Below are 115343 nucleotides of genomic sequence, written 5' to 3' on the forward strand. Positions count from 1 at the left end.
TCAACGCCGGCAAGACCGAACAGGCCGAGCGCTACGGCGCCGACTTCGGCAGCCTGATCCTCTTCCAGGGCCACTCCCGCCTCGACGCCTACGCCGCCGTACGCACCGGCGACCGGAAACTGGCCGAGCGGGCCTGGCAGAAGTTCTACGACTCCGACGGTTACAAGGAATCGGCACCCTGGAAGACCGAGAGGATCAGCGGCCCCACCGCCCTCGTCGCCGGCGGTGAGGCCACCTGGGTCTCCACCAACGACACCGCCCTCTACGGCCTCGCCGCCATCGAACTGCTGTCACTCCTCGGGGACCGCATGCCGTAGACGCACACAACGGGCGCGGACGGGAACACTGCGACCATGGACTGGAACCATTACCGCTTCCGCAGTCTGTGGACCCTGTCCGCGCCCGCCCCCGTGGTCTTCCACGTCCTGGGGCGGATCGAGGACTACCCGCTGTGGTGGCCCCAGGTACGCGACGTCACCCGGCTCGACGACACCAGCGGCATCGTCACCATCCGCTCCCTCCTGCCCTACGACCTCACCTCGACCGTGCGCGAGGGGCGCCGCGACCCGGACACCGGCATCCTCGAGGTCGGCCTGTCCGGCGACATCGACGGCTGGGCCCGCTGGACCGTCACCCGCCTCGGCGCCGACCGCGCTCTCGCCCACTACGAGCAGGAGGTCGACGTCCGCAAACGTCTCCTGCGCCTGCTCGCCGTACCCGCCCGCCCGATCCTCCGCGCCAACCACACTTTGATGATGCGAGCCGGAGAGCGAGGTCTCGCCGCCCACCTGGAAGCGGTTTGAAGGAAGCCTCCCCGGACCTGTATTGTTCAGTCCGTTCCCGGGCGATTAGCTCAGTGGGAGAGCGCTTCGTTCACACCGAAGAGGTCACTGGTTCGAACCCAGTATCGCCCACCGGGAAAAGCCGGTCCGTCCCCGACGGACCGGCTTTCTTGCACCCTCGAAGCCACCGCTCACGCCGCCGCCGGCAGCTCCGGACGCAGCGGCCACGCCGGATCCACCTCCTCGTCCGCGCCCGTGCGCGCGAACCACGTCTGCGGCCCCCGCGCCTGCGCCGCATGCCACACCGCCTGCAACGCGTGCAGCTCCCCGGGGGTGAGCCGCTCCAGCCGGGACGCGAAACGCCGCCCCACCGCCCGGGTCACCTCCAGCGCCGCCACCGCGGCCGCCGCCGCGTCATGCGCCCCCTCCAACGCCACGCCGTAGTGCGCGCACAGATCCGACAGCGTGCGCCCGCCCTTGCGATAACGGTCCAGATGCCTGTCCAGCACCCACGGATCCAGCACCAGCAGCGGCCTCCGGTCCAGCCAGCGATCCAGCGACGACGCCCGATGCCGGCGCAACTCCCGGTCCAGCAACGTCAGATCGAACGGCGCGTTCATCACCACCAGCGGCCGCCCCACCGCCGCCTGCTCGGCCAGCGCCTGAGCCATCTCGTACATCACCGGCGCGGGCCAGCGGCCGTTGTGCTGCAGATGCTCCTCCGTCAGACCGTGCACCTCGGTCGACCCGGCCGGCACCGGCACCCCCGGATTCACCAGCCAGCGGGTCACCCTCGGCCGCGCACCCGGCGCGTCCTGCACGACGAGCGCGGCCGACACGATCCGGTCGCTCTCGACGTCCACACCCGTCGTCTCCGTGTCGAAAGCGGCCAGCGGCCCCTCGTACCAGCACGCCATACCCACCAACCCCTCACTCGCCAGAGGCAGCCGGCGCACAGCCCACTGCCCGGAAAGGTGATACCCGGGCTGTTTGCGCCGTACGCCGCAAGGCGACAACAGGAGTACGGGTCCCAGCGGTTCAGTGACGCACATGAGAAGACGCCTGTGCCGGACGGCGCTTGGCCATGGCCATCGAGCAGCCCGAACGGGGTTGGCTGCCGCCCGAGCGCACACCACCCACTCGCGGCACACTCGCCACCACCGCCGGCATGCGGACCGTGCGGGACGGCCACCCGCAGGCCGCCGCCGCCACCCGCACGCCGCCGGCCGCCGCCTGCCGCTCACTGTCCCAGCCGGTCCCGGACCACGGTAACGACCGGCACGTCAGCCGCGGCACCCCCGAGGCCCGTACGACCACGCCACGACCACGCCCCGTCTTCGACACCCGCCCGCCCTCTTTCGGTGAGGCCCGTGGGCCCGGCCGCGGGGACCGATTTCGCGGACCGACGGCCCGGGTCGGTACGATCGCACCCATGCGTGCGCTCCGGTATGGCGCCGCGGCCAAGCCTTCAGTCAGGAGAGACCGGTGTCAGACGTCCGTGTGATCATCCAACGCGATTCCGAGCGGGACGAACGCGTGGTGACGACGGGCACCACGGCCGCCGAGCTCTTCGCCGGCGAGCGCTCGATCATCGCGGCGCGCGTGGCCGGCGAGCTCAAGGACCTCGCCTACGAGGTCAAGGACGGCGAGACCGTCGAGGCAGTGGAGATCTCCTCCCCCGACGGCCTCGCCATCCTGCGCCACTCCACCGCGCACGTCATGGCCCAGGCCGTGCAGGAGCTGTTCCCCGAGGCCAAGCTCGGCATCGGCCCGCCCGTCAAGGACGGCTTCTACTACGACTTCGACGTCGAAAAGCCCTTCCACCCCGATGACCTCAAGGCCATCGAGAAGAAGATGCAGGAGATCCAGAAGCGCGGGCAGCGCTTCTCCCGCCGCGTCGTCACCGACGAGGCCGCCCGCGAGGAGCTCGCCGACGAGCCGTACAAGCTGGAACTGATCGGCCTCAAGGGCTCCGCCTCGCACGACGACGGCGCGGACGTCGAGGTCGGCGCCGGCGAGCTGACGATCTACGACAACCTGGACGCCAAGACCGGCGAGCTGTGCTGGAAGGACCTCTGCCGGGGCCCCCACCTGCCCACTACCCGGAACATCCCGGCGTTCAAGCTGATGCGCAACGCGGCCGCCTACTGGCGCGGCAGCGAGAAGAACCCGATGCTCCAGCGCATCTACGGCACCGCCTGGCCCACCAAGGACGAGCTGAAGGCCCACCTGGAGTTTCTCGCCGAGGCCGAGAAGCGCGACCACCGCAAGCTCGGCTCCGAGCTGGACCTGTTCTCCATCCCGGAGCAGATCGGCTCCGGCCTCGCCGTCTTCCACCCCAAGGGCGGCATCGTCCGCCGGGTCATGGAGGACTACTCGCGCCGCCGGCACGAGGAGGAGGGCTACGAGTTCGTCTACACCCCGCACGCGACGAAGGGGAAGCTCTTCGAGACCTCGGGCCACCTCGACTGGTACGCCGACGGCATGTACCCGCCCATGCAGCTCGACGAGGGCGTGGACTACTACCTCAAGCCCATGAACTGTCCGATGCACAACCTGATCTTCGACGCGCGCGGCCGGTCCTACCGCGAACTGCCGCTCCGTCTGTTCGAGTTCGGCACCGTGTACCGGTACGAGAAGTCGGGTGTCGTGCACGGCCTGACCCGGGCCCGCGGCTTCACCCAGGACGACGCGCACATCTACTGCACCCGCGAGCAGATGTCGGAGGAGCTCGACAAGACGCTCACCTTCGTCCTGAACCTGCTGCGCGACTACGGTCTGACCGACTTCTACCTGGAGCTGTCCACCAAGGACCCGGAGAAGTTCGTCGGCTCCGACGAGGCGTGGGAAGAGGCCACGGAGACGCTGCGCCAGGTCGCCGAGAAGCAGAATCTGGAGCTTGTGGCGGACCCGGGCGGCGCCGCCTTCTACGGTCCGAAGATCTCCGTCCAGGCGAAGGACGCCATCGGCCGCACCTGGCAGATGTCGACCATCCAGCTCGACTTCAACCTGCCGGAGCGCTTCCAGCTGGAGTACACCGGCGCGGACGGCGCCAAGACCCGCCCGGTCATGATCCACCGTGCGCTGTTCGGAAGCATCGAGCGGTTCTTCGCGGTGCTCCTGGAGCACTACGCGGGCGCGTTCCCGGCGTGGCTGGCGCCGGTCCAGGCGGTGGGCATCCCGGTGGGTGACGCCCATGTGCAGTACCTGGAGGAGTTCGCGGGCGAGGCCCGGCGCAAGGGGCTGCGGGTCGAGGTGGACTCCTCCTCGGACCGGATGCAGAAGAAGATCCGCACGCAGCAGAAGCAGAAGGTCCCGTTCATGATCATCGTCGGTGACGAGGACATGCACGCGGGCACGGTGTCGTTCCGCTACCGCGACGGATCGCAGGAGAACGGCATCCCGCGTGACCAGGCGCTGGCGAAGCTCGTCGACGTGGTGGAGCGCCGGGTTCAGGTGTGACCTGAGCCCCGCAGCAGCGGAACTCGGCCCCCCGGAGCGATCCCGGGGGGCTTTTCCACGGCCCTGTGGGGACGCCATATGCTGCACGCATGACGAGTGAGCCGGAACAGCAGCTGGGAGTGGGGACGCCAGACGCGTTCCAGCGTCTGTGGACGCCTCATCGGATGGCCTATATCCAGGGCGAGAACAAGCCGAGCAGCTCCGATGCCGGCGACGCGTGCCCCTTCTGCTCCATCCCGGCAAAGTCCGATGAAGACGGGCTGATCATCAGGCGTGGCGAGGAGGTGTACACGGTGCTCAACCTCTACCCGTACAACGGCGGCCACCTGATGACCGTCCCCTATCGGCATGTTGCCGACTACACGGATCTCACCGAGGCGGAAACGGCTGAGCTGGCCGAGTTGACCAAGCAGGCGATGACGGCCCTGCGCACCGCGTCCGGCGCCCACGGCTTCAATGTGGGCATGAATCAGGGCACCGTGGCCGGCGCGGGCATCGCCGCCCACCTTCACCAGCACATCGTGCCCCGCTGGGGCGGCGACACCAATTTCCTGCCGGTGATCGGCCACACCAAGGTCCTGCCCCAACTCCTGGCCGACACAAGAAAGATGCTCGCGGAAGCCTGGCCGACACCTTAGCTGCGGCCGCAGTGCTTAAGGGCCTGGGAGGTACGCCCAGGGCGGCACGGGTGGGCGGTGGGGGTACCTCCCGCCCGAGCGGAGCCGAGAGCGGGGGAGGCACCTCGTCAGCCCCGAGCCGCGCACCCCCCCCCGCTCAGCCACAACACCCCGTACCTGAACGCTCACGCGTCGTAGACATCCGCCTTCCGGGGCGAAGCGTCCTGCACAGCCGTGCTCAGGGACGACGACCGAGACCCGAACTTCTCCGTATCCACCCCGTTCTCCCCCAGCACCTTGATCGCGGCGGAGTGCACCGCCCGCAACACCGGCGTAGCCGCCCGCAACGCGTCGTCCGCCATGAACCGGTGCCGCCACGGCTTGTCCGCCCACGCGTGCCGCAGCCCGAACGGCTCCGGCAGGCTCAGCTTGCCGCCGAGCCAGTACAGCAGCGGCGGATACCAGGTCAGCGGCGCCCGCGCGGCCAGGCGTACCACCTCGTCCGAGTCGACCAGCGGGAGCTTCACCTTCCGGGTCTCCCAGAACCTGACCGACTTCTGGACCTCCTTCTCCTTGGCGGCCGGCTTGCTGGTGAACAGCGAGTGCACCGGCCCCAGCGCGTGCCCGGTGACCTCGATGCGCAGCGTCTCGTGCAGCACGGTCACCGTGATCAGCATCGTGATCACCAACTGGCCGTCCCACAACGTCCACTGCACGCCCAGGTAGTGCCGGTCGCCCGCGCCGAACTGCTGCTTGTTGCAGATGTCCTGTATGGCGTGCGACTTGATCTGGTACGCCTCGACGTCCGTGCCCTCGGGCCGGGACACTCCTCCGGCGTTCTCGCCGATCGGGGTGACGATCCAGTGCCGTACGGACGGTTTGGGGAAGCCGCCGGTGTGCAGCGGTCCGCGCTCCAGCATCCGCAGCCGGTCGTGGATGGACCTGATGACGTCCCAGCTGCGGAACGGGTTGATCTCCCGGTCCGGGTCGGCGGGTACCAGCTCCTCGGCGAGCTGCCAGCTGCCCCAACGGGTGCCCATGCCGAGTATGCCCTTGGGGCCGGCGTAGAAGACGGAGTTCGACTGCTGCTCGGCGCTGAGCCGGGCCAGGGACTGGCGCAACTGCTCGGCGGCCGTCTCGCCGGGACTGCTCGGTACGGCCTCGGGGACCTTGGCGCCGACACTGCTGCCGGAGAGCAGACTGTCCCAGCGCTCGCGCAGGTCCTTCGCCGTGCGCTCGCAGATCCGCTTGGCCCAGAACCAGCCGAGCACCGGGGCGACGACCGACGCGCGCGCGTACCAGCCCCAGAATCCTTCGAAGGGCATACGGATCAGGAACAGCACGGCGAGGGCGCCCACCGCGACCAGCAGGGTGGTGGCGAGCGCACCGGCCCGTTTGTCGTCCCGCCTGGCCATCGTCGTACGGATCTGGAAGACGAGCAGCCAGACGAGGAGGCCGGGCAGGAAGAGCAGCCCGCACAGGACCATGACGGCGCTCAGCCAGTTGTCCCGCTCGCGGCGGATGCGGTGTGCCGCGAGCGAGTGCTCGACCACGACCTGGGGCTGGGCGCCGAAGGACTGGATGAGCGGTGCGCGGCCGGAGCCCAGCATCCGGTCGATGATCGCCCTGGAGTAGGCCTCGCCCAGATTCGGCCGGAACAGCTTCAGCCTGGGTTTGCTGACGGCCGACTTGTGCCACTCGCTGTTGGCCTTGAGTATCTCGTCCGCTTCGTTGTCCCGGTAGGCGGCGGAGGCCAGCGCGAACGTCGGCGTCTGCCCTTCGTCGCCCGTGCGCGGTACCTGCGGACCGAAGAAATCCGCGTAACCGCTCTCAACGGTCATTCCCGCCCCCGATCGCCGCGACTGTCGTCTTGCGGCCTTCCCGACTTCCGTGCTGCGCACACCTGTTGATCAGGTCTTCAGCGTATCCGCAGCCGCTGTCCGCTGTGGGCGGACTGCCGAAGCCGTTTTTCACCACGGAGTGAAGCATTCCGGAGTCGCCCCGGTGGCGGGCGCGTACGCGGGCGCACACCGGGGCTTCGCGGCGCCGGCTACGAGGTGGCGCGCGCCTCTTCCCTGACCCGGTCCGCCACTTGCGGCGGCATGGGTTCGTGCCGTGCGTAGCGGCGGCTGAAGCGGGCCGTGCCGTGGGAGAGGGAGCGCAGGTCGATGGCGTACCGGCCGATCTCGATCTCGGGGACCTCGGCCTTGATGAGGGTGCGTCCGCCGGGTGACTGCTCGGTGCCGAGTACCCGGCCGCGCCGGCCGGACAGGTCGCTCATCACGGGACCGACGTAGTCGTCGCCGACCAGGACGCCGACCTCGGCCACCGGCTCCAGCAGATGGATCCTCGCGTCCGAGGCGGCCTCCCGCAGGGCGAGCGCGCCGGCGGTCTGGAACGCGGCGTCGGAGGAGTCCACGGAGTGCGCCTTGCCGTCGAGGAGTGTCACGCGGACGTCGATGAGGGGATGTCCGGCGGCGACTCCCCTGCCGGCCTGGGCCCGTACGCCCTTCTCGACGGAGGGGATGAACTGGCGTGGCACGGCGCCGCCGACCACCTTGTCCACGAACTCGATGCCCGAGCCGTTCGGCAGGGGTTCCACCTCGATCTCGCAGATGGCGAACTGCCCGTGCCCGCCGGACTGTTTGACGTGCCGGCCGCGTCCGGCGGCCTTGTCGCCGAAGGTCTCCCTGAGCGACACGCGGTGCGGTACGACGTCGACCTGGACGCCGTAGCGGCCGCGCAGCCGTTCCAGGGCCACGTCCGCGTGCGCCTCGCCCAGGCACCACAGGACCACCTGGTGGGTGTCCTGGTTCTGTTCCAGCCGCATCGTCGGGTCCTCGGCGACCAGCCGGGACAGACCCTGGGAGAGTTTGTCCTCGTCGGGTTTGCTGTGTGCCTGGATGGCCAGGGGCAGCAGCGGGTCGGGCATGTCCCAGGCTTCCATGAGCAGAGGGTCGTCCTTGGCGGACAGGGTGTCGCCGGTCTCGGCGCGGCTGAGCTTCGCCACACACGCGAGATCGCCCGCGATGACGTGGGAGACGGGACGCTGCTGTTTGCCGAACGGGGTGGACAGCGCGCCGATGCGCTCGTCGACGTCGTGGTCCTCGTGGCCGCGGTCGGCGAGCCCGTGCCCGGAGACATGGATCGTCTGGTCGGCGCGCAGGGTGCCGGAGAAGACCCGGACGAGGGAGATCCGGCCGACGTACGGGTCGGAGGAGGTCTTCACGACCTCGGCGACCAGCGGGGCCTCGGGGTCGCAGGGTTTCAGCTCGCGCGGTGTGCCGTCGACGGTGGTCACGTTCGGGGTGCCGTGCTCGAGCGGGGTCGGGAAGCCGCCGGTGATCAGCTCCAGCAGTTCGACCGTGCCGAGTCCCTGGCGGGCGCCGTCGGTGGCGGGGGCGGCGGCGAGGACGGGGTGGAACACGCCGCGCGCGACCGCCCGTTCGAGATCCTCGATGAGGGTCCTGACGTCGACCTGCTCGCCGCCGAGGTAGCGGTCCATGAGGGTCTCGTCCTCGCTCTCGGCGATGATGCCCTCGATGAGCCGGCCGCGGGCCTCCTCGATCAGCGGGAGCTGGTCCTCGCCGGGCTCGGACTCCTTGCGCTCGCCGGTGGAGTAGTCGAACAGCTTCCGCGACAGCAGTCCGGTCAGGCCCGTCACGGGCGCGTGCCCGTCGGGTCCCTCCGGGCCGTGCAGCGGCAGGTAGAGGGGCAGTACGGCGTCGGGGTCGTCGCCGCCGAAGGTCTCCGCGCAGACACGGGTCATCTCCTCGAAGTCCGCGCGTGCCGCTTCCAGGTGTGTGACGACGATGGCGCGCGGCATGCCGACCGCCGCGCACTCGTCCCACACCATGCGGGTGGTGCCGTCCACGCCGTCGGAGGCCGAGACGACGAAGAGGGCCGCGTCCGCCGCCCGCAGACCGGCCCTGAGTTCTCCGACGAAGTCGGCGTATCCGGGGGTGTCCAAGAGGTTGACCTTGATGCCGTCCCATTCGAGGGGCACCAGGGAGAGCTGTACGGAGCGCTGCTGCCGGTGCTCGATGTCGTCGTAGTCGGAGACGGTGCCGCCGTCCTCCACGCGGCCCGCCCGGTTCACGGCTCCCGCGGTCAGCGCGAGAGCCTCCACCAAAGTGGTCTTGCCCGATCCGGAGTGGCCGACCAGCACCACATTCCGTACGGACGTGGGGTGGTCGGCCGCCTGTGCCCTGCCGGCGGCCCCGGGGTGTGTGTGCGCCTTGTCGCCCATGATCCTGCCTCCCGTGCACGGTGAGGTCACTGTGGGCGCGGACCCGCGGAATCCGCGTGCGGTGCGGCTCCGGCGACGCCCGCGGTCCTTCGAGCTTTCCACTCCCGTCACGACGCGTCCATACGAACGACGCGATCCCGCCGCAGGCACCCCGGGGCGCCCCGCGCGTTCGTGACGCGGTGCGTTCACCCGCGGGCGGTCCGCCCAGCCGCCGGCCTCGGCCCCCGGCATCCGCCTGCCGACGGCCGGAACGCCCTGCCCCGGTGCCCGGCACCAACCGCGGCGGTGTCGCGGGCCGTGCTCCTTCCGCCCGACCGAGCCGGAGGGGCCCTGCGCCGGGCGCGCCGGCGTACGTGGTTCGAAACGCCGCGCGCCCGGCCCTTCCCACGGTGGTGCGGGCCACGTCCGGAGGACCGCCCCGGGCCCGCTCCGGAGCGGGGCGGCGGCTGCCGGGCGGGCCGAGCCTCGGTGTCGGGGCCACGGCCGGTGGGGCGGGCAGGGGGCGGCTCCGTGCATGTCCGGAGGTCGCCTCGGGCTCGCCCCGGAGCGGGGCGGCGGCTGCCGGGCGGGCCGAGCCCGACGGTGTCGGTGTGGCGGGGCCGCGGCCGGTGGGGCGCAGAGGGCGGCTCCGCGTGCCGTTCGGGGCGATGCGATCCGGGTGTTCGTGCCCGGCCCACGCGGGCGCGACGCGTGTCCGCGGCCGGGGCTCGCCGGCCAGCCCGGCGCGGGCGCCCGCGGGGCGGAGGGCGGCTTCTGCCCGGTGGGTCGGGCGTGGGCGTGATGACGGGGCGGTCCCGGGGGCCTTCTCGCGTTCTCCGGGTGGGGCACGCGTGCCCCGGGGGCTGGGGGGCGGCCGGGCCGGGCCGTTTCCCGTGCGGGTGTTCGGGTGCCGTGCCGTCGCTCGCGCGGGTGCGTGGCTACGATTGGGCGCGCCGGGTGGTCAGTAGGGGCCACGTGGCTCTACCGACCGTCGGGAAGACCATGCTGAACAAGTACGCGCGTGCTTTCTTCACGCGTGTCCTCACACCGTTCGCCGCGTTTCTCATCCGGCGGGGGGTCAGCCCCGACACGGTCACCCTCATCGGCACCGCGGGAGTGGTCGCCGGTGCGCTGGTCTTCTACCCCATGGGCGAGTTCTTCTGGGGCACGGTCGTGATCACGCTGTTCGTGTTCTCCGACCTCGTCGACGGCAACATGGCCCGCCAGCTCGGCCGTTCCAGCCGCTGGGGCGCCTTCCTGGACTCCACCCTGGACCGGGTCGCCGACGGCGCGATCTTCGGCGGCTTCGCCCTCTGGTACGCCGGAGGCGGCGACGACATCGCCCTGTGCGCGGTGTCGATCTTCTGTCTGGCCAGCGGTCAGGTGGTGTCGTACACCAAGGCGCGCGGTGAGTCGATCGGCCTGCCCGTCGCGGTCAACGGGCTGGTCGAGCGGGCCGAGCGGCTGGTGATCTCGCTGGTCGCGGCCGGTCTCGCGGGCCTGCACACGTTCGGTGTGCCCGGCATCCAGTACCTGCTGCCCGTCGCCCTGTGGATCGTCGCCGTCGGCAGCCTGGTCACGCTGATCCAGCGGGTGGTCACCGTGCGCCGCGAGTCCGCCGAGGCGGAGGCCGCGGAACGGCAGGAGACCCAGGGGAGCGAGGCCGCGAAGTGAGCGCCCAGGAGCGGCTGGCCGACGCCCTGTACGGCGCCGGCTGGGGCACCGTCAAGAAGCTCCCCGAGCCCGTCGCCGTACGCCTCGGACGGGGTATCGCCGACCTCGCCTGGAAGCGGCGCGGCAAGGGCGTGCTCCGGCTGGAACGCAACTACGCGCGTGTGGTGCCGGACGCGGGTCCGGAGCGGCTGGCGGAGCTCTCCCGCGCGGGGATGCGCTCGTATCTGCGCTACTGGATGGAGTCCTTCCGGCTCCCCGCCTGGAGCGCCGAGCGCGTCGCCGGCGGCTTCGAGGCCAAGGACCTGCACCACCTCACCGACGGCATGGCGGCAGGCAAGGGCGTCATCCTGGCGCTGCCGCACCTCGCCAACTGGGACCTCGCCGGCGCGTGGGTCACCACGAAGCTCGGCATACCCTTCACCACCGTCGCCGAGCGCCTGAAGCCGGAGACGCTGTACGACCGGTTCGTCGCCTACCGGGAGGGCCTCGGCATGGAGGTGCTCCCGCACAGCGGCGGCTCCACCTTCGGCACCCTGGCCCGGCGGCTGCGCGACGGCGGACTGGTCTGCCTGGTCGCCGACCGCGACCTCTCCGCCTCCGGTGTCGAGGTCGACTTCTTCGGCGAGACGGCCCGGATGCCCGCCGGACCCGCCCTGCTCGCCCAGCAGACCGGTGCACGGCTGCTGCCGGTGACCCTCTGGTACGACGACTCGACGGTGATGCGGGGCCGGGTCCATCCGCCGGTCGGGGTCCCCGAGTCAGGTACACGGCCCGAGAAGACGTCTGTCATGACACAGGCGCTGGCCGACGCCTTCGCCACGGGCATCGCCGAGCACCCGGAGGACTGGCACATGCTGCAGCGTTTGTGGCTGAAGGACCTCGACCCCGCGCGGGACCCCGCGGCCGCCCCCGTACAGGACCAGAAGGGGACCTCGTGAGGATCGGCATCGTCTGCCCGTACTCCTGGGACGTACCGGGTGGTGTCCAGTTCCACATCCGTGACCTGGCCGATTACTTCATCCGGCTCGGTCACGAGGTGTCCGTCCTCGCCCCGGCCGACGACGACACGCCTCTGCCGCCGTACGTCGTCTCGGCGGGCCGCGCGGTGCCGGTGCCGTACAACGGCTCGGTGGCCCGGCTCAACTTCGGATTCCTGTCCGCCGCGCGGGTGCGCCGCTGGCTGCACGAGGGCGCCTTCGACGTCGTCCACATCCATGAGCCGACCTCGCCCTCGCTCGGCCTGCTGACCTGCTGGGCCGCCGAGGGGCCGATCGTCGCGACGTTCCACACGTCCAACCCGCGCTCCCGCGCGATGATCGCCGCGTACGCGATCCTCCAGGCCGCCCTGGAGAAGATCAGCGCGCGGATCGCGGTGAGCGAGTACGCCCGCCGCACCCTCGTCGAGCATCTCGGCGGCGACGCGGTGGTCATCCCCAACGGCGTCGACGTCGACTTCTTCGCGAAGGCCGAACCCAAGCCCGAGTGGCAGGGCGACACCATCGGCTTCATCGGCCGGATCGACGAACCCCGCAAGGGCCTTCCGGTGCTGATGAAGGCCCTGCCGAAGATCCTCGCCGCCCGCCCGCAGGCCCGGCTGCTGGTCGCCGGACGCGGCGACGAGAAGGAGGCGGTCGAGTCGCTGCCGCGTGAGCTGCGCCCGCGCGTGGAGTTCCTCGGCATGGTCAGCGACGAGGACAAGGCCCGCTTCCTGCGCAGCGTCGATCTGTACGTGGCGCCCAACACCGGCGGCGAGAGCTTCGGCATCATCCTGGTCGAGGCCATGTCGGCGGGTGCGCCGGTGCTCGCCTCCGACCTGGACGCGTTCGCACAGGTCCTCGACCAGGGCGCGGCGGGCGAACTGTTCGCCAACGAGGACGCGAACGCCCTCGCCGACGCGGCCGTACGGCTCCTGGCCGACCCGGAACGCCGGACGGAACTCCGCGAACGCGGCAGCGCCCACGTCCGCCGCTTCGACTGGTCGACGGTCGGCGCGGACATCCTGTCGGTCTACGAGACGGTGACGGCAGGCGCGGCAGCGGTGGCCACGGACGACCGCACGACGGGCCTACGAGCCCGCTTCGGCCTGGCCCGGGACTGACCGGTCCCGGGCCGGGGCTCCACCCGGGACGGCGGACACGGCCCGGCCGCGGGAGCCCGCCTCGGGCCGCGGCCTCCGCGGAGGCGGCCTCCGAGGGACCGGCAGACAGCGCGTCCGGGGCGACTTTCCCGGGCACGGGGTCGCGGCGTGGCCTGGTTCCCGTCGCGGGGGCGCCGCCTCCGGGGGATCAGGACACACCGTGCGGCCTCCGCGGGACATGGCGCGTTCAGGGCGTGACGCCCGGTGACGGGGCTGCGGCGTGGCCCGGGGCCCGGCCAGGGCCGCTTTCCCCAGGGAGGGCCGGGAGACGGCGGGCGGCATACGTGGACCGGGACACATGGCGCGTCCAAGGCGTGGCTCGGGGCGCTGTCGTGGGGACCGGGACACGGCGGGCGGCTTTGGGGGACCGATGGCCGACGTGTCCCGCGCACGGCACGCGGAGCCTGCCCCGGCGTGCTGTCCCGACGGCCGGACGCCACCGGTGGCGGCCGGGGCCCGCGCGTGGCGCCGAGGCGGCCCGGGGCCCCCGGGGGCATGATCGCCCCTGGCGGTACTAGCCTTGCCGCCCGTGACCGCAACCCTCATTTGGATCCTTGTCGCCCTTGTCGCCATCGGCCTCTATCTGAGCTGGACGGCGGGGCGTCTGGACCGGCTGCACGCCCGCATCGACGCCGCCCGGGCCGCGCTCGACGCCCAACTGCTGCGCCGCGCCTCCGTGGCCCAGGAACTGGCCACCTCGGGCGTGCTCGACCCCGCCGCGTCGATCGTGCTCTACGAGGCCGCGCACGCCGCGCGGCAGGCGGCCGAGGAGCAGCGCGAGGTCGCCGAGAGCGAACTCGGCCAGGCCCTGCGCGCGGTCTTCGCCGACGCCCAGCAGGTGGACGCGGTCCGGGAGGCGCCCGGGGGAGAGGAGGCGGCCCTGGAGCTCGCCGAGGCGGTACGCAGGGTGCCGATGGCCCGCCGCTTCCACAACGACGCCGTACGCGCGGCACGCGCGCTGCGACGGCACCGCAAGGTGCGCTGGTTCCGGCTGGCCGGACACGCGCCCTTCCCGATGGCCGTCGAGATGGACGACGAGCCTCCGGCCGCCCTGATCGAGCGGGCCGCGTAACGGCACGCGGCCTGCCACCGCGGACCGAAAACGATCCACCGGCTCCCCATTGGCCCTTGCTGTGGACTGCTCCGTTCACGTTTCCTCAGTGCTGCAGAAACCCCCTCTTTCCCCTCAGCGAGGTCATTCGTGTCCAGCACGCTCTCCGAAAACCAGGGTCCCGCGACCGGTACCGCCCGTGTGAAGCGCGGCATGGCCGAGCAGCTCAAGGGCGGTGTGATCATGGACGTCGTCACGCCCGAGCAGGCCAAGATCGCCGAGGATGCCGGCGCCGTCGCCGTCATGGCCCTGGAGCGGGTCCCGGCCGACATCCGCAAGGACGGCGGCGTGGCCCGTATGTCCGACCCGGACATGATCGAGGGCATCATCGAAGCGGTCTCCATCCCCGTCATGGCCAAGTCCCGCATCGGCCACTTCGTCGAGGCCCAGGTCCTGCAGTCCCTCGGCGTCGACTACATCGACGAGTCGGAGGTCCTCACCCCGGCAGACGAGGTCAACCACTCCGACAAGTTCGCCTTCACCACGCCGTTCGTCTGTGGCGCCACCAACCTGGGCGAGGCCCTGCGCCGCATCGCCGAGGGCGCCGCGATGATCCGCTCCAAGGGCGAGGCCGGCACCGGCAACGTCGTCGAGGCCGTGCGCCACCTGCGCCAGATCAAGAACGAGATCGCCCGCCTGCGCGGCTACGACAACAACGAGCTGTACGCCGCCGCCAAGGAGCTGCGCGCCCCGTACGAGCTGGTCAAGGAGGTCGGCGAGCTGGGCAAGCTGCCCGTCGTGCTGTTCTCCGCCGGCGGTGTCGCCACCCCGGCCGACGCCGCGCTGATGCGCCAGCTCGGCGCCGAGGGCGTCTTCGTCGGCTCCGGCATCTTCAAGTCCGGCGACCCGGCCAAGCGGGCCGCCGCCATCGTCAAGGCGACCACCTTCTACGACGACCCGAAGGTCATCGCGGACGCGTCCCGCAACCTGGGCGAGGCCATGGTCGGCATCAACTGCGACACCCTTCCCGAGACCGAGCGCTACGCCAACCGCGGCTGGTGACCGTGATCATCGGAGTTCTGGCCCTCCAGGGCGACGTACGGGAACACCTCGTCGCCCTGGCCGCGGCCGACGCCGTGGCCAGGGAGGTCCGGCGCCCCGAGGAACTCGCCGAGGTCGACGGCCTGGTGATCCCCGGCGGGGAGTCCACCACCATCTCCAAGCTGGCGGTCCTGTTCGGCCTGATGGAACCCCTGCGCGCACGTGTGCGTGACGGTCTGCCCGTCTACGGCACCTGCGCCGGCATGATCATGCTCGCCGACAAGATCCTCGACCCGCGCTCGGGCCAGGAGACCGTCGGCGGTATCGACATGATCGTGCGCCGCAACGCCTTCGGCCGGCAGAACGAGTCCTTCGAGGCGGCCGTCGACATCAAGGGCGTCACCGGCGACCCCGTGGAGGGCGTCTTCATCCGCGCCCCCTGGGTGGAGTCCGTCGGCGCCGGCGCCGAGGTGCTGGCCGAGCACGACGGCCATGTCGTCGCGGTCCGCCAGGGCAACGCGCTGGCCACGTCCTTCCACCCCGAACTGACCGGCGACCACCGCGTGCACGGCCTGTTCGCCGACATGGTGCGCGCGAATCGGGCCCGTCGGTCCTTGTAGGATTCCTGCGTTCGTTTCAGGAGATGGGTTACGCGAAGGAGACAGGCAGATGTCCGGCCACTCTAAATGGGCTACGACGAAGCACAAGAAGGCCGTGATCGATGCCAAGCGCGGCAAGCTCTTCGCGAAGCTGATCAAGAACATCGAGGTCGCGGCGCGCATGGGCGGCGTCGACATCGAGGGCAACCCGACGCTGTACGACGCCATCCAGAAGGCGAAGAAGCAGTCGGTCCCGAACAAGAACATCGACTCCGCGGTCAAGCGCGGCGGCGGCCTGGAGGCCGGTGGCGCCGACTACGAGACGATCATGTACGAGGGCTACGGTCCGAACGGTGTCGCGGTGCTCATCGAGTGCCTCACCGACAACCGCAACCGTGCCGCCTCGGACGTCCGTGTCGCGATGACCCGCAACGGCGGCTCCATGGCCGACCCCGGATCGGTGTCGTACCTGTTCAACCGCAAGGGCGTGGTGATCGTGCCCAAGGGCGAGCTGAGCGAGGACGACGTCCTCACCGCCGTCCTGGACGCGGGTGCCGAGGAGGTCAACGACCTCGGCGAGAACTTCGAGGTGCTCAGCGAGGCCACCGACCTCGTCGCGGTGCGCACCGCGCTGCAGGAGGCCGGGATCGACTACGACTCCGCCGAGGCCAACTTCGTCCCGACCATGCAGGTCGAGCTGGACGAGGAGGGCGCCAAGAAGATCTTCAAGCTCATCGACGCCCTGGAGGACAGCGACGACGTGCAGAACGTCTTCGCCAACTTCGACGTGAGCGACGAGATCATGGAGAAGGTCGACGCGTAACGCGTCCACTCCTCAGCGGGCCGGCGGGACACACCCCGTCGGCCCGTCGCTCTGTACCGGGATCAATGTCAGTGGCACCCGATAGCCTGCGCAAACAGGTGATCGAGGGAAGAGGGCAGGGGCGTGCGCGTACTGGGGGTGGACCCGGGGCTGACCCGCTGCGGGGTCGGAGTCGTGGAGGGTGTCGCGGGCCGGCCGCTCACGATGCTCGGCGTGGGCGTCGTCCGTACGCCGGCCGACGCCGATCTCGGCCACCGCCTGGTCGCCGTCGAGCAGGGTCTCGAACAGTGGCTGGACGAGCACCGGCCCGAGTTCGTCGCCGTGGAGCGCGTCTTCAGCCAGCACAACGTCCGTACGGTGATGGGCACCGCGCAGGCCAGCGCCGTAGCCATCCTGTGCGCCTCCCGCCGCGGCATCCCCGTCGCCCTGCACACGCCCAGCGAGGTCAAGGCGGCCGTCACCGGCTCAGGACGCGCCGACAAGGCCCAGGTCGGCGCCATGGTCACGCGCCTGCTGCGGCTGGCCGCGCCGCCGAAGCCCGCCGACGCCGCCGACGCCCTCGCGCTCGCCATCTGCCACATCTGGCGCGCCCCCGCGCAGAACCGGCTGCAGCGGGCCGCCGCCCTGCACGCATCGAAGACCTCCCGCGCCCCCCGGGCCCCGCAGGAATGGAAAGGCCGTACGGCATGATCGCCTTCGTCAGCGGCACGGTCGCCGCCCTCGCTCCCGACACCGCGGTGGTCGAGGTCGGCGGGGTCGGCATGGCCGTCCAGTGCACTCCGAACACGCTCTCCGCACTCCGAGTCGGACAGCCCGCGAAGCTCGCCACCTCCCTCGTGGTCCGCGAGGACTCGCTGACCCTGTACGGCTTCGCCGACGACGACGAGCGGCAGGTCTTCGTGCTGCTGCAGACCGCCAGCGGGGTCGGCCCCCGGCTGGCCCAGGCGATGCTCGCCGTGCACACCCCCGACGCCCTGCGCAGAGCCGTCTCCACCGGCGACGAGAAGGCGCTGACCGCCGTCCCCGGCATCGGAAGGAAGGGTGCCCAGAAACTGCTCCTCGAGCTGAAGGACCGCCTCGGCGAGCCGCTCGGCGCCCCCGCCGTCGGCACCCCGGCCGGCACCGGCTGGCGCGAGCAGCTGCACGCCGCCCTGATCGGCCTCGGGTACGCGACCCGCGAGGCCGACGAGGCCGTCTCCGCCGTGGCCCCCCAGGCGGAGGCCGCCGGCGGCACCCCGCAGGTGGGGCAACTGCTGAAGGCGGCCCTGCAGACGCTGAACCGCGCCCGATAGCCCGTACGGAGAACTGAGGCCACACGCATGAACTGGGACGACACCACCGACGCCGACGGCGAGCGGCTGGTGGGCCCTGTCGCCGACCGCGAGGACCAGGCCGTCGAGGCCGCGCTGCGCCCGAAGGACCTGGGCGAGTTCATCGGCCAGGAGAAGGTCCGCGAGCAGCTCGACCTCGTGCTGCGCGCCGCCCGCGCGCGCGGCGCCACCGCCGACCATGTGCTGCTCTCGGGAGCCCCCGGACTCGGCAAGACCACCCTCTCCATGATCATCGCCGCCGAGATGGAAGCCCCCATCCGCATCACCTCGGGCCCCGCCATCCAGCACGCCGGCGACCTCGCGGCGATCCTCTCCTCCCTCCAGGAGGGCGAGGTCCTCTTCCTCGACGAGATCCACCGCATGTCCCGGCCCGCCGAGGAGATGCTCTACATGGCGATGGAGGACTTCCGCGTCGACGTGATCGTCGGCAAGGGCCCCGGCGCCACCGCCATCCCGCTCGAACTGCCCCCGTTCACCCTGGTCGGCGCCACCACCCGAGCGGGCCTGCTGCCGCCCCCGCTGCGCGACCGCTTCGGTTTCACCGCGCACATGGAGTTCTACGAACCCACCGAGCTGGAGCGGGTCGTCCACCGCTCCGCGAGTCTCCTCGACGTGGAGATCGACGCCAACGGCGCCGCGGAGATCGCGGGCCGCTCCCGCGGCACACCCCGAATCGCCAACCGGCTGCTGCGCCGCGTCCGGGACTACGCGCAGGTCAAGGCCGACGGAGTGATCAACCAGGACATCGCCGGGGCCGCCCTAGCCGTCTACGAGGTCGACTCCCGGGGCCTGGACCGGCTGGACCGGGCCGTCCTCGAGGCCCTGCTCAAGCTCTTCGGCGGCGGACCCGTCGGCCTCTCCACGCTCGCCGTCGCGGTCGGTGAGGAACGTGAGACCGTGGAAGAGGTGGCCGAACCCTTCCTCGTACGGGAGGGGCTGCTCGCCCGCACGCCGCGCGGGCGGGTCGCCACTCCTGCCGCATGGGCACATCTCGGCCTCACGCCGCCCCGCCCGGGAACCTCCGGAAACGGACAAGGGGACCTGTTCGGGGCGTGACGGCGAGGAGGATGGTCAGGGCAGGAACCCCGGTGCCATGCTGAGCGTTGTTCCCTGCGCGCGGACTCGCTTAGACTCCGCCGATGCCACCCTTGTCGGCGGCACCACATACCCCCAACGATCAGGCCGTTCACCAGCGCGGTCGTGTGAAGGAAGTTCCGTCCCGTGAGTCTCCTGACCCTCCTCCCGTTCATTGTGCTCATCGGGGCCATGTTCCTGATGACCCGGTCGGCCAAGAAGAAGCAGCAGCAGGCCATCGACATGCGGAACCAGATGCAGCCCGGTTCCGGCGTCCGCACCATCGGGGGCATGTACGCCACGGTCAAGGAGGTCAGTGAGGACACGGTCCTCCTCGACGCCGGCCCGGGCGTGGACCTGCTGTTCGCCAAGAACTCGATCGGTGCCGTCCTGACCGACGAGGAGTACAACCGGATCGTCCACGGCATCGAACACGACCTGAAGTCCGACGCCGACATCGTCCCCGACGACGCCTCCTCCCTCACCGAGACCGACGACTCCTCCGACGCTGCCGCCGCATCCGACGACACGCCTGTCGACCTCGGCAAGAAGGACGCGGCCGACGAGCCGGCCGACGCCGAACCCGCCGACGAGGCGAAGGCGGACGCGCAGCCGAAGAAGTCCGACGGCGACTCCGAGGCGAAGTAGTCGTGTCCCGGGGCGCGCGGGTACCGCCCGCGCGCCCCGGGACACGCCCGACTCGCACGAGGTCCCGACACCACGTCATGGCGGCCCGCCCGGTGATCCGGCGCGAGGCGGCCCGAGAGGGAGTACGAGAAGGTGGCAGCAGTCAAAAAGGGACGGAACGCGAGCGCCACAAGTAAGCCGTGGCGCTCGCTCGCTCTGATCCTTATCGCCATCGTGGCGCTCACCGGAGCGATGTTCGTCTCCGGTCACAAGACTCCGCGTCTCGGTATCGACCTGGCCGGCGGTACGAGCATCACGCTGGCAGCGGTCCCCGAGGCCGGCCAGGAGTCCGCGATCAACAAGACCAACATGGACACGGCGGTCTCCATCATGGAGCGCCGGGTCAACGGCCTCGGTGTCTCCGAGGCCGAGGTCCAGACGCAGGGCACCCGCAACATCATCGTCAACATTCCCAAGGGCACGAACTCCAAGCAGGCCCGGGAACAGGTCGGCACCACCGCCAAGCTGTACTTCCGTCCCGTCCTCGCCACCGAACTCGCCGGCGGCGGCGCCGCCCCGACGCCCAGCGCGACCGGCGACGGCTCGGAGCAGGACACCGGCCAGGACAAGGCGACCGACAAGGCCACGGACAAGTCCACGGAGAAGGCGACCGACGGCTCCTCCCCGTCGGCGAGCGCCACCACCCAGGGCCGTGCCGTCACCGACGCCCTGAAGGCCGACGAGACGCCCTCCGCCTCCCCGAGCGGCACGACCGGGGACGAGGCCAGCCCCTCCGCGACCGGCGGCACCTCCGGCGACGCGGACAGCAAGCTCCAGGCCCAGTACGCCGCGCTCGACTGCACCAAGGAGAGCGTCCGCGCCAAGGCCGGTGACGGCTCCAAGTCCACCGACTCCACGGTCGCCTGCGGCCAGAACTCCCAGGGCCAGTGGCAGAAGTACCTCCTCGGCCCCGCCGCGGTCGACGGCACCGAGGTCGACAAGGCCGACGCCGTCCTGAACACCCAGTCCGGCGCCGGCTGGACCGTCACGATGGACTTCAGCGACAAGGGTTCCAAGAAGTTCGCCGACATCACCGGCAAGCTGGCCCAGAACCAGTCCCCGCAGAACCAGTTCGCCATCGTCCTGGACAACGAGGTCGTCTCCGACCCCTACGTCAGCCAGGCCCTGACCGGCGGCAGCGCCGAGATCTCCGGCAACTTCAATCAGCAGTCGTCCGAGGAACTGGCGAACATGCTGTCGTACGGCGCCCTGCCGCTGACCTTCCGCGAGGACAGTGTCACCACGGTCACCGCCGCGCTCGGCGGCGAGCAGCTGAAGGCCGGTCTGATCGCCGGTGCCATCGGCCTCGCCCTGGTCGTCATCTACCTGCTGCTCTACTACCGCGGCCTGTCCTTCATCGCCATCGCCTCCCTGCTGGTCTCCGCGGCCCTCACCTACGTGATCATGTCGCTGCTCGGCCCGGCCATCGGCTTCGCGCTGAACCTGCCGGCCGTGTGCGGTGCCATCGTCGCGATCGGCATCACGGCGGACTCGTTCATCGTGTTCTTCGAACGGGTCCGGGACGAGATCCGCGAGGGCCGCACCCTGCGCCCCTCCGTGGAGCGTGCCTGGCCGCGCGCCCGGCGCACCATCCTGGTCTCCGACTTCGTGTCGTTCCTCGCCGCCGCGGTCCTCTTCGTGGTCACCGTCGGAAAGGTCCAGGGCTTCGCGTTCACGCTGGGGCTGACCACCGTCCTCGACGTCGTCGTGGTGTTCCTCTTCACCAAGCCGCTGCTGACGCTGATGGCCCGCCGGAAGTTCTTCGCCAGCGGCCACAAGTGGTCCGGTCTCGACCCGAAGGCACTGGGCGCGAAACCGCCCCTGCGCCGTACCCGCCGTACCTCCGCCCCCACGCAGACGAAGGAGGCGTGAGACATGTCGAAACTCGGCACCCTCGGGGCCCGACTGCATCACGGTGAGGTCGGCTACGACTTCATCAAGAACCGCAAGATCTGGTACGGCATCTCCATCCTGATCACCATCACGGCCATCGTCGGCCTGGCGGTGCGCGGGCTGCACATGGGCATCGAGTTCCAGGGCGGCGCGGTCTTCACCACCCCGAAGAACATGACCGTCTCCGTCGCCACGGCCGAGGGCTACGCGGAGGACGCGTCCGGCCACGACGCGATCGTCCAGCAGCTCGGCGACGGCAGCATGCGCATCCAGGTCGCGGGTATCGACACCAAGACCTCGGACGGCATCAAGGACCAGCTCGCCAAGGACCTCAAGGTCGACGGCGAGCGGATCAACGCCGAACTGGTCGGCCCCAGCTGGGGTGAACAGATCGCCAACAAGGCCTGGCAGGGCCTCGGCATCTTCATGTTCCTCGTCGTGATCTATCTGGCGATCGCGTTCGAGTGGCGCATGGCCGTCGCCGCGTTCGTCGCCCTGATCCACGACATCACCATCACCGTCGGCATCTACGCCCTCGTCGGGTTCGAGGTGACGCCGGGCACGGTGATCGGTCTGCTCACCATCCTCGGCTACTCGCTGTACGACACGGTGGTCGTCTTCGACAGCCTCAAGGAACAGACCAGGGACATCACCAAGCAGACCCGCTGGACGTACAGCGAGATCGCGAACCGTTCGATCAACAGCACCCTGGTCCGCTCCATCAACACGACGGTGGTCGCGCTGCTGCCGGTCGGCGGTCTGCTGTTCATCGGCGGCGGTGTCCTCGGCGCCGGAATGCTGAACGACATCTCGCTGTCGCTGTTCGTCGGCCTCGCCGCCGGTGCGTACTCCTCGATCTTCATCGCCACGCCGCTCGTCGCGGACCTCAAGGAGCTCGAGCCGTCGATGAAGTCGCTGAAGAAGCGCGTCCTCGCCAAGCGCGCCCAGGGCGGGGCCACGGGCGAGACGCAGGACGCCGCGGTCACCGACGGGGACTACGACGACGAGGCCGAGGACGCCGCCCCCGCGGTCGTCGGCCCGCGCGCCCAGGCGGCGTCCCGTACCCGCGGGCGGGGCCGTCCCTCCGGGAAGCGCCGATGACCGAGATCCGGGACCTGCTCCTCAGCCGTATCCGGGACGTGGCGGACTACCCGGAGCCGGGCGTGATGTTCAAGGACATCACCCCGCTCCTGGCGGACCCCGCGGCGTTCACCGCGCTCAGTGACGCCCTGGCCGACATCGCCCGCGCCACCGGCGCCACGAAGATCGTCGGTCTGGAGGCCCGTGGGTTCATCCTCGGCGCCCCGGTCGCGATCCGCGCGGGGCTCGGCTTCATCCCCGTACGCAAGGCGGGCAAGCTCCCCGGAGCGACCCTCAGCCAGGCGTACGACCTGGAGTACGGCTCCGCCGAGATCGAGGTGCACGCGGAGGATCTGAGCACCGCCGACCGTGTTCTGGTGGTCGACGACGTCCTCGCCACCGGCGGTACCGCCGAGGCGTCGGTCCAGCTCATCCGCAGGGCGGGGGCCGAGGTCGCGGGCCTGGCCGTCCTGATGGAGCTCGGCTTCCTCGGCGGGCGGGCCCGGCTGGAACCGGTTCTGGGCGGTGCGCCGCTGGAGGCGCTGCTCATCGTCTGACCGCGTCGCCGACGCACACCACCGCGCGGGCGGGTCCGGATTCCTCCGGGCCCGCCCGCGCGGCATGTCCACGCGGGCGGGCCCCCTGGTTCCTGCCCGAGGAGACGCGTACGAGCTCCGTCGGGTGCGGGTTGCGCGGCCGGGCGCTCACGGGGTGCCGTCGCGCCCGCCCAGGGGGGTTGGGCGGTGGCCCGGTGTGGGCGCCGGCCTGCGGTGATGTCCGGCAGGAGGGGGGCCCGGGGGAGGGCCGGGGAATGCGGGGGGTGGCCAAGGTGTTGCGGGAGTGGAGGGGGATCACATCCGCCCGCAGGGCATCTGAAGGCGCGGGCTCGCTACCATGGGGGCTCCGGAGCCTGACCGGGGGACCCGGATCGCGCACGAGGAGTCCTCTTGCCAGACGAGGCCCAGCACCTGACCGCCGCCAAGCCCGAGTCCGCCTCGGCGGCCGCGGCGAAGCCCGCGCCGAGCGCGCCCCACGCGAAGAACGACTCGCGCGGGCCGGTCCAGCACGCCCAGTCCGCGCCGGTGGACAAGCCCGAGCAGCCGCGCCCCAAGCCGGCCCCGACCGAGCGTTCCGCGTCGCTGGCCCGCCCCAACACCGGCCAGCCCCGCTCCGGCTCCTCCAACCGCGTCCGCGCCCGCCTCGCCCGTCTCGGCGTCCAGCGTGCCAACCCGTACAACCCGGTCCTCGAGCCGCTGCTGCGGATCGTCCGCGGCAACGACCCCAAGATCGAGAACGCCACGCTCCGCCAGATCGAGCGCGCCTACCAGGTCGCCGAGCGCTGGCACCGCGGTCAGAAGCGCAAGAGCGGCGACCCGTACATCACGCACCCGCTCGCCGTGACCACCATCCTCGCCGAGCTGGGCATGGACCCGGCGACGCTGATGGCCGGCCTGCTCCACGACACCGTCGAGGACACCGAGTACGGACTGGAGGACCTGCGCCGCGACTTCGGCGACGTCGTCACGCTCCTCGTCGACGGCGTCACCAAGCTGGACAAGGTCAAGTTCGGCGAGGCCGCGCAGGCCGAGACCGTACGCAAGATGGTCGTCGCCATGGCGAAGGACCCCCGCGTCCTGGTCATCAAGCTCGCCGACCGCCTGCACAACATGCGCACCATGCGCTACCTCAAGCGCGAGAAGCAGGAGAAGAAGGCGCGCGAGACCCTGGAGATCTACGCGCCGCTCGCCCACCGCCTGGGCATGAACACCATCAAATGGGAGCTGGAGGACCTCGCCTTCGCGATCCTCTACCCCAAGATGTACGACGAGATCGTCCGCCTCGTCGCCGAGCGCGCCCCCAAGCGCGACGAGTACCTCGCCATCGTCACCGACGAGGTGCAGCAGGACCTGCGCGCCGCCCGGATCAAGGCCACCGTCACCGGCCGCCCCAAGCACTACTACAGCGTCTACCAGAAGATGATCGTCCGCGGCCGTGACTTCGCGGAGATCTACGACCTGGTGGGCATCCGCGTCCTCGTGGACACCGTCCGCGACTGCTACGCGGCCCTCGGCACGGTGCACGCGCGATGGAACCCGGTCCCCGGCCGGTTCAAGGACTACATCGCGATGCCCAAGTTCAACATGTACCAGTCGCTGCACACGACGGTCATCGGCCCCGGCGGCAAGCCCGTCGAACTGCAGATCCGCACCTTCGACATGCACCGCCGCGCGGAGTACGGCATCGCCGCGCACTGGAAGTACAAGCAGGAGGCCGTCGCGGGGGCCTCAAAGGTCCGCACCGACGTCCCGAAAGGACCTGCCGGCAAGGCCGGCAAGGACAACGCCGCCATCAACGACATGGCGTGGCTGCGCCAGCTCCTCGACTGGCAGAAGGAGACCGAGGACCCGGGCGAGTTCCTGGAGTCCCTGCGCTTCGACCTGTCCCGCAACGAGGTCTTCGTCTTCACCCCCAAGGGCGACGTCATAGCGCTCCCCGCCGGTGCCACCCCGGTGGACTTCGCCTACGCGGTCCACACCGAGGTCGGCCACCGCACCATCGGGGCGCGGGTCAACGGCCGTCTCGTCCCGCTCGAATCGACCCTCGACAACGGCGACCTGGTCGAGGTCTTCACCTCCAAGGCGGCCGGCGCGGGCCCCTCCCGCGACTGGCTCGGCTTCGTGAAGTCGCCGCGCGCCCGCAACAAGATCCGTGCCTGGTTCTCCAAGGAGCGCCGCGACGAGGCGATCGAGCAGGGCAAGGACTCCATCGTCCGCGCGATGCGCAAGCAGAACCTGCCGATCCAGCGCATCCTCACCGGCGACTCCCTGGTCACGCTGGCGCACGAGATGCGCTACTCGGACATCTCCGCGCTGTACGCGGCGATCGGCGAAGGCCATGTCTCCGCGCAGAACATCGTGCAGAAGCTCGTCCAGGCCCTCGGCGGCGAGGAGGCGGCCACCGAGGAGATCGACGAGTCGGTCCCGCCGGCCCGCAGCCGTAAACGCCGCTCCAGTGCCGACCCCGGTGTCGTCGTCAAGGGCGTCGAGGACGTCTGGGTGAAGCTGGCCCGCTGCTGTACGCCGGTACCCGGCGACCCGATCATCGGATTCGTGACCCGCGGCAGCGGCGTATCGGTGCACCGCAGCGACTGCGTCAACGTCGACTCGCTGTCCCGGGAGCCCGAGCGGATCCTCGACGTCGAGTGGGCCCCCACCCAGTCCTCGGTGTTCCTGGTCGCCATCCAGGTCGAGGCCCTGGACCGGTCCCGGCTGCTGTCGGACGTCACCCGGGTCCTGTCCGACCAGCACGTCAACATCCTGTCCGCGGCCGTCCAGACCTCGCGCGACCGTGTCGCCACCTCCCGCTTCACCTTCGAGATGGGCGACCCCAAGCACCTCGGCCATGTCCTGAAGGCCGTACGCGGCGTGGAGGGCGTCTACGACGTCTACCGCGTCACCTCGGCCCGCAACCGCACATAGGAACCCCGCAACCGCACGTGGGAACACGGAAGAGGGCCCCGTACGCGAAGTACGGGGCCCCTCTTCTCTTCCGTGTGCCTGGCGCGGGCTCAGCCGCCGAACTCGTGCAGACCCTTCAGCGCCTGGTCCAGCAGCGCCTGGCGGCCCTCCAGCTCCCGCTCGAGCTTGTCCGCCTTGGCGGAGTTGCCCTGCGCCCTGGCCTGCTCGATCTGGCCCTTCAGCTTGTCCACGGCGGCCTGGAGCTGACCCGTCAGACCCGCGGCACGCGCGCGTGCCTCCGGGTTCGTGCGGCGCCACTCCGACTCCTCGGCCTCCTGGAGCGCCCGCTCCACGGTGTGCATCCGGCCCTCGACCTTCGGGCGGGCGTCCCTCGGCACATGGCCGATGGCCTCCCAGCGCTCGTTGATCCCGCGGAACGCGGCCCGCGCGGCCTTCAGATCCGTGATCGGCAGAAGCTTCTCGGCCTCCCCGGCCAGCTCCTCCTTGAGCTTGAGGTTCTCCGTCTGCTCCGCGTCACGCTCGGCGAAGACCGAGCTGCGGGCGGCGAAGAAGACGTCCTGCGCACCGCGGAAGCGGTTCCACAGATCGTCCTCGTGCTCGCGCTGGGCGCGGCCGGCGGCCTTCCACTCCGTCATCAGCTCGCGGTAACGGGCGGCCGTCTGCCCCCAGTCCGTCGAGTTCGACAGCGACTCGGCCTCGGCGACCAGCCGCTCCTTGGCCTGGCGGGCGTCCTCGCGCTGCGCGTCCAGCTGCGCGAAGTGCTGCTTGCGCCGCTTGGAGAACGCCGACCGCGCGTGCGAGAACCGGTGCCACAGCTCGTCGTCCGACTTGCGGTCCAGTCGCGGCAGGCCCTTCCAGGTGTCCACCAGCGCCCGCAGCCGCTCACCGGCGGCCCGCCACTGGTCGGACTGCGCCAGCCCCTCCGCCTCGACGACCAGCGCCTCCTTGGCGTGCCGCGCCTCGTCGGACTGCTTGGCCCGCTGAGCCTTGCGCTCCTCACGGCGCGCGTCCACCAGTTCCACGAGCTTGTCCAGCCGGGCCCTGAGCGCGTCCAGATCCCCGACCGCGTGATGGGCGTCCACCTGCTCGCGCAGATGCCCGATCGCGGTCTGGGCGTCCTTGGACGACAGGTCGGTGGTCTTCACTCGCTTCTCGAGGAGGCCGATCTCGACAACCAGGCCCTCGTACTTGCGCTCGAAGTAGGCCAGAGCCTCCTCGGGGGAGCCGGCCTGCCAGGAACCGACGACCTGCTCGCCCTCGGCCGTACGCACGTACACGGTCCCCGTCTCGTCGACGCGGCCCCACGGGTCGCTGCTCACAGCGCCTCCTCCACATGATGCCGTCGAGGGGGCCTCGAAGCTCCCCCGGGCATCGTCCACAGTTTCGTCACGGCCAACATAGGCGACCGACGGGATGCCTGTCCGCATCCCGCGCGACCGAAATTTCGCAGTTGAGGGGTCAGGATTCGGTGACGGTCGCCTTGTCGATCACGACCGTCGCGTTGGGCGCCCCGTCGCCGGCTCCGGTGCTCTCTCCGGCCTCGGCGATCTTCTGCAGGACCTTCATGCCGGCGTCCGAGAGAGTGCCGAACGGTGTGTAGCTGGGCGGGAGCTGACTGTCCTGGTAGACCAGGAAGAACTGGCTGCCGCCACTGTCCTTCTGCCCGGTGTTGGCCATCGCGACCGTGCCCGCCGGGTAGATGTTGTCCTTCAGGCTTTTGTCCTTCAGGTTCTCGTCCGGGATCGTGTAGCCGGGGCCGCCGGTGCCCATGCCCGTCGGGTCACCGCACTGCAGCACGTAGATGCCGTTCGTGGTGAGCCGGTGGCACTTGCTGTGGTCGAAGTAGCCCTTGTTCGCGAGGAAGTCGAACGAGTTGACCGTGTGCGGGGCCGCCGACGCCTTCAGGTCCACGTCGATGGCGCCACAGGTCGTGTCCAGCGTCAGGGTGTACTTCGCCGACTTGTCGATGGACATCGCCGGCTCCTTCTTCCAGGTCTCCGACTTGACCTTGCCCTCCGCGGGCTTCTCGCACGGGTCCGGCGCCTTGCTCGGCGCGGAGGCGCTCGGCGTGACCTCCGCGTTCGCGTTGGTCTTGTCGTCGTCCTGCTCCAGCGCCCCGGTCGCGTACAGCGCGCCGCTGCCCACGAGGATCACACCGAGCACGGACGCGATCACCGAGCTGCGCATCCGCGACTTCCGCCGCGCCTGAGTGCGCCGCTGCTGCTGCCGCAAGAACTTCTCCCGGGCGAGCTGACGCCGCCGCTGTTCCTGGCTGACCACCGGGTTCTCTCCTCAATGCGTCTCGTGTACCGGCCGGTACGCGTGCGTGCGGTGATGCCGACCGCCTGCGTGTGCCCCGTACCGTATATGGGTTCGCTGAGGAATCGGCAGCGCCGGTAGGCTCTGACGACGGGCGCAGCCCCGCCGCAAGCCTCCCGTATCCACACAACGAAGGACGATCGTGCTCATTGCCGGGTTCCCCGCCGGGGCCTGGGGGACGAACTGTTATCTCGTCGCCCCCGCCGCCGGTGAGGAGTGCGTGATCATCGACCCCGGCCACCAGGCCGCCGACGGCGTCGCGGAGGCGGTCCGCAAGCACCGGCTCAAGCCCGTCGCCGTCGTCCTCACCCACGGCCACATCGACCATGTCGCCTCGGTCGTCCCGGTGTGCGGAGCGCACGGTGTACCGGCCTGGATCCACCCCGAGGACCGGTACATGATGCGCGACCCCGAGAAGGGCATCGGACGCGCCATCGGCATGCCGCTGATGGGCGAGCTGACGGTGGGGGAGCCGGACGACGTCAAGGAGCTCACCGACGGCGCGACGCTGGGGCTGGCCGGTCTGGAACTGGCCGTGTCCCACGCGCCGGGCCATACCAAGGGGTCGGTGACCTTCGGCCTGCCCGAGGCGGCGGACATCCCGCCCGTCTTCTTCTCGGGCGACCTGCTGTTCGCCGGCTCCATCGGACGCACCGACCTGCCCGGCGGTGACATGGCCGAGATGCTCGACTCGCTGGCACGCGTGTGCCTGCCGCTCGACGACTCGACCGTGGTGCTGTCCGGCCACGGCCCCCAGACGACCATCGGCCAGGAGCGCGCCGCCAACCCGTATCTGCGGCAGGTGGCGGCAGACCGCCAGGAACGCGGCGCCACCGAGGCTCCCCGACGAGGAATGTGACGAGACCTTCCGTGAGCACCTTCAAGGCCCCCAGGGGCACCTACGACCTGATCCCGCCGGACAGCGCCAAGTACCTCGCCGTCCGCGAGGCCATCGCCGCGCCGCTGCGGGGCTCCGGCTACGGCTACATCGAGACGCCCGGCTTCGAGAGCGTCGAGCTGTTCGCGCGCGGTGTCGGCGAGTCCACCGACATCGTCTCCAAGGAGATGTACGCCTTCGAGACCAAGAGCGGCACCCGGCTCGCCCTGCGCCCCGAAGGCACCGCCTCCGTACTGCGCGCCGCCCTGGAGGCCAACCTGCACAAGGCGGGCAACCTCCCGGTCAAGCTCTGGTACTCCGGCTCGTACTACCGCTACGAGCGCCCCCAGAAGGGCCGTTACCGCCACTTCTCGCAGGTGGGCGCCGAGGCGATCGGCGCGGAGGACCCGGCGCTCGACGCCGAGCTGATCATCCTCGCCGACCAGGCGTACCGCTCACTGGGCCTGCAGAACTTCCGCATCCTGCTCAACAGCCTCGGCGACAAGGAGTGCCGTCCCGTGTACCGGGCCGCGCTCCAGGACTTCCTGCGCGGACTCGACCTGGACGAGGACACGCTGCGCCGCGCCGAGATCAACCCGCTGCGCGTCCTGGACGACAAGCGCGAGTCGGTGCAGAAGCAGCTCACCGGCGCGCCCCTGCTGCGGGACTACCTCTGCGACGCCTGCAAGGCGTACCACGAGGAGGTCCGTGAACTGATCACGGCGGCGGGCGTCTCCTTCGAGGACGACGCCAAGCTGGTGCGCGGCCTGGACTACTACACGCGCACCACCTTCGAGTTCGTCCACGACGGCCTCGGCTCCCAGTCCGCGGTGGGCGGCGGCGGCCGCTACGACGGACTGTCCGAGATGATCGGCGGCCCCGCGCTGCCGTCCGTCGGCTGGGCCCTCGGCGTCGACCGCACCGTGCTGGCCCTGGAGGCGGAGGGCGTCGAGCTCGAACTCCCCACCACCACCAGCGTGTTCGCCGTCCCGCTCGGCGAGGATGCCCGCCGGGTGCTGTTCGCCAAGGTCACCGAGCTGCGCAAGAACGGCGTGGCCGCGGACTTCTCGTACGGCGCCAAGGGTCTCAAGGCGGCGATGAAGGCAGCCAACCGCTCGGGCGCCCGCTACGCGCTGGTGCTCGGCGAGCGCGACCTCGCCGAGGGCGTCGTCCAGCTCAAGGACATGGAGTCCGGCGAGCAGTCGGCGGTCGGCGTCAACGAGATCGTGGCGGAACTGGAGTCACGGCTCGGCTGAGCCGCCCGCACCCACCAGGGCGCCGGACCCCCGCGCGGGGCACCGGCGCCTTCGCCGTCACCCGGCCGGATGAACCGGAAGGGATCGTATGTACGGCCCTCCCTCAGGGATCGGCCGAAACCCCACGCCCACGGGCGAACCCCGGTATGTCCTTATGCCCGCACAGCGGCGGACCCACAGCTCCGTACGGCACAATGGCCCCTGCCCGAAGCAGGTCCACACTCTCCAGTGACGGAATCGGCGTGATGAGCAAGACGACAGTCAGGGACGTCGACATGGAGCCCGAACCCTCGGCCGCGCCGCGGCGCACCGCCTCCGCGCCGCGCACGGAAGGCGCGAGCCGGGCCTTCGCCCTGCTCCTGGTGATCACCGGTGCCGCCGGTGTACTCGCCGCCTGGGTGATCACGCTCGACAAGTTCAAGCTGCTCGAGGCCAAGGTCAAGGGCGAGACGTTCGTCCCCGGCTGCAGCCTCAACCCCGTCGTCTCCTGCGGCAGTGTCATGGAGAGCGACCAGGCATCCGTCTTCGGCTTCCCCAACCCGATGCTCGGCCTCGTCACCTACGGCATCGTCGTCTGTGTCGGCATGAGCCTGCTCGCCCGGGCCCGCTTCCCGCGCTGGTACTGGCTCACCCTGAACGCGGGCACGCTCTTCGGCGTCGTCTTCTGCGCCTGGCTGATGTTCCAGTCGCTGTACCGGATCAACGCCCTGTGCCTGTGGTGCTGCCTGGCCTGGGTCGCCACGATCATCATGTTCTGGTACGTGACGTCGTTCAACATCCGCCAGGGCTTCCTGCCCGCCCCCGGCTGGCTGAAGAGCTTCTTCGGCGAGTTCACCTGGGTGATGCCGGTCCTGCACATCGGCATCATCGGCATGCTGATCCTGACCCGCTGGTGGGAGTTCTGGACCAGCTGATCACCCGGCGGGGCGTTGTCGGTGCGGTGGCTTAGGGTTTCAGCGTGGAGCCCGACCTGTTCACCGCCGCAGCCGAAGAACGCCAGGAGAAGGACCCGACCGGCAGTCCCCTGGCGGTCCGGATGCGCCCGCGCACCCTTGACGAGGTGGTGGGCCAGCAACACCTGCTGAAGCCGGGATCCCCCCTGCGCAGACTCGTCGGCGAGGGCGCCTCGGGCCCCGCGGGGCCCTCCTCGGTGATCCTCTGGGGCCCGCCCGGCACCGGCAAGACGACCCTCGCCTACGTCGTCTCCAAGGCCACCAACAAGCGCTTCGTCGAACTGTCGGCGATCACCGCGGGCGTCAAGGAGGTCCGTACCGTCATCGACGGCGCCCGCCGCGCCGCCGGCGGGTACGGCCAGGAGACCGTCCTCTTCCTCGACGAGATCCACCGCTTCAGCAAGGCCCAGCAGGACTCCCTGCTCCCCGCCGTGGAGAACCGCTGGGTCACCCTGATCGCCGCCACCACCGAGAACCCCTACTTCTCGGTCATCTCCCCGCTGCTCTCCCGCTCCCTCCTCCTCACCCTCGAACCGCTCACCGACGACGACGTCCGGGACCTGCTGAAGCGCGCCCTAACCGACGAGCGGGGCCTGAAGGGCGCCGTCACGCTCCCCGAGGACACCGAGAACCACTTCCTGCGGATCGCGGGCGGCGACGCCCGCCGCGCGCTCACCGCCCTGGAGGCCGCTGCCGGAGCCGCGCTGGACAAGGGCGAGGCGTCGATCACCCTGGCCACGCTGGAGGAGACGGTCGACCGGGCCGCGGTGAAGTACGACCGCGACGGCGACCAGCACTACGACGTGGCCAGCGCCCTGATCAAATCCATCCGCGGCTCCGACGTGGACGCCGCCCTGCACTACCTGGCCCGCATGATCGAAGCCGGCGAGGACCCCCGTTTCATCGCCCGCCGCCTGATGATCTCCGCCAGCGAGGACATCGGCCTCGCCGACCCGGGCGCGCTGCCCATCGCGGTCGCCGCCGCCCAGGCCGTCGCCATGATCGGCTTCCCCGAGGCCGCCCTCACCCTCAGCCACGCCACCATCGCCCTCGCACTGGCCCCCAAGTCCAACGCGGCCACCACCGCGATCGGCGCCGCCCTGGACGACGTACGCAAGGGACTGGCCGGACCCGTGCCGTCGCATCTGCGGGACAGCCACTACAAGGGCGCGACCAAGCTGGGACACGGCAAGGGCTACACCTACCCGCACGACCTGCCCGAGGGCATCGCCGCCCAGCAGTACGCGCCGGACGCCCTCAAGGACCGTACGTACTACGAGCCCACCCGGCACGGCGCGGAGGCGAGATACGCGGACGCGGTGGAGTGGACCAGGAAGCACCTCGGTCGGAAGCGGTCCTGACCACCCTGTAGACTCTCCGCAGTGCTGAGTCCCGTGTCCGGCCCCGGTCGGCGCCTCAGGCGGGACATCCAGCCGGATCTTCGATCCAGGAGCGTCGCGCACCGTCGTAGGTGTCGCGGGCAGCCCACCACCACCCCGTAAGTCCAGGGACCGGTCGGTGGGCCGTTCGTGTGCTGCACGTATGTGCCCAGACCAGGGAGCGGCTGCCCACCGGGTCCTCGCGGACCCGAGGGGAATTCCCCGGCTGCGGATGCGACCTCCCGTAACCCTGAGGCAGCCGAAAAGGAAAAGGAAAAGAAGTGGCGAACCAGCCCCGCCCCAAGGTCAAGAAGTCGCGTGCCCTCGGCATCGCGCTGACCCCCAAGGCCGTCAAGTACTTCGAGGCCCGCCCCTACCCGCCGGGTGAGCACGGCCGTGGCCGCAAGCAGAACTCGGACTACAAGGTCCGTCTGCTGGAGAAGCAGCGTCTGCGTGCGCAGTACGACCTCTCCGAGCGCCAGCTGGTCCGCGCCTACGAGCGTGCCTCCAAGACCTCGATGAAGACCGGCGAAGCCCTCGTCATCGAGCTTGAGCGCCGCCTCGACGCTCTGGTCCTGCGTTCGGGCATCGCCCGCACGATCTACCAGGCCCGCCAGATGGTCGTGCACGGCCACATCCAGGTCAACGGCAAGAAGGTCGACAAGCCTTCCTTCCGTGTCCGCCCGGACGACGTCGTGCAGGTGCGTGAGCGCAGCAAGGAGAAGACCCTCTTCACGATCGCCCGTGAAGGCGGCTTCGCCCCCGACGGTGAGATCCCGCGCTACCTCCAGGTGAACCTCAAGTCCCTGGCGTTCCGCCTGGACCGTGAGCCGAACCGCAAGGAGATCCCGGTGATCTGCGACGAGCAGCTCGTCGTCGAGTACTACGCCCGCTGACCCCAGCAGGCGCGCGGTATCCCGAACCCGCCGTCTCCCCGCCCCCTGTGGGCGGGCGAGGCGGCGGGTTCGTCGTCTCTTCCCACGACTCCACCCGCGGTGGACGGTAATCCGGTACGGAGTCCCGTCACCGGCGCGATAGGCTCGGGCGCACGACCTTTCTCGATGTTCAGGCGCGTTTCAAGGGAGCGGGTGCACACAGTGTCCGGTGGCGAGGTGGCCGGAATCCTGGTGGCCGTGTTCTGGGCGATCCTGGTCTCCTTCCTCGCGGTCGCGCTCGCGAGGCTGGCCCAGACGCTCCGGGCGACCACCAGGCTGGTGGCGGACGTGACCGACCAGGCCGTCCCCCTGCTGGCGGACGCCTCGACGGCGGTGCGGTCCGCGCAGACCCAGATCGAGCGGGTCGACGCGATCGCCTCCGACGTCCAGGAGGTCACCTCCAACGCCTCCGCGCTGTCGACCACCGTGGCCTCCACCTTCGGCGGCCCCCTGGTCAAGGTCGCCGCCTTCGGCTATGGCGTACGCCGAGCCGTCAGCGGCCGCAAGGACGACGCCCCGGCCAAGCCGTCGCGGCGCAACGTGATCGTGGGCCGCACGGTACCGGGCGCGCGGCGGGAGAAGCGGACCCGGGGAAAGAAGGACTGACCCAGCGATGTTCCGCCGAACGTTCTGGTTCACCACCGGCGTCGCCGCCGGAGTGTGGGCCACCACCAAGGTCAACCGCAAGCTCAAGCAGCTGACGCCCGAGCACCTCGCCGTCACCGCGGCGAACAAGGCGATCGAGGCCGGCGGCCGGCTCAAGGACCGGGCGGTGGACTTCGCGCTCGAGGTCCGCGACCACATGGACCGGCGCGAGGCCGAACTCGGCGACGCGCTCGGCCTCGCCGCCCCCGTCGACCGTGAACTCCCCGCGGCCCGCGGCTACGCCGTCATCGAGAACCGCAACAGCACCAAGTACGTCGAGGGCCCGGCACCCGAGCCGCGCCAGACGTATCCGACGTACCCGTACAACCGGAATGAGGACCACTGATGGAGTCGGCCGAGATCCGCCGCCGCTGGCTGAGCTTCTTCGAGGAGCGCGGGCACACCGTCGTCCCTTCGGCGTCGCTCATCGCGGACGACCCGACTCTGCTGCTCGTCCCGGCCGGCATGGTGCCCTTCAAGCCCTACTTCCTGGGCGAGGTCAAGCCGCCTTTCGACCGCGCCACCAGCGTGCAGAAGTGCGTGCGCACCCCCGACATCGAAGAAGTCGGCAAGACCACCCGCCACGGCACGTTCTTCCAGATGTGCGGCAACTTCTCCTTCGGCGACTACTTCAAGGAAGGCGCCGTCAAGTACGCCTGGGAGCTGCTCACCGGCGCCCTGGACAAGGGCGGTTACGGCCTCGACCCCGAGCGCCTGTGGATCACCGTCTACCAGGACGACGACGAGGCCGAGCGGATCTGGCGCGATGTCGTCGGCGTACCCGCCGAACGCATCCAGCGCCTGGGCAAGAAGGACAACTTCTGGTCCATGGGCGTCCCCGGCCCCTGCGGCCCCTGCTCCGAGATCAACTACGACCGCGGCCCCGAGTTCGGCGTCGAGGGCGGCCCCGCCGTCAACGACGAGCGGTACGTGGAGATCTGGAACCTCGTCTTCATGCAGTACGAGCGGGGCGAGGGCACCGGAAAGGACGACTTCGAGATCCTCGGGGACCTGCCGAGCCAGAACATCGACACGGGCCTCGGCCTGGAGCGCCTCGCCATGATTCTGCAGGGCGTGCAGAACATGTACGAGATCGACACCTCCATGGCCGTCATCAACAGGGCCACCGAGCTGACCGGCGTGGCCTACGGCGACGCCCACGCCTCGGACGTCTCCCTGCGCGTGGTCACCGACCACATGCGTACGTCCGTGATGCTCATCGGCGACGGCGTCACCCCCGGCAACGAGGGCCGCGGCTACGTACTGCGCCGCATCATGCGCCGCGCCATCCGCAACATGCGCCTCCTCGGCGCCACCGGCCCGGTCGTCAAGGACCTCATCGACGTCGTCATCGAGATGATGGGACAGCAGTACCCGGAGCTGATCACCGACCGCGAGCGCATCGAGAAGGTCGCCCTCGCCGAGGAGAACGCCTTCCTCAAGACACTGAAGGCCGGCACCAACATCCTCGACACCGCCGTCACCGAGACCAAGCAGTCCGGTGGCAGGGTCCTGGCCGGTGACAAGGCCTTCCTGCTCCACGACACCTGGGGCTTCCCGATCGACCTCACCCTGGAGATGGCCGCCGAGCAGGGCCTCTCCGTGGACGAGGACGGCTTCCGCCGCCTGATGAAGGAACAGCGGGAGCGCGCCAAGGCCGACGCCCAGGCCAAGAAGACCGGCCACGCCGGCGTCGGCGCCTACCGGGAGATCGCCGACCAGGCCGGTGCCACCGACTTCGTCGGTTACTCCGACACCGAGAGCGAGTCCACGATCGTCGGCATCCTCGTCGACGGCGCCTCCTCCCCGGCCGCCACCGAGGGCGACGAGGTCGAGATCGTCCTCGACCGCACCCCGTTCTACGCCGAGGGCGGCGGCCAGATCGGCGACACCGGCCGCATCAAGGTCGACACCGGCGCCGTCATCGAGATCCGCGACTGCCAGAAGCCCGTCCCGGGCGTGTACGTCCACAAGGGCGTCGTCCAGGTCGGCGAGGTCACCGTCGGCGCCAAGGCCCAGGCCTCCATCGACGGCCGCCGCCGTACGGCCATCGCCCGCGCCCACTCGGCCACCCACCTCACCCACCAGGCCCTGCGCGACGCCCTCGGCCCGACGGCCGCCCAGGCCGGTTCCGAGAACCAGCCCGGCCGCTTCCGCTTCGACTTCGGCTCCCCGTCCGCCGTACCGACGGCCGTGATGACCGACGTCGAGCAGAAGATCAACGAGGTGCTCGCCCGCGACCTCGACGTCCGCGCCGACGTCATGGGCATCGACGAGGCCAGGAAGCAGGGCGCCATCGCCGAGTTCGGCGAGAAGTACGGCGAGCGCGTGCGCGTCGTCACCATCGGCGACTTCTCCAAGGAGCTGTGCGGCGGCACCCATGTGCACAACACCGCCCAGCTGGGCCTGGTGAAGCTGCTCGGCGAATCCTCCATCGGCTCCGGTGTGCGCCGTATCGAGGCCCTCGTCGGCGTGGACGCCTACAACTTCCTCGCCCGTGAGCACACGGTCGTCGCCCAGCTCCAGGAGTTGATCAAGGGGCGCCCCGAGGAGCTTCCGGAGAAGGTCTCCGCCATGCTCGGCAAGTTGAAGGACGCCGAGAAGGAGATCGAGAGGTTCCGCGCCGAGAAGGTGCTCCAGGCCGCCGCCGGTCTCGCCGAGTCCGCCAAGGACGTCCGCGGCATCGCCGTCGTCACCGGCCAGGTCCCCGACGGCACCACGCCGGACGACCTGCGCAAGCTGGTCCTCGACGTACGTGGCCGCATCCAGGGCGGCCGGGCCGTCGTCGTCGCCCTGTTCACCGTGAACAACGGCAAGCCGCTGACGGTCATCGCCACCAACGACGCCGCCCGCGAGCGCGGACTCAAGGCCGGTGAACTGGTCCGCACGGCCGCCAAGACCCTCGGCGGTGGCGGTGGCGGCAAGCCGGACGTCGCCCAGGGCGGCGGCCAGAACCCGGCCGCCGTCGGCGAGGCCGTCGAGGCCGTCGAGCGGCTCGTGGCGGACACCGCCAAGTGACCGGGAACCAGGGCGACGCCCCGGCTCTGCGCCGGGGCCGCCGGCTCGCCGTCGACGTGGGGGACGCCCGGATCGGGGTCGCCTCGTGCGACCCCGACGGGATCCTCGCCACGCCGGTGGAGACGGTGCGCGGCCGGGACGTCCCGGCCGCGCACCGGCGGCTGCGGCAACTCGTCGAGGAGTACGAGCCGATCGAGGTCGTCGTCGGCCTCCCCCGCTCCCTCAAGGGGGGCGAGGGACCGGCCGCGGCCAAGGTCAGGGGCTTCGCACAGGAACTGGCACGCGGTATCGCGCCCGTTTCGGTGCGGCTGGTCGACGAGCGGATGACCACGGTCACGGCGAGCCAGGGACTGCGCGCCTCCGGCGTCGGATCCAAGAAGGGCAGGGCGGTGATCGACCAGGTCGCCGCCGTGATCATCCTCCAGCAGGCACTGGAATCCGAACGGGTGTCAGGCAGACCACCCGGTGAGGGCGTCGAAGTGGTCATCTGATCGCGATACGGTAACGTTCCGCGCGATGCGGACGGTGTTCGAACAGCCGCCGCACAGAGAGAGGCGGGACGGGAGTCGCGGTCTTCAGGTGGCCGCGTATCCGCCGCCTCGCGGCTCTAGGGGATCGATGACTGAGTATGGCCGGGGCCAGGGCTCCGAACCGTGGCATCCGGACGACCCGTTGTACGGGGACGGCGGATGGGGCGGACAGCAGACCCAGCAGGGTCAGCAGTCCCCCTACGGCGGCCAGCCACAGGACTACCCGCAGCAGCCGCAGACGCAGCAGCAGTACGGCGACTGGGGCACCGGTGACCAGCACGGGTACGGCGGTCAGCAGTACCCGCAGTACGACCAGAACCAGTACGGCCAGAACCAGTACGACCAGCAGCAGCACCAGCATCAGTACGACCAGCAGCAGTACGCCGCTCAGCAGCAACAGCCGCAGTACGACCAGAACGGCTGGCCCACGGGCTCCTATCCCCAGGACCCCTACGCGGCCGGCCCGGCGGACCCGTACGGGCAGCAGCAGCCGGGGACGTACGGCGGTGAACAGCCCGACTACTACAGCACCCCCGAGGCCTATCCGCCGCCGGAGCCGCCCGGCCGCCGCCGCGCCGAACCCGAGCCCGGGCCCGAACCGGAATCCGAGCCGCGGACGGATTGGGATCCGGGCCCCGACCAGGGCGAACACGCCTTCTTCTCGGGCGGTGGCGACGACGACGACCAGCGCGACGACGAGCCGGCCGAGCGGCGCGGGCGTGGCGAACGACAGGGCCGCGGCGGCAAGGAGAAGAAGCGGCGCAGTGGCATGGCCTGCCTCGTCGTGGTCGTGGTCCTCGGCGGCGGCCTCGCGGGTGTCACCTACTTCGGCTACCAGTTCTACCAGGATCGTTTCGGCAGTGCCCCGGACTTCGCGGGGGCCGGCAACGGCGAGCAGGTGACCGTCACGATCCCCAAGGGATCCGGCGGATACGCCATCGGCCAGGAGCTGAAGAAGGCGGGCGTCGTCAAGAGCGTCGACGCCTTCGTCGCGGCCCAGGCGGCCAACCCGGGCGGCAAGGGGATCCAGGACGGCGTCTACACGCTGCAGAAGGAGATGTCGGCGTCGAGCGCGGTCGAGCTGATGCTCAGCCCGAAGAGCCGCGACAATCTGATCATCGCCGAGGGCAAGCGCAACGTGGCCGTCTACGAGCTGATCGACAAGCGCCTCAAGGTGGACGACGGCACCACGGCCAAGGTCGCCGAGACCAAGTGGAAGAGCCTCGGCCTGCCCGACTGGGCCATGAACCACGACGAGGTCAAGGACCCGCTGGAGGGCTTCCTCTACCCGTCGAGCTACGCCGTCGCCAAGGGACAGAAGCCCGAGGACGTGCTGAAACAGATGGTGGCCCGTGCCACCGAGAAGTACGAGGAACTGGACTTCGAGGGGCAGTCGAAGAAGCTCGGTCTCGAGGGTCCGTGGGAGCTGGTGACGGTAGCGAGCCTGGTGCAGGCGGAGGGCAAGACCCACGACGACTTCCGCAAGATGTCCGAAGTGATCTACAACCGGCTCAAGCCCAGCAATACGGAGACGTTCCAGAAGCTCCAGTTCGACTCGACCTTCAACTACCTCCTCGGCCAGAGCGAGATCGACATCTCCGAGTCGGAGATCAACAGCAACCCCGACCCGTACAACACGTACACCAACAAGGGCCTGACGCCCGGCCCGATCGGCAATCCCGGCGAGGAGGCGCTGCAGGCCGCGCTGAATCCGACGACCGACGGCTGGATGTACTTCGTCGCCACGGACGGAGCGAACAAGACCGAGTTCGCCAAGACCATCGCGGAGCACCAGAAGCTCGTCGACAAGTTCAACGCGACGAGGAAGAACTGATGGCGGCCGCCCGCAGGGCCGCCGTACTCGGTTCCCCGATCGCCCACTCCCTCTCCCCGGTGCTGCACCGCACCGCCTACGCCGAGCTGGGCCTGGAGGGCTGGACGTACGACCGTTTCGAGGTCGACGAGACGTCCCTGCCCGGCTTCTTCGACACGCTCGGCACCGAGTGGGCGGGGCTGTCGCTGACCATGCCGCTGAAGCGGGCGGTGATCCCGCTGCTGGACTCGGTCAGCGAGACCGCCACCTCGGTCGAGGCGGTCAACACGGTCGTCCTCACGCCGGACGGCCGCCGGACCGGCGACAACACCGACATCCCCGGGATGGTCGCCGCCCTGCGCGAGCACGGCATCGACAAGGTGGAGACGGCCGCCATCATCGGCGCCGGCGCCACCGCCTCCTCCGCCCTCGCCGCGCTGGCCCGCATCTGCTCCGGCGAGGTCACCGTCCACGTCCGCAGCGAGACCCGTGCGACGGAGATGCGCGAGTGGGCGGAGCGGCTCGACGTGGCGGTGCGCATCGCCGCCTGGGAGGACGCGGAGCAGGCCCTGCACGCCCCGCTGGTCGTCAGCACCACCCCGGCCGGCGTCACGGACGCCCTCGCCGGGGCCGTCCCGGAACACCCGGCGGCCCTCTTCGACGTGCTCTACGACCCGTGGCCGACCGTGCTCGCCGCCCGCTGGTCGGCGTACGGGGGCGCCGTGGTCAGCGGGCTGGACCTCCTGGTGCACCAGGCGGTGCTCCAGGTGGAGCAGATGACGGGATGTTCACCCGCGCCCTTGGACGCGATGCGAAAAGCGGGAGAGCGGGCGCTCGCGGCCCGATAAGATCCACCGTCGGTTCCGCAGGGGGCGGAACACGGGAGGGAACGCGTTCCATGTCCGCAGGCATACCACTGGCGTCGGTGAAGTCCCAGATCTTCGAGTCCGTGCTGGGCTTTCTGCCCGACTGGGTGCAGATCACGGTGCTGGCGCTGATCGTGCTCGCCGTCGTCGCGTCCTGGGTCGTCAAGCTCAAGCGCAAGATCGCGTACCGCCGGGCGGTCCGGGGCGGACAGCCGGTCCACGCGGCGGCGCAGTACGGCCAGGGGAGCGGCGCCGACCATCTGGGCGCCTACGCCCCGCAGCAGACCGCCCAGCAGCCGAGCGGTGCCGACCACCTGGGACAGTACGCGTCCCAGCAGGCGCAGCCGCAGGGCAGCGGAGCCGATTTTCTCGGCGCCTACGCCCCGCAACAGCGCCGGGGCGAGGGCGGAACGGCCTGATTTCCCCACCGCCCGGCCCGGGATCCAGCCCGTCCGTCTGATGGACCGGCGGCCGGACACCCGGCAGGGACGTGGGAGGATCGAAGACGGCGGACCGGGGCCGCGCACCCCGTCACGCCGCAGTCGTACACGAGGAGACGTGTACGCAGGGCAGTACCGGGGCGCGAGCATTTGAGGAGCACCGTTGAGCAGGTTGCGCTGGCTGACCGCGGGGGAGTCGCACGGTCCCGCACTCGTGGCGACGCTGGAGGGTCTTCCCGCCGGCGTACCGATCACCACCGACATGGTGGCGGACCACCTCGCGAGGCGGCGGCTGGGCTATGGACGCGGTGCCCGGATGAAGTTCGAGCGCGACGAGGTCACCTTCCTCGGCGGCGTCCGGCACGGTCTGACCATCGGCTCTCCGGTCGCGGTCATGGTGGGCAACACCGAATGGCCGAAGTGGGAGCAGGTCATGGCGGCCGACCCGGTCGACCCCGACGTGCTGGCCGGCCTGGCGCGCAACGCCCCGCTGACCCGCCCACGCCCCGGCCACGCCGACCTGGCCGGCATGCAGAAGTACGGCTTCGACGAGGCCCGGCCGATCCTGGAGCGGGCCTCCGCCCGCGAGACCGCCGCCCGCGTGGCCCTGGGCGCGGTGGCACGGTCGTACCTGAAGGAGACGGCCGGAATCGAGATCGTCAGCCACGTCGTCGAGCTGGCCTCCGCGAAGGCGCCGTACGGCGTGTACCCGACCCCCGCCGACGTGGAGCGTCTCGACGCCGACCCGGTGCGCTGTCTGGACGCGGACGCCTCGAAGGCGATGGTCGCGGAGATCGACCAGGCCCACAAGGACGGCGACACCCTCGGCGGCGTGGTCGAGGTACTGGCGTACGGCGTGCCCGTGGGCCTCGGCTCCCATGTCCACTGGGACCGCCGCCTGGACGCCCGGCTGGCCGCCGCTCTGATGGGCATCCAGGCCATCAAGGGCGTGGAGGTCGGCGACGGCTTCGACCTCGCCCGCGTCCCCGGCTCGAAGGCGCACGACGAGATCGTCGTCACCGACGACGGCATCAGGCGCGCGTCGGGCCGCTCCGGCGGCACCGAGGGCGGACTGACCACCGGTGAGCTGCTGCGCGTCCGCGCGGCGATGAAGCCGATCGCGACCGTGCCGCGCGCCCTGAAGACCGTGGACGTCGTCACCGGCGAGGAGGCCGCCGCCCACCACCAGCGCTCCGACGTGTGCGCCGTGCCGGCGGCCGGGATCGTCGCCGAGGCCATGGTGGCGCTGGTCCTCGCGGACGCGGTCGCGGAGAAGTTCGGCGGCGACAGCGTCACCGAGACCCACCGCAATGTGACCTCGTACCTCGAGAACCTGGCCATCCGATGACAGGTGCACCGGTCATCGTACTGATCGGCCCGATGGGCGTGGGCAAGTCCACCGTCGGGCGGCTGCTCGCCGAGCGGCTGAACGTGGCCTACCGCGACACCGACGACGACATCGTCGCGGCCGAGGGCAGGACCATCGCCGACATCTTCGTCGACGAGGGCGAACCCGCTTTCCGCGTGATCGAGAAGCGTGCGGTGCGTACGGCCCTCGCCGGGCACCAGGGCGTCCTGGCCCTCGGCGGCGGCGCGATCCTCGACCCCGAGACGCGCGCGCTGCTCGCCGGGCAGCGGGTCGTCTACCTCTCGATGGACGTCGAGGAGGCGGTCAAGCGCACCGGGCTCAACGCCGCCCGTCCGCTCCTCGCGGTCAACCCGCGCAAGCAGTGGCGCGAGCTGATGGAGGCCCGCCGGCATCTGTACGAGGAGGCCGCCACGGCCGTCGTGCCCACCGACGGCCGTACGCCCGAGGAAGTCACCGAAGCGGCCCTGGACGCACTGGAGTTGAAGGACGCATGAGCAGCGAAGCAGTGACGCGGATCCAGATCGGCGGCACGGCGGGCACCGACCCGTACGAGGTCCTGGTGGGCCGTCAGCTCCTCGGCGAGCTCGGTGGACTGATCGGAGCGAAGGCCAAGCGCGTCGCGATCGTGCACCCGGAAGCCCTCGCCGAGACCGGCGAGGCACTCCGCGAGGATCTCGCCGGGCAGGGCTACGAGGCGATCGCCATCCAGGTGCCCAACGCGGAGGAGGCCAAGACCGCCGAGGTCGCCGCCTACTGCTGGAAGGCGCTGGGCCAGTCCGGCTTCACCCGTACCGATGTCATCGTCGGCGTGGGCGGCGGGGCCACGACGGACCTGGCCGGCTTCGTGGCCGCGACCTGGCTGCGCGGGGTGCGCTGGATCGCGGTCCCGACCACCGTCCTGGCCATGGTCGACGCGGCCGTGGGCGGCAAGACGGGCATCAACACCGCCGAGGGCAAGAACCTGGTCGGAGCCTTCCACCCGCCCGCCGGCGTCCTGTGCGACCTCGCGGCGCTGGACTCCCTCGCGGTCAACGACTACGTCTCCGGGCTCGCGGAGGTCATCAAGGCCGGCTTCATCGCCGACCCGGTGATCCTGGACCTCATCGAGTCCGACCCCCAGGCCGCCCGCACCCCGTCCGGCCCGCACACGGCGGAGCTGATCGAGCGTTCGATCCGGGTCAAGGCCGAGGTCGTCTCGTCCGACCTCAAGGAATCGGGCCTGAGGGAGATCCTGAACTACGGCCACACCCTCGGCCACGCCATCGAGAAGAACGAGCGCTACAAGTGGCGCCACGGCGCGGCCGTCGCCGTCGGCATGCACTTCGCGGCCGAACTCGGCCGCCTCGCGGGCCGCTTGGACGACGCCACCGCGGACCGCCACCGTACGGTCCTCGAATCGGTCGGCCTCCCGCTGCACTACCGCCACGACCAGTGGCCCAAGCTGCTGGAGAACATGAAGGTCGACAAGAAGTCCCGCGGCGACCTGCTGCGCTTCATCGTCCTCGACGGCCTCGCCAAGCCCACGGTGCTGGAGGGTCCGGACCCGGCCGTCCTGCTCGCCGCGTACGGCGAGGTGGGGGAGTAGCCCCGGGCACTCATCACCGCCCCCGGCCGTTCACACAACGACGGCAGGGGGCGGTACCGTTCGGTAGCACGCGGGAGAAGCCCGCTGTCAGCGCCCCATCGCCTGTACGAGACGGAGTGGCACCGGATGCAGCACGCAGTGGGGTCTCCGCTGCCGCCGCCCCATCAGCCGGGGCACGGACCGGCCGCCGGCTGGTCACCGGCCGCACACCACCCGGGCCAGCACCCGGGAGCGCACCAGGGCTCCGCCCCGCTGCCCATGCCACCTCCGGCACCGGGCTATCCGGCACCGCCGCCGCCCGGACCCGGCCCCGCCCACGCGGGTCCGCAGCACGCCTCGATGCCTCCGCCGCCGGACACCACCGGCCATGTACCGCTGCCGCCCGGCGGCCCGGTCGCCATGCCGAGCCCGCCACAGGCGCCCGCGGCGCCCGACCCGGCCGGGACGATCATCGCGGTGCTGCTGATAGGTCCCGCCGGCGCGGGCAAGACGAGTGTGGCCAAGTACTGGGCGGACCACCGCCGGGTGCCGACGGCGCACATCAGCCTCGACGACGTACGCGAATGGGTGCGCTCGGGGTTCGCCGATCCGCAGTCCGGGTGGAACGACCACTCGGAGGCGCAGTATCGTCTCGCCCGCCGCACCTGCGGCTTCGCGGCGCGCAACTTCCTCGCCAACGGGATCTCCTGCATTCTCGACGACGCGGTGTTCCCCGACCGGCCGGTCGTCGGTCTCGGCGGCTGGAAGCGGCACGTGGGTCCCGGTCTGCTGCCGGTGGTGCTCCTCCCCGGCCTGGACATCGTCCTGGAACGCAACGCGGAACGTTCCGGCAATCGCCGGCTCACCGACGAAGAGGTGGCCCGTATCCACGGCCGGATGGCCGGCTGGTACGGCTCGGGGCTGCCCATCATCGACAACTCCCAGCTGGGCATACCGGAAACGGCCCGCATCCTGGACGACGTCCTGGCCCGCTCGATAGCCAGCCCCCCACCGTGGTGAACGCGGGCCGCGTACAACGCCCCTGTGTCCGTGACACCGGAGCCGACCGCGACTTCCCCTCGCTCGAACGGGCCCCCGACGTCACGACGACCCTCCGCTGACGGGCGGGATCCCACTCACCGGCGCCGGCGGGACGCCGCTGCGCCCACCGGTGCCGCCCCAGCGACACGACCGCCGCAGCTGGGGGCGGCGGGATGCCCGGGTCTGCGGGGGGTGTTGCTGTGCGGCGGGCGGGATCCCACTCACCGGCGTCGGCGGGACGCCGCTGCGCCCACCGGTGCCGCCCCAGCGACACGACCGCCGCAGCTGGGGGCGGCGGGATGCCCGGGTGCGACGACTGGGCGCGGGTGATCGCGTGCCGGAGTGGGGTGTGGTGGTGCGGTGAGGCCGCCGCTTACCCGGTCCCCGTGCCGGGGCACTGTGGCAGCGGGCGAGGCCGGCCCGATTGCGGCGGACTCACCGCACCACCGCACCCCCGACCCCACGACGCGGCCGCGTCCGCCCCCCCACTCGGCCCCGCTCGACCGGCGACATCCGGCCACCGCTCCTACGCTCGAAGAATGTCAGAGGTCTACGCGGGACGCCGGGCGCGGCTACGGGAATGCTGCAACGCGGGTGGCAGCGCGGCGGCGCTGGTGTCCCGCCCCGCCAACGTGCGCTACCTCGCAGGCGCCGCCCCCGAAGGCGCCGTGCTCCTGCTCGGCAGGACCGAGGACCTCCTCGTCTGCGTCGGCCCACCCGACGACCGCTCCCCTCAGAGCCGCCCCGACGAAGCACTCCGCGTCCACATCGTCCCCGGCCCTGGCCTCGGCCCTGGCCTCGGCCTCGGCAGCGGTGGCGGCGGCAGCGACGCCGCAGTCGCAGCCGCCCGCCTCGCCGTCACCCAGGGCGCCGACTCCCTGGCCCTCGAGGAACACCACCTCACCGTCACCCGCCACCACGCCATCCGCGACACGGCCCCCCGCCTTCGCCTCACCGGCATCGGCTGCGCCGTGGAACAGCTTCGCGTCGTCAAGGACGAGGAAGAGATCTCCTGCCTCCGCATCGGTGCCGAGATCGCCGACCAGGCACTGGGCGAACTCCTGGAGTCCATCCTCGTAGGCCGCACCGAACGCCACCTCGCCCTCGAACTGGAGCGCCGCCTCGTCGACCACGGCGCCGACGGGCCCGCCTTCCCCACCTCCGTCGCCACCGGCCCGCACGCCGGCCGCCCCGGCCACCGCCCCACCGACCGCCGCGTCGAGGAGGGCGACTTCCTCTCGGTCTGCCTCGGCGCCACCTACCGCGGTTACCGCTGCGAGATCGGCCGCACGTTCGTCATCGGCACGGCCCCGGCGGACTGGCAGATCGAGCTGTACGACCTCGTCTTCTCCGCCCAGCGCGCCGGGCGCGAGTCCCTCGTCCCCGGCGCCGCCTGCCGTGACGTGGACCGCGCGGCCCGCCAGGTGCTGGACTCCGCGGGGTACGCCGAGGCCCTCCCCGAACTCACCGGCCACGGTGTAGGACTGGAAATCGACGAGGACCCTCAATTGACCCCCGCGGCCATGGGTAAACTGGACGCTTGCGTGCCGGTCACCGTCGAACCGGGGGTCCACCTCCCCGGCCGGGGCGGAGTCCGGATCGATGACACGCTCGTCGTGCGCCCCGAGGCGGACGGCGGACCCGAGCTACTCACCATCACGACCAAGGAGCTGCTCGCGCTCTAGCCCCGCGTCGGGCACGGGCGCAGGCCCCGGCCGTCGTCCACGTCAGTCCAGTCCAGGAGATTCCGCAACCGTGGCTTCCACGAACGACCTCAAGAACGGCATGGTGCTCAAGCTCGAAGGCGGCCAGCTCTGGTCCGTCGTCGAGTTCCAGCACGTCAAGCCCGGCAAAGGCCCGGCCTTCGTGCGCACCAAGCTGAAGAACGTGCTGTCCGGCAAGACCGTCGACAAGACCTTCAACGCCGGCGTCAAGGTCGAAACGGCCACCGTCGACAAGCGCGACATGCAGTTCTCGTACATGGACGGCGAATACTTCGTCTTCATGGACATGCAGACCTACGACCAGCTGCACATCGACCGCAAGACGGTCGCCGACGCCGCCAACTTCCTCATCGAGGGCTTCGAGGCCACCGTCGCGCAGCACGAGGGCGAGGTGCTCTTCGTCGAGCTCCCGGCCGCCGTCGAGCTGGTCATCCAGGAGACCGAGCCGGGCGTCCAGGGCGACCGCTCCACCGGCGGCACCAAGCCCGCCACCCTGGAGACCGGTCACCAGATCCAGGTACCCCTCTTCATCACCACCGGTGAGAAGATCAAGGTCGACACCCGCACCAGCGACTACCTCGGCCGGGTGAACAGCTAACCGTGGCTGCCCGCAATACGGCCCGCAAGCGTGCCTTCCAGATCATTTTCGAGGGCGATCAGCGCGGCGCCGAGGTCCTGACGGTCCTCGCCGACTGGGTCCGGCACGCCCGGTCCGACACCCGGCAGCCGCCGGTGAGCGAGTACACGATGCAGCTCGTCGAGGGCTACGCGGAGCACGCGCAGCGCATCGACGAGCTGATCGCCCAGTACTCGGTGGGCTGGACGATCGACCGCATGCCGGTCGTCGACCGCAGCATTCTGCGGCTCGGCGCGTACGAGCTGATCTGGGTCGACGAGACCCCGGACGCGGTGGTCCTCGACGAGATGGTGCAGTTGGCGAAGGAGTTCTCGACCGATGAGTCGCCCTCCTTCGTGAACGGGCTGCTGGGCCGGCTCAAGGAGCTGAAGCCGTCGCTTCGACGCGAGGCGTAGGCGTACGCCGCGCGCCGTGAGCGCGCCCACCACCGCGGGGGTGCGCCTGGGAGGCGACTGCGGGCCGGTCCGTGGCTGGTCGCGCAGTTCCCCGCGCCCCTGCGGTGCTGCCCTCACGGCGCGCGTACGTGCCCACGCAGAATCGGCGCGCCCACGAAAAACCGCCGGGGGGGGGGGGGCCCCCCCGGGGGGGGGCCCCCCCCCCGGCCCGGGGGGGGGGGGCCCGGGGGGGGGGGGGGGGGGGGGGCGCCGGGGGGGGGGGGCCGCGGCCCCGCCGCCGCCGGCGGCGCCCCCCCCCCGGGCGGGCCCGCCCCCCCCCCCCCTCGGGCCCCCCCCCCCACCCCCCCGGGGGGGGCCCCCCCCCCCGGGGGGGCCCCCCCCCCCCGGCGGCACGTTTCTGCGATCCCCTGAAGCGGCTACGCGTCCTCGTGCGAGGCCACCGCGCGGCGCGCGTCCGCGTCCAGGACGCCCCAGTTGATCAGCTGCTCGGTGAGGACCGAGGGCGACTGGTCGTAGATGACGGCGAGGGTGCGCAGGTCGTCCTGGCGGATCGACAGCACCTTGCCGTTGTAGTCGCCGCGCTGCGACTGGATCGTCGCCGCGTACCGCTGCAGCGGGCCCGCCTTCTCGGCCGGCACCGTGGCCAGCCGCTCCAGGTCCAGGACCAGCTTCGGCGGCGGCTCGGCGGCCCCGCCCGGGGTCGTGCCCGGCAGCAGCTCCTGCACCGGGACGCCGTAGAAGTCCGCCAGCTCCGCGAGGCGCTGTACGGTCACGGCGCGGTCGCCGCGCTCGTACGAACCGACCACGACCGCCTTCCAACGGCCCTGGGACTTCTCCTCGACACCGTGGAGGGAAAGGCCCTGCTGGGTGCGGATCGCCCGGAGCTTGGCCCCGAGCTGTTTGGCGTATTCGCTGGACATATAGCTCCCCGGCACTGTGTCGACGCGACTCTGGCTGGTTTCCATGCCGCGCGGCTGGTAACTCACTGTGAGGTTACGCAGCGTTACTCTCGCTCGTCAAGCCGAATGGTCCACACCGACTCTTCCGTGGTAGCGAAGATCGGCTACTCCATCGGAGTGATCGGGGGTGTCGCTACGGGCGGAATCCCACCTGATAGCGTGGGCCACGCAATCCGACGTCCTTTAAGGTCCGTCCCGTGAGGCGGAGAAGGAGGTCCGTTTTCATATGGACAAGCAGGACACGCAGAATCCGCAGCCCGATGCCCGCCCCGTTCTCGAGGCCCCGGACATCGCCCGGGTCATGACCCGCATCGCCCACGAGATCGTCGAACGCGCCAAGGGCGCCGACGATGTGGTGCTCCTCGGCATCCCGACCCGAGGCGTCTTCCTCGCCCAGCGACTCGCCGCCAAGCTCGAGCAGATCACCGAGCGCAAGGTCCCGGTCGGCTCGCTGGACATCACGATGTACCGCGACGACCTGCGCATGCACCCACCGCGTGCGCTGGCCCGTACCGAGATCCCCGGCGACGGCATCGACGGCCGCCTGGTCGTCCTCGTCGACGACGTGCTCTTCTCCGGCCGCACCATCCGCGCCGCCCTCGACGCGCTGAACGACATCGGACGCCCGCGCGCGGTGCAGCTCGCCGTCCTCGTCGACCGCGGCCACCGCGAACTGCCCATCCGCGCCGACTACGTCGGCAAGAACCTCCCCACGTCGCTGCGGGAGACGGTCAAGGTCCTGCTCGCCGAGGAGGACGGTCGCGACACCGTGCTGCTCGGCGCCAAGCAGACCTCCCAGTAGCACTTCGGTGCGCACGCCCGTGGGCGTGCGCCGGATCGGCACGCCCACACGTGTACCCGTCCGACCGATTTAGCCGCTGATATCTCCCTATCGAACCGCCTTACGGAGCCTGACAGATGCAGCGTCATCTCATCTCGGCCGCCGACCTCACCCGCGACGACGCCGTCCTGATCCTCGACACCGCCGAGGAGATGGCCCGGGTCGCCGACCGGCCGATCAAGAAACTCCCGACCCTGCGCGGCCGGACCGTCGTCAACCTCTTCTTCGAGGACTCCACCCGCACCCGGATCTCCTTCGAGGCCGCCGAGAAGCGGCTGTCGGCGGACGTCATCAACTTCACCGCCAAGGGCTCCAGCGTCTCCAAGGGCGAGTCCCTGAAGGACACGGCGCAGACCCTGGAGGCCATGGGCGTCGACGCCGTGGTCATCCGGCACGGCGCCTCCGGGGCCCCGTACCGGCTGGCCACCTCCGGCTGGATCGACGCACACGTCATCAACGCGGGCGACGGCACCCACCAGCACCCCACCCAGGCCCTCCTCGACGCCTTCACCATGCGGCGCCGGCTGGTCGGCCGGGACGCCGGACTCGGGCAGGACCTGTCGGGCCGCCGCATCACGATCGTCGGCGACGTCCTGCACAGCAGGGTCGCCCGCTCCAACGTCGACCTGCTGCACACCCTCGGCGCCGAGGTCACCCTGGTCGCCCCGCCGACCCTGCTGCCGGTCGGCATCGACACCTGGCCCTGCGAGGTGTCGTACGACCTCGACTCGACGCTGACCAAGTCCGACGCGGTGATGATGCTGCGCGTCCAGCGCGAGCGGATGAACGCCGCGTTCTTCCCCACCGAGCGGGAGTACTCGCGCCGCTACGGCCTCGACGGCGACCGCATGGCGCGGATGCCCGGGCACGCCATCGTCATGCACCCCGGCCCGATGGTCCGCGGCATGGAGATCACCGCCGAGGTCGCCGACTCCGACCGCTGCACGGTGATCGAGCAGGTCGCCAACGGCGTCTCCATCCGCATGGCCGTCCTCTACCTGCTGCTGGGCGGCAACGAACCCGCCCTCACCCACGCCCGCACCACCGAGGAGAAGTAAGAACCATGAGCAAGATCCTTATCCGCGGTGCGAAGGTGCTCGGCGGCGAGCCGCAGGACGTGCTGATCGACGGCGAAACGATCACCCGGGTCGGCACCGGACTGCCCGCCGACGGCGCCGAGGTCGTCGAGGCCGGCGGCAAGGTGCTCCTGCCGGGCCTGGTCGACCTGCACACCCATCTGCGCGAGCCCGGCCGCGAGGACTCCGAGACCGTCCTGACCGGCACCCGCGCGGCGGCGAGCGGCGGCTACACCAGCGTCTTCGCCATGGCCAACACCTTCCCGGTCGCCGACACCGCCGGCGTCGTCGAGCAGGTCTGGCGGCTCGGCCAGGAGTCCGGCTACTGCGACGTGCAGCCCATCGGCGCCGTCACCGTCGGCCTGGAGGGGGCCAAGCTCGCCGAACTGGGCGCCATGCACGAGTCCGCGGCCGGCGTCACCGTCTTCTCCGACGACGGCAAGTGCGTCCACGACGCCGTGATCATGCGCCGCGCCCTGGAGTACGTGAAGGCATTCGGCGGCGTCGTCGCCCAGCACGCCCAGGAGCCCCGGCTCACCGAGGGCGCCCAGATGAACGAGGGTGTCGTCTCCGCCGAGCTGGGCCTCGGCGGCTGGCCGGCCGTCGCCGAGGAGTCGATCATCGCGCGGGACGTGCTGCTCGCCGAGCACGTCGGCTCCCGCGTGCACATCTGCCACCTGTCGACCGCAGGGTCCGTCGAGATCGTCCGGTGGGCCAAGTCCCGAGGCATCGACGTCACCGCCGAGGTCACCCCGCACCACCTCCTCCTCACCGACGAGATGGTCCGGTCGTACGACCCGGTCTACAAGGTCAACCCGCCGCTGCGCACGGAGCGCGACGTGACGGCACTGCGCGAGGCGCTCGCCGACGGCACGATCGACATCGTCGCCACCGACCACGCCCCGCACCCGCACGAGGACAAGGACTGCGAGTGGGCCGCCGCCGCCATGGGCATGGTCGGTCTGGAGACCGCGCTGTCGGTGGTGCAGGACACGATGGTGGAGACGGGCCTGCTGGACTGGGCCGGCGTCGCCGACCGTATGTCCTTCACACCGGCGCGCATCGGCCGGGCCGCGGGTCACGGCCGTCCCGTCTCGGCAGGCGAGCCCGCCAACCTCACCCTCGTCGACACGGCATACCGTGGCCCTGTGGACCCCGCGGGCTTCGCCTCGCGCAGCCGCAACACCCCGTACGAGGGCCGCGAGCTGCCGGGCCGTGTCACCCACACCTGGCTCCGGGGCAAGGCCACGCTCGTCGACGGGAAGCTCACGTGACACCTGTACTCCTGCTGGCCGCCGGTAAGGAATCGGCGGAAGTGACCGACTGGGCCGCCCGGATCGGCTGGGTCGTCGGACTCGCCCTCTTCGTCGCGCTCGTCTACTGGCTGATGCGCGAGGGCTGGAAGTGGCGGGGCACGCTCCAGGGCGACCTGCCCGAGCTGCACAGCGCGCCGGACGACCCCGGCGAGGCGAAACTGACGATGAGCGGCCGCTACCACGGCTCCACCACCGCCGGACAGTGGCTCGACCGCATCGTGGCGCACGGCCTGGGCACCCGCAGCAGGGCCGAGCTCACGCTGACGGACGCGGGACTGGACGTCGTACGCCAGGGTGCGGACGACTTCTTCGTCCCGGCGGACGCCCTGCGCGAGGCCCGCCTCGACAAGGGCATCGCCGGCAAGGTCCTCACCGAGGGCGGACTGCTGGTCGTGACCTGGGCACACGGCGACAAGCTGATCGACTCCGGCTTCCGCTCCGACCACGCGGCCGAGCACAACGCGTGGGTGGAAGCCCTCAACCACATGATCAACAAGACGGAAGGCGCACGATGACAACCTCCACCAGGGGAGCCGCCAAGGTTCCCGCCGTACTCGTCCTGGAGGACGGCCGGATCTTCCGCGGCCGTGCCTACGGGGCGGTGGGGGAGACCTTCGGCGAAGCGGTGTTCTCCACCGGCATGACCGGCTACCAGGAGACCCTCACCGACCCTTCCTACCACCGCCAGGTCGTGGTGATGACCGCCCCGCACGTGGGGAACACCGGCGTCAACGACGAGGACATGGAGTCCAGGAAGATCTGGGTCTCCGGCTACGTCGTGCGTGACCCCGCGCGGGTGCCCTCCAACTGGCGCTCCCGCCGGACGCTGGACGCCGAACTGGCCGCCCAGGGCGTCGTCGGCATCAGCGGCATCGACACCCGCGCGCTCACCCGCCATCTGCGGGAGCGCGGCGCCATGCGCGTCGGCATCTTCAGCGGCGACGCCGTGCACGACGACGCGGCCCTGCTGGCCCGCGTCCAGGAGGCGCCCAGGATGGAGGGCGCCGACCTGTCCGCCGAGGTCGCCACCACCGAGCCGTACGTCGTCCCCGCGATCGGCGAGAAGAAGTTCACCGTCGCCGCGATCGACCTCGGCATCAAGGGCATGACCCCGCACCGGATGGCCGAGCGCGGCGTCGAGGTGCATGTCCTGCCCGCCACCGCCACCGTCGACGACGTCTACGCCGTGAACCCGGACGGCGTGTTCTTCTCCAACGGCCCGGGCGACCCGTCCACCGCCGACCACCCCGTCTCCGTCATGCGGGGCGTCCTGGAGCGCGGCACCCCGCTGTTCGGCATCTGCTTCGGCAACCAGATCCTGGGCCGCGCCCTCGGCTTCGGCACCTACAAGCTGAAGTACGGCCACCGCGGCATCAACCAGCCGGTGCAGGACCGTACGACCGGCAAGGTCGAGGTCACCGCGCACAACCACGGCTTCGCCGTCGACGCCCCGCTCGACAAGGTCTCCGACACCCCGTTCGGCCGCGCCGAGGTCTCCCACGTGTGTCTCAACGACAACGTGGTGGAGGGCCTCCAGCTCCTCGACAAGCCGGCCTTCAGCGTCCAGTACCACCCCGAGGCGGCAGCGGGCCCGCACGACGCCGCCTACCTGTTCGACCGCTTTGTGAACCTCATGGAGGGCCAGCGTGCCTAAGCGCACCGATATCCAGTCCGTCCTGGTCATCGGCTCCGGCCCGATCGTCATCGGCCAGGCCGCCGAGTTCGACTACTCCGGCACCCAGGCGTGCCGCGTCCTCAAGGCCGAGGGCCTGCGGGTCGTCCTGGTGAACTCCAACCCGGCGACGATCATGACCGACCCGGAGATCGCCGACGCCACCTACGTCGAGCCGATCACCCCCGAGTTCGTCGAGAAGATCATCGCCAAGGAGCGCCCCGACGCGCTCCTGCCCACCCTGGGCGGCCAGACGGCCCTCAACACCGCCATCTCGCTGCACGGCAACGGCGTACTGGAGAAGTACGGCGTCGAGCTGATCGGCGCCAACGTCGAGGCGATCAACAAGGGCGAGGACCGCGACCTGTTCAAGGAGGTCGTCGAGGAGGTCCGCAGGAAGACCGGCCACGGCGAGTCCGCCCGCTCCCACATCTGCCACTCCATGGACGACGTCCTCAAGGGCGTCGAGGCGCTCGGCGGCTACCCGGTCGTCGTCCGTCCCTCCTTCACCATGGGCGGCGCCGGCTCCGGCTTCGCACACGACGAGGACGAGCTGCGCCGCATCGCGGGCCAGGGCCTCACCCTCTCGCCGACCACCGAGGTGCTTCTGGAGGAGTCCATCCTCGGCTGGAAGGAGTACGAGCTGGAGCTGATGCGCGACAAGAACGACAACGTCGTGGTCGTCTGCTCCATCGAGAACTTCGACCCCATGGGCGTGCACACCGGCGACTCGATCACCGTCGCGCCCGCGATGACGCTCACCGACCGCGAGTACCAGGTGCTGCGCGACGTCGGCATCGCGATCATCCGCGAGGTCGGCGTGGACACCGGCGGCTGCAACATCCAGTTCGCGGTGAACCCCGAGGACGGCCGGGTCATCGTCATCGAGATGAACCCGCGTGTGTCGCGTTCGTCCGCGCTGGCCTCCAAGGCGACCGGTTTCCCCATCGCCAAGATCGCCGCGAAGCTCGCCGTCGGCTACACGCTCGACGAGATCCCCAACGACATCACCCAGGAGACCCCGGCCTCCTTCGAGCCGACACTCGACTACGTGGTCGTCAAGGCTCCCCGCTTCGCCTTCGAGAAGTTCCCGAGCGCCGACTCGACCCTCACCACCACCATGAAGTCGGTCGGCGAGGCCATGGCCATCGGCCGCAACTTCACCGAGGCGTTCCAGAAGGCGCTGCGCTCCCTGGAGAAGAAGGGCAGCCAGTTCACCTTCGTCGGTGAGCCCGGCGACAAGGAGGAGCTGCTGCGCGAGGCGATCCGTCCGACCGACGGCCGGATCAACGCGGTCATGGGCGCCATCCGCGCGGGCGCCACCCCCGAGGAGGTCTTCGAGCACACGAAGATCGACCCCTGGTTCGTCGACCAGCTGTTCCTCGTCAAGGAGATCGCCGACGAGCTGGCCGCCGCCCCCGAGCTGACCACCGGCCTGCTCGCCGAGGCCAAGCGGCACGGCTTCTCCGACCAGCAGATCGCCGAGATCCGCGGCCTGCGCGAGGACGTCGTCCGCGAGGTGCGGCACGCGCTCGGTATCCGCCCGGTCTACAAGACGGTCGACACCTGCGCCGCCGAGTTCGCCGCCCGGACGCCGTACTTCTACTCCTCCTACGACGAGGAGACCGAGGTCGCGCCGCGCGAGAAGCCCGCGGTGATCATCCTGGGCTCCGGTCCGAACCGCATCGGCCAGGGCATCGAGTTCGACTACTCCTGTGTCCACGCCTCCTTCGCGCTGAGCGACGCCGGGTACGAGACCGTGATGGTCAACTGCAACCCGGAGACCGTCTCCACCGACTACGACACCTCCGACCGGCTCTACTTCGAGCCGCTCACCCTGGAGGACGTCCTGGAGATCGTCCACGCCGAGCAGCAGGCCGGACCGGTCGCGGGCGTCGTGGTGCAGCTCGGCGGCCAGACCCCGCTCGGTCTGTCGCAGGCGCTCAAGGACAACGGCGTGCCGATCGTCGGCACCTCCCCGGAGGCCATCCACGCCGCCGAGGACCGCGGCGCCTTCGGCCGCGTCCTCGCCGAGGCCGGACTGCCCGCCCCCAAGCACGGCACCGCCACCACCTTCGCCGAGGCCAAGGCCATCGCCGACGAGATCGGCTACCCGGTCCTCGTCCGCCCGTCCTACGTGCTCGGCGGCCGCGGCATGGAGATCGTCTACGACGAGACCCGCCTGGGGTCCTACATCGCCGAGTCGACCGAGATCAGCCCCTCCCGGCCGGTCCTCGTCGACCGCTTCCTCGACGACGCCATAGAGATCGACGTGGACGCCCTCTACGACGGCGAGGAGCTCTACCTCGGCGGCGTCATGGAGCACATCGAGGAGGCCGGCATCCACTCCGGTGACTCGGCGTGCGCCCTGCCCCCGATCACACTCGGCGGCTTCGACATCAAGCGGCTGCGCGCCTCCACGGAGGCCATCGCGCGCGGTGTCGGGGTGCGCGGTCTGATCAACATCCAGTTCGCGCTCTCCGGGGACATCCTCTACGTCCTGGAGGCCAACCCGCGCGCCTCGCGCACCGTGCCCTTCACCTCGAAGGCGACCGCGGTGCCGCTGGCGAAGGCCGCCGCGCGGATCTCGCTGGGCGCGACCGTCGCCGAGCTGCGCGCCGAGGGCCTGCTCCCGGCGAACGGCGACGGCGGCGAACTGCCGCTGGACGCGCCGATCTCCGTCAAGGAGGCCGTGATGCCGTGGTCCCGCTTCCGGGACATCCACGGCCGCGGCGTCGACACCGTGCTCGGCCCGGAGATGCGTTCCACCGGCGAGGTCATGGGCATCGACTCCGTCTTCGGCACGGCGTACGCCAAGTCGCAGGCCGGCGCGTACGGTCCGCTGCCGACCAAGGGCCGCGCCTTCATCTCGGTCGCCAACCGCGACAAGCGCTCGATGATCTTCCCCGCGCGGGAGCTGGTCGCCCACGGCTTCGAGCTGCTCGCCACCTCCGGCACCGCCGAGGTCCTCAGGCGCAACGGCATCAACGCCACCGTGGTCCGCAAGCAGTCCGAGGGCACCGGCCCGAACGGCGAGAAGACCATCGTCCAGCTCATCCACGACGGCGAGGTCGACCTCATCGTCAACACCCCGTACGGCACCGGCGGCCGCCTCGACGGCTACGACATCCGTACGGCGGCGGTGGCCCGGTCGGTGCCGTGCCTGACGACGGTCCAGGCGCTCGCCGCCGCCGTCCAGGGCATCGACGCGCTGAACCGCGGCGACGTGGGCGTCCGCTCACTGCAGGAACACGCGGAACACCTGACCGCGGCCCGCGACTAGCAGCAGCCCCCAGGGGGACACCGGAAACGGTGTCCCCCTCTTCATGAGGACACCATGTACAAGATTCTCTTCACCCTGCTCTTTGGGCGGATGGACCCGGAACAGGCCCACCACCTGGCCTTCCGCTGGATCCGCCGCGTCGCGCGCGTCCCCGTGCTGCGTACCTTCGTCGCAGCCGTGCTCGCCCCCCGCCACCGGGAACTGCGTACGGAGGCGCTCGGGCTGCGCCTGCACAGCCCCTTCGGCCTCGCCGCCGGGTTCGACAAGAACGCGGTCGGTATCGACGGCATGGCCATGCTCGGCTTCGACCACGTCGAGATCGGCACGGTGACCGGGGAACCGCAGCCCGGCAACCCGAAGAAGCGGCTGTTCCGCCTCGTCGCCGACCGGGCGCTGATCAACCGCATGGGCTTCAACAACGAGGGCTCCCTCGCCGTCGCCGCGCGCCTGGCGTCCCGTACGCCCGTGTTCAGGACGGTGGTCGGCGTCAACATCGGCAAGACCAAGGCCGTCCCCGAGGACGAGGCCGTCGCCGACTACGTGAAGTCCGCCGAGCGGCTGGCGCCGTACGCCGACTACCTGGTCGTCAACGTCTCCTCCCCGAACACGCCCGGACTGCGCAGCCTCCAGGCCGTGGACCACCTGCGTCCGCTGCTCACCGCCGTTCGCGAGGCCGCCGACCGCACGGTCCCCGCCCGCCGGGTGCCGCTGCTGGTGAAGATCGCCCCCGACCTCGCCGACGAGGACATCGACGCGGTCGCCGACCTCGCCGTGGAGCTCGGCCTGGACGGCATCATCGCCACCAACACCACCATCGCGCGCGAGGGCCTCGGACTGACGTCCGCCCCGGCCGTCGTCGCGGAGACCGGCGGCCTGTCCGGCGCCCCCCTGAAGGCACGCTCCCTCGAGGTGCTGCGCCGCCTCTACGCGCGCGTCGGCGACCGCATCACCCTGGTCGGCGTGGGCGGCATCGAGAACGCCGAGGACGCCTGGCAGCGCATCCTGGCCGGCGCCACGCTGGTCCAGGGGTACAGCGCCTTCATCTACGAGGGTCCCTTCTGGGGCCGTGCCATGCACAAGGGACTGGCCGCGCGGCTGCGCACCAGCCCGTACGCCTCGCTCGCCGACGCGGTGGGCGCCGACGTGAGGACGACGGTATGACCGGACTGGAACCCTTCGGCGCGCGGCTGCGCCGTGCGATGGACGAGCGCGGCCCGCTGTGCGTGGGCATCGACCCGCACGCCTCCCTGCTCGCCGAGTGGGGCCTGAACGACGACGTGGGCGGTCTGGAGCGGTTCAGCCGCACGGTCGTCGAGGCGGTCGCCGACCGGGTCGCCGTGCTCAAGCCGCAGAGCGCCTTCTTCGAACGCTTCGGCTCGCGCGGGATCGCCGTACTGGAGCGGACGGTCCAGGAGGCGCGGGCGGCCGGCGCGCTGGTCCTCATGGACGCCAAGCGCGGTGACATCGGCTCCACCATGGCCGCCTACGCCGAGTCGTTCCTCCACAAGGACGCGCCCCTGTTCTCCGACGCGCTCACCGTCTCGCCGTACCTCGGCTACGGCTCGCTGAGCCCGGCCGTGGCGCTGGCCCGGGAGACCGGCACCGGACTGTTCGTGCTGGCGCTGACGTCCAACCCGGAGGGCGGCGAGGTGCAGCACGCCGTCCGCGCCGACGGGCGCAGCGTCGGGGCGACCATGCTCGGGCATCTGGCCGCCGAGAACGCGGGGGAGGAGCCGCTGGGGTCCTTCGGCGCGGTGGTCGGTGCGACCCTGGGCGACCTGTCGTCGTACGAACTGGACATGGGCGGGCCGATTCTCGCGCCCGGAATCGGAGCCCAGGGCGCCACGGCGGCCGATCTTCCGGCGGTCTTCGGCGGCGCGGTGCGCAACGTGGTGCCGAGCGTCAGCCGGGGAGTGTTGCGCCACGGTCCCGACGCGGTCGCACTGCGTGACGCCGCCGAGCGGTTCGCGGACGGGATCAGGACCGCCGTGACGGCCGGCTGAGTCCGCCGGCGAAGGAATCCGTGGTCGCCGGACTCTGGATACACCCTCAAATCCGGGGCAGTATGTCCTAAATGCCCGGCCTGACGGAGGCTGACCAGGACTTTTCCGCAGTTCTCGCTGACTCCGGCGGACTTGGCCGCTAGTCTCCGACGGAGAGTGAACGGGCGAGCTTGTGGCTCGTGACTCCCCAGGTGTGGGGCGACCACGTTCCTCACCGGTCCGTATCCGACAGTTCGACATCCGAGGTGACGTAGGCGTGGCTCTTCCGCCCCTTACCCCTGAACAGCGCGCAGCCGCGCTCGAAAAGGCCGCCGCGGCTCGCCGGGAGCGGGCCGAGGTCAAGAATCGACTCAAGCACTCCGGCGCCTCCCTTCACGAGGTCATCAAGCAGGGCCAGGAGAACGACGTCATCGGGAAGATGAAGGTCTCCGCCCTGCTGGAGTCCCTGCCGGGCGTGGGCAAGGTCCGCGCCAAGCAGATCATGGAGCGACTGGGCATCTCCGAGAGCCGCCGCGTGCGTGGTCTCGGTTCCAACCAGATCGCCTCCCTGGAGCGTGAGTTCGGCAGCACCGGCTCCTGACGCGCGGGCGGTCCGGGACCGCCGTCCCGGGCATCGCGTGATTGCTGGAATAATCGCTGCATGACTGAACGTCCGCGGCTGACCGTGCTCTCCGGCCCCTCCGGGGTCGGCAAGAGCACGGTCGTCGCCCATATGCGCAAGGAACACCCCGAGGTCTGGCTCTCGGTGTCGGCGACGACCCGTACGCCCCGCCCCGGCGAGCAGCACGGAGTCCACTACTTCTTCGTCACCGACGAGGAGATGGACAAGCTGATCGCCAACGGCGAACTGCTGGAGTGGGCAGAGTTCGCCGGCAACCGCTACGGCACGCCCCGCGGGGCGGTGCTGGAGCACCTGGAGGCGGGTGTGCCCGTGCTGCTGGAGATCGACCTCCAGGGGGCGCGGCAGGTCCGTGAGTCCATGACCGAGGCGCAGCTGGTGTTCCTGGCTCCTCCCTCCTGGGAGGAGCTCGTGCGCAGGCTCACGGGCCGGGGCACCGAGTCGCCCGAGGTCATCGAGCGCCGGCTGGCCGCCGCGAAGACCGAACTGGCGGCCGAGCCGGAGTTCGACACCAGCCTGGTGAACACCTCCGTCGAGGACGTGGCCCGCGAGCTGCTAGCCTTGATGAACGTCGTGTGATCGTGGGCAATCGTTCACTTCTCATCGTTCACTCATCATGCTGACTGCATCTTTCCCATCCATCGGAAGGTAGAGCGTGTCCTCTTCCATCTCCGCGCCCGAGGGCATCATCAACCCGCCGATCGACGAGCTCCTCGAGGCCACGGACTCGAAGTACAGCCTCGTGATCTACGCGGCCAAGCGGGCCCGCCAGATCAACGCGTACTACTCGCAGCTCGGCGAGGGCCTGCTCGAGTACGTCGGTCCCCTCGTCGACACCCATGTCCACGAGAAGCCGCTCTCGATCGCCCTGCGCGAGATCAACGCGGGACTGCTGACCTCCGAGGCCGTCGAAGGCCCCGGTCAGTAAGCGGTTGGTAAGTCGTATCAGCTGAAGAAGGCTGAGTTTTCCACAGGCCCGGCAGCACGCTGCCGGGCCTGTGGTGTCTCATGGGGGTGGTCGAACATTTCCGAGGTCCGGGGAGAGACGGTGGACAAGCCGAAGGTCGTTCTTGGGGTCAGCGGCGGCATCGCCGCGTACAAGGCCTGCGAGCTGCTGAGGCGGCTGACGGAGTCGGGGCACGACGTCCGGGTCGTCCCCACCGCCTCCGCCCTGCACTTCGTCGGCGCCGCCACCTGGTCCGCGCTCTCCGGCAACCCGGTCTCCACCGAGGTCTGGGACGACGTCCACGAGGTGCCGCACGTCCGCATCGGACAGCACGCCGACCTGGTGATCGTCGCCCCCGCCACCGCCGACACGCTCGCCAGGGCGGCCCACGGCCTGGCCGACGACCTGCTCACCAACACCCTGCTCACCGCCCGCTGCCCGGTGGTCTTCGCTCCCGCCATGCACACCGAGATGTGGGAACACCCGGCGACCCGGGAGAACGTGGCCACGCTGCGCCGCCGTGGTGCCGTCGTGATCGAACCCGCCGTCGGCCGCCTTACCGGCGTCGACACCGGCAAGGGCCGACTGCCCGACCCGGGGGAGATCTTCGAGGTCTGCCGCCGGGTGCTGGCCCGTGGTGTCACCGAGCCCGATCTCGAGGGCCGGCACGTCGTCGTCAGCGCCGGAGGCACCCGCGAGCCCCTCGACCCCGTCCGCTTCCTCGGCAACCGCTCCTCCGGCAAGCAGGGCTACGCCCTCGCCCGCACCGCCGCCGCCCGCGGCGCCCGCGTCACGCTGATCGCGGCGAACGCCGCCCTGCCCGACCCGGCCGGCGTGGACGTCGTCCGGGTGGGGACCGCCGTGGAACTGCGTGAGGCCGTCCTCGCGGCCACCGCCGACGCGGACGCCGTCGTCATGGCCGCCGCCGTCGCCGACTTCCGCCCGGCCGCCTACGCCACCGGCAAGATCAAGAAAAAGGACGACCGGGAGCCCGAGCCCATCACCCTGGTGCGGAATCCGGACATTCTCGCCGAGATATCCGGCGATCGGGTGCGCGCCGGACAGGTGATCGTCGGCTTCGCCGCCGAGACCGACGACGTGCTCGCCAACGGCCGCGCCAAGCTGAAGCGCAAGGGCTGCGACCTCCTGGTGGTGAACGAGGTGGGGGAGCGCAAGACCTTCGGCTCCGAGGAGAACGAGGCCGTGGTGCTGGGCGCCGACGGCAGCGAGACCCCCATAGCCCACGGGCCCAAGGAGGCTCTGGCCGAGACCGTGTGGGACCTGGTCGCCGAACGGCTCGGATGAGCGGCCGGATCACCTTCCGGGGCGCCGAAACCTCGCGCGTCGGGGCGTGGCGCCTCTGGCCAAGGCCGCTCGTCATGGGCAGAATGCCCGTGCCGCAGGTCACAGCCCTCTCGCGGGGCGAGACAGGGGGACCCGTGGCGGAGCGCGACCGATAAACTGTTCCACGGACGGCGTCGGGTGCAGCCCCCGCCGTCCGCCAATGATCAGCCAGCAGCCGCTGCAACCCCAGGGAGCGTTGTGTCCCGTCGTCTGTTCACCTCGGAGTCCGTCACCGAGGGTCACCCCGACAAGATCGCTGACCAGATCAGCGACACCATCCTCGACGCGCTCCTCCGTGAGGACCCCACCTCCCGGGTCGCTGTCGAGACCCTGATCACCACCGGCCTGGTGCACGTGGCCGGCGAGGTCACCACCAAGACGTACGCGGACATCGCGACGCTGGTGCGCAACAAGATCCTGGAGATCGGCTACGACTCCTCGAAGAAGGGCTTCGACGGCGCCTCCTGCGGCGTCTCGGTGTCCATCGGCGCGCAGTCCCCGGACATCGCGCAGGGTGTCGACGCCGCCTACGAGGCCCGTGTCGAGGGCGACGACGACGAGCTGGACCGGCAGGGCGCCGGCGACCAGGGCCTGATGTTCGGCTACGCGACGGACGAGACGCCGACGCTGATGCCGCTGCCCGTCTTCCTCGCCCACCGCCTGTCCAAGCGCCTCTCCGACGTGCGCAAGAACGGGACCATCCCCTACCTGCGCCCGGACGGCAAGACCCAGGTCACCATCGAGTACGACGGCGACAAGGCGGTCCGCCTGGACACCGTCGTCGTCTCCTCCCAGCACGCCTCCGACATCGACCTCGAGTCGCTGCTTGCCCCGGACATCCGGGAGTTCGTCGTGGAGCCGGAGCTGAAGGCGCTCCTGGACGAGGGCATCAAGCTCGACACCGAGAAGTACCGGCTGCTGGTCAACCCGACCGGCCGCTTCGAGATCGGCGGCCCGATGGGCGACGCCGGCCTCACCGGCCGCAAGATCATCATCGACACCTACGGCGGCATGGCCCGCCACGGCGGCGGTGCCTTCTCCGGCAAGGACCCGTCCAAGGTCGACCGCTCGGCGGCGTACGCGATGCGCTGGGTCGCCAAGAACGTGGTGGCGGCCGGCCTCGCCGCCCGCTGCGAGGTCCAGGTGGCGTACGCCATCGGCAAGGCGGAGCCGGTCGGTCTGTTCGTCGAGACCTTCGGTACCGCCAAGGTGGAGACCGAGAAGATCGAGCGCGCCATCGACGAGGTCTTCGACCTCCGCCCGGCCGCGATCATCCGCGACCTCGACCTGCTGCGCCCGATCTACGCCCAGACCGCCGCCTACGGCCACTTCGGCCGTGAGCTGCCCGACTTCACCTGGGAGCGCACCGACCGCGTGGACGCCCTGCGCAAGGCCGCCGGAGCGTAGTCCGGGCACCCCGCGTCCCCCCGAGGCCCGGCACACCCCCGACGGGGTGTGCCGGGCCTCGGCGTGTGCCGCGGGCGGGCCGCCGTAAGCCGCCGCACAATACCCGCGCACCCCGTGCGGAAGAGCCCTACGCTGGGCACGCGGCGACGTCACGGCCCGGTGCGATGGGCACGGATACTTCCGGGTCAACCCCTCGCAGGTTCGAATCCTGCTGCCGGTCCTGGACCGGTATGGCCGAGCGGCCCAAGGCAGAAAGCGCCTCCGGGCGTATGTGATCCGTACCCGAGCCGATCTCGGGCCGGGGCGTCGCTGTCAGTGCCGTTTGGTAAGAATGCAGGCGTGAGCAGCGAGGACGGTCAGCAGGAGGGCGGCGCGGAGGGCGCGCCGCCGGAGCAGCTCGCGTTCATCCGGGAGAGCGTGCGCAAGGCCAAGGCCCCCCGGGCCAAACCGCGTACCTGGCGGGGCGCGGCGCTCGCCAGGGAACTGCCCGTCGCCCGTGTCCTCGTCGACAAGGGCGTGCTCCACCTCGACCGCTACTTCGACTACGCCGTGCCCGAGGAACTCGACGCCGACGCACAGCCGGGAGTGCGGGTGCGGGTGCGCTTCGGCGCCGGACGTCACCGGGTGCGCGAGGGACGGCGCGAGGGCGGCGGTCTGATCGACGGGTTCCTCGTCGAGCGGCTCGCCGAGTCCGACTACTCGGGGCCGCTGGCGGCACTGGCGCAGGTCGTCTCGCCCGAGCCGGTGCTCGGGGCGGAACTGCTGGGTCTCGCCCGCGCGGTCGCCGACCGGTACGCGGGCAGCCTCGCCGACGTACTCCAGCTCGCCGTGCCGCCGCGCAACGCCCGCGCCGAGGGGCGGCCCTCGCCCGACCCGCTGCCGCCGCCCCCGGCGCCCGTACCCGGCTCCTGGGAGCGGTACGAGCGGGGACCCGGGTTCCTGGAGGCACTGGCCGCCGGCGGCGCGCCCCGGGCCGTGTGGAACGCGCTGCCGGGGCCGCAGTGGAGCGAGGAGCTGGCGCGGGCCGTCGCCGCGACCCTCGCCTCCGGGCGCGGCGCGCTGGCCGTCCTGCCGGACGGACGGTCCGTCGCCCGCGTCGACGCGGCCCTCACCGCCCTGCTGGGCCGGGGACGGCACGCGGTGCTCACCGCCGACGCCGGACCGGAGAAGCGGTACGCGCAGTGGCTCGCCGTACGGCGGGGCTCCGTACGGGCCGTCATCGGGACCCGGGCGGCGATGTTCGCCCCGGTGCGGGACCTCGGACTCGTCGCCGTCTGGGACGACGGCGACGACAGCCACAGCGAGCAGCACGCCCCGCAGCCGCACGCCCGCGAGGTGGCACTGCTGCGGGCGGCCCAGGACGGATGCGGCTTCCTGCTGGGCGGTTGGAGCTGCACCGTCGAGGCCGCCCAGCTGGTGGAGACCGGCTGGGCCGGACCGCTGGTCGCCGGCCGGGAGCGGGTGCGGGCCGCCGCGCCGCTGGTACGGACGGTGGGCGACCAGGACCTCGCACGCGACGAGGCCGCGCGGGCGGCACGGCTGCCGAGCCTCGCCTGGCAGACCGCCCGGGAGGGACTGCGGCACGGGCCGGTGCTCGTCCAGGTGCCCCGCCGGGGCTATGTGCCGCGGATGGCGTGTGCGACCTGCCGCGCCCCGGCCCGGTGTGTGAACTGCTCCGGACCGCTGCAGGCGCAGGGTTCCGACGATCTGCGGTGCGACTGGTGCGGCCGTGAGGAGAGCGGCTGGCACTGTCCGGAGTGCGGCGGGTTCCGGCTGCGCGCCCAGGTGGTGGGGGCACGGCGGACCGCCGAAGAGCTGGGCCGGGCCTTTCCCGCGGTTCCGGTACGGACCTCGGGGCGCGAACACGTGCTGGACACCGTGCCGGGGACACCCGCGCTGGTGGTGAGCACACCCGGAGCGGAGCCGGTCGCCGAGGGCGGCTACGCGGCCGCGCTGCTGCTGGACGGGTGGGCCATGCTGAACCGGCCCGATCTGCGGGCCGGGGAGGACGCGCTGCGCCGCTGGACCGGCGCGGCGGCGCTGGTCCGGCCGCAGTCCGCGGGCGGCACGGTGGTCGTGGTCGCCGAGCCGACCCTGCGGCCCGTACAGGCGCTGGTCCGCTGGGACCCGGTCGGGCACGCGGTACGGGAACTGGCCGAGCGGAGCGAACTGGGATTCCCGCCGGTGTCACGGATGGCGGCGCTGTCCGGGCCCGGGGAGGCGGTGGCAGAGTTCCTGCGCGCGGTGGAGCTGCCCCCGCAGGCGGAGATCCTGGGCCCGGTACCCGTGCCGGCCGCACCGCCGGGCCGCCCCCGCCGGCCGGGTACACCGCCTCCCGGCGAGCAGTGGGACCGGGCGCTGATCCGGGTGCCGCCCGGCAACGGCGCCGCGCTGACCGCCGCGCTGAAGTCCGCCCAGGCGGCCCGCATGGCCCGCGGCGGCAGCACTCCCGTCTGGGTCCGCGTCGACCCCCCCGACATCGGCTGACCGGGCCGGGACGCGCCGCGCCGTCCCGGGGGCGGTGCGTCCGGGCGGGCGCGGCCGGGTTCAGCCGTTGCGCGGGGCGGGGAAGGCCGTCGGGCGGGGGTCGTCGCGGAGGGCCGGGCTGCCGGCCGTGGGCTGGGTCGGCATGGAGCGGGCGGCGGGGACCGTCGGCACCGTGGTGACACCCGCGCCCACATTGACCGGGCGCGTGCCCGACGCCTCCGGGGCGGCCTCGGCGGCCGGGGCGGTCTGGGCGGCGGCACGGCGGGCGCCGTAGCGGCGGTGGACCGCCTGCTTGGTGACGCCGAGCGCGGAGCCCACGGCGTCCCACGAGAACCCCAGGGAGCGGTCGAAGTCCACGGCCGCCGTGACCAGGGTCTCGACACTGTCCCGCAGCTCCTGGGCGAGCCGGACCGTGGGGGCGGGGGCGCGTCCGTAGACGACGAAGCCCGTGGAGGGGCCGGAGCGGCGCGGGCGGTAGACGTTGCCCAGCTGGGCGGTGAGTGTGCGCAGCGCGTCCACCTGCCGGCGGACCCGCTCGATGTCCCGCACCAGCAGGTGCAGGCTGGCCCGAGCCTGGGCGTCGTGGGTTGCATGGTCGGCCATGAACAAGCCTCTCGAACCGGCGTTGGAGGGATCGGGCCCTTGGCCGGGCCCGGTGGTCAACTCTTTCTTGACCAACGCGTGGCCGCTTCGCGGGTCACGGGGAGGGGCGCGGGAGCTTGTGCGTACGCCCCCGGCGGAGGTGCACCCCGGCCCTTCGGCCCCGGCGTTCTCTCCCGCCCGCGCACCGTCCGTTCCCCGTACGCCGAGAAGTGGACGTCCGCCGCCGGAGTGCCTCGCCGTCGGCGGCTCGCCCCGCATGGGGGTTCGCGCTCCGCGCCATAGACTGGTGCGCTGCCCTTGTCCGTTCTCGCCCGAGAGGCCCTCCGCACCCCATGAAGCTCGTCTTCGCCGGTACCCCCGAGGTCGCCGTTCCCGCACTGGACGCTCTTCTCGCCTCCGGGCGGCACGAGGTCGCCGCCGTCGTCACCCGGCCCGACGCGCCCGCCGGACGCGGGCGCAGGCTCGTCGCCTCACCCGTTGCCGAGCGCGCGGAGGAGGCCGGGATCGAGGTGCTGAAGCCTGCCCGGCCCAGGGACCCCGAGTTCCTGGAGCGGCTCGAGGAGATCGCCCCCGACTGCTGCCCCGTCGTAGCCTACGGCGCCCTCCTCCCGAAGGCCGCCCTGGACATCCCCGCCCGCGGCTGGGTCAACCTGCACTTCTCGCTGCTGCCCGCCTGGCGCGGCGCAGCCCCCGTGCAGCACGCCATCATGGCCGGCGACGAGATCACCGGTGCCGCCACCTTCCTCATCGAGGAGGGCCTCGACTCCGGCCCCGTCTACGGCACCGTCACCGAGGTCATCCGCCCCACCGACACCAGCGGCGACCTGCTCACCCGGCTCGCCTTCGCCGGTGCCGGGCTGCTCGCCGCCACCATGGACGGCATCGAGGACGGCACCCTGACGGCCGTACCGCAGCCCGCCGACGGCATCAGCCTCGCCCCCAAGGTCACCGTCGAGGACGCCCACGTCGACTGGAACACCCCGGCGCTGCGCGTCGACCGCGTGGTGCGCGGCTGTACCCCCGCGCCCGGCGCCTGGACCACCTTCCGGGGCGAGCGGCTGAAGATCGTCCAGGCCGCCCCCGTACCCGCCATGACCGAACTCGCGCCCGGGCAGCTGTCCGCCGGCAAGAACAACGTGTACGCGGGCACCGGTTCGTACGCCGTGGAGCTGCTGTGGGTGCAGCCCCAGGGCAAGAAGCCGATGCGTGCGGCGGACTGGGCGCGCGGGGTACGCATCACGGCGGGGGAGTCCGTCGGCGCCTGACGCCGCCGCGGCCTCCACGACGTAGGCTGGACCGCGCACTTCACCCCACATCCGGAGCACCTTTTTCGTGAGCGACCAGCCCCGTCGGCCCCGCAAACCCGCCAAGCCCTACCGCCGGCCCAAGAAGGACCCCGTCCGCGTCCTCGCCTTCGAGGCCCTGCGGGCCGTCGACGAGCGGGACGCGTACGCCAACCTCGTCCTGCCCCCGCTGCTGCGCAAGGCGCGCGAGAACGACGACTTCGACGCACGCGACGCGGCGCTGGCGACCGAGCTGGTCTACGGCACCCTGCGGCGTCAGGGGACGTACGACGCGGTCGTCGCCGCCTGTGTCGACCGGCCGCTGCGCGAGGTGGACCCGCCGGTGCTGGACGTGCTGAACCTCGGCGCGCACCAACTGCTCGGCACACGGATCCCGACGCACGCCGCGGTGTCCGCCACCGTGGAGCTGGCCCGGGTGGTGCTCGGCGACGGCCGCGCCAAGTTCGTCAACGCCGTGCTGCGGAAGATCGCCCAGGACGACCTCGACGGCTGGCTGGAGCGGGTCGCACCGCCCTACGACGAGGACCCCGAGGACCACCTCGCCGTCGTGCACTCGCACCCCCGCTGGGTCGTCTCCGCGCTGTGGGACTCCCTCGGCGGCGGCCGGACCGGCATCGAGGAACTGCTGCGGGCCGACAACGACCGGCCCGAGGTGACCCTGGTCGCCCGCCCCGGACGGGCGACGACCACCGAACTGCTCGACGAGGAGGCCGCCGTACCCGGCCGCTGGTCGCCGTACGCGGTACGGCTCACCGAGGGCGGGGAGCCGGGCGCCATCACGGCGGTCGCGGAGGGCCGGGCGGGTGTGCAGGACGAGGGCAGCCAGCTCGTCGCGCTCGCCCTCGCGAACGCGCCCCTCGAGGGCCCCGACCGCATGTGGCTGGACGGCTGCGCCGGACCGGGCGGGAAGGCCGCGCTGCTCGGGGCGCTCGCCGCCGAGCGGGGCGCGGTGCTGCTCGCCTCCGAGAAGCAGCCGCACCGGGCCGGGCTGGTCGCGAAGGCGCTCGCCGGGAACCCGGGGCCGTACCAGGTCGTCGCCGCCGACGGGACGCGCCCGCCGTGGCGGCCCGGCAGCTTCGACCGGGTCCTGGTCGACGTGCCGTGCACCGGCCTGGGCGCCCTGCGCCGCCGTCCCGAGGCCCGCTGGCGGCGCCGCCCCGAGGACCTGGACGGCTTCGCCCCGCTCCAGCGCGGGCTGCTGCGCACCGCGCTGGAGTCCGTACGGGCCGGCGGTGTCGTCGGCTACGCCACCTGCTCCCCGCACCTCGCGGAAACCCGGGCCGTCGTCGGTGACCTGCTCAAGCAGTTCCCGGACGCGGAACTGATCGACGCCCGCCCGCTGCTGCCCGGAGTACCCAACCTGGGCGAGGGCCCCGATGTACAGCTGTGGCCACATGTGCACGGCACCGACGCGATGTACCTGGCCCTCGTCCGCCGGACCGGCTGACGCCGGAGCCGGGGTCCCTCGCGGGACGGCCGGCGTGGCCGGGTGATCGTGGCCCCGGGCGATGTGCCCGGCCCTCACCGGCCGGACCGGTCCGCCTCGGCGCCGGGTTCCTCGCGGGACAGCCGGTGCGGCCACCACACCCGGGGGCCCGCGTCCAGGAACAGGGACGTGACCAGTACCGACCGTACGACGAAGGTGTCCAGCAGTACGCCCAGGGCGACCGCGAAGCCGATCTCGGCGAAGGCGACCATGGGCAGGGTGCCGAGGGCCGCGAAGGTGCCCGCGAGGACCAGGCCCGCCGAGGTGATCACGGCGCCCGTGGCCGTGAGTCCGGTGACCACGCCCTGCCGCGTGCCCTGGCGGGCCGCCTCCTCGCGGATGCGGGTGGTCAGGAAGATGTTGTAGTCGATGCCCAGCGCCACCAGGAAGACGAAGACGAACAGCGGGAAGTCCGTCGACTCGCCCGCGTAGCCGAAGACGTGCCGGAAGGCCAGCGCGCTGAGACCCAACGCCGCCGTGAACGACAGGATCACCGTCGCGGTCAGCAGCAGCGGCGCGATCAGGGCGCGCAGCAGCACACACAGGATCAGCAGGACGACCACCAGCACCAGCGGGATGATCAGCACATTGTCATGGGTGGTCGCCTCGTCCATGTCCAGCAGCGCCGCCGTACCACCGCCCACCTGCGCGTCGGCGTCCGGGACCGCGTGCACGGCGTCACGGACCCGCTCCACGGTCCGCTTGGCCGCCTCGCTGTCCGACGGCGCTGCCAGGGTGGCCTCGAACAGCACCTTGCCCTGGAACGACGGCTTGGTGCCCGGCGGCAGACCGAGCGAATCCGGAACGACGCCCTCCGTACCGGCGACCGCGCGCCCCACCTCTACGGCCTGCCCCCGGTTGCTCACGACGACCAGTGGATCGCCGCTGCCCGCCGGGAAGTACCGCGCGGAGACCTCCTGCCCGGTGATCGAGTCCGGCTTCCCGGTGAACGCGTCCGCGTTGCCGATCCCCTCCGCGCGGAGCTGGATCAGCCCCAGCGAACAGATCGCCAGCACCGCCGCCGTCACGGCCCACACCATGCGGGGGCGGCGGGCGATACGACGGCCCGTGCGGGCCCACACGCCCCGCTCGGCCGGATCGGGGGCGCCGTGGTGCGGGATCACCGGCCAGAAGATCCACCGTCCGCAGATGACCAGCAGCGCCGGGAACAGCGTCAGCATGACCAGCAGGGCCACCGCGACCCCGATCGCGGCGACCGGGCCGAGACCCCGGGTGGAGTTCATCTCCGCGGTCAGCAGCACCAGCATGCTCAGCACCACGGTCGCGCCGGACGCCAGCACGGCCGGGCCCGCGCGGTGCAGGGCCAGCGCCATCGCCTCGTGCCGGTCCTCGTGCCGGCGCAGCTCCTCCCGGTAGCGGGCGACCAGCAGCAGGCCGTAGTCGGTGCCCGCGCCGAAGACCAGCACCGTGAGGATGCCGGCGCTCTGCCCGTTCACCGTCAGACCCCCGTACTCGGCCATGAAGTAGATCAGGGCCTGTGCCGTGAACAACGCACAGATCACCGACAGCAGGGGCACCAGCAGCAGGGTCGGGCTGCGGTAGGTGATCAGCAGCATCACCACGACGACGCCCATCGCGGCCAGCAGCAGCGTGGAGTCGATCCCCTCGAACGCCTCGGCGAAGTCCGCCGACGTGCCGCCCGGGCCCGTGATGTGCACGGCGAGGCCGCCCTCGCTCCCGCCGACGTCGTCCCGGATGGAGTCGACCGCGGGCCCGATCCGCTCCCAGCCCTGCTCGTCCATCGTGATCGGCACCAGGATCTGCGCGGCGCGCGGGTCGGTCCGCCGGTCGAAGACCGGGCCGCGGGTCTCGTCGCCGCGGATGCCGTGGTCGCTCAACCGCATGAGCTGCGCCACGTCCTCCTCGATCCGCTCCCGGTCGGCGGCCGTCAGCCCGCCGTCGCGCGCGTACACCACGACCGCGGGGATCTGTTCGGGCCGGAACCCCTCGGACATCTCCAGCACCTGCGTCGACTCGGCAGACCCCGGCAACCAGGAAGCGGCGTCGTTGTCCTGAGCCCCGGCCAGTTTCTGCGCGAACGGCGCCACGAAGAACAGCACCGCTACCCACAACCCGAGCACCAGCCACTTGGACCGCCGCCCACAGACCAGGTGCGCGACACGCCGTTCACGCGTCATGGAGACCTCCGCGTAGTCGCTCCCGAAGGGGCGCGGGGCAGTGACATGGGCGGCTCCGCCGCGTGGGCGCGCCGGCCCGCGACGGTTCGCAGCCAACGCACAACCGTCCCCGCACAAGACCCATGCACACAACCCCCGGAGGGCATGGCACGCTTGTCACATGGCCCCGCAGATCAACCCCAGCATCCTCTCCGCCGACTTCGCCCGCCTCGCCGACGAGGCGAAGGCGGTCGCCGGCGCCGACTGGCTCCACGTAGACGTCATGGACAACCATTTCGTCCCGAACCTCACGCTCGGCGTGCCGGTCGTAGAGTCGCTCGCCCGTGCGACGGACACCCCGCTGGACTGCCATCTGATGATCGAGGCCCCCGACCGATGGGCGCCCCAGTACGTGGAGGCGGGGGCCGGTTCGGTCACCTTCCACGTCGAGGCGGCCACCGCGCCCGTCCGGCTCGCCCGGGAGATCCGCGCCAAGGGCGCCCGTGCCTCCATGGCGTTGAGGCCGGCGACTCCCATCGAGCCGTACGAAGACCTGCTCCCCGAACTCGACATGCTGCTGATCATGACCGTCGAGCCGGGATTCGGGGGACAGGCCTTCCTCGACATCATGCTTCCCAAGATTCGCCGCACCCGCGAGTTGATCAGCAAGCACGGTCTGGAGCTCTGGCTGCAGGTCGACGGCGGGGTCTCGGCGTCCACCATCGAGCGGTGCGCCGACGCCGGCGCCGATGTCTTCGTCGCGGGTTCCGCCGTATACGGGGCCGAGGACCCGGCCGAGGCGGTACGTGCACTGCGCAACCGGGCCGCGGCGGCGACGGGCAAGGCGTCGTGGGCATGCGACCACTGAGAGTCAGGAACGTGAACGCCGCCCAGCAGGGCTGATCGACCGCCGCGGATCTGCGAGGATGAACGGCGAATCCAGAGTGTGAACAGCAGTGAGGAGATCGCCGTGTCGGGTATGTCGGCGGGCCGGTCAGCCATGCGGATGGGACCCGCTGAGCTGGTGCAGGCGGCGGCCATGGCCCGCCGCTTCTACCTCGAGGGCAAATCCAAGATCCAGATCGCCGAGGAGTTCGGCGTCAGCCGCTTCAAGGTGGCCCGGGTCCTGGAGACCGCCCTCGAACGGGATCTCGTACGGATCGAGATCCGCGTGCCGGCCGAGCTGGACGCGGAGCGCTCCGACGCGCTCCGCGCCCGCTACGGCCTCAGGCACGCCGTCGTGGTCGAGTCCCCGGCCGAGGCCGAGGAGACACCCGACCCCGAGAACCTGGGAGAGGTGGCCGCCGACCTGCTCGGCGAACTGGTCGACGAGGGGGATGTACTGGGCCTGGCCTGGGGCCGTTCCACCATCCACATGGCGGCGGCCCTGGACCGGCTGCCGCCCTGCACGGTCGTGCAGCTGACGGGTGTGTACGACGCCGGGACCGCCGAGCGCGGCTCGGTGGAGGCCGTACGGCGCGCGGCGCAGGTGTCGGGCGGCGACGCCCACCCCATCTACGCGCCGATGCTGCTGCCCGACGCCGCCACCGCTCAGGCGCTGCGCCACCAGACCGGCATCGCGCGGGCCTTCGAGTACTTCGACAAGGTCACCGTCGCCTGTGTCTCCATCGGCTCCTGGGAGCCCGGCATCTCCACGGTGCACGACATGCTCAGCGACGAGGAGCGGGCGCACTACGCGTCCCTCGGAGTGGCCGCCGAGATGTCCGCGCACCTCTTCGACGCCGAGGGGCGCCGGGTCGGCCGGGACCTGGGGGAGCGGTGCATCACGGTCAAGACCGACCAGCTGCGCCGGGTGCCCGAGGTCGTCGCGATCGCGGGCGGACAGCGCAAGGGCCCGGCGATCGACGCCGTACTGCGCTCCGGGCTGGTCACCAGCCTGGTGACGGACACGTCGGCAGCGGACTATCTGATGACGGCGGGCCCCGCCCCGAGGTCCTCTCTCAACCGCGCGGACCCGGACGGCCCCTGACGGCGGGTGAGGCGGAGGCGGGTCTGGCACGATCGGCCGCATGGTCCTGAGACAGGCCCTGCTCCTCCGCCTCCTCGCCTGCCTGCTCGTCCTGCTGGCCGGCTGCTCCTCCGCCGACGGCGACGGTTCGACGCCCTCCTGGGCCGACGGCATGGGCACGGTCCAGGAGGCCGACCTGCCCGCCGAGGCGCGCCGCACCCTGGAACTCGTCGACACGGGCGGCCCCTTCCCGTACGAGCGGGACGGTGCCGTCTTCGGCAACTTCGAGGGCCTGCTGCCCCAGCGGGAACGCGGCTACTACCGCGAGTACACGGTGCGCACGCCCGGCTCCGCCGACCGCGGGGCCCGGCGCATCGTCACCGGGCGCGGCGGCGAGACCTACTACACCGACGACCACTACGCATCGTTCACGGCGGTACTGAGATGACGTACGACCTCACCGGCCGGCTCCTCGTCGTGGTGGACCTCGACGGGGTCACCGCAAAGGCGGGCCTGATGGACCGCTGCGCCCGCGCGCTGGACCTGCCCGGCTGGTTCGGGCACAACTGGGACGCCCTCGTCGACTCCCTCTCCGACCACACGGTCTGGCCCGACGGCGCCGTGGAGCGCGGGCTGCTGGTCGTCGTACGCGGCTGGCGGGCGTACGCGGCGGCCCGTCCCGAGGAGTGGCGGACCGCCCAGGACGTGTTCGCCGAGGCGGCGGACCGCACCCCTTCGCTCACCGTGGCCCTGGCCCTCGGAGGAACCTCCGAGCAGTGCTCCGACCGGCCTGGATGATCCGACCGGAGCGGGCGTTCCGGACGGCATGGGACAATGAAGTACGTGCTCTTCCCCCTGGCTGACCTGTCCCGGGGCCACCTCTGATCGACTGGGATGTGCAGCACGTGCGTTTCCTCAACGACATCCAGCCCGCGTACGACCTGACGTACGACGACGTCTTCATGGTGCCGAGCCGCTCCGCGGTCGGCTCGCGGCAGGGCGTGGACCTCAGCTCCCCGGACGGCACGGGCACCACCATCCCGCTCGTCGTCGCCAACATGACCGCCATAGCCGGCCGGCGCATGGCCGAGACCGTGGCCCGCCGCGGGGGACTCGTCGTCATACCGCAGGACATCCCGAACGAGGTCGTCACCGAGGTCGTCTCCTGGGTGAAGGGCCGTCACCACGTTCTCGACACCCCGATCGTGCTGGCCCCGCACCAGACCGTCGCCGACGCGCTCGCCCTGCTGCCCAAGCGCGCGCACAACGCGGGCGTCGTCGTCGACGCGGACCACCAGCCGGTCGGCGTGGTCACCGACACCGACCTCTCCGGCGTGGACCGCTTCACCCAGCTCGAAGAGGTCATGTCCAAGGACCTGATCCTCATCGACGCCGACATGGACCCGCGCGAGGCGTTCAACACCCTCGACGCCGCCAACCGGCGCTACGCTCCCGCCGTCGACAAGGACGGCCGCCTCGCGGGCATCCTCACCCGCAGGGGCGCCCTGCGCGCCACCCTGTACAGCCCGGCCACCGACGCCCGGGGGCGGCTCCGCATAGCCGCCGCCGTCGGCATCAACGGCGACGTGGCCGGCAAGGCCCGGCAGCTGCTCGACGCCGGCGTCGACACGCTCGTCATCGACACCGCCCACGGGCACCAGGAGTCGATGATCAGCGCGCTGAAGCTGGTCCGCGACCTCGACCCGCAGGTGCCGGTCGTCGCCGGGAACGTCGTCGCCGCCGCGGGCGTCCGCGATCTGATCGAGGCCGGCGCCGACATCGTCAAGGTCGGCGTGGGCCCCGGCGCCATGTGCACCACCCGCATGATGACCGGTGTCGGCCGGCCCCAGTTCTCCGCCGTCCTGGAGTGCGCCGCCGAGGCGAGGAAGTACGGCAAGCACGTGTGGGCCGACGGCGGTGTCCGGCACCCCCGCGACGTGGCCATGGCGCTCGCCGCCGGCGCGTCCAACGTGATGATCGGCTCCTGGTTCGCCGGGACCTTCGAGTCCCCGGGCGACCTCCAGCACGATGCCGACGGCCGCCCCTACAAGGAGTCCTTCGGCATGGCCTCCGCGCGCGCCGTGCGCAACCGCACCTCCGAGGAGTCGGCGTACGACCGCGCCCGCAAGGCGCTGTTCGAGGAGGGCATCTCCACCTCCCGCATGTTCCTCGACCCGGCCCGCCCCGGCGTCGAGGACCTGATCGACTCGATCATCGCGGGCGTCCGCTCCTCCTGCACCTACGCCGGCGCCGGATCGCTCGAGGAGTTCGCCGCGAAGGCCGTCGTCGGCATTCAGAGCGCCGCCGGCTACGCCGAGGGCAAGCCACTGCACAACAGCTGGAACTGACGTCTCCCCCGGGAGCGGAGCCGGTGTGCGACGGTTCACAGCGCCGGCGCAACGAACACCCGCCCCGCCCCGGGGAACGCAATGATCTTGCGCCGGTGCGCAAGGTTGCTGCATTTCAGGAGCAACGAAGAACCTCGTAGGGTTACCCGCTGTACGTGTGTGGCGGGGACTCCGCTCGACGGGGCCCGGCTGTCGCGGGACACCGTCCGTCCCCTGCCGCGGAAGGCCGGCAGCGACGAAGGAGTCAGCGCGTGCTCGACCAAGGCGCACCCCCGCACAACGGCACTCCCGCCGCCCCGCCGTCCCCGGGCCCCGGCGCGCGCCTGATGCGCCGCAAACCCGTGGAACGCCTGGTCGTGGAGGGTGGCCAGGGTGAGGGCGGCTCCCTGCGGCGCTCCCTCGGGCTCTGGCAACTGACCATGATCAGCATCGGTGCCACCCTCGGCACCGGCATCTTCGTCGTCCTCGGCGAAGCCGTCCCCAAGGCCGGCCCCGCCGTCACCCTGTCCTTCGTGATAGCCGGCCTGACGGCCCTCTTCTCCGCCCTCTCCTACGCCGAACTGGCCGGCACCATCCCCGTCTCCGGCTCCTCCTACTCGTATGCGTACGCAACGATGGGCGAGCTGATCGCCTGGGTCTGCGGCTGGTGCCTGATGCTCGAGTACGGCGTGTCGGTCGCCGCCGTCGCCGTCGGCTGGGGCGAGTACCTCAACGAACTCCTCGACGGCACCATCGGCGTCACCCTCCCGGCCGCGCTCTCCGCCCCGCCCGGCGACGGCGGCGTCTTCAACCTCCCCGCGCTGATCGTCGTCCTGCTCGCCATGGCGTTCCTGATGGGCGGCGCCCGCGAGTCCGCCCGCGCCAACACGATCATGGTCGTGGTGAAGATCAGCGCCCTCGTACTGTTCTGCGCCATCGGTGTCCAGGGCTTCCGGTCCGGCAACTACGAGAACTTCATGCCGCTGGGCATGGCCGGCGTCAGCGCCGCCGGGGCGACGCTCTTCTTCTCGTACATCGGCTTCGACGCAGCCTCCACCGCCGGCGAGGAGGCCAGGAACGCCCAGCGCGACCTGCCCCGCGCGATCCTGCTCTCCCTCGCCATCATCACCGCGCTGTACGTCCTCGTCGCCGCCGTCGCCGTGGGCGCCAAGCCCTGGCGGCAGTTCACCGACTCCGAGGCCACACTCGCCCAGATCATGCGCGAGGTCACCGGGCAGAGCTTCTGGGGCACCCTGCTGGCGTTCTGCGCCGTCATCGCCATCGCGAGCGTCGTGCTGACCGTGCTCTACGGCCAGACCCGTATCCTGTTCGCCATGTCCCGGGACGGACTGGTGCCCAAGGTGTTCGGCAGGGTCAGCCCGAAGACGGGCACGCCCCGCACCAACACCCTGATCGTCTCCCTCTTCTGCGGCGTCCTCGCCGCCGCCATCCCGCTCGGCCGGCTCGCCGACGCCACCAGCATCGGCACACTGTTCGCCTTCGCGCTGGTCAACGTCGCCGTCGTGGTGCTGCGGCGGTCCCGGCCCGACATGCCGCGCACCTTCCGGGTGCCGCTGTCGCCCCTGCTGCCCGCCCTCGGCCTCGGGTTCTGCCTGTGGATGATGGGCAGCCTGTCCGCCGTCACCTGGGTGGTCTTCGGTGTCTGGATGGCCGTCGGGCTCGTGTTCTACTTCCTCTACGGCTACCGCCGCTCCCGGCTGGCCGTTTCCGCCGCGTCAGAAGCGAAGTGAACCACCCGCAGTGCTGAACGATCTCGACGAACGCATCGTGCACGCCCTCGCCGAGGACGCCCGCCGCTCCTACGCGGACATCGGGCAGCTCGTCGGCCTCTCCGCGCCCGCCGTGAAACGCCGTGTGGACCGGCTGCGCGCCACCGGGGCCATCACCGGATTCACCGTACGCGTGGACCCCGCCGCCCTCGGCTGGGCGACTGAGGGGTTCGTCGAGATCTACTGCCGCGGCAACACCTCCCCGGAGACCATCCGGCGGGGCCTGGAGCGCTACCAGGAGGTCGTGGCCGCCTCCACCGTCACCGGTGACGCGGACGCCGTCGCCCAGGTCTTCGCCTCCGACATGCGCCACTTCGAGCGGGTCCTCGAGCGCATCGCGGGCGAGCCGTTCGTGGAGCGGACCAAGTCCGTGCTGGTGCTGTCGCCGCTGCTGCGGCGGTTCTCGTCGGGGCCGCTCGCGTAATCCGTGGCCGGGGGGAGCTGTGCTGTTCTAGCATCGGTGCCATGACCTGGCGACATTGATCCACCCGTCAGGCCTCCCGAGGGCCGCCTCGGGCGCCGTACGTCCTCGACGTCCGGTGTCCGAACCGCCCCCTTGGGAAGGCCTCATGACTCTCACGCCCACGCGTGCCTCCGACGTCCGCGTGCGACGGCTGACGAACACGCTGTACGGCTACGCGTTCCTCGACGACTTCATCCTGCTGTACCCGGTGTACGCGCTGCTGTTCAGCGACGCCGGGCTGTCCGTCTGGCAGATCTCCTCGCTGTTCGCGGTGTGGTCGGTGACCGGGGTGCTGCTGGAGGTTCCCTCCGGGATCTGGGCCGATACCGTGTCGCGGCGGCTGTTGCTGTGGGCCGGGCCGCTGCTGACCGGGGCCGGGTTCGTCCTGTGGGTCGCTGTTCCGTCCTATGGCGCCTTCGCGGTCGGCTTCCTGTTGTGGGGTGCGGGCGGGGCGCTCGGGTCCGGGGCGCTGGAGGCCCTTGTCTACGACGAGCTGTCGCGGCTCGGTGCGGCCGGGCGCTACGCCCGGGTGATGGGGCGGGCCCGGGCGGCCGGGATGGTCGCCGTGATGGCGGCGATGGGGCTTGCGGGGCCTGTGCTCGCCTGGGGTGGTCATACGGCCGTCGGTGCGGCGAGTGTGCTGGTGTGTGTGCTGACGGCGGTCGTGGCGCTGCGGTTTCCCGAGCATCGTGCCTGTGGGGCCGAGCGGCGTGAGAGCTGGATCGCCGTTCTGCGGGGCGGGCTCGCGGAGGTCCGTGCGGATCGGTCGGTGCGGGGCGCGTTGCTGCTGGTGCCGGCCGTGAGCGCGGTGTGGGGCGCGCTGGATGAGTACACGCCGCTGCTGGTGCGGGGGACCGGGGTCGCGGACGGGACGGTTCCCTATCTGCTGTTGCTGATCTGGGCCGGGGCGACTGCGGGGAGTCTGCTGGCGGGGGAGGGGGAGCGGCTGGGGGTCGTGGGGCTGGCTGCCGTGCTGGGCGGGGCGGGGCTTGCGCTGGGTGCGGGCGCGGCTGCGGGTACGCCGGTGGGGCTGATCCTGGTCGCGGTGGCGTTCGGTGGGTTCCAGGCGGCGACGGTGCTGGCCGATGCGCGGCTTCAGCGGCGCATCGGGGACGGCGGGCGGGCCACGCTGACGTCGGTGGCGAGCCTGGCCACGGAACTGACGACAGTCGCGACGTTCGGCGCCTACGCGCTGATCGCCTCGGGCCATGCCCACAGCACGGCGTTCACGGTCCTGGCGCTGCCCTACCTGGCGACGGCACTGCTGCTGCTCACGGCGACCGCCGGGCGGGTGGGGGCTCGGGGCTGATGTCCGCGGTGCGGGCTTTCGGTCCGGTGGGGTGGGGTGCCTGCGGCGCCGCTTCCGGTTCGGTGGGGGCTGGGGTAGCGCCCATGGGTGGTGGGTGGGTCGGTGCCGGGTCGGGGGTGTCCGTCCTCGGACTGGCGCGACTGGGCTTGCTGGACAGGGGTGCGGGGCGTTGACGCGCCAGCCACTGCGGGCGGCCACCCCCGCCTCGTCCCCTTCCGCCGTACGCGCCTGCACCCTGCCCCTTCCCGCCTACACGACCGGCACCCCTAGCCGCGCGCAGTCGCGCCGCATGCCCGGCCAGCCGCGCGCAGTCATGTCGCATGCCCGGCCGGCCGCGGGGAGGGGCGGCCGTGCTTCGCCGCACTTCGCGGGCAGTCGTGCCGCTGGGGCGGCACGGGTGGGCGCGACGGTACTCCGTCGGCGCCGGGCTGCGCGAACCCCCCGGCCCGCACCAACGCGACGGCACACGGTCAGCTCCGGGCCCTCACCCCGGCGCGCTGGGGTGAGGGCCCGGACGACCCCGTTCATGAGGTCCGTGCAACGAATCGCCGCCCACCCCCCCAACCCACGCAACAAACCCCCCACAGACGCGCAACACCTCCGCCTTGTCCCCCTGGCCGACCCGCCCGTACCGTCTACCTGGCCCCCCAAACCCCCGCGTACCCGTGAGGAACACGCATGCGCACCGCCCTGCTCCAAAGCTCCGGCCGCCCCGGATCCGTCGTCGAGAACCTCAAGGTTCTCGACGACGCGGCCCGCCGCGCCGCAGCCGCCGGCGCCGGGCTCCTCGTCACCTCCGAGCTGTTCCTCACGGGGTACGCGATCGGCGACGGCATCCCCCGGCTCGCCGAGCCCGCCGACGGCGACGCCGCCGACGCGATCGCGGAGAGCGCCGCCCGTCACGGCCTCGCGATCGCCTACGCCTACCCCGAGCGCGACGGCGAGCGCGTCTTCAACTCCGCGCAGCTGATCTCCGCCGACGGCACCCGTCTCGCGAACTACCGCAAGACCCACCTCTACGGCTGCTACGAACGCGACCACTTCACCCCGGGCGAGCGGACCGTCGTACAGGCCGAGCTCGACGGTCTCACCGTCGGCCTCCTGATCTGCTACGACGTCGAGTTCCCGGAGAACGTGCGCGCCCACGCCCTCGCCGGTACCGACCTCCTGCTCGTGCCGACCGCGCTCCTTCACCCGTTCCAGTTCGTCGCCGAACACATGGTGCCCGTGCGGGCCTTCGAGAACCAGATGTACGTGGCGTACGTCAACCGCGTCGGCCCGGAGGGCGAGTTCGACTTCGTCGGGCGGTCCACGCTCGCCGGACCCGACGGAGTCGCCCGTACGCGCGGCGGCGCCCACGAGGAACTCCTCCTCGCCGACACCGACCCCGTCTTCCTCACCGCCTCCCGCGCGGCGAACCCGTATCTGGCCGACCGCCGCCCCGGTCTGTACGGATCCCTCGTCTGAACCCCCGTTCCACCCCCCCCGCAAGGAGTCCGTACCCCATGACGTCCACCGTGCCCAACGCGATCGAGCACGCCGACGCGCAGCAGCCGCCGATCACCATGTTCGGCCCGGACTTCCCGTACGCGTACGACGACTTCCTCGCCCACCCCGCCGGGCTCGGGCAGGTCCCGGCGACCGAGCACGGCGCCGAGGTCGCCGTGATCGGCGGTGGACTGTCCGGCGTCATCGCCGCGTACGAGCTGATGAAGATGGGGCTCAAGCCGGTCGTGTACGAGGCCGACCGGATCGGCGGGCGGCTGCGGACCGTGGGGTTCGAGGGGTGTGATCCGTCCCTGACGGCCGAGATGGGCGCCATGCGGTTTCCGCCGTCGTCCACCGCGCTCCAGCACTACATCGACCTGGTGGGACTGGAGACACGGGCCTTTCCCAACCCGCTGTCCGAGGTGACGCCCTCGACCGTCGTCGACCTCAAGGGCGAGTCGCACTACGCCGAGACCCTCGACGACCTGCCCCAGGTCTACCGGGACGTCGCCGGCGCCTGGGCGAAGTGCCTCGAGGAGGGCGCCGACTTCTCCGACATGAACCGCGCCCTGCGTGAGCGGGACGTGCCGCGGATCCGCGAGATCTGGGCGAAGCTGGTCGAGAAGCTCGACAACCAGACCTTCTACGGCTTCCTCTGCGACTCCGAGGCGTTCAAGTCCTTCCGGCACCGCGAGATCTTCGGGCAGGTCGGCTTCGGCACCGGCGGGTGGGACACCGACTTCCCCAACTCGATCCTGGAGATCCTCCGCGTCGTCTACACCGAGGCCGACGACCACCACCGCGGCATCGTCGGAGGTTCGCAGCAACTGCCGCTGCGGCTCTGGGAGCGTGAGCCGGAGAAGATCGTCCACTGGCCCTACGGCACCTCGCTGGCCGGTCTGCATGAGGGCGGTGAGCCCCGTCCCGCGGTGACGCGGCTCAACCGCACCGCCGGCAACCGGATCACCGTGACGGACGCCGGCGGCGACATCCGTACGTACGCCGCCGCGGTCTTCACCGCCCAGTCCTGGATGCTGCTGTCCAAGATCGCCTGCGACGACTCGCTGTTCCCGATCGACCACTGGACCGCCATCGAGCGCACCCACTACATGGAGAGCTCCAAGCTCTTCGTGCCCGTCGACCGGCCCTTCTGGCTGGACAAGGACGAGGAGACCGGGCGGGACGTCATGTCGATGACGCTCACCGACCGCATGACCCGCGGGACGTATCTGCTGGACGACGGCCCGGACAGGCCCGCCGTCATCTGCCTCTCGTACACCTGGTGCGACGACAGCCTGAAGTGGCTGCCGCTGTCCGCGAACGAGCGGATGGAGGTCATGCTGAAGTCGCTCGGCGAGATCTATCCCAAGGTCGACATCCGCAAGCACGTCATCGGCAACCCGGTGACGGTCTCCTGGGAGAACGAGCCCTACTTCATGGGTGCGTTCAAGGCCAACCTGCCCGGCCACTACCGCTACCAGCGACGGCTGTTCACGCACTTCATGCAGGAGGCGCTGCCCGAGGACAAGCGCGGCATCTTCCTCGCCGGCGACGACATCTCCTGGACGGCGGGCTGGGCCGAGGGCGCCGTCCAGACCGCGCTGAACGCGGTGTGGGGCGTCATGCACCACTTCGGCGGCGAGAGCGACCCGACCAACCCGGGCCCCGGCGACCTCTACGACGAGATCGCTCCGGTCGAACTCCCCGAGGACTGATCCCGCCGGGTCAGTCCGGCAGCGGGGTGAGCAGCATCCGGCCGGCGAACCCCACCGCCGTGTCCAGGCGTTCGGTGAACTCCCCGGCGATGTCCGGCAGTCCGCGCAGCGCCCACAGCGCGCGGGCCGCCGTCCAGGCCGCGTCCCGGGCACGTTCCAGGCTCCACGCGCCCAGCAGATGGATCAACGGGTCGGTGATCCGCAGCAGTTCGGGGCCCGGCGTCAACTCCTCGCGGATGCGCTCCTCCAGCGAGAGGAGCAGTTCGCCCACGCCGTCGAACTCGTCCTCCAGGTCGACGGGTTCGCAGGCGAGCGTACGGCAGGTGTCCACGACGGCGAGGGCGAGATCGTGGCCGATGTGGGCGTTGATGCCCGCGAGGGCGAACTGCACCGGACGTACTTCTGGGCGGTGGCGGAACTGGAACAGCGGGCGCCAGCAGGCCGGTGGCAGCCGCCCCTCTCGTACCGTGTCCACGGCGGCCAGATAGCGCTCCGCGAAGCGCACGTCCAGCGTGATCGCCGCCCGCGCGTCCGGGAACCCGCCCGCGTCGAGGTGCCGGTCCACGGCCTCCGTGACGGCGAGGTAGACACGGTTGAAGACGGCGACCCCGTCCCGCGCGGGCAGGGCCGCGTCCAGGGCGCGCATACGGGAGATGACCCCGTCCACGAGCGTGACGACTTGTTCGCATTGCGCCATGAGCGCAGAGTCGCACCTTTAGGCTGACCCCGGTGGCGGCGGGCCCGGCGCATCCCCGGAACGGGGGAACGTGCCTGTCGTGGGGGAGGGGGAGCAGTACGGTGTCAGGCTCGCGTGCCCGGCGGGTGTCCGCGCGTAAGGCCGAGGGGCGGGCCGTCCGGCGCGGCGCGATGGTCGCGGCCGCCTCCGTGGTGGTCGCCGTCGGCACCGTCACGGGGATGCTGTCGGCGGCCGGTGAGGGAGGGGGACCCGACGAGGCGCGGCCCGTGGTGACCTCCTCGCCCCGGCCGGCATCACCGCCGGTCGAGCCGTCGTCGTCGCCGTCCGGATCCCCCTCTGTCACGGTGAGTCCGAAGGCCGAGGCGAGTCCGGAGGCGTCGCCGTCCAGGACGGCGACGAAGGAGCGGCAGACCGTCCCCGCGTCCGCCGGGCTGTACCGCCACCCTGATTCGCAGGTCCTGGACTGGGTGCGGGACCATCCCGACGATCCGCGCCGCGCGGTCATCGAGTCCCGGATCGCCGGGCGGCCGGCGGCCGTGTGGTTCGCCGACTACTCCCCGGACACGATCACGTCCCGGGTGCGTGCCGTGGTGTCGGGAGGCGCGGACCGGGGCCGGGTGCCCGTGGTCGTGCCGTACGCCGTGCCCGACCGGGACTGCGGCGGGTACTCCGAGGGCGGGGCGCCGGATCCGGCCGCCTACGACGACTGGATCGACCGGTTCGCCGCGGGACTGGGCGGAGCCGAGGTCATCGTGATCCTGGAGCCCGACGCGATCGCCCAGTCAGGGTGCCTGTCCGCCGGTGAGCGCGCCGACCGCTTCGCCTCGCTGGCCCGTGCCGGCCGGGTGCTCAAGGACGCCGGCCCGAGGGCCCGGGTCTACTTCGACGCGGGGCACTCCGGCTGGCGCACGCCCGCCGAGCAGGCCGCCCTGCTGCGGCAGGCCGGTGCCGCCTCGGCCGCATCCTCCGACGGTGTGTTCAGCAACGTCTCCAACTTCCAGGCCACCGCCGCCGAGATCGCCTACGACCGTGCGGTGCTCGACGCCCTCGGCGGACCGCCCGGCCTCGGCGCCGTGATCGACACCAGCCGCAACGGCAACGGTGCCCCGGCCGACGGCGAATGGTGCGACCCCGCCGGCCGCAGGATTGGCCACGCCCCGACGCTCAGCACCGGCGAGGCCGGCATCGACGCCTACCTGTGGGTGAAACTCCCGGGGGAGTCCGACGGCTGCAAGGGGGAGCCGGGCACCTTCACCCCGTCGTACGCCTACGACTTGGCGCGCTGACCGTCCCCGCCGCCCTCCGTGTCGTAGGAGGACGTGCCCTCGTCGAGCAGCGGCTCCTGAGTCCTGAGGTGGGCGGGCGCGAAGGCGCGCAGCACGTGATAGCCGGTGATGACGACCAGCGTGCCGAGCGCGATGCCGCTCAGCGAGAAGGTGTCGGTGAACTCGATCGAGACATTGCCGACGCCGATGATGATGCCCGCCGCGGCCGGTACGAGATTCAGCGGATTGCGCAGATCCACCTTGGCGTTGATCCAGATCTGGGCGCCGAGCAGGCCGATCATGCCGTACAGGATGACCGTGATCCCGCCGAGCACCCCGCCGGGGATGGCGGCCACGACCGCGCCGAACTTGGGGCAGAGACCGAACAGCAGGGCGAAGCCGGCGGCGGCCCAGTACGCGGCCGTGGAGTAGACCCGGGTCGCGGCCATCACGCCGATGTTCTCGGAGTAGGTGGTGTTGGGCGGGCCGCCGACCGCGGTGGACAGCATCGAGCCGACACCGTCGGCGGAGATGGCCGTACCGAGCTTGTCGTCGAGGTTGTCACCGGTCATCTCGCCGACCGCCTTGACATGCCCGGCGTTCTCGGCGATCAGCGCGATGACCACCGGCAGGGCGACCAGGATCGCCGACCACTCGAAGGACGGTCCGTGCAGCGCCGGCAGACCGATCCAGTCCGCCTGGCCCACTCCGGACAGGTCCAGCCGCCAGTGGTCGGTGATCTCGCCGCCGGCGTCCGCCGAGTGGATCCGCCCGAAGATCCGGTCCAGCGCCCAGGACAGGGCGTAACCGAAGATCAGCCCGAGGAAGATCGCGATCCGGGACCAGAAGCCGCGCAGACAGACCACGGCCAGGCCGGTGAACAGCATCACGAACAGGGCTGTCCACTGGTCCTGCGGCCAGTACGTGGAGGCCGTCACCGGCGCCAGGTTGAAGCCGATCAGCATCACCACCGCGCCCGTCACGATCGGCGGCATCGCGGCGTGGATGATCCGCGCGCCGAACCGCCGTACCGCGAGACCCACCAGGAACAGCGCCCCGCCGACCACGAACACCGCGCCGGTGACGGTGGCGCTGGAGCCGCCGTCGGCCCGGATGACCGCGGCGACACCCACGAAGGACAGCGAGCAGCCGAGATAACTGGGCACCCGGCCGCGCGTGGCCAGCAGGAAGACGACGGTCGCGACACCCGACATCATGATCGCCAGGTTGGGGTCCAGACCCATGAGGACCGGAGCCACGAAGGACGCCCCGAACATGGCCACGACATGCTGGGCGCCCAGACCCGCGGTGCGGGGCCAGGAGAGCCGTTCGTCGGGGCGGACCACCGCGCCGGGGGCCGGAACGCGTCCGTCGCCGTGCAGTTTCCACCGGACGCCGAGATCCATGGGCTGTCGCTTTCGTCGTATGTGCAGCGTGTCCGGACCATTGTGAGGGCTGGGCGGCGGTGCTTCGTACAGGTGGGCGGGCCCGGACGGGCCTGCTGAGCGTCTGCTTAGGATGAGGGCGCGCCGCTGTTCGATGTAAGCGGCACTCATCCCGTACGCCCCAGGAGCCCCACCCGTGACCGCCGAAGCCCCGCTCGCCCCCGCCCTGCACCACGGCCGGCTGATCCCCGTGACCGTCCACTTCGACGACCTCGACGCGCTGGGACTGCTGCACAACGCCCGCTATCCGCTGCTCGTCGAGCGGGCGTGGACGGAGCTGTGGCAGGAGAAGGGCATCCGCTTCGAGGGAGACTGGGCCGCGGCCGGCGACGCCTGCAACGCCGTCCGTGAACTGCGCATCGGCTACGAGGTCCCGGTCACCCGTGCCGGCACGTACGCGGTGCACCTGTGGCTGGAGCGACTCGGCAGGACCGGGCTGACATACGGCTTCCGGTTCTGCTCCGAGGACGGGACGGTGACCTACGCGCGGGGCAGCCGGGTGCTGGTGCGGCTGGACGCCGCGACCCTGCGCCCGACGCCCTGGAGCGAGGCGTTCAGGGACGCGGGTCGGGAACTGCTGCGTCCGGCCGGGTGATCTTCGTACGGTCTCCCGCGCGCAGCACGCTCGCGAAGCCGGCGATGCCGCACGACAGCACCGTGACCAGGACGAACGACGCCATCAGGCTGGTCGCCTGGGCCAGCAGGCCGATCGCGCTCGGGGCGATCAGCCCCGAGGTGTAGGTGATGGTCGCGACACCCGCGATGGCCATGCTCGGGTTGGCGCCGCTGCGGCCGGCGGCGGCGAAGCACAGCGGCACCACCACCGCGATGCCGAGTCCCATCAGCGCGAACCCGCCCATCGCCGGCGCGGGATGCTCGGCGAACACGATCAGCAGTCCGCCGAGGACCGCGACGGCACCGCTCACGCGGACCGTGCGCACGGCGCCGTAGCGGTCCACCACATGGTCCCCGGCGATCCGGGCGATCGCCATGGTGAGCGTGAAACCGGTCGTGCAGGCCGCCGCGAGACCGGCCGAGGTCTCCAGCTGGTCCCGCAGATAGACCGCCGACCAGTCCAGGCTCGCGCCCTCCGCGAACACCGCGCAGAAGCCGATCGCGCCGATCAGCAGCGCGGAGCGGGGCGGCAGCGCGAAACGGGGCGGCGGCTCCTCGTCCTCGGCGGACTGCAGGTCCAGCACCCAGGTGCAGGCGGTCACACCGGCCACCGTCAGGACCGCGGCCGCGAGCGCGTGGTGCAGCCGGGCGTCCACGCCGATGTGGGCGGCGAGCGTGCCGGCCGCCGAACCGATCAGCGCGCCGGCGCTCCACATGCCGTGCAGCCCGGACATGATCGACTTGTCGAGCCGGTTCTCCACCTCCACGCCCAGCGCGTTCATCGCCACGTCGGACATGCCGGCCGTGGCGCCGTAGACGAACAGGGCCAGACACAGGGTCAGCAGGTTCGGGGCGACCGACGGCAGGATCAGCGCCAGCGTCCACAGCGCGATCAGTCCGCGCAGCGCCGCGCGGGCGCCGAAGCGGTGGCTGATACTGCCCGCGAGCGGCATCGCGAGGGACGCGCCGAGCGCGGGGAAGGCGAGCGCGAGCCCCAACTGCCCGGCGCTGACCCCGGCGTGCTCCTGGATCCAGGGGACGCGGGTGGCGAACGAGCCGGTGACCGCGCCGTGCACGGCGAACACGGCGGCGACCGCGTACCGCGCCCGTCTCACATCGTGCTGCTGGTGGACCACTGCGCTCATCGTCCCGCCCCTCCCGGTCGTCGCTCTCCGCACGCGCCGCCGTAAACTATCAGGAACCCTGCCTGAAAGATAAGGGGTCACCGGCGGCCGAGCAGGCGCCGACCGGTCCCGCCGATCTGGAAGGATCCCGGCATGGCCGCATCACCGAGCACCGCCAGAGCCCTCAACGACCGGCTCGCCCTGCGTCTGCTCCAGCAGGAAGGCCCGCTGACCGCAGGGCAGTTGAAGCAGCTCACCGGGCTGTCCCGGCCGACCGTCGCCGACCTCGTCGAGCGGCTCACCGCGGCCGGCCTCATCGGGATGGTCGGCGAGGCGGGGGAGCAGCGGCGGGGGCCCAACGCCAAGCTGTACGGCATCGTCGCCGACCGGGCCCACCTGGCCGCGCTGGACGTCCGCACCGAGGGCGTCGCCGTGCTGGTGTCGGACCTCGTCGGCGAGGTACTGGCCGAGGCGGCCCTGCCCATCACCGGCGACGCGGGCACCGGACCGGCGGTCGAACAGGCGGTCACCCTGGTCGAGCGGACCCTGAAGGAGGCGGGCGCGGACCGGCTGCACACCGTCGGGATCGGGGCGCCCGGGCTGATCGATCCCGCGAGCGGTGAACTGCGGGATTCGACGGGGCTGCCGGAGTGGCACCGGAGGCTGGTCGCCGCCCTTCAGGAGCGGCTTCCCGAGGCCCGGGTCCGTGTGGAGAACGAGACCAACCTGGCGGCGCTGGCCGAGCAGCGGGACGGGGCGGCGCGGGAGCGGGACACCTTCGTCCTGCTGTGGCTGGGACACGGCACCGGGGCCGCGGTGATCCTCGACGGCGTTCTGCGCAGGGGGGCGTCCGGGGGTACGGGGGAGATCGGGTTTCTGCCGGTGCCCGGTACGAGCGGGCTGCCGTCGGCCACCGACTGCGAGGGTGGGTTCCACTCGCTGGTGGGGGCGGGGGCGGTGGCTCGACTGGCGGAGTCGTACGGGGTGGTGACGGAGCCGGGGGATCCGGCGGCTGCGGCGGGGGCGGTTCGCGCGGCTGCCGCGGCGGATGTGCCGGGTGCGGTGGGGGCGCGATTTCTCGACGCGCTGGCCGATCGCGTCACCGTGGGGGTCGCCTCGCTGGTCGCGTTGCTGGATCCCGGGCATGTGGTGCTGGGGGGTGAGGTGGGGCAGGCCGGGGGGGAGGCGCTGGCCGGGCGGGTGCGGGAGCGGTTGGCCGCGATGTCGCCTCTGCCGGCGGATGTGCGGGCCAGCGGTCTGGGGGGTGGGGCGGTGTTGCGGGGGGCGCTGCTCACGGCGCGCGACCGTGCGCAGGATGAGCTGTTCGGTACGCCGTAGTACGGCGAGGCGGAGTCGCCCGACACCGGGGGCGGCGCCCCGGTTCGGGACGGGAAGGGGCGGCGGGGGCGAGAATCCCGGGGGTTCAGCGGGGTGCGGGCCGGGCGACGTGTGACGTCACGTATTCGTCGAACGTCGCCCTCCCCACCGCATGGTGCGGGGCCAAGTGCCGGCCCTCACGGAACGCGTCGTAGGCCGCCCCGCGCAGCGGGACCTTCACCACCGGCCGGTGCCGCCCCGCCGCCTTCAGATACGCGCGAGCCAGGGAGTCGAACGTGCGGATCTCGGGACCGCCCATATCGTCGACCCGCCCCGCCGGCGCCCCCTGCGCCAGCTCGGCCAGACGTTCCGCCACCTCACGTACATCGACCGGCTGATCCTTCACCCGGGCCGGCAACAGCACGACCGGCAGCTTCGCCATCCCCCGCAGAACCCTGAACACCAGATCGTGGAACTGGGTCGCACGCAGCACCGTCCAGCCCAGCCCCGACTCCTCCACCAGCCGCTCCACGGCGAGCTTGGTCTTGTAGTAGCCGTACGGCACCCGGTCGACACCCACGATCGAGATGTACACCAGGTGCCCCACTCCGGCCCGCCGCGCCGCCGCGATCAGATTCCGCGCGGCCGTCTCGTCGCCACCGCGCGCGGACGTCGCGCAGTGCACGACCGTGTCCGCGCCCGTGACGGCGGCGCCGAGCTCGCCTCCGCCTTCCCGCAGGTCGACGGCGTACGGACGGCTGTGCCTGCTGAGCACCCGCACCTCGTGCCCGTCCGTCCGCAGCCGTTCGGCGACATGCCGGCCGAGCGTGCCGGTGCCGCCGGTCACCAGGATCGTGGTCATGTCGTGCCGTCCCTTCGGACACCGGCGGGGCGGATCGGCCGACCCGCCCCGTACGGGATCCAGCTTCGCCGGGTCCGGCACCGGGCGCATCCGGGCGTGGTGGGACCCGGCGGCGGGCAAGGGCCGTCTTCACCGCCGCCGGGCCGGTCCGGGGTGCTCACCAGGGAGTCGGCGCCGACTTTAAATGGACTAGACCACAGTGGTCAATAGGTATGGACCAACAAGGGCGGGGCGCCACGGGGGAGTTGCCCCGCACCACGCACGGCAGCCTTCGTGTCACCCCTTGTGAGCCACTCCACACCCATCGCCCGTATGGAGGGCGGCCGGCCGTGGCAGACTGGCCCTGTACCAGTAGCAGCGCACTCCGGGGTCGGTGAAAGTCCGAACCGGCGGTTACAGTCCGCGACCCGGTCGCCTCCAGCGACCGGTTGACCAGGTGAAATTCCTGGACCGACGGTTAAAGTCCGGATGGGAGGCAGTGCGCGGCGGGCGGGCATCCATGCGCGCCGCCGTACCGGTTCGCCGTCGAGGCGGGCCCTGTCCGGCGTCGCTCCCGGTGTCCTCACCCGCGGTTTCTGTCGTCATCGACAGCCCCGGAGTCCGTGCCCGAAGAGGCAGGAGGACCCGGGAAGTGTTCACCGGAATCGTCGAAGAGCTGGGCGAGATCACCGCCGTCGAGAACCTCGACGACGCCTGTCGCTTCCGGCTGCGCGGCCCCGTCGTCACCGAAGGTGCGAAGCACGGCGACTCGATCGCCGTCAACGGCGTCTGCCTCACGGTCGTCGAACACGAAGGCGACGAGTTCACCGCCGACGTCATGGCCGAGACCCTGAAGCGCTCCAGCCTCGGCGCCCTCGCCATCGGCTCCCGCGTCAACCTCGAACGCCCCACGGCCGTCGGCTCCCGCCTCGGCGGCCACATCGTGCAGGGGCATGTCGACGGCACCGGCGAGATCCTCGGACGCGAGCCGTCGGAGCACTGGGAGATCGTGAGGATCTCCCTCCCCGCCGACCTCTCCCGCTACGTGGTGGAGAAGGGCTCCATCACCGTCGACGGCATCAGCCTCACCGTCGTCGACGCCGGAGCCGACTTCTTCACCGTCAGCCTGATCCCGACCACCCTCGCCCTGACCACGCTCGGCATCAAGCAGCCCGGCGACCCGGTCAACCTCGAGGTGGACGTCATCGCCAAGTACGTCGAGCGGATGCTCGGCGACCGCGCCATCGGTGAGGGGACGGCCCGGTGAACTGGCTCAACTCCGAGGCGTTCACCCTCTTCGACCAGCACATCAAGTGGTCGGACATGATCGGCAACGTGATCGGGCTGATCGCCCTCGCCCTCGGCTGGCGCCGGTCCATCTGGACCTGGCCCGCCCAGTTCGTCTCCGGGCTCATCCTGTTCGCCGCCTTCTCCACCGCCCATCTCTCGGGCAGCGCCGGCAAGCAGGTCGTCGTCATGCTGGTCGCCGCCTGGGGCTTCTGGCAGTGGAACCGCGGGCGGAGGCAGGCCCAGGACGGCTCCGTCGCCGTACGGTTCGCGACCAACCGCGAACGCCTGCTCCTCGTGGGCGCCGCAGCCGTCGGCACCCTCGCCGTCGGCGGGCTGTTCAGCCTCTACCCGTCCCTGTCCTGGGACCCCTGGCCGGACGCCTACATCTTCGTCGGCACCGTCGTCGCCATGTACGCGCAGGCCCGCGGCATGGTCGAGTTCTGGTTCGCCTGGCTGCTCGTCGACCTCGTTGGCGTCCCCCTGAACTTCGCCAACGGCTTCGCCTTCTCCGGCTTCGTCTACGTCATCTACGGCGCGCTCGTCCTGTGGGGCATGCGCGACTGGTGGCTGCGCTCCCGCGAGGACGCGCGGCCCGCCCTGAAGGGAGCCCCCGCATGACCGCGGCACCGATCCTCTACAGCACCGAAGGCGCCGAGGACCTCACCCTCGACCCCATCGAGCAGGCCATCGCCGACATCGCGGCCGGCCGCCCCGTCGTGGTCGTCGACGACGAGGGCCGCGAGAACGAGGGCGACCTCGTCGTCGCCGCCGAGAAGGCCACCCCCGAGATCGTCGCCTTCATGATGAGCGAGTGCCGCGGTCTGATCTGCGCCCCCATGGAGGGCGGTGAGCTGGACCGGCTGCGCCTGCCGCAGATGGTCGACGACAACACCGAGTCCATGAAGACCGCGTTCACCGTCTCCGTCGACGCCTCCGCCGCCCACGGCGTGACCACCGGCATCTCCGCCGCCGACCGCGCCACCACGCTCCGGCTGCTCGCCGGCGGCACCGCCGAACCGGCCGACCTCGTCCGCCCCGGCCACGTCTTCCCGCTGCGCGCCCGCCCCGGCGGCGTCCTCGTGCGCGACGGCCACACCGAGGCCGCAGTCGACCTCGCCCGCCTCGCCGGACTGCGCCCGGCCGGCGCCATCGTCGAGATCGCCGGCGAGGACGGCACCATGCTGCGGCTGCCCGAACTGATCCCGTTCGCCCGTAAGCACGGCCTGACGATCATCTCCATCGCGGACCTGATCGCCTACCGCCGCTCCGCCGAACCCACCGTCCGCCGCGAGGCCGAGGTCCGGCTGCCCACCTCCCACGGCGTCTTCACCGCATACGGCTACCGCTCCACAGTCGACGGCGTCGAGCACGTCGCCCTCGTCCACGGAGACATCGAGGACGGCGAGGACGTCCTCGTCCGCGTCCACTCCGAATGCCTCACCGGCGACATCTTCGGCTCCCAGCGCTGCGACTGCGGCCCCCAGCTCGATGCCTCCCTGGACCGCGTCCAGGCCGAGGACCGGGGCATCGTCGTCTACCTGCGCGGCCACGAAGGGCGCGGCATCGGCCTGATGTCCAAACTGCGCGCCTACGAACTCCAGGAACGCGGCCGGGACACCCTCGACGCCAACCTCGAACTCGGCCTGCCCGCCGACGCCCGCGACTACGGCGCCGGCGCGCAGATCCTCGCCGACCTCGGCGTCCGCAGCGTCCGCCTGATGACCAACAACCCTGACAAGTCGGACGCGCTCGTCCGCCACGGCATCGAGGTCACCGGCCGTGAGCCGATGCCCGTCACCGCGGGCGAGCACAACCTCCGCTACCTGCGCACCAAGCGGGACCGGATGGGCCACGACCTGCCCTGGCTGGACACGCCTACCGTGCCCGCCTGCGGCAACCAGTAACGAGAACCACCGAGGAGAGACGTGAGCGGCAAGGGTGCACCGGAACTGTCCGTACGCGACGTGGGCGACCTGCGGGTCGCCGTCATCGCCGCACAGTGGCACGAGAAGGTGATGGACGGACTGGTCGACGGCGCCCTGCGCGCCCTGCACGACCTCGGCATCGACGAACCGACCCTGCTCCGGGTCCCCGGCAGCTGGGAACTCCCCGTCGTCGCCAAGGTCCTGGCCGGCCGGGGCTACGACGCGGTCGTCGCCCTCGGCGTCGTCATCCGGGGCGGTACACCCCACTTCGACTACGTGTGCCAGGGCGTCACCCAGGGCCTCACCCAGGTCTCGGTCGACACCGGCGTCCCCGTCGGATTCGGCCTGCTCACCTGTGACGACGAGGAGCAGGCCCTCGACCGCGCCGGACTGCCCGGCTCCAGCGAGGACAAGGGACACGAGGCCGTCACCGCGGCGGTGGCGACCGCGGCCTGCCTGCGTTCAGTATCCGAACCCTGGCGGTGAGCAGACCCCGTCAGCGCGTAGGGTGAGGACCACCATGTCCAAGAAGACGTTCGAGGAGCTCTTCACCGAGCTCCAGCACAAGGCCGCCCACGGCGATCCCGCCACCTCCCGCACCGCCGAACTGGTGGGCAAGGGCGTCCATACCATCGGCAAGAAGGTCGTCGAGGAGGCCGCCGAGGTCTGGATGGCCGCCGAGTACGAGGGCAAGGAGGCGGCCGCCGAGGAGATCTCGCAGCTGCTGTACCACGTCCAGGTGATGATGGTCGCCCGCGGCATCTCCCTCGACGACGTCTACGCCCACCTGTAGATCCGCACCCCCGCCACACCACCCACCACACGAAGGAAGCCGACCTCATGCTGCGCATCGCCGTCCCCAACAAGGGTTCCCTGTCAGGCCCCGCGGGGGAGATGCTGCATGAGGCCGGCTACCGGCAGCGCCGCGAATCCAAGGAACTGCGCACCGTCGACCCGACCAACGAGGTCGAGTTCTTCTACCTCCGCCCCCGCGACATCGCCATCTACGTCGCCTCCGGGCAGCTCGACATCGGCATCACCGGCCGCGATCTGCTGATCGACTCCGGCGCCGACGCCGAGGAGATCCTCCCCCTCGGCTTCGCCCGCTCCACCTTCCACTACGCCACCAAGCCCGGCACCATCGACAGCCTGGCGGACCTGACGGGCAAGACGATCGCCACCTCCTACGAGGGCATCGTCGCCGCACACCTCGCCGACGGCGGTGTCGACGCCTCCGTCGTCCACCTCGACGGCGCCGTCGAGACCGCCATCCAGCTCGGTGTCGCCCAGGTCATCGCGGACGTCGTCGAGACCGGCACCTCACTGCGCAACGCCGGACTCGAGGTCGTCGGCGAGCCCATCATGAAGTCCGAGGCCGTCGTCATCCGCCGTACCGGCGCGGACGGCGAGGAGCCCAAGGTGCGGCAGTTCCTGCGCCGCCTCCAGGGCGTCCTCGTCGCCCGGACGTACGTGATGATGGACTACGACTGCCGCGTCGAACAGCTCGAGAAGGCCGTCGCCCTCACCCCGGGCCTCGAGTCCCCGACCGTGTCCCCGCTGCACAACGAGGGCTGGGTCGCCGTCCGCGCCATGGTCCCCTCCAAGGAGGCCCAGCGGATCATGGACGATCTGTACGACATCGGCGCCCGCGCCATCCTCACCACGGCCATCCACGCCTGCCGCCTCTGACCGGGACCCGGACCACCACCATGTCGGACGCCACCCCGGCCCAGCTGCCCGTCACCTTCCGCCCCGGCCGCACCCGCGCGGTGCTGCACACCGCCGGCGCCGCGCTCTTCGTGGTCATCACGCTGATCGCGCTGCTGCTGGAGCAGCTCAGTCCGGGGGAGCGGATCAGCTTCGTGTTCACCGCCGCGCTGCTGGCCGGCGTGCTGTTCCTGCTCGCACGCCCGAAGGTCGTCGCCGACGAGAGCGGCGTCACCGTCGTCAACATCGTGAGCCGGCGCCGCCTGGACTGGGCGGAGATCCTCCGGGTGAACCTCCGTCCCGGTGACCCCTGGGTCTTCCTCGACCTCAGCGACGGCACCAGCCTGCCCGCGCTCGGCATCCAGCCCGGCATCGCCAAACAGCAGGCCATCGCCGACGCGAGGGCCCTGCGGGCACTCGCCGAGAGCCGCTCCACCGCCGGACCCGGGGCCCCCGGGAACTGACTCAGAGGCGCTTTCGGGACCGGTTCCGGGAAGCGTGGGGGACCTCCGCCTGCCGCAGTCGCCCTTGTCTTGATTAATCTGGTGTGCGGAGGCGCGCCGACAGCGCCTCCGCCCCTGCCGCCCCGCCCGGAGCCCAGGGGCTCCAGCTACCCGAGGAGTGACCCTCTCCGGCGATGGACGGATCGTCCTGTAGTACCTGCGCCGCCCCCTGCCGACATAGCGCCGACCCGCTCCCAGCGGTCCGCGCGCATGCGGAGGCGGCGGCATCATGACCACCCCCCTGCTGCTCCTCGCAGCCGCCTTCCTGCTGATCCTGGCCAACGGCTTCTTCGTGGCCGCCGAGTTCGGCCTGGTCACCGTCGAGCGACCGGACGCCGAACGGGCCGCCGCGGCCGGCGACCGGCGCGCCCGCCGTGTCGTCGATTCGCTCAGGGAGCTGTCCTTCCAGCTCTCCGGCACCCAGCTCGGCATCACCATCACCTCCCTCGTCGTCGGCATGCTCGCCGAACCGGCGCTCGCCGGACTGCTGCGCGGCCCCTTCACCGGTATCGGTGTACCCGGGGGCGCCGTCTCCGGTGTCTCCGTGGTCGTGGGCATGCTGCTCGCCTCCGCCGTGCAGATGGTGATCGGCGAACTCGTGCCCAAGAACTGGGCCGTCTCCCGTCCGCTGCAGGTCGCCCGCTTCGTGGCCGGCCCGCAGCACGCGTTCGCCCGGCTGTTCCGCCCGGTCATCGCCGGGCTGAACGCCGTGGCGAACCGGCTGGTGCGGGCCCTGGGCATCGAGCCCACCGAGGAACTGGCCTCCGCCCGTACCCCCGGCGAACTCGTCTCCCTGGCCCGGCACTCGGCCCGGGCCGGCGCCCTGGAACAGGACACCGCGGACCTCTTCGTCCGTACCCTGTCCCTCGGCGAACTCACCGCACAGCACGTCATGACCCCGCGCGTGAAGGTCAGCGCCCTGCACTCCTCGGCGACCGCCGAGGACGTGGTCAATCTGACCCGGGCGACCGGACTGTCCCGCTTCCCCGTCTACCGGGAGCGGATCGACGAGATCGTCGGCATGGTGCACCTCAAGGACGCCCTCGCGGTGTCCGTACGCGACCGGCTGCGCACCCCCGTGGGCCGTATCGCCCGCCCGGCGCTGCTCGTCCCCGAGACCCTCCCCGTACGGCCGCTGCTCACCCGGCTGCGCAGCGAGCAGCCCATCGCGGTCGTCGTCGACGAGTACGGCGGCACGGCCGGCGTCGTCACCCTGGAGGACATCGTCGAGGAGATCGTCGGCGAGGTGCGCGACGAGCACGACGGACTGGACGTCCCCGAACTCGCCCCCGCCCCGCCCGAGGACGGCAACCCCGCCTGGGACGTGGACGGCGGCGTCCGGGTCGACATCCTGCTCCGCATAGGCCTGGAAGCGCCCGAGGGCCCGTACGAGACGGTCGCCGGCCTCGTCGCCGATCTGCTCGGCCGGATCCCGGCCGTCGGCGACCACGCGGAACTGCCGGGCTGGCGCCTGTCGGTGCGCAGCGTCGGCCACTACCGCGCCGAACGCGTCCGCCTGGTCAGGACGGCCCCGCTGCCGCTCGTGGAGGTGGCCGGATGAGCCTGCTGCAACTCCTCTTCGCCGCGCTGCTCGTGCTCGCCAACGGTTTCTTCGTCGGCGCCGAGTTCGCGCTCATCTCGGTCCGCCGCAGCCAGATCGAACCGCTCGGCACCACCCGCGCCCGCCAGGTGCTGTACGGCCTGGAGCATCTGCCGCAGATGATGGCGGCCGCCCAGTTCGGCATCACCGTCTGCTCGCTGACCCTGGGCGCGGTCGCCGAACCGACGGTCGCCCGGCTGCTGGAGCCGGTCTTCGAGTGGATGCAGCTGCCGCACGGCATGATCCACCCGCTCGGCTACGTCATCGCGCTCGCCGCGGTCGTCTTCTTCCACCTCGTCATCGGCGAGATGGTCCCGAAGAACCTGGCGATGGCGGCCCCCGAGAAGGCCTCGCTGTGGCTGAGCCCCGGACTGGTCTGGTTCGCCCGCCTGTGCAAGCCGGTCACGATCGCGCTCGGCGCCTGCGCGCAGGCGATCCTGCGGCTGTTCCGCGTCGAGCCGAAGGACGAGGTCGAGGCCGTCTTCACCAGCGAGCAGCTCAACCGGCTGGTGGAGGACTCCGGCCAGGCCGGTCTCCTCGACCCCGAGGAGGCCGAGCGGCTGGAGGACGCGCTGGAGCTGGGTTCGCGCCCGGTGACGGACGTCCTGCTGGGCCGGGAGTCGCTGGTGACGGTCACGCCCGCGGTCACCCCGGGGCAGATCGTCGAGCTGACCGCCCGTACCGGGTACTCCCGCTTCCCGGTGGCCGTGGACGGGGGGCCCTTCATGGGCTACCTGCACGTCAAGGACGTACTGGACCTGGAGGACTCCGACCGCGCCGTCCCGCAGCACCTCTGGCGCCGGATGACGACCCTGCGGCCCGAACTCCCCCTGGACGACGCCCTCACGGTGATGCGCCGCGCCGCCACCCACCTGGCCCAGGTCGCCGGCCCCTCCGGCAGGGTCCTGGGCCTGGTGGCCCTGGAGGACGTCCTGGAACTCCTGGTGGGAGAAGTCCGAGACCCCGCCCACCGGGAAGTGACCCTCACCCACCCAAGACCGAGCGGCGACCAGGAGAACGCCCTGGCCTGACCCCAGCCGGCCACACCGCCCCATCCACGGGCAACCGCACCGCCGCCGCTGCGGGCAGTCGTGCCGCTGGGGCGGCACGGGTGGGCGCAGCGGCACCCCTCCAGCGGGGCGAGCGCACACCCGCCCCCGCCCAGCCGCACCCGTCGGGGCTCAAAGCCCCGGCGGGTCCGCCGGCCCCCGCCCCGACAGCACCTCCCCATACGCCTGCATCAGATCCGGCAACCGCAACGTAGCCAGATCATCCCGGCTCAGCACCCCCGGATACCCCGACAACCGCAGATCCCGATACGCACAGCTCTTCTCGTACAGCGTCCGCAGGAACCGCCCGTTCCCCAGCTCGTCGATCCACCCCTGGTCCACCACATGCCCGGCGATCGACCGCAGCTCGTCCAGCGCCTCCTCGTCCCACACATCCCCGTTCTCCCCCGCCAGCACCTCCCCGATCGCGGTCAGCTCCAGCGGCCGGTACGAGGGGAAGTCCACCCGTGTGGTGAACCGCGACGACAGCCCGGGGTTCGCGCTCAGCAGCCGGTCCATCCCCTCCGGATACCCCGCGAGTATCACCACCAGGTGATCCCGGTTGTCCTCCGCCCGCTTCAGCAGCACCTGCAGCGCCTCGTCCCCGTACGCGTCCCCCTTGCCGTACCCGGAGTTGGACAGCGAGTAGGCCTCGTCCACGAACAGCACCCCGCCGAGCGCGGAGTCGATCAGCTCATTGGCCTTCACCGCGGTCTGCCCGAGATACTCGCCCACCAGATCCGCCCGCTGCGCCTCCACGAGATGGTCACCGCCGAGCAGCCCGAGGGCGTAGAAGACCCGGCCGAGGATGCGGGCCACCGTCGTCTTCCCCGTGCCCGACGGCCCCGAGAAGACGAAGTGGCGTTTCGGCGGCTGCACCGGCAGCCCCTGCCCGGCCCGCAGCCGCGCCATGTTCAGCTGCGCCGACAACGCCTTGACCTGCCGCTTCACCGGCTCCAGGCCCACCATGCGTTCCAGTTCGGCGAGCGCCTCCTCCAGTAACGCGGGATCCGTCGGCCCGGTCGGCGGCGGCGACGTCCCGGCACCCGTCCGCTGCCGTACGCCCGAGGGGGCGACCGGGGGCAGGGGACCCGGCGGGGGATCGAGGTCGGGGAGCCGGAGATCACGGCCCTCGGTGCCGAAGAGCGGGTCGAGCAGGTCGGGGCCGTCCACCATGTCCTGCCCGGCCCCGGTGAGCGTGATCGCCGCGAGACCGGAGTCGTCGTCGTACCCGTCGCCCTCGGCGATGGCGGCAAGCCGCGCGGAGGTGTCCATGAACGCCGGATCGACCCGGTGCACGGCCCGGTACAGGGGGAGCGCCGCGGCGCTGCGGCCCGTGCCCTCGTGGGCGCGGGCCAGCCAGTAGCGCAGCTCCTTGCGCTGCGGCTGTTCGCTGCGGCACCGCATCAGCGCCGCCGACAGCAGCGGTTCGGCCTGCCCGTACATCTCCAGCCGCACCCGGGCCATCCCGCCGAACAGGCCGGCCTCGATGCCCAGCATCGGGTCGTCGACCAGGGAGTCCGTGCGCCGGACCAGCTGCTCCCAGTCCTTGACCAGATAGGCACGGCAGGCTTGCAGGAAGCGGACCTGCGGATCGGTGTCCACCGGAGGCAGCCCGGCGAGCGCCCGGTCCAGTTCGGGGACGTGGCGTCCGTCCAGCCAGTGGGAGGCGTGCGCCAGCAGCAGATCGCGGGGGCTCTCCAGCACCGGCTGCACCCACCAGCCCAGCCAGTACCAGGAGTTGAGGGTGCGGCCGTGCCGGGTGCGCTGTTCGCCGAAGCGCTCCCGGTGCCGGAACATCCGCAGCAGCGCGGCCGTCGTGTCGACGCGCAGCGCGTGCAGCCCGAGCCAGCCGTCGGCCATCCCCGGGTCGATCCGTACGGCGGCCCGGAACTCCTCCTCCGCCTGCGGATAGGCGCCCATGGTGTAGGCGTCCACGCCCCGCAGCCAGGCGAGGTCGGCCGGGGCCTGCGGGCCCTGCGTGCCGAAGTCCATCACGTCCCCCACAAACCGTGCCCCCGTCGGTCACCGGCCGGCCCTCGTCCGTCGGCTCCCGTAGGACGAACCGCTGTGCCGCGGACCGGAGTTGCAAGGTGCGCGAAGCAATGTCCGTAGGTCGCACCGAGGGCATCGTACCCGCGTGGGCGGTACGTCCGTAGGGTGCCCGGCATGCCGAACGGCGAGGTGGGAGGGGGAGTGCGGACGGCGTGCGGTGACCCTGGGTGATCGTCATATGCCGCTGGGCGTCCGAAAGGTGCGAAGAGGGCAGAACGAAGCCCCCGATCACGGGGGAACAACCGGGGGCTTCGTGTCCGCGGGCGGCTCCGAAGGGCCGCACATTGAGAACGTAAGACCTGTACGCGCCCCCGGTCAAGCGGAGTTGGGGTACTCCGGCAACTTGTCCGGGACCCGTCTTCACCGGATCACCACATCGCGGGCGGCTCGTCACCCTGAGTGAGCGAAGGGGGTGATTCAGCAGTCCCCGCGGGCCCGGGAAGCAGTTCGTATCCCGTCGGGCGCTGCCGCACCAGCAGCCCCGCGAAGGGGCGCGAGGGGTCGCCGGCGAAATGCTCGCGCTCCGCGCGTACCCACCCGTCCCAGAACTCCCGCTGCTCCGAGCCGTCCCGGGCCCGCCCCCGTGACCAGGACACCTCCCGGGGAAGGTCCATCCACAGCAGCAGCGCCAGATGGGGGCGCAGCGCCCGTCGGCCCGCGCCGACGCCCTCCACGACGACCACGGGGGCCGGCGGCAGCGGGCGGGGCGGTCCGAAGCGGCGGGTGTGCCAGTCGTAGGGGGAGTAGCGCGCGGTCTCGCCGCGGCCGAGCGGTTCGATCACCTGGCTCCGCAGGCGCCCGGTCCAGCCGAACGGTTCCGCGTGGCTGGCGATGTCGTCCAGCCGCAGCACGGGGGCGCCGTCCAGCGCCTCGGCCAGCCGCCCGGCGAACGTCGACTTGCCCGAGCCGGCGTGCCCGTCGACACCGACGAGCCGGACCGGGCCGCAGGAGGGGGCGAGCCCGAGGATGCGGGAGGCGAGATCGTGAATGGCCGGCTCCAGGGGGAGGGGGCAGGGCTTACCGCAGCACTCTAGGTCCCCGGCGGGCACCGGGCCGGTGCGGTCGCCGCAGGTCCCGTCATTGGTCGAGTCCGATGTTGGTCGGCGCGGCACCGGCCGGGGTGCTGGCAGGATCCGCCCGGCTGCGTCCATAGTTGGCGCACACCCGTTCCACCCGGCGGACGCACACCGGTCCCGTCCCGACTCCGACACCTGGGGGTCCTCCACCCATGAGCAGAGCCGAACTGCCGTCCCGCAGAACCCTCCTGGCCGCGGCGGTCGTCGCCGCCGTCGCGGGGAGCGCGGGCCCGGCGTCCGCAGGCACCCCGACCACCGGAACCCCGGCAGAGGGCGCCCCCGGCGGCGGGAGTGCCGCCCGCCCCGTCGACAACCGGGCCTGGACCTCGTACACCGACTGGCGCGGAGGTACCGCCGACGGGACCCGTGCCGTCGCCGGTGCCCGCCCCGGACTGGTGATCGCGAGGTCCTCCGGCACCACGGACTACACCGACCCGCACACCGGCACCACGGCCGCCTGGGAGTACGCGACCTGGACCTCGCCGGTGCACCGGCTCAAGGTCCCGGCGAGCGAGGTCATCGCCTCCTGGAACGCGCACACCCCCGAGGGCACCTGGCTCCAGATCGAGCTCAGGGGCACCTACTCCGACGGCACGGACACCCCCTGGTACGTCATGGGCCGCTGGGCCGCCGGCGACCAGGACATCCGGCGCACCTCGGTGGACGACCAGAGCGACGGCAGGAGCAGTATCTGGACGGACACGTTCTCCGTCGACGACACGGCCTCCGGCCTGCGCCTGGCGTCGTACCGGCTGCGCCTGACCCTCCACCGCCGCCCCGGCACCCGGCTCACCCCGACCGTGTGGCGGGCCGGCGCGATGGGCTCCGACGTCCCCGACCGGTTCACCGTCCCCGCCTCCGAGCCGGGCATCGCCAGGGAGCTGATCGTCCCGCGCTACTCGCAGGAGATCCACAAGGGCCAGTACCCGGAGTACGACAACGGCGGCGAGGCCTGGTGCAGCCCCACCTCCTCGCAGATGATCATCGAGTACTGGGGCGGCCGGCTCACCGAGGAGCAGCTCACCTGGGTCGACCCGTCCTACGCGGACCCCCAGATCTGCCACGCGGCCCGGTACACGTTCGACCACCAGTACGAGGGCTGTGGCAACTGGCCCTTCAACGCCGCCTACGCGGCCACCTTCCGCGGGCTCCAGGGCGTGGTCACCCGCCTCGGCTCCCTCACCGATCTGGAGACGCTGATCGCGGCCGGCATCCCGGCCATCACGTCCCAGTCCTTCCTGGCGGAGGAGCTGACCGGAGCGGGGTACGGCACCTCCGGGCATCTGATGACGGTGATCGGCTTCACCGCCGACGGCGATGTGATCGCCAACGACCCCGCCTCGGACGACAACGAGGCCGTGCGCCGGGTCTACCGGCGGCGCGAGTGGGAGAACATCTGGCTGCGGACCAAGCGGTACAACGCCTCCGGCAAGGTCGTCTCCGGCACGGGTGGCGTCTGCTACCTCTACTTCCCGGACCGTCCGACCCCGCGCCAGCGCAAGGCGCTCGCGGCGGTGGGCGTGCGCTGAGCAGGTCGGGACGGCGGGCCCCGGGACGCCCCGGGGCCCGCCGCCGTGTGACCGATGTCTCGGACCCGAAAGGCGCTCACGGTGGGAAAGTGGACAGCGTCGCAGGGGGAGTCCACCGCACCGCACCACAGAGACCAGCGAGATGCCATGACCGCGAACACCGCCACCGTCACCCGCGCCCGCACTGGCGGCCCCCGGGAGGACGGCCCGAAGATCCTCGAGCACGTCATGGGATGGACCCTCGTCATGGTCCTCGCGATGTTCGTGACCCAACTGGGACTGCTGTAACCCGAGGTGAGGGGGCTCCCGGCCCGAGCCATCCGGATGACCTGACATACTGCGGCGGGATTTCACACCGCCCGCAGGAAGACCTGGGTCGACATTGAACATCAGCCGGCAGTCCGCCGTACGCCCCGCGGCGCGCGGTACCGAGCGTTCGTCGGCGCGCCGCGCCGAACTCATCGCCATCGGGCGGAGCCTGTTCGCGGACACGTCGTACGACGCGCTCTCCATGGACGACATCGCACGCCAGGCGCGGGTCGCCAAAGGGCTGATCTACTACTACTTCCACTCCAAGCGCGGCTACTACCTGGCGATCATCGAGGACTCGGTGGCCGGTCTGGTCACCTACGCCGCGAGCGGCGCCGGGCTGCCCCCGGTGGAGCGGGTGCACCGCACCATCGACAGCTATCTGCGCTACGCCGAGCACAATCAGGCCGCCTACCGCGCGATCGTCAGCGGCGGCGTCGGCTTCGACACCGAGGTGCACGCCATCCGTGACGGGGTGCGCGAGGCCATCGTCGCGACCCTCGCCGAGGGTGCCTACGGGCGTACGGACATCGCGCCGGTGGCGCGGATGGGCCTGCTGGCCTGGGTGTGCAGTGTGGAGGGTGCCGCGCTCGCCTGGATCGACCGCGGTGAACTCACCCGCGAGACCATGACCGGACTGCTGGTGAGGACGCTCGGCGGCGCCATGCGCGCCATCGAGGAGCTGGACCCCGCCTACCCGGCCCCGGCGCCCGCCCGCCGCGACGGCTGAGACGGACCAGGACGGCGACGGGGGCGGGAGTCCCCCCGTGGAACCCCCGCCCCGGCCCTTCGAGCGGGTCCTACCGGATCGCCTTGATCAGCTCTCCGTCCGCGGTGTCACCGCTCAGCTCCCAGAAGAACGTGCCGCCCAGACCCTGCTCGTCCTTGTAGGTCATCTTGGTCGCGATGGTGGCCGGGGTGTCGTAACTCCACCATTCACTGCCACACTTGGCGTACGCGGTGCCGCCGACCGTACCGGTCGCCGGGCACGTGGTCCTCAGCACCTTGTAGTCGTCGATGCCCGGCTCGTACGTGCCGGCCGCCGGGCCGGTCGCGGTGCCGCCCGGCTCCGACTGCGTGACACCGGTCCAGCCACGACCGTAGAAGCCGATGCCGAGCAGCAGCTTGGACGCGGGGACGCCGAGGCCCTTGAGCTTCGCGATGGTCGCCGCGCTGTGGAAGTCCGCCTTCGGGATACCGTCGTACGAGGTGAGCGCCGAGTGCGGAGCGGTGGGCCCGGCGGCGTCCCAGGCGCCGAAGAAGTCGTACGTCATCGGGTTGTACCAGTCGACGTACCGGGCGGCGCCCGCGTAGTCGGCCGCGTCGATCTTGCCGCCCGCGGTGGCGTCCGCGGTGATCGCCGCGGTGACCAGGTTGTCCGGGCCGAACGTGGTGCGCAGCGCCGACAGCAGGTTCCCGAAGGCGTCCCGGCCGCTGGTGTCACAGGTGGCGCCGCAGGCGTTCGGGTACTCCCAGTCGATGTCGATGCCGTCGAAGACGTCGGCCCACTTCGAGTTCTCGACCAGGTCGTAGCAGGACCGGGCGAAGGCCTCCGGGTTCTTCGCGGCCTCGCCGAAGCCGCCGGACCAGGTCCAGCCGCCGAAGGACCACAGGACCTTGAGTCCGGGGTGTTTCTTCTTCAGTTCGCGCAGCTCGTTGAAGGTGCCGCGCAGCGGCTGGTCCCAGGTGTCGGCGACACCGTCGACGGACTCGGCGGCGGTGTAGGTGCGCTCGGTGGCCGCGTAGGAGTCGCCGATCGCGCACTTGCCGCCGGTGACGTTCCCGAAGGCGTAGTTGATGTGGGTCAGCCTGTCCGCGGAGCCGGACGTGTCGATGTTCTTGACGTAGTACTTGCGGTCGTAGGTGCCCCATTCGGTGAAGTAGCCGATGACCTTGGAACCGGCGGCGGCCTCCTGAGCCGAGGTCGCGGCGGTCGCGGTCGAGGTGCCCGCGCCGGCGAGCAGTCCGGCGCCGAGCACGGCGGCGCAGGCGGCGGACACGAGCGCCCGCCAGGTGCGGGGGCGGTGGGGGGATGGCATGCGGTTGTCTCCTCGTGGGGGAGGGGAACACGAGCCGATTGGCATGAACGCGGTGACTCGGTGTGGAGCGAAACCCTAGGAGGACTAGACCAGTTGGTCAATGGTGCGGACCAATTTTGATCGTCGGGGAGCGGTGTGAGGGTTTCTCGAAGTAAGCGGTCGTTAACAAGTGACTTGCTGCACCCGATCGGGCATACTCACAGCGCACAGCCGCTGGTCAGCAGCTTCCGAGACCCGGAACTGCGAGCATCGGCACGGCACCGATACGACCCCGGCGCGGCCGCCTCCACCCAAGGCGCACGCCGATGTGCCCGAACAGGGAGGAGAGCGTCGCCATGCCCGACCGCGCCCCGCAGCCGGTGGACCGGCAACTGCCCACGGACGAGGCCCGGGACCTGATCTCGCTCGTCCGCGACATCGCGCAGCACGAGATCGCCCCGAGGACGGCCGAGGACGAGGCCGCGGAACGCTTCCCCCGCGAGCTGTTCACCCTGCTCTCCGAGTCCGGTCTGCTCGGCCTCCCCTACGACCCCGAGTACGGCGGTGGCGACCAGCCGTACGAGGTCTACCTCCAGGTGCTCGAGGAACTCGCCGCGGCCCGCCTCACCGTCGGCCTCGGCGTCAGCGTGCACACCCTGGCCTCCTACGCGCTCGCGTCCTTCGGCTCCAAGGAGCAGCGGGCGGAACATCTGCCCGCGATGCTCGGCGGCGGCCTCCTCGGCGCCTACTGCCTCTCCGAGCCCGCGTCGGGCTCGGACGCAGCCTCCCTGCGCACCAAGGCCGTGCGGGACGGCGACGACTGGGTGATCACCGGCACCAAGGCGTGGATCACCCACGGCGGCGTCGCCGACTTCTACACGGTCATGGCACGCACCGGCGAGGAGGGCCCGCGCGGCATCACCGCGTTCCTCGTGCCCGGTGACGCGGAGGGGCTCAGTGCCGCCGTGCCGGAGAGGAAGATGGGGATGAAGGGCTCGCCCACCGCCCAGGTCCATCTCGACGGCGTCCGGGTCCCCGACGCACGGCGGATCGGCGAGGAGGGGCAGGGTTTCGCGATCGCCCTGTCCGCACTGGACGGCGGCCGGCTCGGCATCGCCGCCTGCGCCATCGGCGTCGCCCAGGCGGCGCTCGACGAGGCTCTCGGCTACGCGACCGAGAGGCGGCAGTTCGGCAGGCCCATCGCCGACTTCCAGGGGGTGCGCTTCATGCTCGCCGACATGGCCACCCAGATCGAGGCGGGGCGCGCCCTGTACCTCGCGGCGGCCCGGCTGCGCGACGCGGGGCGGCCGTTCGCCAAGCAGGCGGCCATGGCCAAACTGCACTGCACCGACACCGCGATGCGGGTCACCACCGACGCCGTACAGATCCTCGGCGGCTACGGCTACACCGCCGACTTCCCCGCCGAGCGTTACATGCGCGAGGCCAAGGTGCTGCAGATCGTCGAGGGCACCAACCAGATCCAGCGCATGGTCATCGCCCGTCACCTCGCGGGGCCGGAGACCCGCTGAACCGGCCGGGCCCCCGCCGGGGCGCGGCGAGCCGCGTCCACTCCGGATCCCGCCGGCCGGGCGGCGTACGGCCCCGGCCGGCCCAGTTCCGCAGCAGATCGGGGTAGATCGGCGGATCCGGGAGCCTTGGCGGCGCGGGTACGACCGCCGCCACGGACGGTGGCACGAAGACACGGCGTTGACGCCCGGTCGTCGAGCACGTGGGGGTCGTCATACCCGGGCAACGCGGCGGTGGCCGGACCGGTCACCGGCCCCCCGGGGCAGGACGTGCGTTCGCGGGTGTCCCGCGCGGGCGGGGACGGCGGGCCCCGCCGCCCCCGTACCGGTGTGTGCTCAGGCGGCCTGCTGTCGCATCGCCGGGACCCGGATCGGGCGCGAGCCCGGACCGCCGACGTGCGAGAACGGCTGGGTGCGCCAGTCGAGTCCCTGAGGGAGCGTCAGGAGCAGGGCGGTGTCCTGCTCCTGGGGGGTGACGGACTCGTCCGCCGGCCGCGCCTCGGTGGCGCTGCGGCCGGTGCCGGCGCACACCGTGAGCCCGAAGGGGTTCCACGGTGAGGCACACAGCGCGTGCTCCGGCAGGACGTCCTCGTCCGCGAGCAGGGCGATGGGCTGCGCGCAGTCCGGGCAGACGACCCGGTACATCTCGAAGGTGTCGTAGGCGTCGAGTTCCTCGTCCGTGGCGTCGGGTTCGACGTACTCCGGAACGAGCTCGATGACCGGCTGCTGCCGCCTGGACGTGGTACGTCCAGGGCGCTTAAGACTCTGCATTGGGTTCTCCCCCTCGGGCTGGGCCGTGAAGGCACTGCGGCCTCGACCACAGCAAGCACTTCCCGTCCCCCCTCCGAGGTAATCACAGGAACATCACGGAGAGTGCGTCAGGGGTGTGGCGTTCGTCACACGGCACATGCCGCCGCCATGTTCGCGGGCCCGCGCTCGCATCACGAACCGGGTATGACCTGGACGGTTCAGGTATCCGAGGGGATCAAGCGCACTGTAGGTTCTTGCGCCATGGAGGAGCTGGACCGACAGATCGTGCAGCTGCTCGTCACGGACGGGCGGATGAGCTACACAGACCTGGGCAAGGCCACGGGTCTGTCCACGTCGGCCGTGCACCAGCGGGTGCGCCGGCTGGAACAGCGTGGCGTCATCCGCGGCTATGCCGCGGTCGTCGACCCGGAGGCCGTCGGCCTGCCCATGACCGCCTTCATCTCGGTCAAGCCCTTCGACCCCAGCGCCCCCGACGACATCGCGGACCGCCTCGCCGGCGTCCCCGAGATCGAGGCCTGCCACAGCGTCGCGGGCGACGAGAACTACATCCTCAAGGTACGTGTCTCCACCCCCCACGAACTGGAGGAACTCCTGGCCAGGGTCCGCACCTTGGCAGGGGTCTCCACCCGGACGACGGTGGTCCTGTCGACCCCGTACGAATCCCGCCCGCCGCGGGTCTGATGCAGCCCCTCCGGGCGCCATCAGCCCCTCCGGCCTTCGAGGAGCGGGGGTCCGGCGCCAGCGCCCCCGGGGGACGGGAACGGGGAGGGGCGGCGGGGGCGAGGAGAACGCCCCGCCCGCCCCCTCCGCCCCCCCGACACGCGAAACTGTCCCCATGAGTGAACGCACCGCCCCCTCCCGCACCACCCTCCTCCGCCGAGGCGAAGTACACAGCCCCGCCGACCCCTTCGCGACAGCGATGGTCATCGAGCACGGCCACATCGCCTGGGTCGGCACAGAGGGCGCCGCAGACGCCTTCACCGACAGCGCGGACGAGGTGATCGACCTCGACGGAGCCCTGGTCACCCCCGCGTTCACCGACGCACACGTCCACACCACCGCCACCGGCCTGGCCCTCACCGGCCTGGACCTCTCCACCACCCCCTCCCTCGACGCCGCGCTCACCCGTGTACGCGAGTTCGCCGCCGCCCGCCCCCACGACCGTGTCCTCCTCGGCCACGGCTGGGACGCAGCCCGCTGGCCCGGCGGCCGCCCGCCGACCCGCGCCGAACTCGACGAGGCCACCGGCGGCCGCCCCCTCTACCTCAGCCGGATCGACGTCCACTCCGCGGTCGTCACGACCGCGCTCCTCGACCTCGTCCCGGCCGCCGCGGTCACCCGCGCGGACGCCCCGCTCACCGGCGACGCCCACCACGCCGTACGCGCCGCCGCCCTGGCCGCCGTCACACCGGCCCAGCGCACCGAGGCCCAGCGCGCCGCCCTCGCCCACGCGGCCTCCCTCGGTATCGGCACGGTCCACGAGTGCGGCGGCCCGGAGATCTCCTCCGAGGACGACTTCACCGGCCTGCTGCGGCTCGCGGCCGAGGAGAACGGCCCCCGCGTCGTCGGTTACTGGGCCGAACAGGACGTCGCCAAGGCGAGGGACCTGGGCGCGGTCGGTGCCGCGGGCGACCTGTTCGCCGACGGCGCCCTCGGCTCGCACACCGCGTGCCTCCACGAGCCGTACGCCGACGCCGGTCACACCGGCACCGCCCACCTGGACGCAGCCGCCGTGGCCGCCCATGTCGTCGCCTGCACCGAGGCGGGACTCCAGGCGGGCTTCCACGCCATCGGCGATGCCGCCGTGACCGCCGTCGTCGACGGCGTCCGGGCCGCCGCCGAGAAGGTCGGCCTCGGCCGGATCCGGGCCGCCCGGCACCGCGTCGAGCACGCCGAGATGCTCACCCCCGAGACCATCGCGGCCTTCGCCGAACTGGGCCTCACCGCCTCGGTCCAGCCCGTCTTCGACGCCCTGTGGGGTGGTGAGGACGGCATGTACGCCCAACGCCTGGGACCGGAGCGGGCCCGCACCCTGAACCCGTTCGCGGCGCTGCTGCGGGCCGGCGTGCCGCTCGCCTTCGGCTCCGACAGTCCCGTCACCCCCCTCGACCCCTGGGGGACCGTCCGGGCCGCCGCCTTCCACCGCACACCTGAACACCGGGTCTCCGTGCGCGCCGCGTTCACCGCTCACACGCGCGGCGGCTGGCGGGCGGTCGGACGCGACGACGCGGGCGTCCTGGTCCCCGGCGCACCCGCCGACTACGCCCTCTGGCGCACCGGTGAACTCGTGGTCCAGGCACCCGACGACCGGGTGGCGCGCTGGTCCACCGACCCGCGCTCCGGCACCCCCGGACTGCCCGACCTCGCCCCGGGCCGTGACCTGCCCGTCTGCCTGCGTACGGTGGTCGGCGGGCGCACGGTCTTCGTACGGCCGGGCGAGTGATCTACGCGGACGGCGCGGTGACGATCATGTGCCGCGCCCCCGTCTCGCGACCTGCGCATCCTCGCCGCTGACCAGGCGTTTGAACCACATTACGCAGGTCGAACGGCTGTTGACAGGCGGCCGCAGGGGGCCGGTAGGTTCGCCCATGTCCACCACCGGACGCCCGACCGGAGAACGTCCGGCCACTCGTGTCGGCGCCGCTGGGTCAGGGACGGTGTGCCGCACCGGGGCACCGTCACTGGGAGCCAGGCTCAGCGGCGGCGCGGTACCGAGGGACGTGTCAGCCGGCCGGGGAGGTGCGACCCCGGGTGGGGCCCGGGCGCTCAGTAGACAACGGCTTCAGGTCGATCCGCAGCCGGCGGGTCCCGGGCCGGCCCGAAGGGCGCCGGGCCCCCATCCGCTGTCCCTCTTCCTTCTTCACACGCCCAAAACGTGTCTTCCTACCCGATCTTCGGTAAACGACACCACCATACGAATGTCCTGTCACGTCGGCACAGGCCGTGCCCACTATGGTGGGACCCTGCGCACAGGACATGAAGGGGCAGCAGTGAACGACGGCGACGGGACCCTCACGGCAGGATCCCAGGGGAGGAACTTCGGCCCGCTCGGCACGGCTCTGGTGATCATCCCGACCTACAACGAGGCGGAGAACATCAAGGCGATCGTCGGCCGGGTGCGTGAGGCCGTTCCCGAGGCGCACGTTCTCGTGGCCGACGACAACAGCCCCGACGGCACCGGCAAGCTCGCCGACGAACTGGCCGCGGCCGACGAACACGTCCAGGTGCTGCACCGCAAGGGCAAGGAAGGCCTCGGCGCGGCCTATCTCGCGGGCTTCCGCTGGGGCATGGAACACGGCTACGGCGTACTGATCGAGATGGACGCCGACGGCTCCCACCAGCCCGAGGAACTGCCTCGTCTGCTGACCGCCCTCAAGGGCGCCGACCTGGTGCTGGGGTCCCGCTGGGTGCCCGGCGGCCGGGTGGTGAACTGGCCGAAGTCCCGCGAGGTCATCTCGCGCGGGGGCAGCCTCTACTCGCGCGTGGCGCTCGATCTGCCGCTGCGCGACATCACCGGCGGCTTCCGCGCCTTCCGCCGGGAGACCCTGGAGGGCCTCGGCCTCGAGGAAGTGGCCTCCCAGGGCTACTGCTTCCAGGTCGACCTGGCCCGCCGCGCGGTGAAGGCCGGCTACCACGTCGTGGAAGTGCCGATCACCTTCGTCGAGCGCGAGCACGGTGACTCCAAGATGAGCCGCGACATCCTCGTCGAGGCGCTGTGGCGGGTCACGGCGTGGGGCGTGGGGGAGAGGGTCGGCAAGGTCCTCGGCCGCGGCGACGAGAAGCAGCGGCCCACCGCACAGCCGTAGGAGCGCCGGTCGGCCGCTTATCCCGTGCTGAGCCGGGCCCAGGCACACTGGGAGTATGACGACTGGCGCTCAGACCCCGCATCCCGCCCGGCCCAGGCGCTCCAGGCTGCGCACCCTCCTGCCGCTGGGTGTCGCCGCATGGCTGGTCCTGGAGATCTGGCTGCTCACCGTGGTCGCCGGGGCGTCGAACGGATGGGTGGTCTTCCTCATCCTGGTGGCCGGTCTCGTCCTCGGCTCGGTGGTCATCAAGCGGGCCGGCCGGCGGGCCTTCGAGAACCTGACCGAGACGCTGCAGCGGCAGCAGGGCGGGGTGCCGCCCGGGGCGCGGCCCAACAGCGAGGGCAACGGCCTGACGATGCTGGGCGGCCTGCTGCTGATCATCCCCGGCGTGCTCTCGGACGCCGTGGGACTCCTCCTGCTGGTGCCGCCCGTGCAGAAGGCCGTGAGCCGCTCCGCCCAGCGCACCTTCGAGCGCAAGCTCCGCGAGGCCGGGCAGGGGCAGTTCGGTGACGCCTTCCAGCAGGCACGCATCCACCGGCCCGACGGCAAGATCGTCCCGGGCGAGGTCGTACGGGACGAGCCCGGGACCGCGCCGGGGGACACCGCCCAGGGGCCGCGCCCGCCGCTCACCCGCTGATGACAGGACCTGGGCACGGTCTCTCCGGGAGGGCCCGCACGCACACGACCGCGGGCGCCGTACCCTGAAGTACGGCGCCCGCGGTCGTATAACGCTGTGCGTGGTGGCCTTGCCCGGTCCCCGCCGGAATCAAGCCGACTTTCGGCTGTCCCTGGGGTGAACCGCGATGTTCATCGCACCTGAACGCAGAACGGCGAGACGCTCCTCGAGGACCTCTTCGAGTTCCTCTCGGGTGCGCCGCTCCATCAGCATGTCCCAATGCGTACGCGCGGGCTTGGCCTTCTTCTCCTCGGGGCCGTCACCGTCCACCAGGAGTGCCTGGGCACCGCAGACCTTGCACTCCCACTCCGGCGGGATCTCCGCCTCGACCGAGAAGGGCATCTCGAAGCGGTGCCCCTTCTCGCATGCGTACTCCACGGCCTGGCGCGGGGCCAGGTCGATGCCGCGGTCCGTCTCGTAGCTGGTCACCACGAGGCGCGTGCCGCGAAGAGCTCGCTCACTCATGAATCGTGCCTCCCGGGCTTGTCGCCCACAGGACAGGTGTGTCGCTGTCGTCGTCATCCGGTCAACGTCCGGGCGGCGGTAAAGATTCCCGTCCGGAACCCCGATCCGGGTTGTACGTCGCCGTCGTAGCCGCAGCCTTGTCAACCAGTGCAGTACCCCCGGACGTCCGGTTTGTCACATCTGTAAGTAGATCTGACACAGCGTTCGGCATCTTTGACGCGCAGTAACGGTACGCCTGGCAGGCCAAACGCGTACACTACAGCCCTTTCGCGTCGAGCGCTAAATCCGTTCGGGTACGGGGTTGCCCGCGTCGCCGATCGCCCGCCGTACCGGCACCCGCGCGAGCAGCGCGAATCCCAGGACGAAGAAGACCACCAGAGAGATGATCGCGTCCCGGTAGCTGCCGGTCAGCTGATAGGTGAGACCGAACAGCAGCGGCCCGAGCCAGCTCATCCCGCGGTCGCTCATCTCGTACGCCGAGAAGTACTCGGCCTCCTTGCCGGGCGGCACGAGATGGGAGAAGAGCGAGCGGGACAGCGCCTGGCTGCCGCCGAGGACCAGACCGATACCGGCCGCGAGGACGAAGAACCACACGGGGGCTCCGGCGGGCAGGAAGTATCCGGCGGCCAGGGTCAGGGTCCAGGCGACCAGGGAGCCCAGGATCGCGCGTTTCGCGCCGTACCGCCGGGCCAGCCGGCCCAGCGCAAGTGCACCCGCCACCGCCAGCACCTGCACCAGCAGCACGGCCACGATGAGCGTCGACTGGCCGAGCCCCAGCTCCTTCGAGCCGTACACCGAGGCCTGGGAGATCACCGTCTGGATACCGTCGTTGTAGATCAGGTACGCCAGCAGGAACGACAGCGTCAGCGGGTGCCGGCGCATGTCGCGGACGGTTGCCGCCAGCTGCCGGAAGCCCGGCAGGGCCGCCTCCCGCGCGGGAACACGGCGGTCCCGCAGCCGGCGCAGCGGCACCAGCGCCCAGGCGCCCCACCACAGACCGGCCGAGGCGAGACAGATGCGCACCGCCATGCCCTCGGAGAGTCCGAAACTGTCGTGGCCGGTGTAGAGGACCAGGTTGGCTACGAGCACCAGGGCCCCGGCCGCGTAGCCGAAGGCCCACCCGCGCGAGGAGACCGCGTCCCGCTCCTCGGGCGGGGCGATCTGCGGGAGGTAGGAGTTGTAGAGCATCATCGCGACCGACTGCGCCGCGTTCGCCACCACCAGCAGCAGGCCACCGAGCAGATAGCGCTCGCCGCCGAGGAAGAACATGCCCGCGGTCGCCGCGGCCCCCGTGTATGCGGCGGCCGCGAGCAGCGGCTTCTTGCGGCCGGTCCGGTCGGCGGCGGCGCCCACCAGCGGCATCACCAGCACGGCCACGATCACCGACAGGGACACCGAGTACGCGAAGAAGGAGCCCGCGCGCACCGGTATGCCCAGCGGGTGGACGAACCCGTCCGCGTCCGCCGCGGCCTCGGCGACCGACGTCAGATAGGGGCCGAGGAACACCGTGAGCACACTCGTGGAGTACACGGAACACGCCCAGTCGTAGAAGTACCAGCCGCGCTGCTCGCGCCGGCGGCCGGCGGCCTCGTCCGGCGCCGGTGACCGCACGGTGTCCGTGTCCACCCGTGCCCTCGCTTCCCCCTGAGACGCGCGCGGGCGCCGGGACGCGGCCAGGCCTCAGACCCAGACGCCGCGGTCTTCCATGACCTTGCGCAGTGTGTCGATGTGATCGGTCATGATGCCATCCACTCCGAGGTCCAGGAGCCGGTGCATCCGCTCGGCCTCGTTGACCGTCCACACGTGCACCCGCAGCCCGTGCGCGTGGGCGGCGCGCACGAACCGGTGGTCGACCACCTGGATGCCCGACTGCTGCTCGGGCACCTGCGCGGCGACCGCCGAACGGCGCACCGTGGCCGGCAGCCCCCAGGACCGCAGCCGCAGGTTGAACACACCCCGGGTGCCGTACGAGGTGGCGAGCCGGGGGCCGGCCAGCCGCTGCGCGCGCACCACGCGGGCCTCGGAGAACGAGCCGAGACAGATCCGGTCCCAGGAGCCGGTGCGCCCGACCAGGTCCAGGAAGGGCAGGAGGGCCGCCTCGGCCTTCACGTCGACGTTCCAGCGCACCTCGGGGAAGGTCTCCAGGAGCTCCTCGAACAGGGGGACCGGTTCCTCGCCCGCCACCCGCGCCCGTGCCACGTCCCGCCACGGCAGATCGGCGATCCGGCCCGCGCCGTCCGTCACCCGGTCGAGGGTCGCGTCGTGGAAGGCGACGAGCCGTCCGTCGCGCGTGGTGTGGACGTCGGTCTCGATGTACCGGTAGCCCGCCTCGACCGCGCGGCGGAACTGCCGTGCGGTGTTCTCCAGACCGTTCGCCGTCCCGCCCCGGTGGGCGAAGGCGATCGGGCCGGGATGGTCGAGGTAGGGGTGGGGTATCCGCTCAGTCACGAACGCAGTATCGCGCGCTCCGGTCGACCGGCGGCAACGACCGTGCTGCCGTCCGATGTCGAGGGAACGGCGAAGGCGCGCAGGAAGAGCTGGGCGAGCGGGCCGATGGCCACCGCGTAGAGCAGGGTGCCCACGCCCACCGTGCCGCCGAGGAGGAAGCCGGTGACGACCACCGTGATCTCGATGGCCGTGCGGACCAGACGGACCGACACCCCGGTGCGCTGGTTCAGCCCCGTCATCAGCCCGTCGCGCGGGCCCGGACCGAACCGGGCCGCGATGTACAGCCCGGTCGCCGCCCCGTTCAGCACGATGCCCGCCGTCAGCAGGAGCACGCGTACGGCCATGGCGTGCGCGTCCGGCACCACGGTCAGGGCCGCGTCCATCGCCGCGCCGACCACCAGCACGTTGGAGACCGTGCCCAGGCCCGGCCGCTGACGCAGCGGGATCCACAGCAGCAGCACCGCCGCGCCGATCAGGGTCAGCACCAGGCCCATCGACAGCCCCGTCCGCTCGGACAGGCCCTGGTGCAGTACGTTCCACGGCTCGAGACCGAGCCCCGACCGGACGAGCAGCGCCGAGCTCGCGCCGTACAGCGCCAGACCGGCGTACAGCTGGAACAGCCGCCGTGTGAGATGCCCGTGCCTGGACGAGTACCTGGCCAAGACGTGCTCCTGTGGTGGAAGTGGACCGACTCATGACACCCTGTGGCTTGGTCGATGATGTCATCCATGGCCAATTCGGGGAAGGTGGACTGATTCTCATGGCGCAGTGGACCTCGGCGGTGGGGGCGGCGCAGTTGGCCAGGCTGCTCCACTCCCAGCAGGACCGCCCCGCGGGCCCCGGGACCCGGCGTCCGCCCGCCTACCGCGCGCTCGCCGACGGCATCCGCCTGCTGGTGCTGGAAGGACGTGTCCCGGTGGCCGCGCGGCTGCCCGCCGAGCGTGAGCTGGCCCTCGCCCTCTCCGTCAGCCGAACCACCGTCGCCGCCGCCTACGAGGCGCTGCGCACCGAGGGATTCCTGG

At 71.4% G+C, this 115343-nt stretch carries 105 protein-coding genes, 1 tRNA gene and 1 riboswitch (2 of these 107 cut by a window edge); of the genes, 86 read left to right on the forward strand and 20 right to left on the reverse strand.

All coding sequences use genetic code 11. From position 1 onward, the window contains the following. The 3 genes from ACGFR9_RS16245 to ACGFR9_RS16255 form a co-directional block, all read left to right on the forward strand. Positions 1–317, forward strand: partial view of a Tat pathway signal sequence domain protein gene (locus tag ACGFR9_RS16245; protein WP_393208197.1) — the 3' portion only. The gene continues 2416 nt to the left of window position 1, outside the view; 317 of the gene's 2733 nt are visible here — the last part of the coding sequence; its start codon lies beyond the left edge, outside the window; its stop codon occupies positions 315–317. Positions 318–353: 36 nt separating this feature from the next. After that, entirely contained in the window at positions 354–803 is a 450-nt protein-coding gene (locus ACGFR9_RS16250) for an SRPBCC family protein (RefSeq protein ID WP_311645361.1), read from the forward strand. 39 nt (positions 804–842) lie between these two features. Continuing rightward, a tRNA-Val gene (locus tag ACGFR9_RS16255) sits at positions 843–914 on the forward strand. A 59-nt stretch (positions 915–973) separates the two neighbouring features. On the opposite strand, the gene ACGFR9_RS16260 is transcribed toward ACGFR9_RS16255, so the two are convergent. Next, positions 974–1699 (reverse strand): 3'-5' exonuclease, encoded by a 726-nt coding sequence (locus tag ACGFR9_RS16260; RefSeq protein ID WP_393208201.1) that lies wholly within the window; start codon positions 1697–1699, stop codon positions 974–976. 568 nt (positions 1700–2267) lie between these two features. Between ACGFR9_RS16260 and thrS the strand changes: the two genes are divergently transcribed. Next, the gene (gene thrS, locus ACGFR9_RS16265; RefSeq protein ID WP_393208204.1) at positions 2268–4244 is read left to right on the forward strand and encodes a threonine--tRNA ligase; all 1977 of its coding nucleotides are present in this window, start codon (positions 2268–2270) and stop codon (positions 4242–4244) included. Positions 4245–4333: 89 nt separating this feature from the next. Further along, positions 4334–4882: an HIT family protein gene (locus ACGFR9_RS16270; protein ID WP_393208207.1), complete on the forward strand. Its 549-nt coding sequence runs from the start codon at positions 4334–4336 to the stop codon at positions 4880–4882. Between the two features lie 164 nt (positions 4883–5046). Here ACGFR9_RS16270 and ACGFR9_RS16275 read toward each other — a convergent pair whose 3' ends face one another. Continuing rightward, positions 5047–6702, reverse strand: coding sequence for a hypothetical protein (locus ACGFR9_RS16275; RefSeq protein WP_393208210.1), 1656 nt, complete (start codon positions 6700–6702; stop codon positions 5047–5049). A gap of 209 nt (positions 6703–6911) precedes the next feature. Further along, a complete protein-coding gene (locus tag ACGFR9_RS16280; RefSeq protein WP_393208213.1) occupies positions 6912–9110 on the reverse strand; it encodes an elongation factor G-like protein EF-G2 in 2199 nt (732 codons plus the stop codon). A gap of 981 nt (positions 9111–10091) precedes the next feature. Between ACGFR9_RS16280 and pgsA the strand changes: the two genes are divergently transcribed. The 15 genes from pgsA to relA all read left to right on the forward strand — a co-directional run bounded on the left by pgsA (position 10092) and on the right by relA (position 25958). Then, complete coding sequence (gene pgsA / locus ACGFR9_RS16285) at positions 10092–10763, forward strand: phosphatidylinositol phosphate synthase (RefSeq protein WP_393208566.1); 672 nt, start codon at positions 10092–10094, stop codon at positions 10761–10763. Beyond that, complete coding sequence (locus ACGFR9_RS16290) at positions 10760–11701, forward strand: phosphatidylinositol mannoside acyltransferase (RefSeq protein ID WP_393208215.1); 942 nt, start codon at positions 10760–10762, stop codon at positions 11699–11701. Before pgsA ends, ACGFR9_RS16290 begins: the two co-directional genes overlap by 4 nt. Then, on the forward strand, positions 11698–12861 hold the full coding sequence (locus ACGFR9_RS16295) for a glycosyltransferase family 4 protein (RefSeq protein ID WP_393208218.1): 1164 nt from the start codon (positions 11698–11700) through the stop codon (positions 12859–12861). The genes ACGFR9_RS16290 and ACGFR9_RS16295 overlap by 4 nt, the downstream gene beginning before the upstream one ends. 568 nt (positions 12862–13429) lie before the next feature. Beyond that, a complete protein-coding gene (locus ACGFR9_RS16300; RefSeq protein ID WP_393208221.1) occupies positions 13430–13972 on the forward strand; it encodes a hypothetical protein in 543 nt (180 codons plus the stop codon). A 129-nt stretch (positions 13973–14101) separates the two neighbouring features. Continuing rightward, positions 14102–15013 carry a pyridoxal 5'-phosphate synthase lyase subunit PdxS gene (gene pdxS / locus ACGFR9_RS16305; RefSeq protein ID WP_393208224.1) on the forward strand — a complete coding sequence of 304 codons (912 nt, stop codon included), beginning with the start codon at positions 14102–14104 and terminating at the stop codon, positions 15011–15013. Beyond that, positions 15007–15612, forward strand: a complete 606-nt coding sequence (gene pdxT / locus ACGFR9_RS16310) for a pyridoxal 5'-phosphate synthase glutaminase subunit PdxT (protein ID WP_030221697.1) — start codon at positions 15007–15009, stop codon at positions 15610–15612. Before pdxS ends, pdxT begins: the two co-directional genes overlap by 7 nt. Positions 15613–15661: 49 nt before the next feature. Beyond that, positions 15662–16414 (forward strand): YebC/PmpR family DNA-binding transcriptional regulator, encoded by a 753-nt coding sequence (locus tag ACGFR9_RS16315; RefSeq protein ID WP_393208228.1) that lies wholly within the window; start codon positions 15662–15664, stop codon positions 16412–16414. Positions 16415–16537: 123 nt separating this feature from the next. Beyond that, complete coding sequence (gene ruvC, locus ACGFR9_RS16320; RefSeq protein WP_393208231.1) at positions 16538–17104, forward strand: crossover junction endodeoxyribonuclease RuvC; 567 nt, start codon at positions 16538–16540, stop codon at positions 17102–17104. Continuing rightward, a complete protein-coding gene (gene ruvA, locus ACGFR9_RS16325) occupies positions 17101–17706 on the forward strand; it encodes a Holliday junction branch migration protein RuvA (protein WP_393208234.1) in 606 nt (201 codons plus the stop codon). Before ruvC ends, ruvA begins: the two co-directional genes overlap by 4 nt. Before the next feature lie 27 nt (positions 17707–17733). After that, complete coding sequence (ruvB, locus tag ACGFR9_RS16330) at positions 17734–18801, forward strand: Holliday junction branch migration DNA helicase RuvB (RefSeq protein WP_393208237.1); 1068 nt, start codon at positions 17734–17736, stop codon at positions 18799–18801. 165 nt (positions 18802–18966) lie between these two features. After that, on the forward strand, positions 18967–19467 hold the full coding sequence (gene yajC, locus ACGFR9_RS16335; protein WP_393208240.1) for a preprotein translocase subunit YajC: 501 nt from the start codon (positions 18967–18969) through the stop codon (positions 19465–19467). A gap of 132 nt (positions 19468–19599) precedes the next feature. Beyond that, positions 19600–21378, forward strand: a complete 1779-nt coding sequence (secD, locus tag ACGFR9_RS16340) for a protein translocase subunit SecD (RefSeq protein ID WP_311645379.1) — start codon at positions 19600–19602, stop codon at positions 21376–21378. Positions 21379–21381: 3 nt separating this feature from the next. Next, on the forward strand, positions 21382–22500 hold the full coding sequence (gene secF, locus ACGFR9_RS16345) for a protein translocase subunit SecF (protein WP_393208243.1): 1119 nt from the start codon (positions 21382–21384) through the stop codon (positions 22498–22500). Next, on the forward strand, positions 22497–23036 hold the full coding sequence (locus ACGFR9_RS16350) for an adenine phosphoribosyltransferase (RefSeq protein WP_030221672.1): 540 nt from the start codon (positions 22497–22499) through the stop codon (positions 23034–23036). Before secF ends, ACGFR9_RS16350 begins: the two co-directional genes overlap by 4 nt. A gap of 390 nt (positions 23037–23426) precedes the next feature. Next, on the forward strand, positions 23427–25958 hold the full coding sequence (relA, locus tag ACGFR9_RS16355; RefSeq protein WP_393208247.1) for a GTP pyrophosphokinase: 2532 nt from the start codon (positions 23427–23429) through the stop codon (positions 25956–25958). Between the two features lie 89 nt (positions 25959–26047). Here relA and ACGFR9_RS16360 read toward each other — a convergent pair whose 3' ends face one another. Together ACGFR9_RS16360 and ACGFR9_RS16365 are read right to left on the reverse strand one after the other, a co-directional pair. After that, positions 26048–27277 carry a DUF349 domain-containing protein gene (locus ACGFR9_RS16360; RefSeq protein WP_393208250.1) on the reverse strand — a complete coding sequence of 410 codons (1230 nt, stop codon included), beginning with the start codon at positions 27275–27277 and terminating at the stop codon, positions 26048–26050. 139 nt (positions 27278–27416) lie between these two features. Next, a complete protein-coding gene (locus ACGFR9_RS16365; protein WP_393208253.1) occupies positions 27417–28238 on the reverse strand; it encodes a peptidylprolyl isomerase in 822 nt (273 codons plus the stop codon). A gap of 181 nt (positions 28239–28419) precedes the next feature. Here ACGFR9_RS16365 and ACGFR9_RS16370 point away from each other — a divergent pair, with 181 nt between their 5' ends. From ACGFR9_RS16370 to nusB, 19 genes are all read left to right on the forward strand, one after another. Continuing rightward, complete coding sequence (locus ACGFR9_RS16370; RefSeq protein ID WP_393208256.1) at positions 28420–29136, forward strand: MBL fold metallo-hydrolase; 717 nt, start codon at positions 28420–28422, stop codon at positions 29134–29136. 11 nt (positions 29137–29147) lie between these two features. Next, entirely contained in the window at positions 29148–30410 is a 1263-nt protein-coding gene (gene hisS, locus ACGFR9_RS16375; protein WP_393208259.1) for a histidine--tRNA ligase, read from the forward strand. Positions 30411–30655: 245 nt separating this feature from the next. Continuing rightward, a complete protein-coding gene (locus ACGFR9_RS16380; RefSeq protein WP_311645392.1) occupies positions 30656–31324 on the forward strand; it encodes a vitamin K epoxide reductase family protein in 669 nt (222 codons plus the stop codon). 44 nt (positions 31325–31368) lie between these two features. Then, positions 31369–32724, forward strand: a complete 1356-nt coding sequence (locus ACGFR9_RS16385) for a replication-associated recombination protein A (protein ID WP_393208262.1) — start codon at positions 31369–31371, stop codon at positions 32722–32724. A 299-nt stretch (positions 32725–33023) separates the two neighbouring features. Then, positions 33024–33638 carry a 30S ribosomal protein S4 gene (gene rpsD, locus ACGFR9_RS16390; RefSeq protein ID WP_311645396.1) on the forward strand — a complete coding sequence of 205 codons (615 nt, stop codon included), beginning with the start codon at positions 33024–33026 and terminating at the stop codon, positions 33636–33638. A gap of 201 nt (positions 33639–33839) precedes the next feature. Then, the gene (locus ACGFR9_RS16395) at positions 33840–34283 is read left to right on the forward strand and encodes a DUF948 domain-containing protein (protein ID WP_393208570.1); all 444 of its coding nucleotides are present in this window, start codon (positions 33840–33842) and stop codon (positions 34281–34283) included. Between the two features lie 7 nt (positions 34284–34290). Continuing rightward, positions 34291–34668 carry a hypothetical protein gene (locus ACGFR9_RS16400; RefSeq protein WP_393208266.1) on the forward strand — a complete coding sequence of 126 codons (378 nt, stop codon included), beginning with the start codon at positions 34291–34293 and terminating at the stop codon, positions 34666–34668. Then, a complete protein-coding gene (alaS, locus tag ACGFR9_RS16405; RefSeq protein ID WP_393208269.1) occupies positions 34668–37340 on the forward strand; it encodes an alanine--tRNA ligase in 2673 nt (890 codons plus the stop codon). Before ACGFR9_RS16400 ends, alaS begins: the two co-directional genes overlap by 1 nt. Continuing rightward, positions 37337–37831 (forward strand): Holliday junction resolvase RuvX, encoded by a 495-nt coding sequence (ruvX, locus tag ACGFR9_RS16410; protein WP_393208272.1) that lies wholly within the window; start codon positions 37337–37339, stop codon positions 37829–37831. Before alaS ends, ruvX begins: the two co-directional genes overlap by 4 nt. Positions 37832–37958: 127 nt before the next feature. After that, a complete protein-coding gene (mltG, locus tag ACGFR9_RS16415) occupies positions 37959–39704 on the forward strand; it encodes an endolytic transglycosylase MltG (RefSeq protein WP_393208275.1) in 1746 nt (581 codons plus the stop codon). Continuing rightward, positions 39704–40531: a shikimate dehydrogenase gene (locus tag ACGFR9_RS16420; RefSeq protein ID WP_393208278.1), complete on the forward strand. Its 828-nt coding sequence runs from the start codon at positions 39704–39706 to the stop codon at positions 40529–40531. Before mltG ends, ACGFR9_RS16420 begins: the two co-directional genes overlap by 1 nt. Before the next feature lie 50 nt (positions 40532–40581). Further along, positions 40582–40968 (forward strand): hypothetical protein, encoded by a 387-nt coding sequence (locus ACGFR9_RS16425; RefSeq protein ID WP_393208281.1) that lies wholly within the window; start codon positions 40582–40584, stop codon positions 40966–40968. Positions 40969–41152: 184 nt separating this feature from the next. Next, entirely contained in the window at positions 41153–42337 is a 1185-nt protein-coding gene (gene aroC / locus ACGFR9_RS16430; protein WP_393208284.1) for a chorismate synthase, read from the forward strand. Continuing rightward, positions 42334–42852, forward strand: coding sequence for a shikimate kinase (locus ACGFR9_RS16435; protein WP_393208287.1), 519 nt, complete (start codon positions 42334–42336; stop codon positions 42850–42852). Before aroC ends, ACGFR9_RS16435 begins: the two co-directional genes overlap by 4 nt. Next, positions 42849–43943: a 3-dehydroquinate synthase gene (gene aroB / locus ACGFR9_RS16440; protein WP_393208290.1), complete on the forward strand. Its 1095-nt coding sequence runs from the start codon at positions 42849–42851 to the stop codon at positions 43941–43943. The genes ACGFR9_RS16435 and aroB overlap by 4 nt, the downstream gene beginning before the upstream one ends. Before the next feature lie 126 nt (positions 43944–44069). Then, positions 44070–44942: a Pro-rich N-terminal domain-containing protein gene (locus ACGFR9_RS16445; protein WP_311645416.1), complete on the forward strand. Its 873-nt coding sequence runs from the start codon at positions 44070–44072 to the stop codon at positions 44940–44942. 560 nt (positions 44943–45502) lie between these two features. Beyond that, complete coding sequence (locus tag ACGFR9_RS16450) at positions 45503–46648, forward strand: M24 family metallopeptidase (RefSeq protein WP_393208295.1); 1146 nt, start codon at positions 45503–45505, stop codon at positions 46646–46648. Between the two features lie 70 nt (positions 46649–46718). Further along, the gene (efp, locus tag ACGFR9_RS16455) at positions 46719–47285 is read left to right on the forward strand and encodes an elongation factor P (RefSeq protein ID WP_311645420.1); all 567 of its coding nucleotides are present in this window, start codon (positions 46719–46721) and stop codon (positions 47283–47285) included. Positions 47286–47287: 2 nt separating this feature from the next. Further along, positions 47288–47719: a transcription antitermination factor NusB gene (gene nusB, locus ACGFR9_RS16460; protein WP_311645422.1), complete on the forward strand. Its 432-nt coding sequence runs from the start codon at positions 47288–47290 to the stop codon at positions 47717–47719. 416 nt (positions 47720–48135) lie between these two features. On the opposite strand, the gene bldD is transcribed toward nusB, so the two are convergent. Continuing rightward, on the reverse strand, positions 48136–48639 hold the full coding sequence (bldD, locus tag ACGFR9_RS16465) for a transcriptional regulator BldD (RefSeq protein WP_030221608.1): 504 nt from the start codon (positions 48637–48639) through the stop codon (positions 48136–48138). Between the two features lie 265 nt (positions 48640–48904). On the opposite strand from bldD, the gene pyrR reads away from it, so the two are divergent. The 14 genes from pyrR (at position 48905) to ACGFR9_RS16535 (ending at position 65672) form a co-directional block, all read left to right on the forward strand. Further along, on the forward strand, positions 48905–49480 hold the full coding sequence (pyrR, locus tag ACGFR9_RS16470) for a bifunctional pyr operon transcriptional regulator/uracil phosphoribosyltransferase PyrR (RefSeq protein WP_393208300.1): 576 nt from the start codon (positions 48905–48907) through the stop codon (positions 49478–49480). 116 nt (positions 49481–49596) lie between these two features. After that, positions 49597–50577: an aspartate carbamoyltransferase catalytic subunit gene (locus ACGFR9_RS16475; RefSeq protein WP_393208303.1), complete on the forward strand. Its 981-nt coding sequence runs from the start codon at positions 49597–49599 to the stop codon at positions 50575–50577. 5 nt (positions 50578–50582) lie between these two features. Further along, positions 50583–51869 (forward strand): dihydroorotase, encoded by a 1287-nt coding sequence (locus ACGFR9_RS16480; RefSeq protein ID WP_393208306.1) that lies wholly within the window; start codon positions 50583–50585, stop codon positions 51867–51869. Next, entirely contained in the window at positions 51866–52426 is a 561-nt protein-coding gene (locus ACGFR9_RS16485) for a hypothetical protein (protein WP_393208309.1), read from the forward strand. Before ACGFR9_RS16480 ends, ACGFR9_RS16485 begins: the two co-directional genes overlap by 4 nt. Further along, positions 52423–53565 carry a glutamine-hydrolyzing carbamoyl-phosphate synthase small subunit gene (gene carA / locus ACGFR9_RS16490; protein WP_393208312.1) on the forward strand — a complete coding sequence of 381 codons (1143 nt, stop codon included), beginning with the start codon at positions 52423–52425 and terminating at the stop codon, positions 53563–53565. Before ACGFR9_RS16485 ends, carA begins: the two co-directional genes overlap by 4 nt. Continuing rightward, positions 53558–56866, forward strand: a complete 3309-nt coding sequence (carB, locus tag ACGFR9_RS16495) for a carbamoyl-phosphate synthase large subunit (protein ID WP_393208316.1) — start codon at positions 53558–53560, stop codon at positions 56864–56866. The genes carA and carB overlap by 8 nt, the downstream gene beginning before the upstream one ends. A 54-nt stretch (positions 56867–56920) precedes the next feature. Beyond that, on the forward strand, positions 56921–58027 hold the full coding sequence (locus ACGFR9_RS16500; protein ID WP_311645435.1) for a quinone-dependent dihydroorotate dehydrogenase: 1107 nt from the start codon (positions 56921–56923) through the stop codon (positions 58025–58027). Continuing rightward, complete coding sequence (gene pyrF / locus ACGFR9_RS16505) at positions 58024–58869, forward strand: orotidine-5'-phosphate decarboxylase (protein WP_393208320.1); 846 nt, start codon at positions 58024–58026, stop codon at positions 58867–58869. The genes ACGFR9_RS16500 and pyrF overlap by 4 nt, the downstream gene beginning before the upstream one ends. A 256-nt stretch (positions 58870–59125) precedes the next feature. Continuing rightward, a complete protein-coding gene (locus tag ACGFR9_RS16510) occupies positions 59126–59449 on the forward strand; it encodes an integration host factor (RefSeq protein ID WP_003977346.1) in 324 nt (107 codons plus the stop codon). Between the two features lie 60 nt (positions 59450–59509). Next, positions 59510–60067: a guanylate kinase gene (gmk, locus tag ACGFR9_RS16515; protein WP_311645439.1), complete on the forward strand. Its 558-nt coding sequence runs from the start codon at positions 59510–59512 to the stop codon at positions 60065–60067. Between the two features lie 76 nt (positions 60068–60143). After that, a complete protein-coding gene (gene rpoZ / locus ACGFR9_RS16520; RefSeq protein WP_004933985.1) occupies positions 60144–60416 on the forward strand; it encodes a DNA-directed RNA polymerase subunit omega in 273 nt (90 codons plus the stop codon). 120 nt (positions 60417–60536) lie between these two features. Beyond that, positions 60537–61739: a bifunctional phosphopantothenoylcysteine decarboxylase/phosphopantothenate--cysteine ligase CoaBC gene (gene coaBC / locus ACGFR9_RS16525; protein WP_311645440.1), complete on the forward strand. Its 1203-nt coding sequence runs from the start codon at positions 60537–60539 to the stop codon at positions 61737–61739. A gap of 237 nt (positions 61740–61976) precedes the next feature. Then, complete coding sequence (gene metK / locus ACGFR9_RS16530) at positions 61977–63185, forward strand: methionine adenosyltransferase (RefSeq protein WP_030221579.1); 1209 nt, start codon at positions 61977–61979, stop codon at positions 63183–63185. A 339-nt stretch (positions 63186–63524) separates the two neighbouring features. Then, complete coding sequence (locus tag ACGFR9_RS16535; RefSeq protein WP_393208327.1) at positions 63525–65672, forward strand: primosomal protein N'; 2148 nt, start codon at positions 63525–63527, stop codon at positions 65670–65672. Between the two features lie 60 nt (positions 65673–65732). Here ACGFR9_RS16535 and ACGFR9_RS16540 read toward each other — a convergent pair whose 3' ends face one another. Further along, positions 65733–66275, reverse strand: coding sequence for a hypothetical protein (locus ACGFR9_RS16540; protein WP_393208330.1), 543 nt, complete (start codon positions 66273–66275; stop codon positions 65733–65735). A gap of 332 nt (positions 66276–66607) precedes the next feature. On the opposite strand from ACGFR9_RS16540, the gene fmt reads away from it, so the two are divergent. Together fmt and ACGFR9_RS16550 are read left to right on the forward strand one after the other, a co-directional pair. Next, a complete protein-coding gene (gene fmt, locus ACGFR9_RS16545; RefSeq protein ID WP_393208333.1) occupies positions 66608–67540 on the forward strand; it encodes a methionyl-tRNA formyltransferase in 933 nt (310 codons plus the stop codon). Between the two features lie 67 nt (positions 67541–67607). Beyond that, on the forward strand, positions 67608–69026 hold the full coding sequence (locus ACGFR9_RS16550; RefSeq protein ID WP_393208336.1) for an RsmB/NOP family class I SAM-dependent RNA methyltransferase: 1419 nt from the start codon (positions 67608–67610) through the stop codon (positions 69024–69026). A gap of 74 nt (positions 69027–69100) precedes the next feature. Here ACGFR9_RS16550 and ACGFR9_RS16555 read toward each other — a convergent pair whose 3' ends face one another. Beyond that, positions 69101–71224, reverse strand: a complete 2124-nt coding sequence (locus ACGFR9_RS16555; protein ID WP_393208339.1) for an MMPL family transporter — start codon at positions 71222–71224, stop codon at positions 69101–69103. 160 nt (positions 71225–71384) lie between these two features. On the opposite strand from ACGFR9_RS16555, the gene rpe reads away from it, so the two are divergent. From rpe to ACGFR9_RS16605, 10 genes are all read left to right on the forward strand, one after another. Next, entirely contained in the window at positions 71385–72071 is a 687-nt protein-coding gene (gene rpe / locus ACGFR9_RS16560; RefSeq protein WP_393208342.1) for a ribulose-phosphate 3-epimerase, read from the forward strand. Positions 72072–72149: 78 nt separating this feature from the next. Beyond that, entirely contained in the window at positions 72150–73193 is a 1044-nt protein-coding gene (locus ACGFR9_RS16565) for a sugar-binding transcriptional regulator (RefSeq protein ID WP_030221559.1), read from the forward strand. A 40-nt stretch (positions 73194–73233) separates the two neighbouring features. Continuing rightward, a complete protein-coding gene (locus tag ACGFR9_RS16570) occupies positions 73234–73620 on the forward strand; it encodes a ribonuclease domain-containing protein (RefSeq protein ID WP_393208346.1) in 387 nt (128 codons plus the stop codon). Next, on the forward strand, positions 73617–73970 hold the full coding sequence (locus ACGFR9_RS16575) for a barstar family protein (RefSeq protein WP_393208349.1): 354 nt from the start codon (positions 73617–73619) through the stop codon (positions 73968–73970). The genes ACGFR9_RS16570 and ACGFR9_RS16575 overlap by 4 nt, the downstream gene beginning before the upstream one ends. A 107-nt stretch (positions 73971–74077) precedes the next feature. Continuing rightward, positions 74078–75520, forward strand: a complete 1443-nt coding sequence (locus ACGFR9_RS16580) for a GuaB1 family IMP dehydrogenase-related protein (protein ID WP_393208573.1) — start codon at positions 74078–74080, stop codon at positions 75518–75520. A 251-nt stretch (positions 75521–75771) separates the two neighbouring features. Continuing rightward, entirely contained in the window at positions 75772–77250 is a 1479-nt protein-coding gene (locus ACGFR9_RS16585; RefSeq protein WP_393208352.1) for an amino acid permease, read from the forward strand. 10 nt (positions 77251–77260) lie between these two features. Next, complete coding sequence (locus tag ACGFR9_RS16590; RefSeq protein WP_393208355.1) at positions 77261–77713, forward strand: Lrp/AsnC family transcriptional regulator; 453 nt, start codon at positions 77261–77263, stop codon at positions 77711–77713. A gap of 145 nt (positions 77714–77858) precedes the next feature. Further along, positions 77859–79061 (forward strand): MFS transporter, encoded by a 1203-nt coding sequence (locus ACGFR9_RS16595; protein ID WP_393208358.1) that lies wholly within the window; start codon positions 77859–77861, stop codon positions 79059–79061. Positions 79062–79739: 678 nt separating this feature from the next. Next, the gene (locus ACGFR9_RS16600) at positions 79740–80528 is read left to right on the forward strand and encodes a carbon-nitrogen hydrolase family protein (RefSeq protein WP_393208361.1); all 789 of its coding nucleotides are present in this window, start codon (positions 79740–79742) and stop codon (positions 80526–80528) included. 38 nt (positions 80529–80566) lie between these two features. Next, on the forward strand, positions 80567–82264 hold the full coding sequence (locus ACGFR9_RS16605) for a flavin monoamine oxidase family protein (RefSeq protein WP_393208364.1): 1698 nt from the start codon (positions 80567–80569) through the stop codon (positions 82262–82264). Between the two features lie 10 nt (positions 82265–82274). Here the strand turns inward: ACGFR9_RS16605 and ACGFR9_RS16610 are convergent, their stop codons facing one another. Further along, complete coding sequence (locus tag ACGFR9_RS16610) at positions 82275–82961, reverse strand: DUF5995 family protein (RefSeq protein WP_393208367.1); 687 nt, start codon at positions 82959–82961, stop codon at positions 82275–82277. Between the two features lie 170 nt (positions 82962–83131). On the opposite strand from ACGFR9_RS16610, the gene ACGFR9_RS16615 reads away from it, so the two are divergent. Next, positions 83132–84247 (forward strand): glycoside hydrolase family 6 protein, encoded by a 1116-nt coding sequence (locus tag ACGFR9_RS16615; RefSeq protein ID WP_393208576.1) that lies wholly within the window; start codon positions 83132–83134, stop codon positions 84245–84247. Here ACGFR9_RS16615 and ACGFR9_RS16620 read toward each other — a convergent pair. Continuing rightward, a complete protein-coding gene (locus tag ACGFR9_RS16620) occupies positions 84229–85632 on the reverse strand; it encodes a uracil-xanthine permease family protein (RefSeq protein ID WP_393208370.1) in 1404 nt (467 codons plus the stop codon). The two genes, ACGFR9_RS16615 and ACGFR9_RS16620, sit on opposite strands and share 19 nt — an antisense overlap. 175 nt (positions 85633–85807) lie before the next feature. On the opposite strand from ACGFR9_RS16620, the gene ACGFR9_RS16625 reads away from it, so the two are divergent. Continuing rightward, on the forward strand, positions 85808–86266 hold the full coding sequence (locus tag ACGFR9_RS16625) for an acyl-CoA thioesterase (RefSeq protein ID WP_393208373.1): 459 nt from the start codon (positions 85808–85810) through the stop codon (positions 86264–86266). On the opposite strand, the gene ACGFR9_RS16630 is transcribed toward ACGFR9_RS16625, so the two are convergent. Next, the gene (locus ACGFR9_RS16630) at positions 86226–87431 is read right to left on the reverse strand and encodes an MFS transporter (protein WP_393208376.1); all 1206 of its coding nucleotides are present in this window, start codon (positions 87429–87431) and stop codon (positions 86226–86228) included. The two genes, ACGFR9_RS16625 and ACGFR9_RS16630, sit on opposite strands and share 41 nt — an antisense overlap. A 132-nt stretch (positions 87432–87563) precedes the next feature. Between ACGFR9_RS16630 and ACGFR9_RS16635 the strand changes: the two genes are divergently transcribed. Next, complete coding sequence (locus ACGFR9_RS16635; RefSeq protein WP_393208379.1) at positions 87564–88748, forward strand: ROK family transcriptional regulator; 1185 nt, start codon at positions 87564–87566, stop codon at positions 88746–88748. 85 nt (positions 88749–88833) lie between these two features. Here the strand turns inward: ACGFR9_RS16635 and ACGFR9_RS16640 are convergent, their stop codons facing one another. After that, a complete protein-coding gene (locus ACGFR9_RS16640; protein ID WP_393208382.1) occupies positions 88834–89589 on the reverse strand; it encodes an SDR family oxidoreductase in 756 nt (251 codons plus the stop codon). 355 nt (positions 89590–89944) lie between these two features. Continuing rightward, positions 89945–90075, forward strand: a riboswitch (FMN riboswitch). 145 nt (positions 90076–90220) lie between these two features. On the opposite strand from ACGFR9_RS16640, the gene ACGFR9_RS16645 reads away from it, so the two are divergent. The 9 genes from ACGFR9_RS16645 to ACGFR9_RS16685 all read left to right on the forward strand — a co-directional run bounded on the left by ACGFR9_RS16645 (position 90221) and on the right by ACGFR9_RS16685 (position 97624). Then, positions 90221–90835: a riboflavin synthase gene (locus ACGFR9_RS16645; RefSeq protein WP_393208385.1), complete on the forward strand. Its 615-nt coding sequence runs from the start codon at positions 90221–90223 to the stop codon at positions 90833–90835. Continuing rightward, entirely contained in the window at positions 90832–91476 is a 645-nt protein-coding gene (locus ACGFR9_RS16650) for a nicotinamide riboside transporter PnuC (protein ID WP_393208388.1), read from the forward strand. The genes ACGFR9_RS16645 and ACGFR9_RS16650 overlap by 4 nt, the downstream gene beginning before the upstream one ends. Beyond that, positions 91473–92762 (forward strand): bifunctional 3,4-dihydroxy-2-butanone-4-phosphate synthase/GTP cyclohydrolase II, encoded by a 1290-nt coding sequence (locus ACGFR9_RS16655; RefSeq protein WP_393208391.1) that lies wholly within the window; start codon positions 91473–91475, stop codon positions 92760–92762. Before ACGFR9_RS16650 ends, ACGFR9_RS16655 begins: the two co-directional genes overlap by 4 nt. A gap of 21 nt (positions 92763–92783) precedes the next feature. Then, on the forward strand, positions 92784–93269 hold the full coding sequence (gene ribH / locus ACGFR9_RS16660) for a 6,7-dimethyl-8-ribityllumazine synthase (protein WP_030867847.1): 486 nt from the start codon (positions 92784–92786) through the stop codon (positions 93267–93269). A gap of 34 nt (positions 93270–93303) precedes the next feature. Further along, positions 93304–93576: a phosphoribosyl-ATP diphosphatase gene (locus tag ACGFR9_RS16665; protein ID WP_030221505.1), complete on the forward strand. Its 273-nt coding sequence runs from the start codon at positions 93304–93306 to the stop codon at positions 93574–93576. Between the two features lie 47 nt (positions 93577–93623). Next, on the forward strand, positions 93624–94472 hold the full coding sequence (gene hisG / locus ACGFR9_RS16670) for an ATP phosphoribosyltransferase (RefSeq protein WP_030221502.1): 849 nt from the start codon (positions 93624–93626) through the stop codon (positions 94470–94472). A gap of 20 nt (positions 94473–94492) precedes the next feature. After that, on the forward strand, positions 94493–94954 hold the full coding sequence (locus ACGFR9_RS16675; RefSeq protein WP_393208396.1) for a PH domain-containing protein: 462 nt from the start codon (positions 94493–94495) through the stop codon (positions 94952–94954). A gap of 268 nt (positions 94955–95222) precedes the next feature. Next, positions 95223–96554: a hemolysin family protein gene (locus ACGFR9_RS16680; protein WP_393208399.1), complete on the forward strand. Its 1332-nt coding sequence runs from the start codon at positions 95223–95225 to the stop codon at positions 96552–96554. After that, a complete protein-coding gene (locus ACGFR9_RS16685; RefSeq protein WP_393208402.1) occupies positions 96551–97624 on the forward strand; it encodes a hemolysin family protein in 1074 nt (357 codons plus the stop codon). Before ACGFR9_RS16680 ends, ACGFR9_RS16685 begins: the two co-directional genes overlap by 4 nt. A gap of 150 nt (positions 97625–97774) precedes the next feature. Here ACGFR9_RS16685 and ACGFR9_RS16690 read toward each other — a convergent pair whose 3' ends face one another. Together ACGFR9_RS16690 and ACGFR9_RS16695 are read right to left on the reverse strand one after the other, a co-directional pair. Next, positions 97775–99637, reverse strand: coding sequence for an AAA family ATPase (locus tag ACGFR9_RS16690; RefSeq protein ID WP_393208404.1), 1863 nt, complete (start codon positions 99635–99637; stop codon positions 97775–97777). Between the two features lie 428 nt (positions 99638–100065). Beyond that, positions 100066–100746 (reverse strand): hypothetical protein, encoded by a 681-nt coding sequence (locus ACGFR9_RS16695; protein WP_393208579.1) that lies wholly within the window; start codon positions 100744–100746, stop codon positions 100066–100068. A 179-nt stretch (positions 100747–100925) separates the two neighbouring features. Here ACGFR9_RS16695 and ACGFR9_RS16700 point away from each other — a divergent pair, with 179 nt between their 5' ends. The 3 genes from ACGFR9_RS16700 (at position 100926) to ACGFR9_RS16710 (ending at position 103341) form a co-directional block, all read left to right on the forward strand. Next, entirely contained in the window at positions 100926–102302 is a 1377-nt protein-coding gene (locus ACGFR9_RS16700) for a peptidase C39 family protein (protein WP_393208407.1), read from the forward strand. Between the two features lie 147 nt (positions 102303–102449). Then, positions 102450–102590, forward strand: coding sequence for an SCO1431 family membrane protein (locus ACGFR9_RS16705; RefSeq protein WP_393208410.1), 141 nt, complete (start codon positions 102450–102452; stop codon positions 102588–102590). A 94-nt stretch (positions 102591–102684) separates the two neighbouring features. Next, positions 102685–103341 (forward strand): TetR/AcrR family transcriptional regulator, encoded by a 657-nt coding sequence (locus ACGFR9_RS16710; RefSeq protein ID WP_393208413.1) that lies wholly within the window; start codon positions 102685–102687, stop codon positions 103339–103341. 70 nt (positions 103342–103411) lie between these two features. Here the strand turns inward: ACGFR9_RS16710 and ACGFR9_RS16715 are convergent, their stop codons facing one another. Next, on the reverse strand, positions 103412–104650 hold the full coding sequence (locus ACGFR9_RS16715; RefSeq protein ID WP_393208416.1) for a glycoside hydrolase family 18 protein: 1239 nt from the start codon (positions 104648–104650) through the stop codon (positions 103412–103414). A gap of 335 nt (positions 104651–104985) precedes the next feature. Here ACGFR9_RS16715 and ACGFR9_RS16720 point away from each other — a divergent pair, with 335 nt between their 5' ends. Then, positions 104986–106158 (forward strand): acyl-CoA dehydrogenase family protein, encoded by a 1173-nt coding sequence (locus ACGFR9_RS16720; RefSeq protein WP_393208419.1) that lies wholly within the window; start codon positions 104986–104988, stop codon positions 106156–106158. Between the two features lie 333 nt (positions 106159–106491). On the opposite strand, the gene ACGFR9_RS16725 is transcribed toward ACGFR9_RS16720, so the two are convergent. Beyond that, positions 106492–106926 (reverse strand): hypothetical protein, encoded by a 435-nt coding sequence (locus tag ACGFR9_RS16725; protein ID WP_393208422.1) that lies wholly within the window; start codon positions 106924–106926, stop codon positions 106492–106494. Positions 106927–107166: 240 nt separating this feature from the next. On the opposite strand from ACGFR9_RS16725, the gene ACGFR9_RS16730 reads away from it, so the two are divergent. The 4 genes from ACGFR9_RS16730 to fxsA all read left to right on the forward strand — a co-directional run bounded on the left by ACGFR9_RS16730 (position 107167) and on the right by fxsA (position 111369). After that, positions 107167–107607 (forward strand): Lrp/AsnC family transcriptional regulator, encoded by a 441-nt coding sequence (locus ACGFR9_RS16730; RefSeq protein WP_393208425.1) that lies wholly within the window; start codon positions 107167–107169, stop codon positions 107605–107607. A 154-nt stretch (positions 107608–107761) separates the two neighbouring features. After that, on the forward strand, positions 107762–109369 hold the full coding sequence (locus ACGFR9_RS16735) for an amidohydrolase (protein ID WP_393208428.1): 1608 nt from the start codon (positions 107762–107764) through the stop codon (positions 109367–109369). A gap of 547 nt (positions 109370–109916) precedes the next feature. After that, positions 109917–110732, forward strand: coding sequence for a polyprenol monophosphomannose synthase (locus tag ACGFR9_RS16740; RefSeq protein WP_393208431.1), 816 nt, complete (start codon positions 109917–109919; stop codon positions 110730–110732). A 55-nt stretch (positions 110733–110787) separates the two neighbouring features. Further along, positions 110788–111369: an FxsA family membrane protein gene (gene fxsA, locus ACGFR9_RS16745; RefSeq protein ID WP_393208434.1), complete on the forward strand. Its 582-nt coding sequence runs from the start codon at positions 110788–110790 to the stop codon at positions 111367–111369. A gap of 129 nt (positions 111370–111498) precedes the next feature. Here the strand turns inward: fxsA and ACGFR9_RS16750 are convergent, their stop codons facing one another. From ACGFR9_RS16750 to ACGFR9_RS16765, 4 genes are all read right to left on the reverse strand, one after another. Further along, complete coding sequence (locus ACGFR9_RS16750; RefSeq protein ID WP_003977404.1) at positions 111499–111873, reverse strand: RNA polymerase-binding protein RbpA; 375 nt, start codon at positions 111871–111873, stop codon at positions 111499–111501. A gap of 279 nt (positions 111874–112152) precedes the next feature. Then, positions 112153–113499: an MFS transporter gene (locus ACGFR9_RS16755; RefSeq protein WP_393208438.1), complete on the reverse strand. Its 1347-nt coding sequence runs from the start codon at positions 113497–113499 to the stop codon at positions 112153–112155. A gap of 54 nt (positions 113500–113553) precedes the next feature. Beyond that, on the reverse strand, positions 113554–114321 hold the full coding sequence (locus ACGFR9_RS16760; RefSeq protein WP_393208441.1) for a glycerophosphodiester phosphodiesterase: 768 nt from the start codon (positions 114319–114321) through the stop codon (positions 113554–113556). Next, on the reverse strand, positions 114318–114983 hold the full coding sequence (locus ACGFR9_RS16765) for a YitT family protein (protein WP_393208444.1): 666 nt from the start codon (positions 114981–114983) through the stop codon (positions 114318–114320). The genes ACGFR9_RS16760 and ACGFR9_RS16765 overlap by 4 nt, the downstream gene beginning before the upstream one ends. A gap of 98 nt (positions 114984–115081) precedes the next feature. Here ACGFR9_RS16765 and ACGFR9_RS16770 point away from each other — a divergent pair, with 98 nt between their 5' ends. Further along, positions 115082–115343, forward strand: the start of a protein-coding gene (locus ACGFR9_RS16770; protein WP_393208447.1) for a PLP-dependent aminotransferase family protein. 1238 nt of this gene lie beyond the right edge of the window; only the first 262 of its 1500 coding nucleotides appear in the window; the start codon lies at positions 115082–115084; its stop codon lies beyond the right edge, outside the window.

It is taken from the genome of Streptomyces sp. NPDC048584, from assembly GCF_043199595.1.
GTDB classification, from domain to species: domain Bacteria; phylum Actinomycetota; class Actinomycetes; order Streptomycetales; family Streptomycetaceae; genus Streptomyces; species Streptomyces edwardsiae.

Bases quoted from the DNA above. Each gene is read 5' to 3' on its own strand.
- ACGFR9_RS16435 (WP_393208287.1), top strand. From the start codon at position 42,334: ATGACAGGTGCACCGGTCATCGTACTGATCGGCCCGATGGGCGTGGGC.
- ACGFR9_RS16730 (WP_393208425.1), top strand. From the start codon at position 107,167: ATGGAGGAGCTGGACCGACAGATCGTGCAGCTGCTCGTCACGGACGGG.
- bldD (WP_030221608.1), bottom strand. From the start codon at position 48,639: ATGTCCAGCGAATACGCCAAACAGCTCGGGGCCAAGCTCCGGGCGATC.
- ACGFR9_RS16280 (WP_393208213.1), bottom strand. From the start codon at position 9,110: ATGGGCGACAAGGCGCACACACACCCCGGGGCCGCCGGCAGGGCACAG.
- hisG (WP_030221502.1), top strand. From the start codon at position 93,624: ATGCTGCGCATCGCCGTCCCCAACAAGGGTTCCCTGTCAGGCCCCGCG.
- ACGFR9_RS16655 (WP_393208391.1), top strand. From the start codon at position 91,473: ATGACCGCGGCACCGATCCTCTACAGCACCGAAGGCGCCGAGGACCTC.
- pyrR (WP_393208300.1), top strand. From the start codon at position 48,905: ATGGACAAGCAGGACACGCAGAATCCGCAGCCCGATGCCCGCCCCGTT.
- ACGFR9_RS16350 (WP_030221672.1), top strand. From the start codon at position 22,497: ATGACCGAGATCCGGGACCTGCTCCTCAGCCGTATCCGGGACGTGGCG.
- ACGFR9_RS16665 (WP_030221505.1), top strand. From the start codon at position 93,304: ATGTCCAAGAAGACGTTCGAGGAGCTCTTCACCGAGCTCCAGCACAAG.
- ACGFR9_RS16425 (WP_393208281.1), top strand. From the start codon at position 40,582: ATGTCCGCAGGCATACCACTGGCGTCGGTGAAGTCCCAGATCTTCGAG.
- ruvA (WP_393208234.1), top strand. From the start codon at position 17,101: ATGATCGCCTTCGTCAGCGGCACGGTCGCCGCCCTCGCTCCCGACACC.
- ACGFR9_RS16555 (WP_393208339.1), bottom strand. From the start codon at position 71,224: ATGACGCGTGAACGGCGTGTCGCGCACCTGGTCTGTGGGCGGCGGTCC.
- ACGFR9_RS16630 (WP_393208376.1), bottom strand. From the start codon at position 87,431: ATGAGCGCAGTGGTCCACCAGCAGCACGATGTGAGACGGGCGCGGTAC.
- aroB (WP_393208290.1), top strand. From the start codon at position 42,849: ATGAGCAGCGAAGCAGTGACGCGGATCCAGATCGGCGGCACGGCGGGC.
- ACGFR9_RS16595 (WP_393208358.1), top strand. From the start codon at position 77,859: ATGACTCTCACGCCCACGCGTGCCTCCGACGTCCGCGTGCGACGGCTG.
- ACGFR9_RS16400 (WP_393208266.1), top strand. From the start codon at position 34,291: ATGTTCCGCCGAACGTTCTGGTTCACCACCGGCGTCGCCGCCGGAGTG.
- ACGFR9_RS16735 (WP_393208428.1), top strand. From the start codon at position 107,762: ATGAGTGAACGCACCGCCCCCTCCCGCACCACCCTCCTCCGCCGAGGC.
- gmk (WP_311645439.1), top strand. From the start codon at position 59,510: ATGACTGAACGTCCGCGGCTGACCGTGCTCTCCGGCCCCTCCGGGGTC.
- pgsA (WP_393208566.1), top strand. From the start codon at position 10,092: ATGCTGAACAAGTACGCGCGTGCTTTCTTCACGCGTGTCCTCACACCG.
- ACGFR9_RS16640 (WP_393208382.1), bottom strand. From the start codon at position 89,589: ATGACCACGATCCTGGTGACCGGCGGCACCGGCACGCTCGGCCGGCAT.
- ACGFR9_RS16270 (WP_393208207.1), top strand. From the start codon at position 4,334: ATGACGAGTGAGCCGGAACAGCAGCTGGGAGTGGGGACGCCAGACGCG.
- ACGFR9_RS16705 (WP_393208410.1), top strand. From the start codon at position 102,450: ATGACCGCGAACACCGCCACCGTCACCCGCGCCCGCACTGGCGGCCCC.
- ACGFR9_RS16700 (WP_393208407.1), top strand. From the start codon at position 100,926: ATGAGCAGAGCCGAACTGCCGTCCCGCAGAACCCTCCTGGCCGCGGCG.
- ACGFR9_RS16500 (WP_311645435.1), top strand. From the start codon at position 56,921: ATGTACAAGATTCTCTTCACCCTGCTCTTTGGGCGGATGGACCCGGAA.
- ACGFR9_RS16750 (WP_003977404.1), bottom strand. From the start codon at position 111,873: ATGAGTGAGCGAGCTCTTCGCGGCACGCGCCTCGTGGTGACCAGCTAC.
- ACGFR9_RS16275 (WP_393208210.1), bottom strand. From the start codon at position 6,702: ATGACCGTTGAGAGCGGTTACGCGGATTTCTTCGGTCCGCAGGTACCG.
- ACGFR9_RS16715 (WP_393208416.1), bottom strand. From the start codon at position 104,650: ATGCCATCCCCCCACCGCCCCCGCACCTGGCGGGCGCTCGTGTCCGCC.
- ACGFR9_RS16575 (WP_393208349.1), top strand. From the start codon at position 73,617: ATGACGTACGACCTCACCGGCCGGCTCCTCGTCGTGGTGGACCTCGAC.
- alaS (WP_393208269.1), top strand. From the start codon at position 34,668: ATGGAGTCGGCCGAGATCCGCCGCCGCTGGCTGAGCTTCTTCGAGGAG.
- ACGFR9_RS16250 (WP_311645361.1), top strand. From the start codon at position 354: ATGGACTGGAACCATTACCGCTTCCGCAGTCTGTGGACCCTGTCCGCG.
- ACGFR9_RS16685 (WP_393208402.1), top strand. From the start codon at position 96,551: ATGAGCCTGCTGCAACTCCTCTTCGCCGCGCTGCTCGTGCTCGCCAAC.
- ACGFR9_RS16680 (WP_393208399.1), top strand. From the start codon at position 95,223: ATGACCACCCCCCTGCTGCTCCTCGCAGCCGCCTTCCTGCTGATCCTG.
- ACGFR9_RS16540 (WP_393208330.1), bottom strand. From the start codon at position 66,275: ATGGCCGACCATGCAACCCACGACGCCCAGGCTCGGGCCAGCCTGCAC.
- ACGFR9_RS16380 (WP_311645392.1), top strand. From the start codon at position 30,656: ATGAGCAAGACGACAGTCAGGGACGTCGACATGGAGCCCGAACCCTCG.
- pyrF (WP_393208320.1), top strand. From the start codon at position 58,024: ATGACCGGACTGGAACCCTTCGGCGCGCGGCTGCGCCGTGCGATGGAC.
- ACGFR9_RS16315 (WP_393208228.1), top strand. From the start codon at position 15,662: ATGTCCGGCCACTCTAAATGGGCTACGACGAAGCACAAGAAGGCCGTG.
- ACGFR9_RS16480 (WP_393208306.1), top strand. From the start codon at position 50,583: ATGAGCAAGATCCTTATCCGCGGTGCGAAGGTGCTCGGCGGCGAGCCG.
- ACGFR9_RS16615 (WP_393208576.1), top strand. From the start codon at position 83,132: ATGGTCGCGGCCGCCTCCGTGGTGGTCGCCGTCGGCACCGTCACGGGG.
- ACGFR9_RS16720 (WP_393208419.1), top strand. From the start codon at position 104,986: ATGCCCGACCGCGCCCCGCAGCCGGTGGACCGGCAACTGCCCACGGAC.
- secF (WP_393208243.1), top strand. From the start codon at position 21,382: ATGTCGAAACTCGGCACCCTCGGGGCCCGACTGCATCACGGTGAGGTC.
- ACGFR9_RS16570 (WP_393208346.1), top strand. From the start codon at position 73,234: ATGGTCCTGAGACAGGCCCTGCTCCTCCGCCTCCTCGCCTGCCTGCTC.
- ACGFR9_RS16620 (WP_393208370.1), bottom strand. From the start codon at position 85,632: ATGGATCTCGGCGTCCGGTGGAAACTGCACGGCGACGGACGCGTTCCG.
- ACGFR9_RS16260 (WP_393208201.1), bottom strand. From the start codon at position 1,699: ATGGCGTGCTGGTACGAGGGGCCGCTGGCCGCTTTCGACACGGAGACG.
- ruvB (WP_393208237.1), top strand. From the start codon at position 17,734: ATGAACTGGGACGACACCACCGACGCCGACGGCGAGCGGCTGGTGGGC.
- fxsA (WP_393208434.1), top strand. From the start codon at position 110,788: ATGACGACTGGCGCTCAGACCCCGCATCCCGCCCGGCCCAGGCGCTCC.
- ACGFR9_RS16610 (WP_393208367.1), bottom strand. From the start codon at position 82,961: ATGGCGCAATGCGAACAAGTCGTCACGCTCGTGGACGGGGTCATCTCC.
- mltG (WP_393208275.1), top strand. From the start codon at position 37,959: ATGACTGAGTATGGCCGGGGCCAGGGCTCCGAACCGTGGCATCCGGAC.
- fmt (WP_393208333.1), top strand. From the start codon at position 66,608: ATGAAGCTCGTCTTCGCCGGTACCCCCGAGGTCGCCGTTCCCGCACTG.
- ACGFR9_RS16725 (WP_393208422.1), bottom strand. From the start codon at position 106,926: ATGCAGAGTCTTAAGCGCCCTGGACGTACCACGTCCAGGCGGCAGCAG.
- ACGFR9_RS16445 (WP_311645416.1), top strand. From the start codon at position 44,070: ATGCAGCACGCAGTGGGGTCTCCGCTGCCGCCGCCCCATCAGCCGGGG.
- rpe (WP_393208342.1), top strand. From the start codon at position 71,385: ATGGCCCCGCAGATCAACCCCAGCATCCTCTCCGCCGACTTCGCCCGC.
- ACGFR9_RS16450 (WP_393208295.1), top strand. From the start codon at position 45,503: ATGTCAGAGGTCTACGCGGGACGCCGGGCGCGGCTACGGGAATGCTGC.
- carA (WP_393208312.1), top strand. From the start codon at position 52,423: ATGACAACCTCCACCAGGGGAGCCGCCAAGGTTCCCGCCGTACTCGTC.
- ACGFR9_RS16690 (WP_393208404.1), bottom strand. From the start codon at position 99,637: ATGGACTTCGGCACGCAGGGCCCGCAGGCCCCGGCCGACCTCGCCTGG.
- ACGFR9_RS16675 (WP_393208396.1), top strand. From the start codon at position 94,493: ATGTCGGACGCCACCCCGGCCCAGCTGCCCGTCACCTTCCGCCCCGGC.
- ACGFR9_RS16475 (WP_393208303.1), top strand. From the start codon at position 49,597: ATGCAGCGTCATCTCATCTCGGCCGCCGACCTCACCCGCGACGACGCC.
- ACGFR9_RS16635 (WP_393208379.1), top strand. From the start codon at position 87,564: ATGGCCGCATCACCGAGCACCGCCAGAGCCCTCAACGACCGGCTCGCC.
- ACGFR9_RS16605 (WP_393208364.1), top strand. From the start codon at position 80,567: ATGACGTCCACCGTGCCCAACGCGATCGAGCACGCCGACGCGCAGCAG.
- ACGFR9_RS16600 (WP_393208361.1), top strand. From the start codon at position 79,740: ATGCGCACCGCCCTGCTCCAAAGCTCCGGCCGCCCCGGATCCGTCGTC.
- ACGFR9_RS16420 (WP_393208278.1), top strand. From the start codon at position 39,704: ATGGCGGCCGCCCGCAGGGCCGCCGTACTCGGTTCCCCGATCGCCCAC.